Consider the following 106,854-nt stretch of genomic DNA (forward strand, 5'->3'; position numbering starts at 1 on the left):
TTTTTCTATTTTTTAGTAACGAACTAAAATCTACTCAAACAAAGAATCCGTCTCACTTTTAGTTGTGAGACGGATTCATGTTGTAAAATTCAAATTAATCTTTATCTCCAAACATCGAATTGGCAAGAGAGGTAATAATGGAGAGCAAAATACTGAATATGAATGCCCACCAGAACCCGTCAACCACCATACTGTCGATAAAATAATCGGCAATCAGAATAATGACTGCGTTTATAACCAGCGTAAACAGTCCCAATGTAATAATTGTCAAAGGCAGACCTAAAAGTTTCAGTACCGGTTTTACAATCAGGTTTAAAATTCCCAGGACTATAGAGAAAATAATAGCGCCTCCAAATCCTGAAAAATGCACACCCGGCAGAATCATAGTCAGAAGATAGGCCACAATGGCGGTGACCAGCAATCGGATAATTAAATTCATATTTGATTTTTTTATTGTTTAAAAAGTATTTCTGTGCAAAACGTATTCCACTTATGAGGCGGAAATTCATCTGTAATAGCTGTTATTTTATCTTCATCATCGTGACTAAAGAAGTCGCCACATGGCTCTCTGATGTTCCGTTTTCATCAACGGTATAAATCTCAGTCCTGATCACACTGATTTTTGCACCGCCTTTTATCACATACGATTTTGAAATCAGGGCATCGCCCATAGCAGGCCTCAGATAATTTACTTTCAGTTCTACCGTCACCACATAGCAGTCTTCTTCATAGTGGCTTACTGCTGCATATCCTGAAGATACGTCTACCAGGGAAGCAATCATGGCTCCGTTAAACATTCCCGCTTTTCTGGTCATCAGTTCCATTTTCGGAATTTTAATGGAGATGAAATCCGTTTCTGCTTCCAGCAATTCCGCTTTGTAAAACCGTAAGGTTTCGGAACGGCTGAAACTGCCGGTGATGAGTTGTCTTTTCTCTGGTGTCATTGTATTGATTTACCACAAAGGTAGAGACAAATTAAGAAATATGACCACGCGGGCGGTATGAATATTAACACACTTCACGAGCATCAGCATGACCTCTTTAAGTTTTAGATTGATTTACATGAGAACTGCTGCAAAGTTTTCATCCAAAGATAAAACACCTTCCGTTACGCTTCCAGGATGTGTACTGAAGCCTTTCAATTTTGAAGTTTTTCCTTTCAGCACGAGATCCATCAGCTGCTTATCTGAAATCTTCTTGCCGAACATATCAAAGTTCACTTTAAAGCCGCAGTTTTTAAAATCAGAGCATCCAACAGCCGTTTTCCCCTTCATCAGATGATGCTGTCTGCATTTCGGGCATTGGGTTTCTTCCCACGACTGCAGCTCTTTTTTTACAGCGGGTTCACGCTTTTTCTTTTCTACTACTTTTTCCTCCTCCTGAAGGGTAATGACTTTTCCTTTTCCGTACACCACTTTATCGGTAAGTTCCGTAACCATGCGGATCAGTTCTTCCTTAAACTGATTGGCTTCATATTCGCCTTTTTCAATCCTGCGCAGTTTCGATTCCCACTCTCCGGTCAGTTCAGGACTTTTCAGCAGCTCGTCTTCAATGGTGTCGATCAGCTGGATTCCGGTTGGCGTGGCAATCAGGTTCTTTCTTTTCTTTTCTATATATTTTCTTTTAAAAAGCGTCTCAATAATGTTGGCGCGCGTAGAAGGCCTTCCGATGCCGTTATTTTTCAGCATTTCCCGAAGCTCTTCGTCCTCCACCTGCTTTCCTGCGGTTTCCATCGCCCTGAGCAAGGTGGCTTCGGTATACGGTTTTGGCGGCGAGGTTTTCCCCTGGTGGATCATCGGGTCATGCGGACCGGTTTCCCCGGCGATAAATTCAGGAATCGTCTGTTCTTCTTCTTTGTCCTTTTCTTTGTCAGCAGGTTCTTCTTTAGGTTCTTTGGCATAGACGGTTCTCCATCCCGGTTCCAGGATCTGTTTACCGCTCGTTTTGAAAGGAATTGTTCCTACCTTTCCTTCCACTAAGGTATTTGAAATTTTACATTCAGGATAAAAAACGGCGATAAAGCGTTTGGCCACCAGATCATAAATCAGTTTTTCCTCCCGGGTCAGATTCTCGGAAGGTGGAACTTCGGTCGGGATAATAGCATGGTGATCGGTTACTTTTGCATCGTCAAAAACAGCTTTGGATTTCTGGATCGGTGCCTGCAGCAAAGGGGAAATAAGATCCTGGTAGAAAGTCATTTTCGTAAGAATGCCTTCAATTTTCGGATATAAGCTTTCGGATAGATAGGTCGTGTCTACACGTGGATAGGTGACATGCTTCTTCTCATAAAGGCTTTGGATATATTGCAAAGTGTTTTCTGCGGAATACCCATATTTCCTGTTGGCCTCCACCTGAAGACCCGTAAGGTCAAAAAGCCGCGGATTTTTTTCTTTTCCTTCCTTGATTTCAAAAGAGACGATCTCAAAAAGGTTCTCTTTAAGATAATCCAGTCCTTTTTCAGCACGTTCCTTTGTTTGTAAACGGTCAATAGCGGCCGTGAACAGAACGTCACGGTAACGGGTTTTAAGTTCCCAGTATTCTTCAACGGTAAAAGCGTTAATTTCTTTCTGACGCTGCACCAGCATAGCCAATGTTGGTGTCTGTACCCTCCCGATAGACAGGACTGCTTTGTTACCGCCGAACTTTTTCGTGAACAATCTGGTTGCATTAATGCCCAGCAGCCAGTCGCCAATGGCTCTTGCATTGCCTGCGAGATACAAATTCTTATAATTTTCGGCAGGTTTTAAATTTTCAAAACCTTCTTTGATGGCTTCTTCCGTAAGGGATGAAATCCACAGGCGCCGTACCGGCTTATCACATTTTGCTTTCTGCAGTACCCACCTTTGAATGAGCTCTCCTTCCTGTCCGGCATCCCCGCAGTTGATGACCTCATCACATTCTTCGACCAATCTTTCGATCACTTTAAACTGGTTTTCCACTCCTTTGTTCGGAATGAGCTTAATCCCAAAGTTGTTGGGAATAATAGGCAGCAGGAACAGGTTCCAGGATTTAAACTGGGGACCATAGTCGTGAGGCTCTTTTAAAGTACAGAGATGCCCGAACGTCCATGTCACACAGTATCCATTACCCTCCATATAGCCCTGTTTGGGCATGGTAGCACCCAATACTTTGGCAATATCTCTGGCAACACTGGGTTTTTCGGCAATACAAAGTTTCATGAAGGTCTCGGGATTTTGAAGAGGGCAAAATTCGGGATTTTTTTTTAATTAAACTATTTATAAAATTCTGTCCGACTAAATTAACCTTCCTGAATAAGAAAGGGATCTGCAATATGTTTCATTTACAAATACATCCTGTGCTTCTTCAATATTTACAAATGTTTATTCGCGGTAATCTTAAGCTCATTCAGATCTACCTGGGATTCAGCTTTCCGGATTTCATCATCGCTGAACTGTTTGCTGCGTTTCATGGCGAATAATTCTTTTCGCTGCAGGGCAAAAATATCAAGCATAATTTCATGATATTCTTTTAAATCTTTTTGCCTGTTGGTACACTGCTCCATCGAACTGATATGATTCTGATGGAGTATGATATCGTTTTCCAGTGTATTCCGCAGGTTTTCCACCAGGCTGTTGTTCTGTAGACTGGCTGCATATTTTTCATTGATCCGGTTTACGGCAAGCTGATCCAGCCTGATCTGTATTCCGGCCTGCTGCTCATGGGAAGGGGCAATAGGATCGATCTCTCCGATATTGACTAATTTAATAATCAAAGGCAGGGTAAGTCCCTGAAAAACCAAGGTTACAAAAATGACGATAAAGGTGATAAAAATAATCAGGTTCCTCATTGGGAATTCAGACTGCTCGTTCATCATCACCGGGATTGAGAGTGCCGTAGCCAGAGAAACCACGCCCCGCATTCCGGCCCAGCCGATGATCAAAGGATTTTTCCAGCCGGGAGAAGGATCCCGACGCACTTTTGAGCTCAGCCATCTTGGAATATGAGCCACGGGATAAATCCATAACAGGCGTACTACAATGACAATAAGGCTGATGATCAGGCCATATTTAATCCCTTCCATAAGAGAGGTCTCGCCCAGCCCGCTGATGATCTCAGGAAGCTCAAGCCCGATCAATACGAAAACCAGAGCATTCATTACAAAAATCAGCGTATTCCAGACGCCGAGCATATTGACCCTTGTGGTTCCTGTTTTGAAAATCTCGTGGGAACGGAAAGACATAAAGAGCCCGCCGCTCACCACGGCCATCACCCCTGAAAAATGAAAATGTTCTGCAGACAGGAATAAGACATAGGGCGTCATTACGGTTAAAGCCGCATCAATGGCCGGCGTTGTCGGTAAAAAACGATGGATCGCATAGAAGATATGGGCACCCGCAATCCCTACAACAATTCCCATCCCTGCCACCAGGAAAAACTGCCCGGCAGCTTCCTGCATGGAAAACATCCCGGTCATGACGGCAGCCAGTGCAAACCTGAAAACGATCAGTGAGGACGCATCGTTGATCAGACTTTCTCCTTCCAGCATTGCCAGTGTACGTTTTGGAACTTTCAGTCCTTTCAGTACCGTAGTAGCAGCCACGGCATCAGGCGGTGAAACAATCCCTCCCAGCAGAAATCCCAAAGCCAGGGTAAAGCCCGGAATCAATGCCTGTGAAGCGTACGCTACCACCAGTGATGTCAGGAAAACCAACCCGAAAGCCAGTAAACCGATGGTACGCTTCCATTTCCAGAAATCATTCCAGGAAGTATACCATGCGGCTTCGTACAAAAGCGGCGGCAGGAAAATTAAAAATATAATTTCAGGATCCAGTTTCAGAACAGGAACCCCGGGAATCACACTGATTCCAAGCCCTGCCAAAACCAGGAATATCGGATACGCAATCCTGATGCGCTGAGCCAGCATGACCAGCATCATGACGAGTAATAAAAGTCCGAGAATGAGAAGGAGTTGTTCGTGCATTATTTGTTTTATTTTCCGGTTCAGTCTTTTCCGGTAACTGTAATATTCCTGATATGTAAGGCTGAAATATATAAAAAATATCGTTCAGAAAAATATCAGTTTTCAGAGTTATGGTGTATTCTACTCAACAGCTTTTACTGATAATTAATCAGGTTTCGCAGATGATTAGCTCTTGATTATTCCGTTTTACAATGCTTCTTTCATCCATACATCATTGTATTCTTCAGGATGACGTTTGAACTGACCGTGAACATACGGACACAAGGGTACAATTTTTAAATCGTGGGTTCTGGCATAGGAAACCAGCTCATTCAGTAATAATCTGGCAAAACCCTTTCCTTCATATTGCTGATCAACTTCTGTATGATATACCGTTAATTTTTCCCCGATCACAGAGATGTCCATTTTTCCCGCTTTGTTGCCGTCCGAAAAAAGCTGAACTTCCCCTTTTACATTTTCTAAAACTACTGTTGTTATTTCCATTGTTTTTGATTTTAATTGATTCTTCAAAATTAACAGCTTTACCAAAACGGATTGATGATCTATGGTAATTTATTCATTATGATGACACATGGATAACAAATTTGGTTAAATGAATGTTTAAAATAATTTCGCTTTGTCTAAAAGCTGTTCAGGAAATGCAAGTTTAAATTGTATAGCCGATTTTAAGCTTTATTTATAAATACGCTCACAGATGTAACAGATCCAGCAGATTTTATTTGCATTGACATCTGCGTAATCACCATAATCTGCCGGATATTACATTCTCCAGTTATAATACGTTCTTAATATCATTCTAAAAAATTATAATCAAACGCTTAAATACATTTTAAATCATTAATAATCAAAGAATTAAAATCTGTATGGAAATTTATTATAAAAAAGTCTACTTTTTTAGTGGACTAATTTAATTTTATGTACTATCTTTGCCGTCATAAGTAAGTAAGGAAATGGAGATGAAATCAAAATCCAAATACAATTCAATGAAGAACAGGAACATCAATCATATGATGATGTATTGCTGTATGCCTTTGTATGTGAATTTTAGTGGCTGACCTTACTTTTATTATGACATATTTTATAAAGGCTTTACCACGTTGTAAAGCCTTTTTTAGTTAACAGAATTTCAAGCATGATCGAAATAAAGAATATTTCAAAGACCTTTTACCAGAAGAAAAAGCCTTTCAAAGCGCTGGATGAGGTAAGCCTTACGGTTGAACAGGGTGACATTGTAGGCATCATAGGATTTTCGGGAGCCGGAAAAAGTACGCTCATCAGGACCGTTAATCTTCTTGAAAGGCCTGACAGCGGTAAGATTATCATTAACGGAAAAGATTTCACCTTATTAAACGATAGTCAGCTGGCCCGTGAAAGGAAAAAAATCGGAATGATTTTCCAGCATTTCAATCTTCTTTCTTCGAGGACGGTTTTTGAAAATATCGCGCTTCCTCTTGAGCTGGAACATTACAGCAAAGCTGATATCCATAAAAAAGTTAATGAACTGCTCAACATCGTAGGTCTTGAAGGTAAAGCACATGATTATCCCAAAAGCCTTTCAGGAGGACAAAAACAAAGAGTAGCCATTGCCAGGGCATTAGCGAACGATCCCTATCTCCTGCTCTGTGACGAGGCAACGAGCGCATTAGATCCTGCCACCACTCAGTCGATTTTACAATTGCTGAGGGACATCAACCAAAGGTCCGGCATTACGATCCTGCTGATTACCCATGAAATGGAAGTTATTAAAACGGTCTGCAACCATGTGGCTGTAATTGACAAAGGAAAATTATTACTTAAAGGAACGCTTGGTGAAGTTATTTCAGATAAAGAGCATCCGATCATCAAACAATTTTTAAATACCGGTGTTATGACAATCCCCCAGGAATTAAATAAAAAACTTCAAAAAGAACCCCAAAGCGGATTATTTCCACTGGTTGAAGTTGAACTTAATGAACATTTTTCTGTAGAAGAGCTGCTTTCCGTAGTGCATGACCAATATAAAATTCCCTATAAACTTCTGAAAGCGGATGTAGAATATCTTGGAAATTCCAATTTCGGGAAACTGCTGCTGCAGCTTCAGGGTAAAGAAGAAGAAAATCAAAAGGCCATTTATTATTTTAACCAGAATAAAATTCAAAATACGGTAAGAGGATATGCTTAATGATGCAGTGATGTCCCTTTTATCAAAGGGAATATGGGAAACGGTTTTTATGACCTTCGTCTCGGGATTTTTCGGGTTTGTCCTGGGACTACCTGTCGGAATTTTATTGTTCTTAACCAGAAAAGGACAATTATCGGAAAACAAGGTGTATAACAGGGTTCTTTCTGTTTTGGTAAATGTTTTCCGTTCCATTCCTTTTATTATTCTGATTGTCTGGATGATTCCATTCACCCGGAGCCTGATCGGAACTTCGATTGGGGTCTACGCAGCTTTGGTCCCGCTGAGTATCGGTGCCGCGCCTTTTATTGCAAGACTGGTTGAAAACAGCCTGCTGGAAATCCCGCAGGGCCTTATAGAAACGGCGAGAGCATTAGGAGCTACTCCCTTTCAGATCATCAGAAAAGTTTTATTGCCGGAAGCCCTGCCTTCACTGATTAATAATGCGACGATTACACTTATTACTCTGGTAGGCTATTCTGCAATGGGTGGTGCGGTAGGAGCCGGCGGACTGGGACAGATCGGATATCAATACGGATACATTGGGTATGATGCAGTAATTATGAATCTTGTTTTGGGATTATTGGTGGCCATCGTATTTATCATCCAGTTTTCCGGCGATCGACTGGCCAAAAGGTTCGACCACCGGTAGTCAGTCTATAATCTTTAGAAATTCCAGAGTGTTTATTAAACCTGTAAAATATAATGTGAATGTAATGTAGTGTGGTGGACTGAATATTTCAGCCATCAGCGGTGAAAGGTTAAAGCAAAAAAGGTAAGCTATGATGAAGGTATGAATTTCCGGATGTTTCCTTTTTGCTTCTTCGCCGCTTTTAAAAAAATAATGTATTATGAAAATAAAAATTTTAGGACTGTTAACCGCTTTTTCCTTAGTGTTCACAGGCTGTCAGTCATCAAAAAAAGACGATCCGAATTATATTAAAGTCGGAATCACTTCCGGCCCGGAACAGGAAATTGCCGAAGTTGCAAGAAAAGTAGCCAAAGAAAAGTATAACCTTGAGGTGGAGCTCGTTTCCTTCAATGATTATGTGATTCCCAATGAAGCTTTGAACAACGGGGATATTGATGCGAATGCTTTTCAGCATGTCCCTTATCTGAATGAACAGTCCAGACAGCGGGGTTATCAGCTTGCCGTCGTAGGGAATACTTTTGTGTATCCGATTGTCGCCTATTCAAAAAAAATAAAAAACATCAGTGAACTTCAAAACGGAAGCACGGTTGTAATCCCCAACGATCCTACCAATGAAGGCCGTTCCCTACTCCTTCTGCAAAAAAACGGTTTACTGAAACTAAAAGCCGGAATCGGGTTACTCCCGAAAATTACCGATATTACTGACAATCCAAAGCAACTGAAAATCCTGGAAATCGAAGCACCTCAACTGCCAAGGGTGCTGGATGATAAAGAAGTCATGATGGCCGTCATCAATAATAATTTTGCTGCCCAGGCAGGACTGGATGCCGATAAACAGGGAATTTTAAAAGAAGATAAAGACTCTCCGTATGTTAATGTGGTCGTAGCAAGAAAAGATAACCGGAATACGGAAAAGGTGAAAAACTTTGTCAAAGCATACCAATCTGATGAAGTATTGAAAAAAGCAAAAGAAATTTTTAAGGGTGGAGCCGTAAAAGGCTGGAATTAAAATTTTAAAAAGATCTTCAATAAAAATCTCATTCCGGTTAATCCTGAATGAGATTTATTTTAAATAAAGTTTTAACAAATAAATCCGGCTTTCTGATAATATAATTTTTTAAAATTATACCCGGAAAATAGTTGGTTATAAATAACCATTTATTCATAATTTTCATTTTCTCAATTTGAGATAATAAAATTTTTATTACTTTTGTTTTTAATCAATAAAAAGGCTTTTATGTTAAAGAAAACTGCCGTTGTAAGTTTATTTACACTTATTTCCGCTTGCTATACGGCTCAGAATACCAATACTTTACCTGCATATTTAGATGAATCAAAACCTGTGGAACAGAGGGTGAAAGACGCGCTTTCCAGAATGACACTGGAAGAAAAAGTAGCAATGCTCCATGCCCAGTCAAAATTCAGCTCACCGGGAGTTCCGAGGCTCGGAATTCCGGAATTCTGGACGACCGACGGGCCGCACGGGGTTCGCCCGGAAGTGATGTGGGACGAATGGAACCAGGCGGGCTGGACCAATGACTCCATTGTTGCCTATCCTGCCTTAACCGCCTTGTCAGCTACCTGGAATAAAAAAATGTCATGGAATTACGGAAAAGCGCTGGGCGAAGAAGCAAGATACCGAAAGAAAGATATTCTTTTAGGACCCGGTGTAAATATTTACAGGACTCCGCTAAACGGAAGAAACTTTGAATATATGGGGGAAGACCCTTACCTGACTTCAAAAATGGTGGTTCCATACATTAAAGGCGTACAATCCAACGGTGTGGCAACTTCCGTAAAGCATTATGCTTTAAACAACCAGGAAATGTTCCGCCATACCAGCAATGTGAATGTGGATGAAAGAACTTTGTATGAAATCTATCTTCCGCCTTTTAAAGCGGCTGTGACCGAAGGGGATTCGTGGACGATTATGGGAGCCTATGATATGTACAAAGGCCAGTATGCCAGCCAGAACCAATATCTTTTAAATGATATTTTAAAAGGGGAATGGAAATATAAAGGCGTTGTCGTTTCCGACTGGGGCGCCGTTAACAATACGGAACAGGCCATCCATAACGGATTAGATCTTGAATTCGGCAGCTGGACCAACGGGCTTTCCGCAGGAACGAAAAATGCTTATGACAATTATTACCTGGCCAAACCTTATCTGGATTTAATTAAATCAGGAAAGGTCGGTACCCGGGAACTTGATGACAAAGTGACAAGGCTGTTAAACCTTGCTTATAAAACGACCATGAACCGGAACAAGCCTTTTGGAAACATCGCATCTGAAGAGCATCGGGCGGTTGCCAAAGAAATCGGGGAAGAAGGAATTGTTTTGCTGAAAAACCAGGGAAATGTACTTCCGATTGATGTGAACAAAGCTAAAAAAATTGCTGTGATCGGTGAAAATGCCATCAAAATCATGACTGTAGGCGGAGGTTCTTCTTCTTTAAAAGTAAAATATGAAATGCTGCCTTTAGACGGAATTAAAGCGAGATTCGGGAAGCAGGCTGATGTACAGTATGCAAGAGGCTATGTGGGAGATATTGGCGGGGAATACAATGGTGTAAAGTCCGGACAGGACCTGAAAGATACGCGCTCCCCGGAAGAACTGCTGAATGAAGCGGTAGAACTGGCTAAAAAATCCGACTATGTTATTTTTGTCGGAGGATTAAACAAATCCGATTTCCAGGACAGTGAAGGAAACGACAGAAAAAGCTATGGATTGCCTTACAATCAGGACAACGTTATTTCTGCTCTGGCAAAAGCCAATAAAAACTTTTCAGTGGTCTTAATTTCCGGAAATGCAGTGGCCATGCCTTGGATTAAGGAAGTTCCTTCTGTTCTTCAGGGATGGTATTTAGGTTCCGAAGCAGGAAATTCTATTGCTTCCGTACTGGCCGGAGATGCAAACCCTTCAGGAAAACTTCCGTTTACATTCCCTGTAAAGCTTGAAGATAATTCAGCGCACCAGCTGGGAGAATATCCTGGCAATAAGGAAGAATTCGCAGCGGGAAAAGGAAAAGACCAGAAAAACCCGATCAATATTAAATACAATGAAGGCGTGCTTGTAGGCTACCGTTGGCATGACACGAAAAAGATCAAACCTTTATTCAGTTTCGGACATGGGCTAAGCTATACGACTTTTGAGTTCGGGAAAGCCAAAGCTGATAAAGCAACCATTTCACAGGACGATACAATCACGTTTACCGTGACGGTTAAAAATACCGGAAAAAGAGCCGGTGCGGAAGTCGCTCAATTGTATATTTCCGATTTAAAATCATCCGTTCAGCGCCCGGCCAAGGAACTGAAAGGTTTTGAAAAAGTGTTTTTAAATCCCGGAGAACAGAAAGAAGTTACTTTCACGATTGATAAATCAGCCTTAAGCTTCTTTGACGTGCAAAAACACGACTGGGTAGCAGAATCCGGTGATTTTGAAGCACAGATCGGAAATTCTTCGGATGCCATTAAAACGAAGGTGAAGTTTACCCTGAAGTAATTTTACTTATTTATATTTCTAAAACGGAATGCCTGGATTTTGTCCGGGCATTTTTATTTTAAGTGAAGTCATTGAAATTCATCAAGCTGTAATCATACTTTTCTATAATTTTTGTTTATATCATTACTCTAATTCTCAAAATACTGGATCACACCGACCTCAGAAAAATTTTGTTCGGCACAGTCGGCAACCATCATAGTATTCCGGCTGCTTTCCAAAAAGGAATTGCTGTACAGGATATACGAAGGATGCTCTGCAAATCCGTTTTTCAGCATTTGATGGGCTTCCACAATCGTTTTCCCGTAAAGTTTCCTGAAACTGCCGATATTGTACTGTGAAAATCTGCCGTAATGGACAATAAATTTTAAGGATAAATCTATCGGAATACTTAATTCCTCCACCAGCTGCTGTACTTTTCTGTTGAAGGCATTTTTCATATTCCTAAGCATCTTTGAGATTTTCTCATACGACGGCTTTGGATCGTAACGGTAGAATAAAATGGCATCCCCTTCAATTTCTGAGATTTTAAAATACTGATTGTTCTCGTCAATCAGAATAGAAAGTAGCTGTCTTACAATATATTCACCGGTATAAAGTTTTGTATTGAATACGAATTCTGTAAATCCGCTAAAATCCGGAATAAGTATAATACCATCATGTAAATTAGGATTTTTCATAATTGTTTTTTAAAATAAAAATCTGCTCATACTGATAGACGATGGAGATTTTATTTTACTTTATGAAATTTTAACTAATCAGATGTCTTAGATTTCAATAATGAGTTCTTTTTCAAACCCATTATATTTTTCATCAATATAACCATGGGGATTACAAATAATTTCGGTCTCACCAATTTTATAACGGCATGGGGTATGAATATGTCCATGAATCCAGTACAGCGGCTGATACTCCCTGATAAAATCTTCGAGATCGGAAGCATATGCAGAAGTTACCGGATCTTTCCTTAAATGCTCAGGACTGGACTGTATGCTTGGTGCATGATGGGTAACAACAATATTTTTTGTTCCCTTTGAGTTTTCCAGACTTTCCTGGAGCCAGACTTTTGACATCTGATGAATTTTAAAGATATCCACGGATCTTATTTTTGAATAGGACGGATCCCGTCTGATCTTTTTATAATCATTCATCGCATTCTGGCAGACAGCCCCATAATATCTGGGGTCCCCGAAAATTGAAAAATCAGTCCATAAAGTAGCGCCGTGAAAGCGTATACCGTCGATATCCACAAAAGAATCCTCAAGTACAAAGACGTCAGAATCTTTAGCCGCTTCTTTTATCTTGTTTAAGGTTTTAGGATAAGATCCTTTGTAATATTCATGGTTCCCGAGAACATAGATCACCGGTTTGCCCGGAATTTTGGCTTTAATCCATTCGGTTCCTTTCGTTCCTAAATTGATATCTCCTGCCAGAACGACTACATCCGCCTTATCGAAAGACAGATCAACAACGCCAAACTCCTGGTGCAGGTCACTGATAATTTGTATTCTCATATTAAAATCACAAATTAAAATATTTTTTGTGAATAATATACACACAAAGGATTTTCAACGATAAGCAATGCGATATCAAAAGTTCAATAAGAAAATAATAGGATAGGAAATTGATGCTTTTAACTTCATAGTAGAGCTTAAGCAACTGAATTCATTTTAAGAAACACTTACTTTTGCCTGTGCGTACCTTTTACTTTTAATGATAAAATACAACAGCATGCATAAAGCAATAAGCGCATAGCTTATCAGTATAGTGATACTAAGACTTCCGACTGCCAGTTGTGACGGGAAAACCTGGCTCATTAACGTCATAAATGACAAACCGATTCCTGCTCCTAAAAAATAGCTGGTCGAACTCAGACTTGAAGCGACTCCGTAATCCGAAGCATCTACGTCCTGAACCGTAAGCACAGATAATGCGGTAAAACAGAAGGTCATCCCAATTCCTGAAATGCAGGCCGCTCCAAGTAAAACTAAAGGCAATAAATGTCCGCAATACAGGGAAATTAACAAAGACACAGCACCGCTTATCATAAAGCCCCAGCCCAGAATGCCCATTTGTGACGAATTCAGTCTTTTGGCAACATGCGGCAATATAAATTTGGCCACCAACGCAGACATGATACTGAATGGGACCAGCATCAGTCCTGCGGAAGCTGCACTGTGATGCATATCTTTTTGAAGCATTAATGAGATCAGGAATAAAAACCCGATAAAAAAAGCACCCAGTGCTACGAAAGTCAGATTGGAAACCACCAGTGAAGTGTGCCTGAACAACCGTAAGTCAATTAACGGCTGCGGCACGGTCTTTAGCCGATGCATCAGGTAACCCAATAGCAAAGCCGACAGCACCAAAGATCCTGTTACCATAAAGGCCTGATCTTTAATATGGATCAGCTCATGCGTTCCGTAGGTCAGGCTCAACAGACCTAAAACCAATATTATTCCCGATAGCATATCGGTTTTCTGTGATTTTACTTTTTCATCCTTCGGAAGATACTGATAGGCAAAAAGCAATGTTATCAGGAGAACCGGAACGTTGATCAGGAAAACCCAGTGCCAGCTCAGATAAGTGCTGATGATCCCACCCAGCGAAAGTCCACTCCCGGAACCAATGGCAGCAAATGAACTGAAGATCCCGATTGCCCGGTTCCTTTCCTGGTCGCCTTTAAAGGTATTAACTACGATGGACATGGCAGAAGGCATGATGAAAGCAGCGCCCAGGCCCTGTAAAGCCCTGAAAAAAGCCAAGGTCAAAAAATCTGTAGACAGGCCTGCTCCCAAAGAAGTCAGCATAAAAATCAGCGATCCCCAGATAAAAATTGCCTTACGGCCAATCTGATCCGAGAGCTTTCCGCCAATGATCAGAAATCCGCCAAAAAAAAGCACATATAAGGTCTGCAGCCACTGCACTGTTGCTGCACCGATATTGAACTGTTCCTGTATCGAAGGTATCGTCAGGTTAATAATGGCGATATCCAAAGCTTCTACAAATGTTCCTACCGATGCTAATATTAAAATAAGGTTCTTTCTATCCATACCGTTCAATTACGCTGCAAAATTAAATTGAACAGGACAAACATGAAAATTATATAGTAAATTTGGAACATAATTATCAATTTAAACAAATAAAAAGAACAGAACATCTTTAATTAGATTATAAAGCAATACAAACAGAACAGATGGCTATAGAAAATTATACACTGGATGAGAAAGATCTTTCGATCCTGAGAATCCTGCAGAAAGATGCAAAGCTAAGCGTCAGGGATATTTCAAATAAAATCAGCCTGAGCCCGACCCCCACCCATGAACGCATCAAGCGCATGGAAAAGCTTGGGATCATTAAAGAATATACCACTGTCATAGACCGCCGGAAAGTGAACAAAGGAATGATGGTCATATGTATGATCGCATTGAATGCCCATAATAAAAAAACAGCGGGCCATTTTATTGAACAGGTAAGCCGGCTTAAAGAAGTGGTAGAGTTTTACAACATCAGTGGAGATTTTGATTTCATGCTTAAAATCCTGGCACCCGATATGGAAAAGTTCCACGAATTTTTTGTCAATACATTATCTGAAATTGAAGGAATAGGACAGACGAAAAGCATTTTTGTAATGAACAGTATTAAAGAAAGTGTACAGATTCTATAGGATTTACTTTCTTACAAGCATTAGTTTCCAGCATCAGCAACGGATACAAGCTTTTAAAATCTATTGTATTGACACTCACATAAATTCTGTAATTTTAAAAATATGGAAACACAGGAAAACCATGAAATAAACGGATTTATAGATTTCGCTTCATCCCTTACTCCTTTGGAAAAAGAGGCTGAAGAGGCATTAGCTTGCGTACTTCGTCAAAAATCATACGAAAAAGGAAATTATCTGTTGGAAGAAGGAACCGTTTGCAGCCGGATCTATTTTATTGACAGCGGGCTGGTCAAGACCTTTTTTTATACGGATACCCGGGAATTTATTATGCGCTTTTTTCCCGAAGGCAGTATGTTTACGGAGCTTGGCTCTTTTGTGACGCGGCGGCCTTCCGATTACTCTATTGAAGCGCTTGAACCTACAGAAATAACATATCTGGATCATGCGGACTTAGAGAAGCTTTGCTCAAAGTATCACTCAATGGAAACTTATTTCAGAAAACTCGTATCCCTTGCTGCAGTGAATATGATGGACCGGATCGGCGGCACCCTGGAAGAAAAAGCCCAGGTAGCCTACCGGAAATTCCTGAAAGAACAGGGAAAACTTCTCCAACGCATCAGCCTGGCAGATCTTGCATCTTATCTTGGGATTACGCAGGTATCTTTAAGCCGGATCCGGGGTATGAAATAGCTTTTTATCATTTGATAAATGCAGGTTTACATAAGCGGTATACCTTTGGGGTAAATTCAACCGTTATGAAAAAAACATTGTCGGTTCATCAGAAAATGAGCCTGATTGCTGCCTGTATCTTTACCGTTGTTGCACCTGTGATGGGGTATGTATCCATCGGCCTTGCTCCCGTTATTATTGTCGGCGGTTCTGCACTCATCGGATTGATCTGCTGGTATTTTACCTATCTCCGAAAACCCGTTGAACCCGGTATTATCCTTCCTTTATTTATTCTTACAGTAGCCGGTTTACAGATTCACATTGTTGAGGAATACCTGATGGGCTTTGCACCCGCCATGAGCCGGCTGTTCGGAATTCCATGGAGCGAGCACAGTTTCCTGATGGTTTTTGCGCTCATCGGTCCTGTTATCTATACGCTTACCTCACTTGGATTGTATTATAAAGTTCCCATAGCAGGATTTGTAGCCTGGTTTATCTTTATCGGTCCCGGTGTCGCAGAGTTCACTCATTTTATTTTTCCTTTGATTTCCCCTGACCTCTTTCCGCATGATCCGAAACCGCTCACGGCTGACATCAATGGCACGAATATACCGGATATGCCGAATTATCATTTCAAAACCACAGGACATTATTATTTTCCGGGAATGTGGACTGCAGTCCTACCGATGATCCCAGGGTGCATCGCCATCTACCGTTTGATGATACAACCGTTTCTCTCAAACTTTCATAAAAAATAATATCCAAATGACATTTTAATTGAAGATGATATGCTTTAAATAGAGAATATCCGAAGATATTCTGAAACATGTCTTATCATCCGATTAAGGCTACACTTCATTGGCTTAGAAATTACGATGACATCATAAAGATTATCTGATATTTCAAAAATATTTTATGTTTATGTAGAGATTGGCTTTCTTTTTGCCGGGCAAGGGTATGAAAACTATTTATATTCTTGAAGATGAGACAGGCATCAGAGATGCATTACAATTGCTCCTGTCATTTGAAGATTACGATGTAAGATCATTTTCTACCGCTGAGGCCTTCAATAAAAGAGATCTCTCTACAGTACCCGATATTTTTATCCTGGATGTAATGCTGCCTGACGGATTGGGGACAGATGTATGCAACCAGCTTAAAGAAGATCCTGCCACTTCCAATATCCCTGTGATTATTATCAGTGCGCATGCAAAAGCTGAGAATGTCATCAATTCCTGTAAAGCAGATGAATTTATCAGCAAACCTTTTGATATTGATGATGTTCTTGTCAAAATTGAAAAGCTGATTAAGTAATTTTTTATCATAGTAACAGCCTATTTTAATTTAGCCGGACACTATCTTTTTTCGCTATTATTTTGATTACACAGATAAATTAACATAACAGTTTCAGATACATAATAATAAACTCCAGAGCCTGCTGACTCTGGAGTTTTATTATTGTATTCTACAGGTTGTAGACCTTATATCTCTTATTATTAATGTCTGGATTCCTTCGCTTCATCAGAACCTGTCGCATTTTGCAGATACTCTCTTATTTTATCTTTTGGAAACAGGTCAAGAACCTTATGCAAATCGATAATTTTATGTTCATTGATAATGCTGTCAATTGCTTTTTCGGCACCAGGCGCGTTGATCAGGCGCTCTAAAAGTCCATACGTATTCACCATCTTCTTATGCGTATTCTCTTCATCACCGCCAAACCAGGAGCCGTTGAAATGATGACTTACATAATTCTTCGGCAGATCCTGTGAGAAATAAACGGAAGGATAAAGGGTAACTCCATGCTTAAGCTTCTGAACGGTATCGCTGTAACGGTCTGCACCATATTCTTTTTCAAGCATCTCGGAGAAAATATCCGTATTGATACGCTCCACAAAACCCTCCTGTTCATTATAGTATGCTACAAAATCTTTTGAGAGCTGATGATTGGGTTCAGCCATCCAGAAAGCGGAATAAGGAACCCCTTTCACTTCAAAACCGCAAACCGCTTTTTCATTAAGAAACTCATCAAGGGGAAGCTTAAGCTCCATATCCGTATCCATATAAATGCCACCATGATCATGCATTACTTTTGAACGTACATAATCCGATACAAAAGCCCATTTTTTCTGAGCGAATGCTTCTCTAACGTAATTATTATCATCAAGCGGAGCATTGCTTTCATTCCATTCTACGAGTTCAAAATCAGGATGGATCTTTTTCCATGATGCGATGCAGTGCTCTGCAAGTTCGTGTTTTGCATGGCCTCCAAACCAGCAGTAGTGTATTTTTTTCGGAATCATATATTTATTTTTAAATGGTTCATCATAAAGGCAGCTATCGTGCCGCTTATCTACTGTCTGCAAAAACCAAACCTTATAAGTACCGTTTGGAAACATTTTCCATTTAGTTATTGATTATGAATTATTTATCACTATCATATAACACCGATATTTAACGAAAGGTTTCATAGTATGACGAAAACAGATGTTTACCCAATCTTAATTTCCAATAAAAAAGCAGTCTATCCATTAATTGGTATATTTATTTCTTATCCAATCATGGCCGATTATAAAGCCTCCTTTTTTATTATTAAACTACAATATGGAAACACCAACCGACAACCCGTACCTGCCGAAAAAATATGTTGAGCTTACCACTCCGGAATGGGTGAAAAATGCTACCATCTATGAACTCAATATCCGCCAGTTTTCAGAAGAAGGCTCTTTTAAAGCTATAGAAAAACAGCTTCCACGGCTTAAAAAAATGGGTATCGATATCATCTGGCTGATGCCGGTGCACCCTATCGGAGAAATCCACAGGAAAGGAACTTTAGGCAGTTATTATTCCGTAAAAGACTATTACAGCGTAAGTTCTGAATTCGGAACTGAGGAAGATTTCAGACATCTGGTCAGTGCAATTCATCAGCAAGATATGTACGTGATCCTGGATTGGGTAGCCAATCATACCAGCTGGGATAATGAAATGGTTATAAAACATCCTGAATGGTACAGGAAATCCAGGAAAGATACCTTCCAGTCCACACGATGGAGAGATTATGACGATATCATTGAACTGGATTACCGCCATCCGGAACTTAGGGAGTACATGACCGAAGCCCTGAAATTCTGGATAAGTGAATATGATATTGACGGATACCGCTGCGACATTGCGAGCTTCGTCCCGATTGATTTTTGGGAAAATGCAAGAACCGAACTCGAAACCATCAGGCCCGTTTTTATGCTGGCAGAAGCTGAAGACAGGGAACTTCACCGTAAAGCATTTGATGCTACTTATAACTGGACCCTCTGGAATATCCTGCATCAGATTGCTATGAACGAAAGAAATGTAAAAACCCTTACAGAAGCATATATTGCAGAACATGTTTCTATTTTTCCGAAAGAAGGCATTCGCCTGAATTTCATCGACAATCATGATAAAAATTCATGGGAAGGCAATCCATATAGCAATTTTGGTGATGCCCTGAAAGCGGCTACTGTTTTTACAGTAATGATGGACGGAATGCCGCTGGTGTATAACGGCGAGGAAGCTGGACTTAACCGCTCACTGGAATTTTTTGAAAAAGACCCGATCGAATGGAAATCACATGAAAATGAAGCGCTGTACACTACCCTTTTTGCGCTAAAACATAAAAACCAGGCTCTCTGGAACGGAAGATATGGCGGGGAAATGGTAAGGATCATGAATGACAGGATGGACCAAGTTATTTCTTTTGTAAGAGAGAAAAACGGCGACAGGGTACTTACCTTTATTAACTTCAGCAAGCAATCCCTGATTGTGCAGTTTGACACTTCTTTTGACACCGGTCTTTATACTAATCTTTTTACTGAAACTCAGAAGAATATTTCCGAAACATTAATCATGACGATGGATCCATGGGAATATGTCGTATTGCACCATTCGAAATAATTCACTTTAAAAGATTTTAAATGCCTGATTCAATTGGATGCACCATTAATACAGATAAACCTTTTTGAACGACTCTTTTTGCCGGTTTACCGAAAACGGATCAAATTTTACCTGATTCTTCTGAACCTTTACATAAGAAAAAGAGCAATAATGCTTTAAAAAATTAAAATCCAGTCTTATGGAAAACAAAAACCGGTATTACAGAGAAAAACACAGATGAAGTTGCAGCAGAACTTGCAAAATTATATGCAGACGAACCAACGACGGATTGGGCTTTTATGAAAAACCTATGAGCGACCATAGCAACTCGTGACTGGTCACTCATAAAGAGTTGAAATTAAATTTAATATTAAAATAAAAAAATGAAAGCAATAGTCATCACAAAATATGGAGGACCAGACGTTTTAGAATTAAAAGAATACCCAACGCCCGAAATCTCAGGAGACGAAGTATTGATAGAAGTAAAAGCAGCGGGACTTAACCGTTTGGATGTTTTTCAGCGTGAGGGAAATTATCCTGCTCCACCCGGAGTTCCTGCCGATATATTAGGTTTGGAAGTCGCCGGAACGGTTGTCAAATGCGGGCCTGATGTTACTGATTTTGAAATTGGCGATAAAGTCTGTGCACTTCTTGCTGGTGGAGGTTATGCAGAATATGTAAGCGTTCGTGAAGGTCAATGCCTTCCGATTCCTGATGGATTGAGTTTGGCGGAAGCGGCCAGTTTACCTGAAACCGTATTTACAGTTTGGTCTAATATTTTTCAGAGAGGAAGTCTTCAACCCGGAGAAACACTTTTACTTCACGGCGGAAACAGCGGCATCGGTATCACCGGAATTCAAATCGCCCATGCTTTAGGTTCGAAAGTAATTGTCACCGTAGGCTCCGATGAAAAAGGTAAAACCTGTCTTGATTTGGGTGCGGATTTATACATCAATTATAAAACTCAGAATTTTGAAGACGAATTGCAAAACAAAGGTGTGGATGTAATTTTGGATATGATCGGAGGCGAATACTTAGCCAAAAATATCAATATCCTAAAACCTGATGGAAGACTTGTTCACATTAATGCAGTAGACGGAAGCCAGACCAATCTCGATATCCGGAAAGTGATGACAAAACGTTTAACGATTACTGGAAGTACACTCCGAAGCAGAGAATACGAATTCAAAAAACAACTGGCAAAAGAAGTTCAAAAAAATGTTTGGCCGTTGATAGAATCGAAACAATTCAAACCTGTGATATTTCAGACTTTTCCTTTCTCAGAAGCTTCCGAAGCACACAGATTACTGGAAAACGGTATACATATCGGTAAAATTATTTTGGTAAGATAAATTGATCCTCACATTCTTCTACTCATTTATAAATTTAACGACTTATTTTGCCCATTTACCGAAAGCGATTTCAAATGTTGATAATTCTTGGGTAACTTTACAATAGAATTAAGCACAATAAATAACTCATTAACAAAAAATATTATAATGAATACTGAAAACCTAAGCTTTAAATACGAATTAGAACAAAAAGAACCCCGTACCAATGATGGTGGAACTACCAGAGGTGCATCCGTAAAAGATTTTCCTGCCTCTATAGGAATTGCCGGAGTATCTATGAGACTGCAGCCGGGAAGTATGAGAGAATTACACTGGCACGCCAATGCCGCAGAATGGGCATACGTGATTTCCGGAACAGTGCGTACTACGATTATTCATCCTGACGGACGCAGCTATACAGATAATTTTGAACCGGGTGATGTCTGGTATTTCCCAAAAGGTTACGGCCATTCAATTCAGGCAACCGGAACGGAAGAATGTCATTTTATTTTGATTTTCGACTATGGCAATTTTTCGGAAGACCATACCTTCAGCGTTACCGATTTTGTATCAAGTGTGCCTCCCGAAATCGCGGCTCAGAACTTAGGTTTAACACTGGAAGAAGTTGCGGCATTGCCTCAGAAAGAAGCCTATTTTGCAAAAGGAGTAGTCCCGGATGAAATGTCATTTGTGGCAACAGCAAGACCTGAAGAATCTGATATTTAACTTACAAGTTTCAATCGTTATCCATTGCGCGCAACAGCCAAGAATCGTTCCGGGCGGTGGTTTGCAGAGATTGGTAACCAGCAAAGAATTCCCGATAAGCAGTACGATGTCCGGTTCTATTTTGGAATTGCAGCCTGGCGCTTTAAGGGAAATGCACTGGCACCCGAATGCTGATGAATGGCAGTACTTCATTTCCGGACAGGCAGAAATGTCGGTTTTCTTAGCAGAATCCACAATCGTTACAGAACAGTTCAAGGCCGGAGACGTAGGATATGTCCCGATGGGAGCTGGGCATTATATTAAAAATACAGGTAATACGGTTTGTAAGATTTTGATCGGTTTTAACAGCGGTCATTACGAATCCATTGATTTAAGCCAATGGTTAGCTGGAAATCCTAAAGATGTTGTTGTCACCAATTTTGGTTTGAAGGAAGGTTAAATTGAAAAATTTCCGGCGGAAAAAGTATTTATTCAGCCTGCAAAATAAAATGTTGCGGATGGAAACCAATCACCTTTATTACTTCGCCACATCAGAATTCAAGAGAAATCAGTGATATTCTTAGCTTTCATTGCAGGATTGTTAAAGAGGAAAATATTGTTTCCTGTATGATTAGAAATACCAATTCACTTGGCGCAGCAATTTCAACAGAAAAACCGGGAATTGCTGCCAAATAACCACAGTCATCATCAGCTTTCTCGAAGGAATTTATGTACGAAACTTGTTTCTCACTGTCAAAGAGAAATAAGAACCTGATATTGATCTTTTATTTAGTTTCCGGAATTCTGGTTTTCTATTTAATTATTGTTTATTTTTATATTATTAATAATTTATCATCCATTCAGACAGAAGCAAGGTAATGCTGACTTTAACAAAACATAAAGAAAAAAGGAATACATGCAGGTGTGAAATCTGCCAAACTGCTTAATAATGGTAAGCTGATTGCCTATTCGGGTTTTCCTCAGGGAATTTCATTAACAATGATATTTTAGAATTCATTAATTCTTAAGAGAATATAGTTTCTAATATTGAAAAAACGTTACTTAAATGATAAGCAAACAAAATACCCTATACTTTTTCGGATGCAGGGTATTTTGTATTTATATTCTCTGAAAGGAATTGATTTCTATTGAATTTATAAGATTCTTGCTATGATATAACCTATGATTAAGGCAATAACAGCTGCTATAATGACCTTGGTGTAATCTGTTTTCTGTTCCCTAAGTCTTTTGTCCAAATGAGCGTTTTCCAGTTTTGAAGCCTCCAGCCCCGCCTGTAATGCAGCAGTTTTTTCATTAACAGCAGACTGGATATTTTTCTCATATAAAGAAGCAATTTCTTTTTTATGAATTTCCATTTCTTCCTGACGCTGTTTCTGCTGTGCGGAGAAACTGGTGTTAATTTCCTGAATCTGCTTTGCCGCATTTTCCTGCAGCTTCTGGAACTCTTCATTTTTCTTAGTCAGCTGCTCCGTTAAGGTATTCACCTGTTTTCCATAGGTTTCGGTGATTTCTTTTTTGAGTTTTTCAACCTCTTCATTACGGACTTTCAGCTGTTCACTGAAAGCTTTAGACTGTTGTTCTACATGTTCTTTAAAGGTTTTCTGGGCTTCTATAAATTCATCATTTTTCTTTTTCAGCTGACCGGTTAAAGTACTTACCTGCTCAACAAACTGTTTGGAAACATCCTTCTTGACCTCTTCGATCAGCAAAGCCCTTGAATTGGATTTTTCTTCAGTGAGCTTATTGAGAATTGCATGCAGGCCGGAACCGTAATCATGCGGAAGATGAAATCTTTTGTCAGCCAGCTTATCTAACAGCGTTTCATCCGCCGTGTGTCCCAGTGCCGTTATGGTGATCGCAGGAATGCTGATCAATTTTTCCGCAAGCAGTAAATTATTAAATACTTCAAAACTCTGCTTGTCTCCGCCTCCGCGAACCAATGCAATCACATCATAACCTTTAGCTGAAATGGTATCCAGCAAATCTGAGATGGATGTGGCCGAAGTTATATTGCAGGTATAATCATCAATGTCAAAATCTTTTGATGAAATATCCAGTCCTTCATAGAAATCTTTTTGTACGATAGCATTATGTCCGTAAATATTGGCAATTCTTGCTTTTTCAGATCGTAGTATTTTATCCCGGATAAAAGTTTCAATGTCCTGCGAACCTTTTTCCAGTTTCTTCTGGATAAGATCATAACGTTTGAAATCATCCTCAAAAACCGACTTCTCTTCCTGTGAAATCAGCTCATCAACCACAAAAATCAGCTCGATGCTGGAGTTTTTCACTCTTTTCTCTATAAATCCCCGAAGCGTATATATTTCATTATTAGTAATCTTGCTTCTCAAAAGTCCCGGCATTTTAACCCCGATAGAAGTATTGTCACTCTCGGAATAGAGAAAATCATAGTAATAATTCACATACGCTTTCCCTCCGCCATAGGAATATCTGCCTTTTAAGTAAATCAGATTTACGGTAGCATTAAGCTTCAAAGCATTGTTAAAAAGGCCTATGATAGATGCCGGAGAATAAATCGGGTATGTAATTTCGTTGCCCTGCTGCATGTGGAATATAAAATAAATGAATTGTAAACTCAGGTAAAGACAGCATAGTAATTAACTGAGGCCTTCAAATGAGAGATCTTCATGAAATAGTTTAATAAGTAAAATAATAAATACCGTTAAATATACAGTGGTACACTTAAGTATCCTATCCGATAATTTCTTTGCGATGCTGTATCCCCCATTCCGTCAGGTTGTTAATAATAGTCTTCAAAGTTTTGCCATGCTCCGTCAGTTCATACTGCACCGTAACAGGATGTGTATCCAATACCGTCCGCCTAACCAGTTTATTAATTTCCAGTTCTTTTAGCTCTTTACTCAGCATTTTGTTTGAGATTCCCGTGACATCATTCAGAATGTCGGAAAATCTTCTTTTATTGTAATGGCAGATGGATGAAATGATATAGATTTTCCATTTTCCGCTTAATACGTCCATGGCATCGTGGATAGCCATCATCTCCTTTTTCCGGTCTGTATAAAATTCTGTTTTGCACGCCATAGGTTACTTCGTTACCTCAATGTTACTGTTACTTTTCGATACAAAGTTACTTAAATACATTGGTAAAATATACCTTTGTCTCATTATTATTAATTATTAAATTATAATCAATGGACAAACTAAAAAATAAGGTGGCTATTATTACCGGAGCATCAAAAGGGATAGGCGCATCGATTGCCCGATATTTCGCAGCAGAAGGCGCGAAAGTAATAGTTAATTATGCATCAAGCAAAGAGGATGCTGATAAAGTAGTACAATCCATTACCGAAAACGACGGCACAGCCGTTCCTGTACAGGGTGACGTATCAAAAGAGTCTGATGTAGCAAGGATTTTAGAAGAAACAAAAAAAGCATTCGGTTCTCTGGATATTTTGGTGAACAATGCAGGTATTTACCAGTATGCACCTATAGAGCAGGTATCAACCGAGTCTTTCCATCAGCAGTTCAACATCAATGTCCTGGGTTCTTTGCTGATGATTCAGGCCTCTCTGCAGCTGTTTGGGGATAAAGGCGGCAACATTATAAATATCAGTTCGGGAGTCAGCAAAACACCGCTTCCTACAGGTTCCGTATATTCTGCTACCAAAGCAGCTCTGGATGCCATTACGGTTTCATTGTCTAAGGAATTCAGCGGAAGAAATATCCGGATCAATTCTATTCTACCGGGAGGCGTAGAAACGGAAGGTTCACGCAGTGCTGGCTTTATCGGTACTGAGGCGGAAAAAAATCTGATTGCCCATACACCGCTTGGACGCATCGGTCAGCCGGAAGATATTGCAAAAGCTGTCGTTTTTATAGCTTCTGATGATGCAGCCTGGATCACCGGAGAAATGATTTCCGTTTCGGGTGGAATTTACGGGCTTTAACAAAAATTAATTAATTTTTTATCTTAATACACTACAGAATTAAATTCCCGTCATAAAATAATAACGGGTTATCATGGAAATCCCCGGATGTTGGCTTATACCCGGAGATTTATTTGTCTGCATATAATTCAGAATACCTTATCCATTTCTACCGCATATCTTCTTGAAACAGATACACAAACTCTAAGATCACATTAAAGTATATTCCGGATGGTTATGAATCCGATCAAAAAAGGCAAGCTCTATAAAAGAAAGCTTATCACTTCAATATTACATAATTTATTTTATCAACCCCTGTATTTCCCGTTTTGTAATCAAAAGCATATACTGTCACTTCATAATTTCCCGCCTGAGAAACAGGAAAACTTCCTTCGAAAAGATTGGTTGAAACTAAAGTCAGATTGATTTCATTAAGAAATTTTCCGTCTTTATATATGATCGCTTTGGTTTCAATTTTATCAGAATCCCAGATGCCTCCTTTATCAATTACACAGCCACACATCATAACAATGTTAGCCTGGATCTGAAACGGTTTTCCGCTTATTGACTGTAAGGATATATATTGATGAGTCCGTGGCTTCAGGATATCCACAATAAAACCTGGGATTTCTAAAATGACTCCCTCTCCCACCAGGTCTTTACCGGGAATCAACCAGAATTCAGAACTGACTTTTGTCTGTGCCTGCCTGTTGTTGTAAGGTGACAGTACTTCTATACTTACAAAAGTAGGTTCATCAATATTAACAGTTGCGGTAAACTTGGCGGTTGTATCATCCGTAATGATGTCATGCCTTTCTTTAGGAAATTTCATAATGAGATCGGTACTTCCGGTGCTGCCACTGGTTTTACCTTCTGCCAAGATGCTGTTATTCGTTTTATTTCTTATTATAACGTAAGCACCGCCCAGAGAACTTCCTATAAATTTGGCATCTTTAGCTTTGACTCTCACTACAATTTTAGTCTCTTTTCCATATAGCGTTATGCATATCAGGGAAAACAGTGTCATTAAAAAAAATTTCATTCTCATTGTATGTTATTTGAATATTCCTGTTTAAATCTATAGTAAAAAGAAGTCTTTTCAATGGCTTCATCTATCCGGTCCAGATGCTGTACGATCCCTAAATCATGATCCAGAATACTAAGAATAGCCGCTTCACAGCTTTTCCATAAAATTTCAAAATCCGGCATCTGGCTGACTGCCTTTTCTGACAGAGAAACAATTTGTCTCCGCTTGTCGAACTCATCATTGACAACCGTTAAATACCCTTTGGCATTCATTTTTTTTATGGTGATCACTAAAGTGGGATGAGAGTATCCCAGTTGTTCTGCTATTTCGGCGATAGACATTTTGTCTTTATGCTGCAGCAACATAAAAACAAGATACCAGTGTGGTTCTATTTCCATATTATTTTCTTTGTACAACTTTTTCACACTGTAGGATATCCTGTCGCTGATTCTTTTCATTCTGGAATCCAAAGCTTTGTAGCCAAGCTCCTTTATAAAATCTGAGTTCATAGCTTTTTTTAAGTTAAATGCAAATATATATAATATAACTATATAGGCAGCTATATAAAATTAAAATTTTATTCCTTCCATTATAAAGAAATATATAGATGGTAAATCTTCCATATCTTTAAGCTTTTAATGAACATCAATGAGTAAACAGGCGGACCATACGGCAGAAATCATGAACCGGCTGCACAGTATGCAGAGAGAACAGCTTCTCATTTCTTCTTTACATAAAGAATTTGCTGGAGTTTTGGATAAACAGCAATTTCAGAAAACTTTAAATCAGGGTTTTAAATCTCAATTTCTTTTTGATGATATTGTAATCCTGAACAAGTCAGCTGATAAAATCCGGATTTTTCTCAGTTCTTCAGTTCCTCAAAGTGATTCCTTTTCAAATACTCATGATATTTATTTTGAACAATGCCTGAATTCTGCAGAACCAATACTTTTTGACCTGAAAGAATTACCGGTAAATAAATCGTCCACACCAATGTACTTCATAAATGCCAAAGATACAGGAATGAGAATAGCCGCTGGATTTTCTTTACCAATGATTCAGGACAAGCAGAATGTACTATTTCTTTTTTATAAAAATCATATTTCTGCTGATGCTATTCCGGAAAGAATTCTTACAGCGATTTCTACCCAACTGTCAGTTACCATCCGTAATATTATGATTGGTGAACAATTGGATATAACCAGGGATACCATCCGGGAAGCTGAACAGGAAATAATTCCTCAAAAGATAGAATTAAAAGGTTTTCAAGGAATTATCGGTGAAAGCGAAGTCATGAAAAATATTTTTGACCAGATTGCTCAGGTGGCACCTTCGGAATCCAACGTTATTATTTATGGCGAAACAGGTACGGGGAAAGAACTTATTGCTCAGGCTGTCCACAACCTATCGGTGTCATCACGCCACAGGATGGTCAGGATCAACTGCGCCTCAATTCCTGCCAATCTTATTGAAAGCGAGCTCTTCGGCTACGATAAAGGCAGCTTCACAGGTGCTTCAGAACAGCGTAGAGGCAAGTTTGAACAGGCTGAAAATGGTACAATCTTCCTTGATGAGATTGGTGAACTTCCTCTGGAACTTCAGGGAAGGCTGCTTAGGGTATTACAGGAGAAGGAGATTGAAAGAATCGGGGGAAATAAACGCATCAAAGTAAATGCAAGGGTTATTGCTGCAACCAACCGCAACCTTGAACAGGAAGTGGCAAAAGGGAATTTCCGCAGTGATCTTTTTTACCGGCTCAATGTATTTCCTATCCATCTTCCGGCATTGCGTGACAGGAAAGAGGACATTCCTTTACTCGCGGACTATTTTCTTGAAAAACACAATGCAAAAACGGGTAAAAAAATAAAAGGTTTCTCCAGAAAGATCATCCATAAACTATGCGAACATCATTGGCAGGGAAATATCCGGGAGCTTGAAAATATCATCGAAAGAAATATTATTACCGCAAAAGAAAACGTGATCAAAGAAATTGATCTTCCCCAGACAGCTGGTCCCCAGCAAACCGGAACCAGTTTTGAGATCAAGACTTTGCAGCAGGTTGAAAAAGAATATATCCTTAAGGTCATTGAAAAATGCAACGGTAAAATTTCAGGTCCGTCTGGTGCTGCCAGACTACTCGGTTTACCGCCTACGACATTGATTTCTAAAATGCAGAAACTGGGAATTGAGAAAAGACATTATTTTAAAAATCCCAAATAAAAATTATTCATTTTTATTGTCTGCAATCTTTTTTAAATTCATCTCAATTTTTCCTGAAGACAAAGCCCAAAAAATCCAAAGCCCCGAAATGAGCAGTAAAGAAACGGCAGGAATCCAGAATGAAAAGATTAAAGCAATCAGATAAATGGGCAGGCCATACAGATAATTATCATGGATTTTTTTTATCGCATGATCCGTAATGCCCGGACGAAGAAGCTTCCTGTCCCGGCTTGCCAGAAACCAAAGCAGGTTAAAAGCCAGGTTGATCAAAACAAAGGTTCCCGTATAGATGGCTACCACAACCGATGAAGCTTCCCCATTAAAATATCTCGCCAACAAAGCTGTTGGATAAGAAACTGCTGACACCAAGAAAAGGATAAGTCCATTAGCAAACATGATTGCTGAATTACGGCTGTAGATTTGTTTAAAAATCTTATGATGATTTACCCACATGATGAAAATGCTGAAAAAAGAAAGAACAAATGCCAAAAATGTCGGCCATTGGTTTTTCATGAACAACATCAGATCATTCCCATTTGTAATCGAGTTTTCCTCGGGTAAATGCAGATCTAAAACCAGCAGCGTGATGGCAATGGCAAAAACACCATCACTAAACCCTTCTATTCTGCCTGTTTCTTTTTCCATAAATTATTTCTTTGTTAATGATACAACAGCACGCCAATTCAAGTGAAATTCTGAAAGAATTTACGTAGAGAGTCGACTTCGAAATTTACCGTTACTATCAAATTCTCGATATAATTTTTCTCTACTTCGTTCCGAAAATTACTCAAATTGACAACACTTTTATCTTTAAATCTTTTTAAATTTTGAATAAGTTTTGCTTGAAGCCTTTATCATTACGGCTAATGGAAAGCGGACTAAAGTCCGCTCCAATTGAATGAAAACTCTGTTAAATATAACCTTTATCAATTTCCAGTTTCTTCATTTTCGAGTACAACGTCTGCGGCTGAATTTTCAGTAATTCCGCTGCGCCGCCGATTCCTGAAACCTTTCCGCTGCAGCTTTGCAGGGCATTCATGATATGATCTCTTTCCATCTCTTCCATAGACTTCAACGGACCTGAATTTCCCGTTGGAGTTTCGGTGGCTTTGGGAAGATCAAAATTTTCTATGGTATTGGTTTTAGCTAAAAGAATACTTCTTTCCATAAGATGTTCCAGTTCGCGGATATTTCCGGGCCAATGGTAATTTAATAATTGTTCTGAAGCATGGCCGCTGATGGCCGTAATATTTCTCCTGGAAGCAGCAGCATATTTATTCAGGAAGAAAGCGGCGAGCAGTTCAATGTCTTCTTTTCTCTCTCTTAAAGGTGGCAATCCGATAGGGAAAACATTTAATCTATAATATAAATCCAGCCTGAACCTGCCTTCCGCCACTTCTTTTTCCAGTGAACGGTTGGTTGCGGCAACAATTCTCACATTGACTTTAAGTGTTTTATTTCCGCCCAATCTTTCAATCTCTTTTTCCTGTAAAACTCTTAATAATTTAACCTGAGAATCTAGTGGCAGTTCTCCGATTTCATCCAGAAAGACCGTCCCTCCGTCGGCCTGCTCAAATTTTCCGATTCTTTGGGTGTTGGCTCCGGTGAAGCTTCCTTTTTCATGCCCGAACAATTCGGATTCAATTAAAGAATGAGGCAGTGCCGCACAGTTTACCACTACGATGGGCTTTGCATTCCGGTCTGACAGTTCGTGAACCGCGTGGGCAACTTTTTCTTTTCCGGTGCCGCTTTCCCCGATCACGAGAACGGAAGTATCTGTTGGAGCAACCACCTTTATTTTTTCAACGACTTCCTGAAGCAACGTACTTTTCCCGATAATTCCCTCTATCTCCTGATAGGTTTCATGCTTTCGCACATCAGCATTCTTTTCAATATCGAAACGGTATTTTGCAATATCCAGCATCACAATGAGATCCCGTTCCCGGAAAGGTTTCACCATAAATCCGTAAGGCTGTGTTTCTTTTACCGCTTCCAGCGTAGACTGGTTGGTATTGGCCGAAATATAAAGAAAAGGCAGATTGAGTTCCCGAAGTTCCCAGGCAAGATCGATGCCTGTAAGATCACCTTTCAGCATGATATCGAGAAGTACCCAATCCGGTTTTTTTTCGGTGATGGATTTTCTTGCCTGTACCACAGACGATGCAATTCCTGTAACCTGGTAACCTGCTTTTTTCAGCATGATTTTAAGATCATTGGCTACAATAAATTCGTCTTCTACAATTAATATTTTTTCTTTCATATGTTTGTTGAGCTTTCAGTCACGTTTTCGTGATCCTCAATCTCCGTATTTTTAGCAAATGCTATTTTTATAATTAAACCATTCTGGTTCTTTAAAGAGAATGTTCCGTCTAACTGATCGGTCAGACCTCTCATCAGATTCATTCCGAGAGATTCTGTTTCATCCAGGTTAAAATCTTGCGGAAGACCTACTCCGTTATCTGAAATGATCAGCTGGCAGTTGTTTTCTTCATTAATTTTAAATGATACCAGAACTTCGCCGCTTGCTTTATCAGGAAAAGCATATTTCACAGTATTATTTACAGCTTCATTGATGATCAGACCCATTGGTACGGCCTGTGCCACATCCAGACATATTTTATCGATATCCAGGTCAAATCGTATTGATTTTTCTGAAGAATAGCAATCTTTTATGTAATTGATTAATTCTGATATATACCACGACATATCGATCATCGACAGGTTATCCGACTGATATAATTTCTGATGAATCAGTGACATCGCATGCATTCTGTGCTGACTGTTCTGAATGGCCAGCAGTGCATCTTCATTGTCAAGATATGCTGACTGAGTATTTAAAAGGCTGATAACAATCTGTAAATTATTTTTTACTCTGTGGTGGATTTCTTTCAACAGCCATTCTTTTTCGGCAAGCAGTTTTTTAAGCTGTTCGTTTTGCTCATCAATCTGCTGACGTTTTATTTCCAGGTTTCTATTCGCATTCGTTTTCAATCTTGAACGGTTGTACAGCAAAGCTGCAAAAAGAATAAGTACCAGCAAACTTCCTATAAACACATATCTCATGATTGTATCATTAGCGATGCGGGTTTCCTGCAATTTGCCTTTCTGGGTAAGTAACTGTATGTCTTTGTCCTTCTTCTCGGTATCAAACTGAATTTGTAAACTGTTGATCTGCTTGCTTTTTTCACCGTTAAAAACAGAATCTGAAAATTTCTTGTACAACTGATAATGTTTAATGGCGTCGAGATATTTCCCCTGTACGGAATCTGCTTTGAACCAGACAAAATAATTTTCCGAACGGAGCATATCATTACCGCTTTTCTTTGAAAGTGAATCAAAAAGCTTTGCTTTTGGATAAAAAGCTTTGAAATTTTTAGTCTGGTAATGATAAAATATAAAACTTCTGAGCATGGAAAGTCGCTGGTTGTTCTTTTCAGCATATTCCCCGTAGTAATTGACCAGTTTTTTATAATACTTTTCAGCATTCTTAAACTGCTTCAGAATGGTATAGGTACTGAAGATAATATAGTCTTCCCTCTTTTCAAATTCCTTGTCATCAATCGGGTAACGTGCCTTGTATTGCTTAATCATGTCAATCGCTTCCTGAAACCTTCGCTGTCTTATCAGCATGGTAGACATATTGTTGGCTACGGTTCGTACATACCCGTTATCTTTATTTTTTTTAGCGATATCAAGCGCTTTTTCCCAGTATTTCATCACCTTATCATTCTCGCGGAGATAATAATATACCATCCCTACACTGGTGTAAATAGAACTCAGCTGTACAGAGGTGTCGTTAACATTAAAGGCTGTTTTTTCTGCCAAAAGAGCATATTTCAAGGCTTCTTCGTAATTTGCTTTATCTATATTGGCATCAGCAATAAGACTATATACACCCTGTACCTGTTTATATTTTGCAGCATTATAAACGGCTAAAGACTGTTTTGACAGTTCTATCGCCTTTTCCGCATCATCATTGTTCATATAAATTTCTCCCAAATCCTTCAGCACGGCAGCCTGTTTTAATTTTGCTCCTGAAGATTTATAAAGCTGCAATGCTTTTTCTTTAAGTTTAATCCTTACTTTAAAATTTTCAGGATTATTATCGTAGGTAAAAGAGAGTTCTTCATACCCTTCGCCGGTCTGTCGGATAAGTTTGTTGCTTTCAAAATAAGAGATTGCTTTTTTTATTTTTGCCAAAGCAACGTTTTTATTGCCTCTTTCCCTTTCAATTTTGCCATCCAACAATATGCATTTTCCTATATCAATTTTATTACGGGTTTTGTCAGAAATTTTTTGAGCCTGTTGATTAAAAAAGGCAGCGCTGTCAAGATCCTTCTTTAATTCTCCAGGCTTGGTTAAATAATACTCTCCAAGCTTCAAAAGTAATTCCGAATTTTTAGCATTATTGTCTGATTCAGCAAGTTGTTTTCGAAGCAATACTGGGTTTTCTTTTTTCTGCGCCTGTAAGCTGAAACTTAGATGCAGGAGAATTGCAGAAAAACAAAAGTTTATCAGAAAGTTTTTATTGGTAAAACACGGTGTGAAATTCATTTTTTAATGATAATTGGCATGTTTTATTTTAGTTATTCTCATTTTTATTGATGCATATACGCTTCAGACTTTTGATCAAAAATTACATTTATTTCTAATCCGTTTTTATTTTCCAGGGAGAATGTTCCGTCGAGCTGCGCGGCTAATCCTTGCATGAGGTTCATTCCCAAAGATTCTGTTTTATTGACATTTACATTTTCAGGAAGTCCTACTCCGTTATCTGCAATCATAAGTTTATATTTATTATTCTCAACTTGTTTGAACTGAACTTTAATCTCACCGCTTTTCCCGTCAGGAAATGCATATTTCATTGCATTGTTTACCGCCTCATTAATGATTAATCCAATCGGTACAGCCTGCGCAGTATCCAGAAATACGGGATCAAGCTCTAAGACGAATTGTATCTTCTGATCTGACAAGTAACATTCTTTGATATACGAAATCAATGCATTGATATACCAAAACATATCAATAACCGACAGATTTTCCGTCTGATACAGTTTCTGATGAATCAGGGATATCGTATGCATTCTTTGTTGACTGTTCTGTATGGCTTTCAGAGCATCTTCATTTTCCAGATAAGCCGACTGTGTATTCAAAAGGCTGATCACAATCTGAAGATTGTTTTTTACCCGGTGATGAATTTCTTTAAGCAGCCATTCTTTTTCGGTGACCAGTTTTTTAAGCTGCCCGTTTTGTTCGTCAATCTGCCGCCGTTTTATTTCTAATTTTCTGTTTGCATTATTTTTAAGTCTCGAACGGTTATACAGCAAAGCTGCAAAAAGAACCAGCACGAATAAAATACCAGCGAAAATATAGCGCATCATTTTATCGTTGCCAATCCGGGTTTCCTGCAATTTAGCTTTTTGTTTCAATAACTGTATATTTCTGTCTTTCTGCTCGGTTTCAAACTCAATCTGCATACTGTTGATCTGTCTGCTTTTTTCACCATTAAAGACAGAATCTGAATGTTTTTTATACAACTGATAATGTTTAATGGCTTCCTTATATTTACCTAAGGTACTATCTGCCCTGAACCACAGCCGATAATTGTTTGAACGAATCAGATCATTTCCTGTATGAGCAGTAATAGAATCAAACAATTTTACGCTTTTATAAAATGATTTGTAGTCTTTCTTCTGAAAATGGTACATTGAAAAACCATACAGCACAGAAGCCCTTCGGTTTGCTTTCTCCCCATATTCACCGTAATGATGAACGAGTTTTCTGTAATATACATCAGCATCTTTAATTTGCTTTATGATGGTATAAGTATGGAGAAGAATATCGTTCTCATACATTTCAAACTCTTTATCTTCATGTGGATACAACTTCTTGTACTGCTTAATCATTCCTATGCCTTCCTGATATTTTTTTTGGCTGATCAATAGTACGGAAATATTGGATGCTGCCGTCCTTATGAAAGGTATATCATTATTCCTCTTCGCAACTACCAAAGCTCTTTCATAATAATCTGTTGCCTCATCGTATTTATCGAGATAATAGTACACAAGGCCTACCTGATTGTATATTGAACTCATATCTACCGAATGATCACCAACATGTACAGCAGTCTTTTCGGCAAGATGTGCATATCGCAATGCCTCTTTATAATCGCCCTTCTGAACTTCTGCTAACGATAAAAGCTTGTACACCATCTGTACTTTTTTATATTTAGCAAACTGAAAAGTTGACAAAGATTGCTTGAGGATAGCAATTGCTTTATCAGGATCTTCTTTAATGCTGTAAATTTCAGCCAGGTCCTTGAGTACATTAGCTTGTTTTATCAATTTGCGGGTTCGGGCAAAGCAATAGATTGCCTTCTCTTTAAGCCTAATTTTTATAGTGAGATTTTCAGGATCATTATTAGACATATAAGAAAGTTCGCTATATACGTCGCCGGCCTGTTCTTCAAAGTTATAAGCCAGAAAGTAGTTCAATGACTTCTTCATTTTAGCGGTCGCAATTTCCCATCGGGCTCTTTCTTTATCAATACGTGCATCCAGAAACATTATTTTTCCCTTGTCTAACTTGTCGCCGGTAAATTTGTTCAATTTTACAGCTTCCTTAATACACAGTTCTGCGCTGTCAAGATCTTTCTTATATTCTCCCGCTTTTGTCAGGTAAAATTCTCCTAACCTTAAAAAAAAATCTGTCTTCTGCTTGTTATTCTCCGAAAAGGAAATCTGCCTAAGCAACATCACCGGATTTTCTTTGGTCTGAGCTTTTATCTGTGCACTCAAAAATGTAAATGCACAAAGAATAAAAGCCAGTTTAAACCAAATTTTCATGAAACAGAGAAAGAATGAAATTATGAGTTAAAGATAATTTATTATCATTATATTTTGTAATCCTTCTTAAATTTTACGGTGATAAAAATAACACACCATCATTGTCAAACCCGGAAAAATTAAAGTCCAAAGCCCCAGCTGTTTCCCTGCAAAGGCGCCTAAAAAACAGCCTACCAGAAACCCGAGGATGAGAAAAAGCTGTTTTTTCAGACTCGTCAGTGCTTCAGCATTATTAAACCGGGTTTTCAGAAGAGTCCCGAAATCCAGGGAAGCCTGCGTTACATTTCCGGTCATCATCGTTGTCGGTCCGTAGGTTTCTTTCGCATATAATTTACCGAAAGCATTTTGGAGTCCCATGGCAAAAACCGTCATCATAACCACAGAATACATCATGAATTTATCAAATATTCCATAATAAGTGAGGCCCGCCACGATACTGCCGCCTAACAGCAGCAGCAGACCTTCCCAAAACAAAATGGTGTAATGATTCAAAACTTTCCCGGCAATTCTGCCGCCAACGATTACCGCCAGGATAAAGACCGGGAAAGTGAGTAATTTTATCCACGCATTCATATCAGAACCTTTCACAAACTGGTACGCAAAAACGATAAAGTTGCCCGTAACGTGCGCCGAAAATATGGAATCTGCAGCGACAAACGTTACGGTATCGCAATAGCCTGCAATTATCGTCAACAGCAACGTGACAAAGCCAATATTATTTTTTATCTCCATCCTTTTATTTTAAATGTGACCGCAGCATCCACGCCATTTTCTCGTGCGTTTCCATCAATCCGGTAATGTAATCGCTGGTTCCCGCATCTTTGAATTCTACGGCAAAATTTTCAACATTTTCGCGGAGATGGATAATAATGCTGTCGTGGTCGGAAAGCAGCTCTCTGATATAGCTCAGACTGTCATTAGACTGTACAGGAGATTCAGAAAGATGGGTAAGCTCCAGATATTCTCTCAGAGTCGCAGGAACGTAATGTCCTAACGTTCTGATTCTTTCTGCCAGGTTATCGATTATTTCGTCCAATTGCCCGTACTGTGCTTCAAAAAAGAGATGTTTGTTGTAAAAATCCGGGCCTTCCACATTCCAGTGTGCTTTTCTGGTTTTGGTGTAAAGTACAAATTCGTCCGCTAAAGTTTTGATTAATACGTCAGCTACTTTTGCTAAATTTTCCGGTTTAATTCCGATTGAATTTTTCATGTTAAATAAGATTTAATAAATAATAATCGAGTGAATATTTTCCTGCACCTAAGGCAAGAATTAATAATAAAGATAACGTGTACATATAAGGAACATCGCGTACTTCTAAAGAATCTTTTCTGTGTACAACAAAATAGCCTATCGCAGTGACCCCGATGGTCGGCAACACGGCCAGCCTTGTTCCCAATCCTAAAATAATTAAAAAAGGAACCACCGTGTCGGCAAGCGAAGCAACCAAAGCATTCATTTTATCAGGAAGGCCAAGCGGATTCGGGACTTTTTCTTTCTGCCCGTTTTCCACTCTGAATTTCTTCAGCCCATGAACCCGGAACAGTTCAAGTCCCAAAAGTATCCTGAATACTAAAAATGCAGCATCATTGAATGACGATCCCAGATCTGATGCAAGAATATGTTTTAAAATTTCCATAATTTATCTTTTTAAAAAGCAAAACAAGAGCAGCCCAATGCGCCCCAAAAAGCATGATAATTATTAACCGGAAGCGCACTCATTCTCGCATGATCGTGATTGTGGTGATGCACGTCGCAGCTTCCTGCACAACTGTGAATTTGTGAGTTCAAAGGTGCTTTCAGCTGTGACTTTGCATTTTTCTCTATTTCTTTTTCGAAATGACCGCCGGCAGGATAATAACCGTTGTATAAATTGGTCGGCGACCAGTCCGGGAGAACAGGAATCGATGGTGGCGCAAATGAAGAAAATTCACCTTTTGCATACACTATTCTTCCGTCTACAACCGTCATTTCCGCTTCAATATTTTTGATGGCTTCATCTTCAACCGTGAAATAGTCATGATTCAGAACGGCTAAGTCGGCAAACATTCCCACCTGAATATCCCCTTTCTTCTGCTGTTCCTGAGAAAACCATGCGCTTCCTTTGGTGTATAATTCCAGAGCCGTGGCCCGGTCTAATCTGGTTTCATGGTACAATTGAAGTCCGCCAACCGTTTTCCCGACCGTCAGCCAATACATAGAAACCCAGGGATTATAGCTGCTTACTCTCGTGGCATCCGAACCACCGCCGACGGGCACTTCCATCTCGAGCATTTTTTTTATGGGCGGTGTGCTTTCCGCCGCGGCAGAACCATACCGGTCTGTAAAATATTCGCCCTGATAAGCCATTCTGCTCTGAACTGCGATTCCGCCGCCGAGCTTTTTCACCCTTTCGATATTGTTCTCGTCTATCGTTTCGGCATGGTCGAAAATCCATGGCAGTCCATTGAACGGAATATCCTGATTTACTTTTTCAAAAACATTTAAAAACCTTGTGATGCTTTCGTTATATGTCGCATGAAGCCTGAAAGGCCAACGGTTTTCCACCAATAATCGCACTACTTTTTCCAGGTCAGCTTCCATATTTTCAGGAAGGTCGGGTCTTGGCTGAAGGAAATCTTCAAAATCCGCCGCCGAAAACACCAGCATCTCTCCTGCCCCGTTGTGACGGTACATATCATCGCCCTGGTAGAGTTTTACCGTATCGATCCAATCGTTGAAATCTTCAAATTCATGCTTGGGCTTTTGGGTAAATAAATTGTATGCAATTCTTACCGTTAGCTGTTTTTTCTCATTCAGCTCATTCACGACCTGGTAATCGTCGGGAAAATTCTGGAAACCTCCGCCGGCATCGATTACGCTTGTAATTCCGAAGCGGTTAAGTTCCGTCATAAAATGCCTGGTAGAGTTCAGCTGATGTTCAAAAGAAAGTTTCGGGCCCTGTGCGAGTGTCGAATACAGGATCATGGCATTTGGTGTCGCAATAATTAACCCGGTCGGTTCGCCGTTCGCATCTCTTTCAATATGCCCGCCAGCCGGAGCCGGCGTGTTTTTATTAAATCCTACCGCTTTCAGAGCAGCCCTGTTCATGAGCGCCCGGTCGTACAGGTGCAGGATAAAAACCGGTGTTTCGGGAGCAATCGCATTGATCTCTTCCAAAGTCGGCATCCTTCTTTCCGCAAACTGGAACTCCGACCATCCGCCAACTACGCGAACCCATTGCGGAGAAGGGGTACGGTGTACCTGGTCTTTCAGCATCCTCAATGCATCGGCTAAAGAAGGAACTCCGTCCCATCTTAATTCAAGGTTATAATTGAGCCCGCCACGAATGAGGTGAATATGGGAATCATTGATTCCGGGAACAACTCTTCTCTTTTTTAAATCGATGATTTTTGTGGATCCTTCAGAAAACTGATCAACCAACCCGTCGCTTCCAACACCTATGATTTTTCCGTCTTTAACGGCAACCGCAGAAATATCCGGGGTTTCTCTGTTGAAACTGTGGATTTTCCCGTTAAATAAAATTAAGTCTGCCTTCATACCTTATTTTTTCGCATTTAATTTTGAAATTGCCTCCTGAATTCCTCCTCCTGCTGTGGTAAAAAATGCCGGTCCGGCCAATAAAATCAGCTTCTTCAATTTGAGGTTATCAGAATAATTTTCACCTTTCAGATAAGACTGCGCACGGTACGCGTCAAAAGCTCCCAACACTACATTTTCAGCGACCAAAGCGGTAGGTGAATCGATCCCGGCATCTTTCAGGTCGCTCGCAAAAGAGGCGGTTGTTACCTTTAATCTCAAGGCTTCTCTCATGGCCACGCTCCCTACTTCTTTCATGAGTTCTGCGTCGAAGGAATTTCTGTTTCCCAGTCCGATCAATAAAAGTTTTTTTGAAGCTAAACTTCCTTTTGGCGGAGTGATTAATAAAGTTTCCAAAGCGTGCCCCTGAAATTTCCCGCTTTTTCTGACATCGGTAATAATTCCTTTCAGAGCTTCATCCAGGTGAACCATTCCGTTTAAATCTTTCGGCAGCGCCGGCGGATTGAAGATATCACCCTCGGTATATTCGAAAACACAGGCGATCTGTAGATCGGCTGCTGCTGCTGAAGGCCCCTGAACAAGCCCGATTACGGAAACGCCGTCTACGGTTCCCCAGATTTTCGTGGTTCCGACTGCCGTTTTCACTTCGGTAGCCTGTGCTGAAACAAAGTCCGTTGATGAAGTTGCCAGGATCAATGCAGCAATCATTGCCTTGGACAAGTTGAAATATTTTGAAATTGATTTTTTCATAATGAATGATTTGAATGTTAATTAAAATTTAAAACCTAATCGGATGTTATAAAATATCCCGCTCTTTGCATTCGGAATAATATCTTCGATGAATTCGCCTTTCCGGAAATACTGAATTCCGCTCACCAGCGAGATATACCTGCTGAAACTGTAAGTAAAATTCATTAAATAGGCTGTTCCGATATATCTTTTATCTGAGCTGCTGCCGGGCCGGTTCAAAACACCGCTTGGCCTGTAAACGCCGTCATTCAGGGAATATCGCCAGTTGAAAACGACATCAGCCTGCATTTTGAGTTTAGAAGTTAAATCCAGCGTTGCATACGGATGAATATCAATGAGATTGACCGGGCCGACCTGCGGGCTGAAGCCAAAATATCCCCCTTTCGGATACAACGGATTGAAAGTATTGAGTTTCCCGTCTCCTTTGGATTTGTCACCCGAAATATAATCGTTTCTCAGATTAATACTTGGTTTAAACTTCACATTTTCAAAGAGGTACCCAATATCTACAGAACCCGTCCATGCCCTGATATTGTCATTTCCGAAGGTTCCAAACTGATAAGCCGCTTCCAGATTATAAATAAATCCGCCGCCGTATTTCCAGAGCCTTCCTCCGATGGTATGGCGCTTTTCTCTTGCTGTTCCTGCTTCAAATACAGATTCGTCTCTCCTGATCCCGAGATAATAGAGATCGAGATTTCCGGCCGCCGGAATAATGATTTTAGCATAAGTTCCCCAAAGATTGAGCTGTTTTGAAATTTTGTTGTCAAAAACACCTGTGTTAATGCTATCAGCCATCATTGCAAAGGCATCCACCGATACATTTTCGTGAGTAAACATCACTTTGGCTCCGGTAAAGGAAAGCCTGGCATTCGGCCCTTCTCTTACTGAAATCAATCTTCCGGAACCGTAGTCCAGCTCCTGCCGGCCTATCCTGAACGTGAGCTTCTGATTGTTTTTGTGAATTACATTGGCATCAATAAACAAATTCTGAATGCTGAGCTGATCTTCATCAATACCTCTTGAACCATTTTTCCGGCCGTTTTGCAGAGCGCTCCGGATTTGTGAAAACACCCTGAAATTTTTTCCTATATGCAGATCTGCATGGAGATCGTAACGCTGCAGCAGAAAATTGTTGTGACCGATATTCTGCCTTCCCCAATCTTCATTGTTGAAATCCACATATTCATACCGCGCTTCACCACCGAAAGACAGATAGACGTCTTTCTTTTCATCAAGCGGAAAAAACTTAACCCTATTGTAAAATGTGCCTGCCGAATCCTTTAAATATTCGTAATTTTCATCATAGCGCAAAAGTTTAAAACTCTGTGCCCAGAAAATTCCGGAAAAACAAAAGAAGGCCAGGATTGTAATTTTCAGGAGAGGTATGGAATGCGAAGATTTCAACATTGAATAGGGATGTTAAATATTAGTGTTTCAGCATTTTGTGGGCATAATGAATCCCTAAGCCGTAAGAACTTCCATATTTTTTCATCAGATCGGTCACCGCAACATACGTTTCCTGGCGCGCCCAGTCTCTCTGAAGCTCAAGAATATACTGAATTGAAGTCATCGGCTTCACTCCCGAATGGATCATTCTCTGTACCGCTCTTTCATGCGCTTCATCGGTCACATCCCCGCAGGCATCGGTGATCACGAATACGTCATACCCCTCTTCCAGGGCTGACAACGCCGGTCCCACGATGCAAACGCCCGTCCATAAACCGGCAAGAACAAGTTTCTTTTTTTGTTTCCCGACGATTGCTTTATAGGCAGCTTCATCTTCCCAGGTATTCATGCTCGTTCTGTCGATATATCCTGAAGTCGCCATAGGAAAAGCTTCTTCGATTTCGGGAAAAACGGGTCCTGAAAAGCTTTCTTCAGCCACCGTAGTGATGACCGTGGGAACATTGAAAATTTTGGAAGCTCCGCAGATTACCGCCACGTTGTTACGCAGTTCGTTCATTGAGATACTTTTTGTGGCAAAGGCCATCTGCCCTTCAAAATCAATTAATACTAATGCATGATTTTCAGGAGAAAGTAAGTTGGATGATGGTTTCATAAAAGTTTATTTTAGTATTTTTTTAATTAAAATTTAGAAATAAAGAAATGCCCGTAACCCATTTGCCACAGGCATTGAGGTTAATTACTGTTTTAAGAATTTAATTAATTCTTCATTAAATTTGTCCTTTTCTTCCAGGAACAAGGCGTGCCCGCTGTTTTCGAAAGGGATGAGCTTAGAGCCTTTGATGGCTTTATTCATCTGCTCTGCCAGGGCATAGGCTACGATACGGTCCTGTTTTGCCTGCATAATGAGCGTAGGAATTTTTATTTTCGGAAGATCTCCGCGAAGGTCTTCATCACGTAAGGCGATTAATGCCTGCTCCATGGCATAAGCAGACGACTGCATTTCAATTCCGCCTAACCAGGCTCCGATTCCCGGTGACACTGAAGTTGCGGATAAGACGAAACGTTCACCAATCGTGTTTAATAATCCCGGTCTGTCTACGCTGACAAGGTCTACCCATTTCGTGATCTCTTCTTTGGTAAATAGCGGATAAGGATAATCCGGTTTTTTGGTATGAACCGGTGCTGCAGCAGCGAACAATGCCAGCTTGCTAACGTGTGCGGCGTTATATTTTGCCACGTAATGTAAAGCGATTGCACCCCCCATTGAATGCCCGCCTAAAGTAGCATCTTTGATATCCAGCTTATCTAACACCGTTTTGATATCAGAAGCAAACTGGTCATAATTATATTTTCCGTAAGGTTTGTCTGACTGCCCGAAGCCTCTCAGAGTGATCCCGATCACACGGTAACCCGCTTTTACCAAAGGAAGATATTGATATTCCCAGGAAACGTCGCTCACCGGATAACCGTGGATCAGCACTACCGGTTTACCTTCGCCAAGATCGGTTACGTGAAGTTTTACATTAGGTTCCACTTCGATGTATTCTGCTCTGGCTTTTGCAGATTTCACTGTATTTTGTGCGCTAATATTTGTAAAGAATACGGCGGCTAATAACATCGCAGTGCCAAGAATTGATTTTAGTTTCATGATCATACTTTTTAAAGGTTGATTTGGCAGATTCATTTTTAAATCTGTCGGAATTGATGGATTAATTGATGATGGAATTTGAATCAGCCGGCTATACATATCAAGACAGCTGATTCAAAGAAATTTTATCTTTTCAGTAAATATTTATGCTGACCTTCCAGCACAAGTTCAGATTTCTGGTTATAAACCGTTACTTTGGTCGTAACGATTCCCTTATCTCCCTGTGGTGTTAAGTCGGTAATGGTCAACGAAGAATACAGAGTATCTCCTGAATGTACTTCTTTTAAAAAATTACAGGATAATTCTAAAAAAGCAATGAAAACATTTCCGAAATAATGGGGAAGCAGCGTTGCTCCGGGAGCAGTGAATGCCAAAACCTGTAAACCGTGAACCACAGGCGCCTCGTGACCGAATCTTTTTGCGTATTCTGCGTCATAATGAATCGGGTGGTTATCACAGGAAACCGTCTGGAAAGCTGAAGCGTGCGCATCAGTAAGCGTTCTGCTTGGCGCTCTGAAAACTTCTCCGATTACCAATTCATCAAAAGTACGGGCTTTAACGATCGCAAAATCTTCAGGGTTGAATCCCGGTTCCTGAATTTCTGAATTTTCCATAGACCTTAAATTTTTAAGAATAAATGCGGTTGGATCGGATTGAATTATTCAGTAATGAATTCCAAAAGGTCTTTATTAATGGTCGGATGCTCTGTCGTTGGCATTCCGTGAGGGAAACCGGGATACGTGATCAGTTTTCCGTTTTTCAGTAATTTGATGGATTTTAGGGCTGCATTGGTAATCGGAACGATCTGATCGTCCTCGCCGTGCATCACCAAAACAGGAATATCAACCGCTTTCAAGTCTTCCGTAAGATCTGTTTCAGAAAAAGCTTTGATTCCGTCGTAATGTGCCACGATTCCGCCCATGAGTCCCTGTCTCCACCAGTTTCTCTGAACACCATCCTTCACATCAGCGCCTTCTCTGTTGTATCCGTAGAATGGAAATGTAAGATCATAATAGAATTGATTCCTGTTGTTCATCGTCTGCTCTCTGATGCCATCGAATACTTCCATCGGAACACCGTCGGGATTCGTTTCGCTTTTTACCATTACCGGAGGAATTGCGCTGATCAATACGGCTTTCTTCGCTCTTCCGTTGGCATATTTGTTTACATAACGGATCACCTCGCCGCCGCCTGTTGAGTGGCCGATGTGCACCACATCTTTCAAATCTAAAAATTCTACTAATTCAGCGGCATCGGAAGCGTACTGCTCGATCGTATGGTTATAAATATCCTGGCTGGATCTACCGTGACCTCTTCTGTCGTGAGTAACGACTCTGTAACCTTTCTGTAAAAAGAAAATTACCTGTGCATCCCAATCGTCTGATGATAAAGGCCATCCGTGGTGAAACATCAATACTGGTCCTTTCCCTTGATCTTTGTAAAAAATTTCTGTTCCGTCTTTTAATGTAAGTGTACTCATTTTATAATTTTTTTTGATTAATGATAATTCAAACTAAATATTTCAAAAACAAACCCAAAAACACAACTGACTGATTTACATTATTTTAATAAAAATTGTAAAAAAAATTAATTACGAAATATCGTAATTTTATGAAGGAATTATTATAAATTGTATAAATTTAATACCTGTTCACAAGATATGAGCGAAAATAATATTTTGAAGGTCAACTAAAAATGCCAGCCAATGTAAAAGGCCAGCATTGCTGATTATAGATGATTTGAGATCATTAATGTATAGGTATAGAGGCGTTTTAAAAACAATTTTTAAATTTAACTGAATTTAAATTTTATTATTGAAGATACGCTCGCAGATTCAACCTGATCCAGCAGATTTTTATTTGTATGGATCTCTGTGTAATCAGCCATAATGTACGAAAGATGACATTTCCTAGCTCAATAGGTTCGTACATTTATGATAAAGTCATCGGAACTTCCATCAGAAGGATTTCTGTATTTTCAGCGGTAGACTTAATATCAATACCGGAAATATCCCAGACACCGAATCCGTCTCTTGCATCTAAAGCCTGACCTGCAATCTCCGCACTTCCTTTCAGAATAAAAACATATACGCCATTTCCTTTTTTCCTGATCTGATAATGAGTCCCTTTATTGTTTTCAAAATTCCCTATATGGAACCATGCATTCTGGTGTATCCAGACCCCTTCATCACCGGCATCAGGAGAAAGTATCTGCTGGAATGTATTCTGGCCTTTTGTTTTATCCAAAGTAATCTGGTCATATCTGGGAGTGACGTTTCTTTTATTCGGGTATACCCAGATCTGAAGGAATTTCACCAGGCTGTCACTGTTTTTATTGAACTCACTGTGCATAATCCCGGTTCCGGCGCTCATTACCTGAACATCTCCGCTTTTAATAACTGTTGAATTTCCCATATTGTCTTTATGCTCCAGATCGCCTTCAAGAGGAATGCTGATGATTTCCATATTATCATGAGGATGGGTACCGAAACCTCTTCCCGCTTCTACGATGTCATCATTTAAAACCCTCAGAACGCCGAAATGCATTCTTTCCGGATTATGGTAATTGGCAAAACTGAAGGTATGGTTACTTACGAGCCAGCCATGATCCGCTTTTCCCCGCGATTCTGCTTTATGCAGTACAGAATTATCTTTCAGTTTCGATTCAGGATTTGGAAGGTGGTTGTACCCGATCGGTTCCAGAGGTTCAATCTCGTCGATTTCATTTTTCATGGTATTGCCCAGCGATGCGGATGCCACAAACATTCCTGTTCCCAGCAATCCTTTCTTTAAAAAATCTTTTCTGTCCATATCTTTTAGTATTTATCTGTTATTCACAAGACAAATGTAGATTGATTGAAACTGCTGTGCATTTAACTGGTTTAATAAATTCAATTTTTTACGGAAACTTTTAGGCGTTTAAGTGGTATTTTCTGATGTGTAAATGAAGGGAGAAAGAAAAAAACGGTGTGGCTTATACATGATGTATAAGCCACCCTTTAAAAATTCCTTGAATTTCCGTCAACTTATTCAGGAATGGAATTGCATATTTTTCACCCATACATTACTTCTCCTTGCTGGCTAATCGCTTCCTGATGGTACTGACAAATTCTTTGGAAACGCCTAAGTAAGAAGCAATATAATACTGCGCTACACGTTGCGGAATAGTAGGATATACTTTTATAAATTCCAGGTACCTGTCTGATGCACTTTTTGAAATGGTATTAACCAGACGGTTCTGCAAAGTGAAAAGATTTCTCTGCACCAGCATTCTGAAGACCCTTTCAAATTTCGGGATTTCCTTCAACAGTTTCTCTTTTGTAATGGGATTCAGTACCAGGATTTCTGAATCTTCAATGGTTTCTATGTATAGATTGGAAGGTTTCTGGTCCTGGAACGATGCAATATCGCTGATCCACCAGTCTTCGATGGCAAAAAGGATCGTAACTTCAAAGCCGTTATCATCAAGATAATACACACGCACGCAGCCTTTGTGGATATAGCCTTCAAACTGGCAGACCTCACCTTCCCGCAATAAAATGGTTTTCTTCGGGATGGATTGACAAACCAGCAAATCTGTGAAAAAATTTTCCTCTTCCTGAGTAAGGCTTATAAATCGTGTTACATTCCTGATGATATCTTCAAACATACATAAAGTTTACGGCTGCAAATTAGGAAAAATACTGTATACTTCATTCTTCAGCAATCCGCTTCCTCCGCCGTAATGATCGATCACTTTAATTTTTCCATCAAAATCTTCACAAAAAACTTTAATCTCTTTTTCAAACTTGTCTTCCAGACCGGAACTCAAAAGAATAATATTTGGCTGATGTTCTCTTATATAATCATAACAGGCATTTTCATCATTCATCGTTTCCGCTTTCCAGCCTTCATTATTTTCGATTACTCTTTTTAAGGTATCAAGAATTTCAATGTTTTTTCCGATCACCAGAAATCTTAGTGTTTTCATAGGCATACAAATTTAGGATTTTTGTATAAGAGGAGTACTATCAGATGAATTTAAATGTGAATAAATAATGAGGTACGCTCTTTCTTTTCTGTGTTTTTTGTTTTGTGGCCTTTCCCGGAAATATCTTCTACCAAAAGAATCTCTCCGGTTTCAAATACTCTTTTCTCACCAAGAGAAGTTTCTATCACCACACCGCCATCCAGCAATACGATATACTGCTTTTGCGGCGCGCAGTGAAAATCGTAATCATAGTCTGCAGGAACTTTTCTGAACTGAAGTTTTTTTACATCGATACCTTCTGAGAGGAATCCGATTTCGCCCTGATCAACCAAAGGAATTTCCAGATCCTCAAAATGAGATTCACCGTTTACGTCGCTGAATATTTTTGTAATTTTCATCTGGTTATTTTATCTGAAAATAATTTTATTAGCCAACTCAATTTCTTCCTGGTTGATAGAATGCCCAAAGTTTTCGTATACTTTTTCCGTAACATCGGCATTTATTTCTTTTAAAATATTGGCCGTGGCATATACTCTTTCCACGGGAACGTGAAAATCCGGGTTGCTGGTTGCTAATAAAACCGGCATTCCTGCAAAATCGCCTTTGTAATTTCCACGGTTAATTTTTTCTCCGATAACGCCTCCGATGATGGCAGCCGCACCTCCGAATTTCTGTGCATTCCGTGCTAAAAACTCCAGTGTAAGACAGGCGCCTTGTGAAAATCCGAAGAAATAAATATGTTCAGCATTAATCCCTGCATCCAGAACTTTTGTAACTGTTTTTTCTACGGTTTCAATCGCAGATGACAGCCAGGGCTCATTTTGTTCGGCCGGTGCAATGAAAGAAAAGGGATACCAGCTTCCGTTCGTAGCCTGGGGAGCCAAGAGTGCATAATCTTTTACATTCAGATGCTCTGAAAGACCCAGAATATCTTTTGCACTTCCGCCTCTGCCGTGTATCATGATCAATGCTTTTTCAGCCTGATCCAGAGGTTTTCCTGATGTTTTTATGTCTAAAATAGGATTCATTTTATCTAAATTTTTCTGTTGGGTAATTAATTGCAGGCAAAACATCGATCAGATGTTCCCTCTTTTCTTCAAACTGTTCGGGCAGCATAAGGCTTTCCCCTAAAAATATCCGCTCTTCATCCACATCAAAGCCCGGACCTGACGTTGCGATTTCAAACAGAACACCGCCCGGTTCTTTAAAATAGATGGATGTAAAATACTTCCGGTCTTTCACTTCGGTATGCTGTATCCCAAATGCATTCAGCTTTTCAATCATTTCAAGCTGCGACTGTGCATCAGGCGTTGCAAATGCGACATGGTGAACGGTACCCCTTCCCGCAAGGCCTTTCAATGCATTAGGAGTACATACGAGATCCACATACTTTCCGGGTTTATTTTCTGTCCCGAAACGGAACCTGTCTGAACTTTCCGAAATAAGCTGATGATCCATCTGTGTAGTCAGCAACGCCGCTGTCCGTTCATAAGCATCTAACCAGATTTCCACATGGTGAAAGCCTTTGATGGTATATTCTTTCGGAATAAACCCGTTATTATAGCCTTTTCTGTCATCCTTATCGTTGAAAACCAGCTCCAGGCCTAGCCCGTCAAAGTCTTCAAGGTATATGAAAACTTCACCCGAAAGCCTTTGCTGCGGCTGTTTGTAAGGAATATTAAACTGGGAAAGACGTTCCTCCCAATACTCCAGTGCATCCATTGAAACTGAAAAAGCAGTGGTATTCAGCATTCCTTTTCCGTGTCGGCCGTTGACCAAGCCTTTTCCATATGGGAAAGTAGTCATAATGGTCCCCGGCGTTCCATACTCGTCTCCAAAATAAAAATGGTAGACATCGGAAAAATCGAAATTAACGGTTTTCTTGATAAGACGAAGCCCTAAAACGCCTGTATAAAAATCTATATTTTCCTGTGCATCGCCTGTAACAGCGGTAACGTGATGAAGTCCTGTGATAAGTGCCATGAGTTTGTAAGCTTAAAGTTTGAGTGTAAAGTGTAAAATGAATATGCCCTTGTATTCTTCCAGATCGTTTAAAATTAAAACAATCTGTAATGTTAAAGAATGACCTATGTTAACTTCGGCAGTGATTCTTCAATCTGGCCGCGCATTGCCTCATACTGTTTAGGAAGCTTAAGGCTGTTCCCCAGTTCGTTCAGGGGCTCATCCACTGTAAATCCCGGATTATCGGTTGCAATTTCAAATAAAACACCTCCCGGTTCGCGGAAATACAATGAGTAAAAATAATCTCTGTCTATTTTCGGAGTGATGTTCAACCCTGCAGACATTACTTTTTCACGGAATTCCATTAAAACCTGATCATTTTTCACTCTAAAAGCCACGTGATGATTGGTTCCTCCTGCATTTCTTCCGGCAGGAATTGTGTCATTTTCAATAATATCCACCAGATTTGCCGTGTCAATCGCATCGGTTGCAAAACGGTATCTTTCACCTTCCTGTTTTTGTAAATCATACCCGAAAATGTCGGTTAAAATTTTAATCGTCGGGTCAGCTTTTTTCAATGTTAAAGTAATGTTGTGGAAACCTTTCAAAGCATTTTCATCTTTTATATCATCAGTCGTCCAAACTTTTCTGTCATCCGGCGTTGAAGATTCGATGAACTGTAACTGTAAACCATCCGGATCATTGAAAGAAATTAATTTTTCGCCAAAAATTTCACTTTCCTGAAAACTGATATTGAACTGCTGAAATCTGTTTTTCCAGAATTCCAGGCTTCCTTTCGGAACGGAATATCCGATGTGAGTGGCCAGACCGCTTCCGTTTGTCCCTTTTTCAATTCCTTCCCACGGAAAGAACGTAAGAATTGTTCCCGGTGTTCCGGTTTCGTTACCGAAATAAAAATGATAGGTTCCCGGATCGTCAAAGTTTACCGTTTTCTTTACTAACCTTACTCCTAATATTTTTGTATAAAAATCTAAATTTCTTTTTGCGTTATCAGCGATTGCGGTAATATGGTGCAATCCTAAAATTCTATTTTCCATTTTGTTGATTCTTTAATTTTGATATGACAAATGTAGGACGATCGAAACTTCTGCACATTTAACTAGTTTAATAAATACAAAAAGATAACAATGAAAGGATAAAATCCTCAGAAGAGATAAATAATGTTGACGATCACGGAGGATTGCTCTATTTTATCATTCTATTTTAGACTTTAATCAAAAGAAATTTTCAGGATTTAGCCGTTAATGTACTTAACATTTTTTGGTCTTCAAATTGTATAATGAATAAATATTTCATTAACAGATCATTATGAATAAAAACAGAATACCATTTATTGCAGTCTTTTTACTTTTCTTTGCTTCAGCCTGTTTTATGGTGAGCTGTGAGAAAGACCGTGACGATGAGGAGCTTGCTGCAAAAATCAAATCCTCACAAAAGAATATACTCACATTTGAATTTTTCAAAGCAGACAACAGCAGTTTATCCACCGATTATAATACGTCTTTAAACGGTAATATTATTGTTGCAAATTTGCCGTCCGACACCAACGTCAGTTCCCTTAAACCAGCCTTTACAGTGTCTGAAAAAGCTGTAGTCCTGGTAAACGGCAAGTTCCAGACAAGCCGAATAACCGCTAATGACTTTACCTATCCTGTTGTCTACACGGTCCAGGCAGAGGACGGAAGTACAAAAAACTATACTGTTACCGTAAATCATTAGTGTGTTAGCATTTTATCCGAATTTTAATATCAGAAGTATTTCTCTGATATTTCACACTCTTATCTGAGCCGTACAGACAATATTTTTGAGCCGTATACGAAAACATTTATTTCCCTGAGCATCTACATTTGTAGTATGAAAAACAATATGAAAATCCAATTGGGTCAGAATGGCCCATTCGTATCCAGGCTGGGTCTGGGATGCATGCGTATGTCTTCTATATGGGGAGGCCCTGTTCCTGACGAAACAGAAAGTATAGCCACGATCCGTGAAGCGCTGGACCATGGCATTAATTTCCTGAATACCGGCGACTTCTATGGCGCAGGCCATAATGAAATGCTGATAGGAAAAGCGATAAAGGGAAGACGTGATGACGCCTTCATCAGTGTAAAATTCGGAGCTGTATTCCATAACGGCCAATGGCTGGGAATGGATCTGCGGCCTATGTCTATTAAAAATTTCATCAATTACTCCCTGACGCGCCTGGGCATAGAAACCATCGATCTCTACCAGCCCAGCCGTATGGACAACAGTGTACCGGTGGAAGATATTATCGGAACTGTTGCCGATCTTATTACAGAAGGCAAAGTACGCCATATTGGTGTTTCGGAAATTTCAGCCGACCAGCTGCGCAAGGCTAACAGCACCCACCCTATCAGTGCATTGGAGATCGGTTATTCGCTTGCCGACCGTCAGATAGAAAATGAAATTCTCCCTGCCGCAAGGGAACTGGGAATAGCCGTAGTGGCTTTTGCCAATACGGCTGAAGGCTTGTTGACAGGTGACATGAAGGCCCCGCTTCCGGAAAACGATTACCGTAATCACTTTTCACGTTTCCAAGGTGAAAATTTAATTAACAACTTAGAAAAAGTGGACGTATTAAAGGCTTTGGCATACCAGAAAGGCTGTACACCCACACAGCTTGCTATTGCCTGGGTAAAGGAACAAGGTGACTACATCATGCCTTTGGTCAGCATGAGCCGCAGGTCACGCCTGCCGGAAAATATGGCAGCGATGGATATTGCATTTACACCCGAAGAAATGAATATTTTAAACACTACCTTTGCACCTGGTGCGATTAATGGTGGCACCTATTTGGAACGTTAAATGGAAAGTCCAGCTGAAATACTTCCGGGAGTTATTTTCTACTCTTACCTCTCTGCCGAGCGGAAAGAAAAAGTCTGTTTCTGGAACCATCACACTTTGGTGTTGCAGGTTTCAGGGCAGCTTGTACTGGAAACTTCAGATCAGACTATTTCCACAAGCGGAGGCGAATTGCTGCTGATCGGAAGGAACCAGCTGGGTACCCTTACGAAAACGCCGCTACCAGGAGGCCACTACGAAACCATAGTTATCTCTCTTCAGGAAGACCTGCTGCGTAAGATTATATTGGAAGAAAAGCTGGAAGCAGACCGGAAATATACCGGTCCTGCAAATATTTTGGTTCCTTATAATGAATTCCTGCAGGGCTATTTTCAGTCGGTTATTCCCTATGCCAGAAGCTCAGGCGCAGAGATTACGGATGAAATGGGGATTCTGAAAGTAAAAGAGGGAATTAAATTATTGCTGCTTGCCCTGCCGGAACTCCGTAACTTTTTATTTGATTTTTCAGAGCCATATAAAATCGACCTGGAAAAGTTTATGCTGAATAATTTCCAGTTCAACATTCCTGTTGAAAAATTTGCCCAGCTGACCGGCCGCAGCCTGGCAGGTTTCAAACGCGACTTTCAGAAAACATTCGGTTTACCACCGCGCCAATGGCTGCAGGACAAGAGATTAACTACAGCAAAGTATCTTATAGAAAACAAGCATCAAAAGTCTTCAGCCATCTATCTGGATCTGGGATTCCAAAGCCTGTCACACTTTTCGCATGCTTTCAAGAAAAAATTCGGCAAATCCCCTTCCGGATATTCAAGTGAGACGGTTTCCCGGTAAATGTCTGCGTTTAAGTTGATGCACATACAGTAAAAATGTGGCATCTGTTAATTTCAATACTTTTATTATTTGTCTTATCTTTATTAATACCGGCAATTTTTAAAGTATAACAATGAACAGTAACTTTTACTCTTTCATATCAGTTTTTTGCGCACTGTTTCTTTCTTCAGAATGTGCAGCGCAAGAACAACCGAAACCGAATTACTCTTTGTTCAATCCCGTACCGAAAGAACAGGTGAGAGAAATGGAAACCGACCGCCCTGACGTGACCGAATCCCCTTTCACTGTGGATGCAGGACATTTTCAGTATGAAACGGACCTCATCAGGATGATAAGGGAAAAATCTGACTCAAGGGAAACCCATACTTTACTGATTAATCAGGCAAACCTTAAAATCGGGATCACCGGTTCTACAGCCATACAGATCGGTTTCCAGACCTACGGACGGCAAAAGGAGAAAGAACTGTCTTCGGCGAATGCTGAAATACAGGACGGCCATGGTGACCTGACCTTCAGGATCAAACAGAACCTGATTGGAAATGATCACGGAAAATTTGTCATGGCTATTTTGCCTTATGTAAAATTTCCCACATCAAAATATGATGACAACAGCCGCTTCGAAGCTGGACTGATTGTCCCAATGCTGTATAAATTGCCCGGAGACTGGAAATTAGGATTCCAGGTAGAGGCAGACAGGCTTAAAGACAAAGATCAGGATGCTATGCACACTGAATTTTTCCAATCGCTGACCGTCAGCCATTCCCTGATCAAAGGTATTGATGGAATAGCAGAAACGTATTATACTTATGATTTTAAAGCTCACAAGTTTTCAAATTTCATCAATGCTGCCATCCAGATGGAAGTGGCAAAAGACATGAAATTTGATGCCGGATTCAATTTTGGAATACAGCACAGTGCCGAAAAACACTATTTTATCGGAGCTTCGTACCGATTGTAAGCCAGATCTATATTGGTGACATTCCACTATCATAAAGAAATTCCGTCTCAGTAATTATAAGACGGATTAATTTTTACGCACCATTTAAATAAAAGCATATCACATCTGTATGCAAAAAGAAACCTGTATATTAGAGCTCATTATTAAATCTTAAACAATAAGCTGCCGAAAAGGATTCTTGAAAATTACAAAAACAGCATTTACAAAACCAACTGCTTACTTTAATATAAAACCTCTTAAATAAATCCGTGGAGAAATTTGTAACATTCATTAAAACCATCATCAGCATAGACGAAACTGAGATCTCTATGGTGCTTTCAAAATGCAGGAAGAAAACACTGCCTAAAGGAAAACTGATTCTGAAAAAAGGGCAAATCGCCAATCAGTATTTCTTCATTCTTTCAGGCGGGCTCCGCTTTTTTTATGAAGGCGAATCCAATGAAAACACCACCTGGGTGGTTTTTGAAAATGAATTTCTAACCGAAATCTCAAGCCTGAATCCGCAAAAGCCGACCAGGTTCAATATGATTGCCATTGAAGAAACGGAGCTTATTGTTATTGATAAAAAAGATATGGATTTCCTATACGCCCACATTCCCGTCTGGCATGAGTTCGGCCGAAAAATATGGGAAGAAACCTGCGTGAGAATGATCGACCAGATCGTAAAGTTCCAGACTCTTACCGCTGAAGAAAGATATCTTGAATTCATCAATACTCCCGAAATCCTTCAGAAAATCCCGGTTAAGCAGTTAGCAAGTGTTCTGGGAATAACCCCAAATGCCCTGAGCAGAATAAGAAAAAACATTCGTTAATGTATTTCCTACCAGATGGTAGTTTTGACGTATTAAAGACCGTTTACCTTTGTAGTATAAAATAAAAAAAGGTATGCAGGAAAATACACACGTTACAGTACATGATTACTCTGATGAGGAACTGATCAAAAAATTTCCCGGATTTGAAAATAAATACATCGAAGTAAACGGCGTGAGGATTCACTATGTTGAAGGCGGAAGCGGTCAACCCCTGATCTGCCTTCCGGGTTGGCCTCAAACCTGGTATTCTTTACATCCAGTGGCTATGCAGCTTGCCCAAAACTACCGTGTCATCATTGCAGACCTGAGAGGAATGGGCACTTCTGAAAAGCCCGAATCCGGCTATGATAAAAAAACAATGGCAACGGATATTTACCAGCTGGCGGTTCAGCTTGGCTTGGAAAAGGTTAGCATCCTGGGACATGATATCGGCGGAATGGTAGCTATGAGCTTTGCGTTTAACTTTCCTGAGACCACCGAAAAACTTATTATCCTGGATGGTTCACATCCCGGAAAAGAAATACTTCAGATGCCGTTGATCCCTGCACCCGGGACGTTCATCGAAAAGATGGATGCTGAAATGCCGTATGCCTGGTGGATGGGGTTCAACCAGGTAAAAGGCCTGCCGGAGCAATTGCTTGAAGGTCGTTTTCACCTCCTGCAGGAATGGCTGTTCAAATATGTTATGATCGATGAAAGCAAAATGAGTAGTTTTGAAAGAGCGGTATATGCAGCAGCCTACAACGACAGAGAAAGCATCAGGGCATCAAATGCCTGGTACCAGACTTTCCATCAGGATATTGAAGATGCGGAGCATTACCAGCCGCTGACCATGCCGGTGCTTGGGATTGGGAGTTACATCAGTTTTAATTATATGAACATGGGACTGCCCCATGTGGCAAAGAATGTTAAGGTTGTCGGGATTCAGGACAGCGGACATTATCTTTTTGAGGAACAGCCTCAGCAGGTTCTTGATATCATACTGCCATTTTTAGCCTCTTAAATAAAAATACATGAAAAAAATAATCACAGTTGCCGGTGCAACAGGAAATCTGGGAAACAGGATATGCAGGGAATTAATTAAACATGGTGCTGAAGTACAGGCTATAGTCCGTTCTTCTTCCGACCCTGACAAAATTGAAGCGCTTGAAAAAATGGGTGTTAATATTAAATATGTCGACTTTAATAATGTGGATGCTGTTGCAGAGGCATGCCATGGAGCGACCTGCGTGGTATCTGCATTGGCAGGTCTTGAGGATATAATTATTGATCTCCAGAAAAGAATTGCAGCCGGAGCGGTAAAAGCAGGCGTACCAAGATTTATCCCTTCTGAGTTCTGTACCGATTATACTCTTTTACCGGAAGGTGAGAACAGAAATTTTGATTTGCGGAGAACGTTCAGAAAATATATCGATACGCTTCCTATACAGGTTTCTTCTGTTTTCAATGGCTGTTTTGCAGATATTCTACAATACAATACACCCATTCTTACTCTAAAAGATAAAAGTATCGGATATTGGGGAGATAAAGCAGACTGGAAACTGGATTTCACCACTATGGATAATACGGCTTCTTTTACCGCACAAACAGCCCTGGATGATCACTCACCCAGAAATCTTCAAATCGCCGGTTTTCAGGTAAGCCCGAACATGCTGCTGACTGATATTGAACAGATAACCGGAGAGAAATATAAAATCCATCAGATTTCAAGCCTTGAAAATTTTGCTGAAGCGATAAAGAAACAACGGGCCGGAGATCCGGCAGGCGAACACGAACTGTACGCCAAATTTCAGCAGAGTCAATATATGTACTCCATGTTTACAGCACAACATCATCATCTGGCAAATAATAGATACGAAGGAATTTCATGGACTCATAGTATTGATTATTTAAGAACATTCGTAAAATAAAATAGTTCCTATATGCTCTATTGTCAAACATAACATATAGCCAATATTTATTCAGATGTACTTATTTATAATTTAAACCAGATTATTAAGAAAATATTGGATGCAGAGAAGGTGCTGTCTTTACAGCACCTTTTATATTGATGAAACAGGTTTCATCTTCTGAATTTTATCTTTTTAATTATACTAAACATCAGATTCTACAGCATATCCTATAGGCTTGAACGAATAGTTATTGGACATCTCAGCGGAACATGCAGTCATGCCCACGATCAGGTCCATTTTAGCTTCGATTACGATATGGTCACCCGCTTTGCTTTTAGGTGGCAATACATTGATTTTCCCAGTCTCGCCATCTACCGTTACATGCATGAATACATTGAAGCAGATCGGTATTTCATCCGGACTGATGCCATAAGGTTCCAACGCCTCGCAAAGATTGCCGAAACAGCCCCTGTGAGGATGAGCATTACCGTAAATAATTCGAAAAGTATCGGCACTGCAAGGAGTGAGTAAAAAATCATGGCGTCCTACCGTATCTTCTATAATATCAAACATAATATTACTTCGGTTGGAATAAAACGGATTTCCTTTGGTAAGGAAAATAGTTTCTGCATAGTCAATCGTTCTGCCAGAAGAAAGATATTCTTTGGTATCGTGTTGATTGAAACATATAAAATCTGACACCTGTTCTCCCTGGATATCGGTAATCATCAGACGTTCCCCTTTTTTAAGTGTAAAGGCAGCACCGCTGCGTGGTGATATGGTATTCATTATTTATTATTGGGTTTAAACGGACACTTCCAGCTGTCATTATATTGCATACCACTGTACTGGTATACTTCTGAAGCAGCTCCGAAATCATCAAGCATAGGATTGATCGAGCCGCTAAGAGCAACATCTTTTTTACGGACAATGTTTTTCATTTTATCATAACGCTTCAGCTCTCTAAGCTCCTCAAACTGGGCATGAGGATTGAAGACAATCGCCGGATATTTAAAACGTCGTGCCAACCGGCTGCTTGAAGGATTAAGACCGATAATGAAAAAAGCTTCTTCTTTTAAGCTGAAACTGAACAGATCCGACTGCGGATCAGAACTTACCCGACGGTCATAAGAATAATTTTTAGCATCAAGATCTGATAATGCCTGAAGCCGCATCCATAAAAACCGCTCAAATAGAGTTTCATCAACACCATGTGCATCCGGAAAGATAACACATGCGGTGTGAAAATGATTATCTGCATTGCGGTAGGTATCTACGAAATCATAAATGAAATCTAAAATCTGCTGATCGTCTTTAGGGCATGCGATATGACCTGCTACAAATAGTTTCATCTGATCCTTATTGAGTGCTGCTTTGGCGGCAACACATGGGAATGAAGCATCATCTACAAAGGCTTTGAAAGCATCTTCTGCGATCAATGCCTGATCTGAATTCTGTATTGTTGTGATTGGTGTCATATTCTGTACAGTTCGCAAAGCCTATGCCACATGAGGCTTTCAAACATTGTATAACATACCACAACAAACACATAATCAATTAATTATTATTTAATTACAAATTTATTAAGGTACTTATTTGTGGTACCTAAAGATCATAACTTATCATTTATGATGATATTATTATGGTGTTCAACACTCATCTCTTATTATTGAAAAGAACGCTGACGCTTTAATTTCTCTTTTGCTCATTCATTATCTTTGCATAGCATAAGCAGCCGAAATTTTTCAATTTTATGAATCATACTTCTTCTGACCATCATCAAATTAAAGTGGTATCATCTTTCTCAGAACTTGTAAATACGCCCTTCCAGGGAAATGTGAATGCAATGTGCTGGAAAAGAAATCCCGCCGGAGATTTTAAAGAGATTGTGTCTAAACTTCAGCTGCAAGAAAACATCACGGAAGTTTCTGTTGAAGACCTATTATCGATATCATTATCAGAAAAAGGCGATCTGGCCAGGCAAACGATTTTAAATGACTTGCGGCTGTTAACTGGTTTCGGCGCCCAGCCTTCTCTTAATTTGCTTAAAAATTATGAACGGGACGATGAATTTGATTTTATTTCAACCGATGTCTATTCCTATCATGTCGACCGCTCCCCTATAGGAACCGACACTTTTCTGTGTACTTACCATGGTGCTGCAAGTGATATTTTGCCTAATGACCAGGCTGTACAAAAAATAACAGTTCCTGAAATCCGCAAGAAGCTGAAAGCACTTCATAATGGTCCGGAAGAAGATTTCAAAGCATTCTTAAAGGAAAATTATTTCGATCTCCATTATCAGTCTATACCTAATGCTCAGCCTATCAACTTAGGCCTTAATCATCTCTGGAGATTAGCTGTGGACCACCCTGAACAGGCGGTGCTACCTTGTGTTCATCGGGCACCTGTGGAAAATGACGGGGAATACCGGCTGCTTCTTATTTCCTAAACAATTTATATATTCCAGTTAAGATTATTTATCAGACTATTAATCAACACTTTGCTATACTTTCTTGCCCAACATTAAATATGCTTATAGAAATACTTAAGATGGCTCTGCATTTTGCTTCTCCGGACTTTCTATTTTAACAAAATCCCATTTGGGAAGAGAAAGACAACTGAGAAATGTTGTCATAGTCCGGTTTCCCTTTTCATCAACTTTTATCATAATTGACCGGCAGCAGGGTGATGCATTGAAATAGTTTTCATAACGTGCTCCGCATGTGAAGCATTCTGTAATGGTAATGTCTTTTTTTTCCATAATTCATATTGTGTTTAAATAAAAACCGGCGGCCCTGTGGCGGCCGGTTAAAAACCAATAACCAAACTCAGAACTGAGCTTATATTGTTTAATAACCCACATGCAGAATCGGCAGAATTGCAGATATTACAGCTTATGGTTTATGTATCGGTAAAGTCGTAGTGATCAGGATTTCAGTTTCCTACCTGTAGTTTATTGAGTTGTGCAACTTTATATAGTGCATCGATAATTTTCTCGTCATTAGTTCTTGTGTTTTTTACGTGCCTGATATAGGCGGGATTTTTCTTATCTTTTTTCAGGATCATATTTACTGAACTTGTGTAACGCGCCGGTAACCATCGGTCAATGAAATCTAATTTTTCATCGAACATTTTCCGATTTTTTGGGGTCGACAATTTGCCCATATAAATGAATAATTTTGTTAAACCTTTTTTCGTAATTTTGTTTCTGTGTTTCGTAAGACAATTATAAAGCAAATATACGATTATATATTTGAAAAACAACATATTGTTGATTATTTTACAATATTTTATTGTTTTAATTCTAAATAACGAGAAAAAAACATATTTAAAAAATGAAGATTTACCAGAAGATACGGGAATACAGTAAGGGAAAAGGAGAAACAATGAGGGATGTTGCAGAAGCCTACGGAGTTACGCCGCAATCCATCCAGCTTTATTTTTCAGGAAAGAATGCAATGCCTCTCAGCTTTTTGGCTTGGTATATTGAAACTCATCCGGAGATTGACCTGTATGCACTGTTCAACAAAGAGCAACAAAGTATTGTTTCTGAACCTAAAGCAACATACAATAAGAAATCTAAAAAACGGGATGTGATCGACAGGATTGTAGCCATTCTGGAAGAAGAGTTATAAATTCCGAATCTGCTTTATTCTGGCATATCCGAAATAATAAACCGATTCCAATATATATGGAAAGCATTATTCATTGATTGCCGTTCCGTATTTTAATTTTGAGGCGGAAGACAGAGCCTTACTTCACCTATTGTATAATTATGTCATATAATCAAATCTCAAATTTTTATTATTGAGATATGGTTCCAGTCTCCTTTACCTTCTGATGCTTTATAAAACATCAGCGGGTTTCCAGACCAATGTTATCACTAAATTTTCTTTACTTTATATTCTAAGTTTCGAGCCTGTAAAAAAAATGTTTAATAAAGCATTGGTTTTATATTTTAGTCAGTTGCTGCTGTTTGCAGGAGCCGAATCCCGGAATCTCACCTATTTTAAAATTCGTAATTATATTGCTTTATTATATTCATAGCCTTGTTAATTATATTAATTTTTTATGATAAAAGTTTTTTTTATGAGTATATTTACTTTTAATAAACTACCTTTATCAGAGAATTTCGAAAACATTAAACTTTTGACAGCATATTATAAGTTTGCTTTTTATATGAATTTTAAAAGAAATAATGAATGTTGAACCATAGTCTTACCTTATAAACGGAAGACAATAAATTCACAGGATTAGTATAATTAATGTTTTTGTTTTTACAAGAAGGAAGTTTATTCATATCAGGCTGAACCTATATTCAGCTGTTTTATTTTTATAGAAAGATTAGAATCTTATTTGGACATGACAAGCAAAATCACAGGTGTAGGAAATTATATACCATCAGAAACCATCACCAATCTATTTTTTGACAAGCATATTTTCCTGAGCGCACAAGGCATTTTGTTAAAAGAGGATAACGCCTCTATTACCAGTAAATTACAAAAGATTACCGGTATTGAGGAAAGAAGATATGCTAACAGCAAACAGGTAACTTCAGACCTCGGTCTTATTGCAGCCCGCTCAGCTATAGAAGATTCAGGAATTGATCCGGAAACTTTAGACTACATTATATTTGCCCACAATTTCGGAGATATACCTTTTGGCAGCATTCAGTCGGATGCGGTGCCCAGCCTTGCTTCGCGGGTAAAGCATCAGTTAAAAATCAAAAATAATTTTTGCGTAGCCTATGATGTATTGTTCGGCTGTCCGGGATGGATTGAAGGAGTTATCCAAGCTCATGCATTTATCAGGTCAGGTATTGCAAAAAAATGTCTTGTTATCGGTGCAGAAACCCTTTCTCGCGTGGTGGATGACCATGACCGTGACAGTATGATCTATGCAGACGGTGCCGGCGCTGTCATCCTGGAAGCTAATGCTGAAGATGATTCCGGGATCAAATCCCATCTTTCCGCTTCATATACACTCAATGAAAAGGATTTTCTTTTTTTCGGGAAATCCTATAATACTGAGAACTGTCCCAATACAAAATACATAAAAATGGACGGAAGAAAAATCTATGAATTCGCTCTTGTCAATGTACCGGATGCTATGAAAAAATGCCTTGATAACAGCGGATATTCCATCAATGACCTGAGCAAAATCATCATCCATCAGGCCAATGAGAAAATGGACGAAGCAATTGTTGAAAGGTTTTACCAGCTTTATGATCTTTCCGCCCCCAAAGATATCATGCCGATGGTAATCAGCAAACTCGGAAACAGCAGTGTGGCCACCATACCTTCTCTTCTGACGATGATCCTGAAAGATGAACTGGAACAACACAGCATTACAAAGAATGATATCGTCCTGTTTGCATCGGTGGGTGCAGGCATGAACATCAATGCGCTTGTGTATAAGTTTTAAATTCAAAGAAAGCGACTGAAATTTATTGATAGCTTTTTCTTTATTACCGGATAAAAAATTAAAAGATTGATCATCCAATAATATGAGATCAATCTTTTTTTTATACTTAAGTTTATTTTTATACTTAAGTTTAATCATTCTAATCAGCAATTTCAAAATAATTTCATCGTTTTTAACAATTTTCCTATCTTCGTTTTTCCCAAAAAAATTACAGTTAATTTATCTCAAGAAAAAGTAAGTATGCCCATTAATGCTTTTCACAGACTGACTCCGATGACGGATTTTGTTATTGAATATTATTCACATGAAGGATATGCCGATCTTCAGACCTTAAAGCTGATGAATAATTATGCGAATTTCCTGAAGAAGCCACTGACCTTGGGAATGTTTGTGCCTGTAGATCAAAAAGGAAATATTTTAAAAGAACCTAAGAATTATTCTTCATGGAAATCTCTTGAACATAACAGGAGAAAAGCAGACCACAGCGTAGGCAGTGCAACTTTTGAGGAATACAAATTGTATCAGAAAGCTGAGCAGAAATGTCTTTTTGAAGGATTTAAAATTGCTTACAACGGGTATTCGGTTGTGAGGATCACGGCATCATATAATGAATCTATTGAACTCTCATTCAATAAAAATGAAAAAATGTTTCAAAATTTCAAAGATGTTGAATCACTCACATATTTTGGAGAAATCTATCTGAATGATATCGCATTAAAAAAACTGGGGCTTACCAACAAATTGTAACCCCTCCAAATTTTATTATTTGGATTTCACCGCCTTTCCATAAACTTCCAAGGCTCTTTTCCTTGCAAAAACATGTTCGACCAAAGGCTCTCTATTCTGGTCTTCCTCATTAAGCCATTGCCGGATATATTTCTGGTCTTTATCAAATTTTTTAGTCTGCTCAGAGGGATTGAACACCCTGAAATAAGGCGCGGCATCGCAGCCGCAACCTGCTGCCCACTGCCAATTCCCGTTATTGGAAGATAATTCATAATCCAGAAGCTTTCCGGCAAAATAGGCTTCTCCCCACCGCCAGTCAATCAAAAGATGCTTTGTAAGAAAACTTGCTACCACCATTCTTACCCTGTTATGCATAAAACCTGTTTCGTTAAGCTGTCGCATTCCAGCATCTACAATAGGATAACCTGTTTTCCCTTCACACCAGAGCATAAATTCCTTTTCATTATTTCTACATTCTATCAGTTCATATTTTTCTTTAAACGGATGGTTTACCACCTTTGGAAAATGATACAGGATCTGCATAAAAAATTCACGCCAGATCAGTTCATTCAGCCAGGTTTCATTATGTTTCAGTGCAAACCGGACACATTTCCTTACAGAAATGGTTCCGAAACGTAATGCTACTCCCAAACGGGTAGTATGGTCCAGACCCGGGAAATTCCTGTACTGATCATAATCATCAATAACTGATGGCTTCAAAGCCGGCTTATTGAAGATAACATCCGTTTTTATAAATCCTATGTCTTTAAGACCGGGAAATTGGGGTGCTTTGTATGAGAGAAAACCGGAGAAATCTGTAGTATAATTTTCAATGGCACCAGATCCTAAAACTTCTTTCCATCTTTTGGAATAAGGTGTGAACACAGTATAAGGAGTTCCGTCCTTTTTAAGAACTTCGTCTTTCTCAAAAATCACCTGGTCTTTGTAACTTTTAAAGCCAATCCGGTTCTTTTCAAGAAAGTTCTCGATTTCAAGATCACGTTTTATAGCGGCAGGTTCATAATCAGTATTTGTGAAAACGGTATGTATCGTATAATCTTTGCTTAACTTCCTGAATATCTCCAAAGGCTTTCCAAGGAAAACACTGAGCCCGCTTTTATATTTTTTTAATTCCTGGTGAATATCTTCCAGAGCCTGGTGAAAGTAATCGACTCTTTTATCAGATTTATCCTCCAGCTTATCAAGGATTTCAGGATCAAAAATAAAAACAGGCAATACTTTCAATCCTGCTTTCAGGGCATTGTAAAGTCCGGCATTGTCTTCAAGCCTTAAGTCTCTTCTGAACCAGAAAATATTGATTTGATTTTCCTTCGTTGCCATACCCTCTTATTTATTAAAGCGTTCTTCCAGAATCTTAAACCGGTAATTAAAAATATGCTCCAGTTTGGACTTCACAAAAAGCTTGTGGGCAATTTCACCAAGAAAACCGAATGGCAATTCGTAATCTACCGTATCTTTCATCAGTACACCGTCTTCATTTTCTATAAATTCATGGTGATGATGCCAGAGTTTATAGGGTCCTTTCTTCTGGAAATCAGTAAAACTTTTATACATATCCACCTGAATGATCTCCGTTTTCCATTTCAATTTGATGCCTAATAAAGGCGAAACAAAATAATCAATGATCATCCCTTTATAAATTTCATCATTATCAAAGTGGGTCAGCACGATGAAATTCATTTCTTTCGGCGTAATTTCTGAGAGGTTGTTGGCAGAGGAAAAAAATTTCCATGCTGTTTTTATATCGCAGTTGAGCTGCTGTTCGCGGTAGAGCTGATGCTTCATTACTTTTATCAGATTGACATGCAATTAGAATACCACATCACGGTAAGAAAATTAAAATGAGTAATTCCTGCAGCCCTTTTAAGAGCTGATAAGTCACTCTGAAGTTTGCTGATACAATAGTTGTACAGCGATTCCATATCTTTAATTGTAAATCCACAGCAGAACAGGCTTTTCAGAATTCTGAACCATCGGATCAATCTCTTTCATAGCATTGTTTGAAACAGTGGGACAGCCCCATCCTTCCGGCGAACCGCCAGGAAACACTTCTTCATCACTCATCAGCTCCCAGGAATGGAAAACAATGAATCTTTTCAATGCATTGGAATTGGTTTACTCCAAACCATGCAGGATGTAATTTATATAAATTCCCCAGTTGCTGTAGCCTCGGTTTCCCAATCTATACTTACCTAAAGATGAAAGGTGGCTCCCGTCTTCATTACTGAATTCCGGATGGTCTTTTGATTCGTCTTTGCTCCACGGATTGGATCCGCAGCCGTGACCGACCAGATATTGTTTTGAAATTTTACCGGATTTAAAATTCCAAATAAAAAAACGTTTCCGGCCGGAATGTATGCTCATGTCGATAAGAATACAGAAATCCGTATTGAATTTATTCACTCTGCAGAAATGAAGTGCTTCTTCCGCCTTGTTTTTTATTTTGCTTGAATTCCTTTGATCTTTTTTAATTGTTGTTTCAGGATATTTATGATTGGCGACATATTCTTTTTTTGATTCCGAATTACAGGAAACCAACATACAACTAAAAAGAAATACTGTTAAAATTCTAATCACTTGATTATTTATAATGCAGGAAAATTCCGTAATCTGTAGGGGTCCAGAACGCAGCTTTTTGGCAGGCTGCCTTAAGGGCATCATTCGTCCATGTATTGCAGGTATACAGAAAACTGTAGGTTCCTTTCGCATCATAGAAAGCATCGTTATCGCCGTATACGGCATTGGTAGGGATCAGCATAAAATGTCCTTTCGCATCTCTGTCAAATTTCTTCTCAACAAATTCAACCAGTTTTTTATACTCGTTACGGCTGATCATGATCATTTTACAGTCATCTCCTTCCTTCATCGTTCTATAATAGGTGCAGTGCATAGCCGATTTGCTCAGCCAGAATGCTGCTTTGAATGCTGTAGAAAACTTCAAATCTGCCCAGGTCGGCGTATCCAGATAAAAGCCCTTATCACCCCAGCCGATACCGACATAGCTGTAATCTGTTTTACGGGATTTTACATTAGTGAAAGGGATTTTGACACTCCAGTCCTGTATATCATTTTTTACAGGCATTACGATATCGGTATGTACCCCGTTTGTATAAATAAATACAGGAATCTCTTTTTTATGTCCGTCATCCTTAGCAGGAACTTCAATAAAAGGAAGGAGATATCCTAATGCGGCATATAAAATAATTATTCCCACAAGAATTCCTAAAGCTTTAAGAATAAGTAATATCATTTTTTTCACAGTCATGTTGCTAATAATAAATTAACGTATAATTTTTATAAAAGTATTTTTATCAACGAAAATTTTCTTTAAATTTAAGTACAAAATATTCACAAATATGAATAAAAACATCAAATCAAACAAAAGATTTAAAGTGAGAGTAAAAACAGCTCCAAAAAGAATCCAGAAAAAACGTTGATTATATCACCTGCATTATTTCTGACATTCAGCTTTAAAAACTTTTCAATAATCTCACTTTCCTTACCCGCAAATGTAAGGGATTCCGCTGACCGTTTTATTCCGGAACCATAAAAAATTCCAGACGGACATTTATCCCCCTAAAATGGTTAATCGGTATTATGTTTTGACTTTCCCAGAAATTCAATATTCCGTTTCAAGCCGGCAAATTTTGTACGTTTTACAGGCGACTTTCTGAAAATTTCTGAAAACAGTTCCTGGGTAAGTTCCTTCCATTCCCCTTTTTTGAAATTCTTTAATGCTTCGTTAGGTTTGAACTTACTCTGATGATTAGGTAATGAAAACCGGTTCCATGGGCATACATCCTGACAGACATCGCAGCCGAACATCCAGTCATCCATTTTATCATGGAAATAATCCGGAATTTCATTTTTCAATTCAATCGTAGCATAAGAAATACATTTGCTTCCGTCCACCAGCTTTTCTGAAACAATAGCGCCTGTGGGGCAGGCATCAATACATTTCCGGCACGTCCCGCAGTGATCTGTAGTTTCATGGTCTGCTGCAAGCTCCAGGTCACAGATAATTTCTGCCAGAAAGTAAAAGGATCCGTTTTGCTTCGTAATCAGGTTCGCATTTTTTCCAACCCAGCCGATTCCGGACTTTCTTGCCCAGCTTCGTTCTAAAACCGGGGCAGAATCTACAAAAACCCGAAATGCAAATTCACCGATCTCTTCCTGCAGTCCTGCAACCATTTCACAGAGAATATCTTTAATCACTTCATGATAATCTTCTGCATACGCATATTTTGAGATCTTAAAATTATCCAGCGTGGAGATTTTTTCTTCCGGGAAATAATTATAAGAAAGAGAAATGACAGATTTAGAACCCTCCACCAACAATCTCGGGTCAAGCCTTTTATCAAAATGGTTTTCCATGTACTGCATTTCGCCATGGAGATTATTCTTCAGCCAGTTTTCCAGCGGCCTGGCGTCTTCCTCCAAAAAATCTGCTTTAGAGATACCACAACTCTGGAATCCAAAACTCTTTGCTTTGGACTTTATAAGTTGTGAATATTTTTCAGCGTTCAAATTCATTATTTTACCTTGCAAAACTAAGATTATTTTATAAATTTGTTTGGGCTTTATCTCATCGAATTACTATATGATTTCTTTCGATCCTATAAGTCCGAATCTTAACCTTAAACAATAATATACATATGTCTTTATCAGAAGTTTTAAAATCAGGAAATTATGAATTAATTGACGTCCGTGAACCTATGGAATTGGAAATGGACGGCCATATCGATGGTGCTAAAAATATTCCTTTAGGTGAAGTAGAAGACCGACAGGATGAAATTTTATCCCTTGAAAAACCGGTTGTAATTTTCTGCAGAAGCGGCAACAGAAGCGGCAAAGCATTGGAATATTTAAATTCACAAGGCTTAAAAGACGGTCATAACGGCGGTGGCTGGGCTGAACTGAAACAAACTATTGAAGCAAATCAGGGAACTTTTTAAAAGTTCCTTTTTTTATTTTAAAAATTTCTTCATGACCCTAAAAGAAAGATTTCTTCATCTCTGCACGCCGTTCACACAAAACCCGGATCTCATTAATCATCTTTGGCTTGAAATTGAGCAAAAGTACAGTGAAAAAAGCAGGTATTACCATACTCTGGAACATCTTGACCTTATGTTTTCAGAGCTTGATCCCGTGAAAGATAAGATTGAAAACTTCATTGGTATTTCTTTCTCTGTATTTTATCATGATATCATTTATGATGCAACATCAAAGTCCAATGAAGAAAAAAGCGCGGAATTTGCAAAATTGAGGTTGCAGCAATTGAATATCGATCAGAATACAATTGCAGAAATTTCAGGTCAGATCCTCGCTACGAAATTACACCAAAGGTCGGATAACAAGGACACCAACTATCTTTTGGATGCCGATCTTTCAATTCTTGGCAAAGATCCGGAGACGTATAGTGATTATACCCAAAAGATCCGGAAAGAATATTCAATATATCCTGATTTGCTGTATAAGCCGGGCAGGAAAAAGGTTTTGAAACATTTTTTAGCCTTAGAACATATCTTTAAAACACCGTATTTCGCAGATCGCTATGAAATTCAGGCGAGGGAAAATATTGTGCTTGAACTTAAAAATATATAATCTAAAACTGATTAACTTTTGTTTTGGATTAAGGCATAAACTACAACGTTGCCTAATCTATTATTTTAATTACTCCTGAAAATATTTAGCCGTCTATTGATATTCGGTTCCTGATAAATTTGGACGCAGCATTCAACACCAGATCCGGAACTTCCTTATGCGGCGTATGCCCGACATGTGGAATAATATATTTTTCCGAGCCTCCGTTCACCTGTGAGACTGTTTTTTCTACCTGATTCAACGTTCCGTATTCATCTTTTTCACCCTGAATAAATAATAGCGGAGCCTGAATATTCTTCAGGAGATATTCAATATTCCAGCTTCTGAAACGGTCGCTTAACCAGATTTCGGTCCAGGCTTTTACGATCATTTCAACCTTGTCACCATGATATTTTGTCAGGCGTTCGGGAAGACTGGTAGTTTGATAAGCTTTTAATGCATCTTTTACTCCTTTTACCGTTACATCCTCCACGAAAATATGTCCGGCTTCACAAATGACTGCTTTTATTTTTTCAGGATATTTTGAGCTTGCTATCAAGGCAATGGTGCCGCCGTCACTGTGGCCGAAAAGAACGGTTTCTTCTATATTTAATTCATTTAACAGATCATTTAGCACATCGGCCTCCGTTTCCATATAATTGTTTTCCCTTTCATGATTAAGCATTGGAAAAGATTTTCCGTAGCCTAAACGGTCATACACCAAAACATTACATTTTACGGCATTGCCTAATGCGGAAGGGAAATCCCTCCAAAGCTGTGTGCATCCTAATGAATCATGTAGAAAGACAAGGGTTGGCTTGTCCTCAAACAAAACATTGTACTCTATATAAAGCCTCCTACCCTTAACATCAATAATCCTTCCTTCCATTAACCTAAAATTACAGAACAGGAACCGTTGCCGCTTTAAATTCTTTTAATAAATTTTCGAAGATTGTTTCTACAGGAAGAACATCATTAATTAAAGCAGAAACCTGGCCGATTTCCAGTTCTCCTTCTTCCATATCTCCTTCAAACATTCCGCGTTTTGCTCGGGCCCTGCCTAAAGAGCTGATTAGAGATTCTTTATTTCTGCCGGTATTATAGATTTCTTCCAGTTCGTTGAAGAATTTATTTTTCACCATTCTCACCGGTGCCAGTTCTTTTAAAGTGAGATGCGTATCGCCTTCCTGAAGTTGCGTAATTTTATTTTTCCAGTTGTTATGGGCACTTGCTTCTATCGTTGCCGCAAAACGGGAACCGATCTGTACTCCGTCAGCTCCAAGGATCATTGCTGCCTTCATTTGGGAACCGAGCGCAATACCACCCGCTGCGATCAGTGGTTTTGAAATATGGCTTTTTACATTCGGAATTAAACACAAAGTGGTTGTTTCATCACGTCCGTTGTGCCCTCCTGCCTCAAAACCTTCGGCAACAACAGCGTCAACGCCTGCTTCTTCGCATTTCATGGCAAATTTTGTAGAGGAAACGACATGGGCTACTTTCAGGCCTTCTTTCTGTAAGGTTTCTGTATAGGTTTTTGGATTTCCGGCAGATGTAAAGACAATTTTCACACCTTCTTCAAGAATGATCTTAATAATTTCATCCAGATTCGGATAAAGCATCGGTACATTTACTCCAAAAGGTTTATCGGTCGCCTGCTTACATTTTCGGATGTTTTCCCTGAGAACATCAGGATACATGCTTCCAGCACCGATTAATCCCAGTCCTCCGCAATTAGAAACCGCCGAAGCAAGCTTCCATCCGGAATGCCAGATCATTCCCGCCTGAATAATAGGATATTGTATGCTGAAAAGTTCTGTAATTCTATTTTTACTTTGCTGCATATCGTGAAGTTTTTTAGCCGAATTAAAATCTATAAAATTGCTCATGCCGTAAAAATACTAAAAACTATAATCTATCAGAAGGCTTAGTCATAAAAAAACCTCCGGAAAATCGGAGGTTTTAATTTATTTTTTAACTGAATCTTTTTTCCAGCTTCCTTTAAAGTTACATGAATCATAACGTCCGTCAATTGAAATAAATGTAATCGGCAGTTTTGAATTCACAAACTTTTCAATCATTTCATTCTTTTTCTTGTTGAGCGCCATCTGCTTGATTCTATCATAATCGGTTTCCAGAGTAATCTGGTGTGCCGGAATTACATCATCGATTTTTACAATCTTCACCACTTTTCTCTTTCTTTCATCTTCATCATCAAAAGCATTGGTAATATCGCCTTTATTTAAACCTGCAAGCTCATAGCTGATCGTTCCCGGAACCGTTTCTCTTTCAATTTTATTAGAACCGTCGGCTCCCGGGATTACACCGGCATTAAACTTTGTTCTTTTATCATCTGAGAATTTAAAAGCGGCATCTTTGAATGTCATTTTCCCGCTTTGGATTAAGCCTCTGATGCTGTCAAGCTTTACTTTTGCTGTTTTTATTTCATCATCAGTAGGAGTAGTCATCAACAGAATATGCCTTGCTTCATAGTTTTTACCTGACTTTTTCACCAATTGAATAAGATGATACCCGAATTCTGATTCCACAGGCTCTGACATTTCCCCTTCCTGAAGGTTTAGTGCGGCTGCTTCAAAAGCTTTAACCATCTGGCCTTTTGAAATATTTTTCATTAAGCCGCCGTTGGCAGCGGAACCAGGGTCTTCAGAGTAGATCCTGGCCTGACTTTCAAAGGTTTCTCCTCCCTCTATATCTTTTTTAATTTTATTAAGCCTGTTGATCAGATCCTGCTTGTGGGCTTCTGTAAGCTTTGGAAACATCATGATCTGTGACAATGATACCTCATCCTTAATTTCAGGCAGCTGCGCTTTATATAAATTATAAAAGTCGGTTACCTCATTTGGTGTAACATCGGCTTTTTCAGTAATTCTCTGGTATTTAGCCTGTCCGTAATATTGATCGGTATCGATTTTCTCAATTGCATTTTTCATTTCGTACCCATTCCTGAATTTGTAAGCAGTCAGCATTGTTTTTTCATCAGGAAACTGGGAAAGAAGCTGTTGATATTTGGCATTAGCCTGTTCTTTGAGGGCAGCAGAACGGTTCTCGATTAATGTATCTTTTCTTGCTTCGTATACCAGAAGTTTATTGTTCAGAAGATTTTCCAGAAACTCACACTTGTCAATATTGGAAGCACCCTGCTGTTTTGCATAATTCATCTGCTCATTCACATCGGATTCCAAAACAATTTCATCTCCGATTACAGCAGCAATACCATCTATCAGATCTCCCTGTTTCAGTTGGGCATTTATGGTATTGGTCCCCATCATCATGATGAAAATTCCAAAAAGAAAAGTGATCTTAAGTTTATTTGTCATTTTACTATTTTAAACAAGTTGCAAATTTAGAATTCTTAATGAATTACACTGTATTTTTTATTATAAATATTTCTTAAAAAGAGGGATCTAACTGAGTTCTATATCAAAAGTTGTCAGTTCTTTAAACTGTTTCAATCTTTTAAACATATCTGCTTCATTTACTTCCTGTATCCTTTCGGTTCCAAATTTCTCAACCGTGAAAGAAGCCATGGCAGAACCCACGATCAGTGCAGATTTCATGGTATCAAAATCGGTCTTTCCTTTTTTAGCAAGATAAGCTGCAAAACCACCGGCAAACGTATCTCCGGCTCCTGTAGGATCAAATACTTCTTCAAGCGGCAGTGCAGGGATAGCAAACACTTTCTCATCATGAAAAAGTAAAGCACCGTGTTCCCCTTTTTTAATAATCACATACTCAGGGCCCATTTCGTGGATTTTTTTAGCTGCTTTAACCAGAGAATATTCTCCAGAAAGCTGTCTTGCCTCCTCATCGTTAATGGTAATGACATCAGTTTTGGCAATCATATCCATTAAAATATCCAACGCGCTGTCCATCCAGAAATTCATGGTATCCAGGATAACCAGTTTCGGGCGGCTTTTCATTTTTTCAAGCACTGAAAGCTGTACGCCCGGATGAAGATTTCCTAATAACAAAATCTCTGCATCCTGCATAGAATCAGGAATCTTCGGGTCAAAGTTTTCAAGAACGTTAACTTCGGTTGCTAAAGTATCTCTTGTATTTAAATCATTGTGATATTTTCCGGACCAGAAGAATGTTTTGCCTTCTTTTACGATCTCGATTCCTTCAATGTTGATGTCTCTGTTTGTAAACATATCGAGATGCTCCTGTGGAAAATCTCCCCCTACAACAGAAACAATTCCGGATTTTACTCCTAAAACGGATGAAGTGATCCCAATATAGGTAGCAGCTCCTCCTAAAATTTTATCTGTCTTACCAAACGGCGTTTCAATAGCATCAAATGCAACACTTCCTACAACTAAAAGTTTCATATTATTTAAAAAATATATTAAAAGTAAATTAATTTTTCCATTCAAAGGTATCAAGAAGGTGTTTCATATCTTTTTTGATATAATCTACCGCAGGAGCCAGTGAATCGGGTTTCGGCCTCGTATTAAAATATAAATATGCCGTTACGAAATGTTTCGTACTGTCTGTAATGTAAAACTGGAGATTTGAGGCACTTTGCCCTTTCAGTTCATAAAAATTCCCGTATACTTTTTTATCCGGATATTCAAAGGATTTCGTATCAATGGCACTTGCCTTAATTGTATGTTCGTAGACCATTTTTTCAGCTTCCCTGATATGATCCGCAAAGTCATTCTTTATAGGGTAATATGTCACAAAAATCTTGGCTTTCATTTTAGGATAGTTCAGGTAATACCAGCAAGGCTTCTTGGCATCAGTGATTTTTGCAAAATCTGAATATTCAAAAGTATAAGAACAGTTGCTTTCAAATTTCTGATATTTAGGTGCGGGATATTCCAGACGAAGTTCTCCGTAAGGCTTCGGAACAGGATCTTTCCCACAGGAGATCAGAAAAAGTGCTGCACAAATAAAAAAGGCATTTTTAAACATTTTGCAAAAGTACAAATTAGATTTCAGATTTTGGAAGACAAATTTCAGGATTTCAATGGGTTTATCCTGTGAAACAGGATCATCAGAATATAATTTAAAGCAAAACAAATAAGCATTAAATTTAACTTCAATTTAATCCAAAGGCTCCGGATTCTAACCTTTCAGATTTAAAAAAATAATTCTTCATTCTTACTCCTGATATAATTCTCCAGTGGCTTTGGAAATGATTTTTCATGAGAATCGGCATCATCGGTAACAATATACTGATTATCAGCAATAAAATCTTCCCAGGCGGTTTGGGAATCTATTTCAACATTAAAGATTTCTATCATTAAATTTTTATGGGTGAGTTTATGATGTACCGTTCTGACACTCTGAATAAAGGGCTTCAGCTCTTCAGGGATTTCAATAGGAAATTCAAATAATTTTTTCCAGATAAAATCATCCTTTCTCTGCTGAATTAAAAACTGACCATTTCTGTGAACAAAATAGTAGGTCAGATGAAGATCCTTGGTCTTTGCTTTTTTTGTTTTCACCGGGAATTCTGAAACCCTGTTTAATGAAAAAGCCAGGCAATCTTCATGCAAAGGGCATTCATGGCAAAGTGGATTTTTAGGTTTACAGATTTCCGAACCGAGATCCATCATGGCCTGGTTGAAATCCCCTACATTTTCAGGCAGAATCAATTGGGCCAATTCGGAAAAATAAGTAAAGGCTTTTGAATTGGATATATCGAAATCATCAGCAAAAACACGGCTTAAAACACGGTAAAAGTTCCCGTCAACCGCAGGCATCTTCCCTCCAAAGCAAATGCTTGAAACGGCAGCAGCGGTATATTTACCCACTCCTTTTAACTTTAAGATTTCCTGATAGTCATGCGGAAATGAGCCGTTATAGTCATTAATGATCTGTTGAGCTGCTTTGTGGATATTAAGGGCTCTGGAATAATACCCCAGTCCTTTCCAGTACAGCAGCACCTCATCTTCTTCAGCTTCTGCCAATACTTTTACATCAGGAAACCTTCTGATAAAATTATTATAGTGATTAAGTCCCTGAGTAATCCGGGTCTGCTGAAAAACGATTTCACATATCCAGATCTTGTAAGGATCTCTGGTCTGCCGGAACGGCAGGTCCCTGGCATTAGTTTTATACCAGGCTAGGAGTTTAGTGCCTACCTGCTGAAAGTTTGAATCTTCTTTTGTCTTTTCCAAAAAGCCGTCTCATTTATATATGCAAAGATAATGTATTTTAATTTTCTTTCTTCACTGAATACACCGGTGCTGCTTTCAGCCATTGGTATTTAAGATGCTTTTCTTTAGCAATGAAACGGTAGCCATTCAGTTTTTTCAGATAGACATACATCTCTCCCGTTTTCAGCTTTAATCTTTGGTTAGACAATATCTGTACAGGGAAATTAACAATAGAATCTCTGGTGGTCTTCAACACCTGTCCGAAAGGGATTTTATAGATAAAAACAGACTGGCCGCGTCCGGAAGAGCTGTCAACCAGTTTTATATCTGATGCAGAAAGCACCATATCGCTTGCATCAAAACATTCCTGTTCATTCATAATGTAAGCCTTCCCTTCCTGCCTTTCGTCTGCAAAAAGATCAATGGAATGTTCATTCTGCAGCTTTTTATCTTCGCAGCTTATTGAAAAGGTCATGAGAAGTACTGGTAAAGAATAAAGCAGTCTGCTTTTCATCTGTATTATTTTTAGTGATTTGGTAGAAAAAAACCGATGTGAATTGCATCGGTTTTTTATTGATAAATATTTTATTCCTGAGTATATTCTGCATCCCATTCATTCCCGTCATCTCCTTTATGCCCGTCTAATTTAATGACAAAACTTTTTGTAGGAAAATAAGGTGTTAAGCGGATATCCAGCCATACTCGGTCTTTATTGACTCTGTCCTGTTCGAATCTGACGATTTTGAATTTCTCGATCAGTTTATCCGGGCCTTTGATATTATCCAAGAACTGAACGACCTGTCTTCTTAAATCATCTTCATTTTTAGCATTCCAGTTTTCGAAAGCTCTTCTGTTCAGGAAATCCAGCAATACTTTGGTAACGTAATCGAATACTCGTACTACAGAGTAGGTTTGTAAGCCAATGTTATCTCCTGTGAATAATGTTTTGGCAGAGAAAGCCATGATTTTTCCGTATTCGTTGACCATAGGAACCAGTCCCATTTTTTCAAGTTGGGATATTTCGCTCTTTTTAAGCTCAAATTTCACGGCATCCACTTCGTTGATATTTCCGTGCTTTTTACCTGCAGCCACCTGGGACATCAATGTTTTATGGATTTTACCTGCCAATGAGGTGGAAGGCGGAAGTTCTACATTTTCCTCCTCTCCTATTTCTTCAGCTTTTCCACGACCTACCAGCCAGTTACATGTCATGATGACATTACTTCTGTGCAGTTCACCACCTGTAAGGTTAGCGGAATGGAACAGGTCTACTACATCATCCGGCTTATCAAGGTTTGCAAAATCCGTAACCATCATTACTTTGTTTTCGTTACAGATTTTAGCCCATTTCTCAATTACTTTATTGGACCCCAGATATCCAGGGATCGCAAGGATGGAATAATTATCTCTAAGATCAAGACGGTCATAGTAATTTTTAAATTCTTCCGCAATGGCATCAATGAAAACCGGATTGTCAAGGTCTGAAACCTGGTTAAGGCTGGCATTAACAATGCTAACGTTATCAACTTTATCCAGCTCGGTATTTTTATAGAATTGCGCAACCGTCCTGTAGTTTGTTTCCAGATCACGAACGGTGTCTAATGTATTTTTAAGGTTAAGCTTTAAATTCTGCTCGGCTGACTGTGCTTTAGCTTTGCACATATCGGCCATTTTATCTGCAGATTCATTACCTTCCAGAAGGTTCACCCAAAGATTTATTTTTTGGAGCAGTTCTTTTCTTTCTTCTGCTTTATTGTTGTCGTTGAGAAAAATTTCTTTTCTTGCTTTTCTTGTCGGGTTCATGTTTGCAATGCCGTCTACAACGGATTCTACAAAACCAAAACCTCCTATTTTATTAAGTTCGGCAACCGGATTGCCTTTTGGCTGACCTCCATGTTGCTGCTGTCCCTGCTGTTGCTGGTTTTCAGCTGCCTGTAATTTACTATCCATGATTAATGTAACGTCTTTAGATTATTTTTCAAGTTCTTGTGCCACTTCTTTTAACACTTCTACGAATGCAGCCCTTGTCTGATCATTTTCCAGCATATTGCGCAGAATTTTATTGGTCTTCAGCTGTCGTACAATTTTATTGTACTGTTCCTGTTCCATGCTGAGCTGCTGTAAATAATCTGATTTTTGGGTAAGACTTTTCGGAGTGAAGTCGCCGAGACTCTGAAAACGGAATTCTTCTTCTACTACATTGCCGTCTTCTGTTTCATGCTGTACGCTTACAGAAGGCTGGAAATACCTGAAGACATCATCCATCGTTTTTAATCCGGTCACAATTTCAGGGACATAAGATTCATCGGTGGTAAGCTGGCTTACGATCAGCGATTTATTTTCCTGTATGTTCTGAATAGCTTCATTAGCGTCCACTTTTATTTCGTTTCCGCCAACGCCATAATTAAACATTGCCATATTATTGTTATTTTGAGATGTTATATTTTGGTGTGAATTGATTTTATCAGCATCAAATAACTGACCAATCCAATGTTTAAATTTAAAAAAAAACTGTAACATAAAAAATTTTGTCAAGGTTTTTATTAAAATATTTAATAATACATTCACATATCAACCATATCAATATTTGAATGTAGTCACTAAACTAGAAAAAATAAAACAAAAAAACGCATCATTTCCGATGCGTTTTTTAATTCTGTTCATTTTAATCCAGCTTACCAGATTTTTATTCTTTCTTCAGGTGCTTTGTACATTTTGTCTCCCGGCTTAATATCGAATGCTTTAATGAAGGCATCCTGATTCACCAATGGGCCGAAAGCCCTGAACATACCCGGAGAATGCGGATCTGTTTTCACCTGATTGGTCATATACTGGTCAGTAGATTTAGTTCTCCAGACCGTTGCCCAGCTCATAAAGAAACGCTGGTCCTGCGTAAACCCGCTGATCAAACCCGGATTCCCATGATCTTTAAGATACATCTGAAGGGCATCGTAAGCAACTGCCACACCACCTAAGTCACCGATATTTTCACCGCTGGTAAACTTACCGTTGACAAAGCTCCCTTTTACAGGTTCGTAAGTGCTGTACTGTGCGGCCAGCTGGCCTACTTTTGCATCAAAGTTTTTACGGTCTTCGTCAGTCCACCAGTTGTTAAGGTTTCCATCTCCGTCGAATCTTGAACCGCTGTCATCGAAGCCATGGGAAATTTCATGACCGATTACCGCTCCTATTCCGCCGAAGTTTACAGCTGCATCTGCTTTCGGATTGTAGAAAGGCGGCTGAAGGATGGCGGCAGGAAAAACAATCTCGTTATTTGAACCGTTGTAATAGGCATTTACGGTCTGCGGAGTCATTCCCCATTCTGTTCTGTCCACAAGCTTTCCTATTTTATCCAGACTTCTCTGGTATTGCCATGCGGAAACATTCTGAAGATTGGAATATAAAGTGGCCCCCTGTTTCGGAGCTTCGACTTTCAACATACTGTAATCTTTCCATTTGTCGGGATATGCGATCTTCACCGTGAACTTTGACAATTTCTCCTGAGCTTTTACTTTGGTAGCCGGAGACATCCAGTCCATATCATCGATGTGGGTCTTAAATGATTTTAAAATGTAATCGATATAAGTTTCCATCTGCTGTTTTGCTTCAGGCGTAAAATATTTCTCAACATACAGTTTCCCGAATGCTTCGCCAAGAACACCGTTCACCAAAGAAAGTCCTCTTTTATTCATCGGGCGCTGTTCCTTCTGGCCCTGAAGATATTTGGAATAAAAATCAAACCTGATCTGTTCTAAATTTTCATCCAGATTGCTTGCATTGCCGTTAATCAAATGATATTTAAGATAATCCTTCAGCAATGGCAGGTTTTTCTGTGTAAGGAAAGAATCCATATTCTGATAATACTTCAGCTCTCCAACGATCACTTTATCGGTATTGACTCCTGCTTCTTTCAGATATTTGGCAAGATTGATATTTTTAACCAAAGCAGGCAGCTCTGATACATTTTTAGGATTGTATCTGAGATTTGCGTCTCTGTTCTGCTCAAGGGTCAGCAGATAATTAGCCAGCTGTTTTTCAAAATCAACGACATTTTTTGCTGCTGCATCATTGTTTTTATATCCTAAAACACCAAATAATTTTCCGACATACATCTGGTATTCTGCCAAAGTTTTGGTATTGGCCTCGTTTACTTTCTGGTAATAATCCCTTCCTAGACCCAAATCAGGACCGCCAAGATACACCGCATTCATTTTAGAGTTTTTCATGTCTGCTCCCACTCGCCATCCGTAGAATGAATTATCACCCAGTTTCGTAGCTTCTAACAAATATTTCTGAAGATCTTTAAGGTTTTTAATAGCATCAATTTTTGCCAGATCTCCTTTAATAGGAGCTAAACCTTCGGCGTTCCTTTTATCGGTATCCATAAAAGAAGCATACAGGTTCTGGATTTTCTGACCTTCTGAACCCGGCGTATAATTTTCAGATAAAATTTTATTTAAAATATCAAGGGAAGCATCATCTACATTTTCCCTCAGAGCATTAAAAGATCCCCAGCTCGCTTTATCAGAAGGAATCTGAGTGGTTTTCACCCAATTTCCGTTTACATAACTGAAAAAGTCATCCTGAGGTCTAACGCTTTTATCCATGTATGATAAATTAATGCCCTCTTCTTTTGTTTCTTCTTTCACAGGTTCTGCATCTACTTCTTTAACGGTCTCCGGTTTCTGATTAGCGGCATTTTTTGCCGTACCGCATGAATTTAGAAATACCAACCCTAAAAAGGCAAGTATTCCGATATTTAACTTTTTCATTGAACTATTTTTGATTTTACACAACTTATCAAATATACGAATTATGATGATAACTTATCACCCATACATGAGTAATGGTAAAAGTCTGGTATGTAAAGTTTGTCATTTGTCAGATCTGTAAGATCATTTGTTTGAGGTTTTTAAATATATTTTTGGATTTAAAAATGAAGGTAACACGGTCAATTCAAAAATCTCAGCTACCGGTTATAAAAAAACCGCTCATTGCTGAGCGGTTTACTATCTTATGGTCAATGACTACCAGATTTTGATTCTGTCAGCCGGTTTTTTATACAATTTGTCACCTTCTTTCACATCAAATGCTTTATAGAAAGCGTCTACATTGGTTAACGGACCGAAGCTCCTGAAATATCCCGGAGAATGCGGATCTGTCTTCACCTGGTTTACCATGTATTTTTCACTTGATAACGTTCTCCAAACCGTTGCCCAGCTCAGGAAGAAACGCTGATCCTGCGTGTAACCGCTGATCGGCCCTGGATTTCCTTTATCTTTTAAGTACATCTGCAATGCATCATAAGCGATGTTCACCCCTCCTAAATCTGCGATATTTTCGCCATTAGTGAAGGTTCCGTTAACATTGGTTCCTTTTACAGGCTCATATTTATCATATTGAGAAGCCAATGCTTTCGTAGCTTTTTCAAAGTTGGCTTTGTCTTCCGGAGTCCACCAGTCTACTAAGTTTCCGTCTGCATCAAACTGTGCACCCGAATCATCAAATCCGTGGCTCATTTCGTGACCGATCACAGCACCGATACCTCCGAAATTAACGGCTGCATCTGCTTTAGGATTGAAGAACGGCGGCTGAAGAATAGCAGCCGGGAAAACGATTTCATTGTTTACCGGATTATAGTATGCATTTACCGTTTGCGGTGTCATTCCCCATTCTGTTTTATCCACCGGCTTCCCGATTTTTGCAAGGTCTTTGTTATATTGCCATTCTGTAATATTCTGAAGGTTGCCGTATAAACTTCCTCCTTTTGATTCAGGAATGATGGTTAATTTGGAATAGTCTTTCCATTTATCCGGATAAGCAACTTTTACCGTGAACTTATTCAGCTTTTCCATTGCTTTTACCTTTGTTGTAGAAGACATCCAAGCTAGATTATTGATGTGAACGGCAAAGCTTTTCTTTAAATAGTCGATAAGCTCAACCATCTGCGCTTTTGCTTCAGCAGGGAAATATTTATCAACGTATAGTTTTCCGAAAGCTTCACCTAAAGTTCCGTTGATCAGTTCATATCCTCTTTTGTTTAAAGCTCTCTGTTCCTGCTGGCCTCTTAAATATTTACCGTAGAAAGCAAATCTCGTATCGCCCAGTTTTTCGCTTAAATAAGAAGCGCTTCCGTGGATCATGTGAAATTTAAGATAATCTTTGATCACAGGAAGGTTCTGTGTGTTGATAAATTTATCCAGGTTTTTGTAATACCCCAGTTCTCCGATGATTACTTTATCTGTATTCACCCCGACTTTCTTAAGATAGCCCGGAAGATCGACATTTTTCACCAATGCTGAAAGCTGAGCCATCGTCTCAGGATTATACTGAAGCGTGTTGTCACGGCTTTGCTCATTGGTCAGGTAAGTTTGAGCAATGCTTTTTTCGTAGTCTACGATACCTTTTGCAGCAGCATCAGCATTTTTATATCCCAATTCCTTCAGCATAGAAGACACATATTTGGTATATTCTGCAAGAGCTTCGGTATTTTTTTCGTTTACTTTCTGATAATAGTCTCTTCCTAATCCAAGAGAGGCATTACCTAAATATACGGCATTCATTTTAGAGTCTTTCAGATCTGCATCAACACCCCATCCGTAGAATGTATTTTCACCGTCCTTGGTTACGGAAACTAAATAATTCTGAAGGTCTGTAAGATTTTTAATTGCATCAATTTTATTCAGATTTGCCTGAATCGGTTTGATACCGTCAGCATTTCTCTTCTGCATATTCATATAGGTAGCATATAGATCCTGGATCTTCTTCCCTTCTGTTCCGTCTGCAAATTTATCTTTAAGAAGAGAATTCAGAATGGTCATTGAATTATTATCCGTATCATCAGCCAGTTTGTTGAAACTTCCCCAGGTTGGTTTATCAGAAGGGATCTTGGCTGTTTTCATCCAGGTCCCGCTTACATAGTTATAAAAATCATCCTGAGGACGAACTGATTTATCCATCAGACTAAGATCCAGACCGTTGTCTGTAGCCTGAGCGCTCACGTTCTGTGAACAGATCCCTGCCAATACAAGCAGAGAAAGCGTTAATTTTTTCATTATAATTTCAATTTATACAATAAGTATATTATTTTTTAAATTCGTTACGATCAGATTAACAAATTTAAACAAATATCAGGAAGCAGGCATTTCTTTTACATTTCCTGTTCTTTTCAGGAATCCCCAGGACTGCATTTCTCCCTTCAGTGCACGCCTTAAGCTTCTGAACAAAACAATATACATCAGCCATCTGTACCCGAACCGCTGCGGAATAATGTAAAACAAGTTCCCCATTTTTTCTTTCTGCATGATAAATGCCAGTATCGCCAGCGAGGCATCGACAAAAAGAAATAAGAGATAATAAATGAATATTTTACCACCGTTCCCTGATAATAACCCTAAAAACATAATAACATCTGCCAACGGGGAAAAGAAAGGGATAATATATTGAAACAGCAGTATATTCGGCATCGCCCAGATCCCGAGGCCTTTATAATCTGTATTCAGGAAGGTCTGTTTCTGCTTCCAGAACATCTGCATTATTCCGTAAGTCCATCTGAAACGCTGTTTCAGAAACTGTTTAACGGTTTCAGGAGCTTCAGTAATCGCAACCGCCCTGTTTTCATTGGCAATGGTGTAGCCTTTCTTTAAAATTTTTACCGTAACGTCACAGTCTTCTGCTAACGTATCGGACGAATATCCACCTACCTCTTCAAGGGCCGATTTTTTGAAGGCACCGATTGCGCCAGGTATAACAGTCACTGCATTAATATAAGCATACGCAAGCCTGTCGAAATTCTGGCTGGTCGTATATTCAATAGACTGCCATCTTGTAAGCCAGTTCACCGAGTTTCCCACTTTTACATTTCCGGCTACGGCAGCAATTTTCTCCTCAGGATTGGAGTTTAAGAATCTTGCTATTAAATATTTTACCGCATTATGGCCAAGCTTAGTATCGGCGTCGATGCATACGACATATTCCGCATCGGTCTGGGAAATTCCAAAATTTAACGCCGTGGCTTTTCCTCCGTTCGGTTTTGTGAAAATTTTAAGCTTCGGATGATCTGAGAATGCTGCCTTTGCCTTTTCATACGTTGAATCTGTACTGCCGTCATCTACCAGAATCACATCAAAATCCGGATAGGTCTGGTTTAATAAGTTTTTCAGCGATGAAACAATATTAACCTCTTCATTATAAGCAGGGACAATAATTGACACTTTAGGATAAACCTCTAAAACGGGAAAGCTTCCCAATTGTTTTTCTTTTTTCCTTTCTTTAAAAGCCCAGTACATCATCATCAGCAATCTAATGAGGCCCAATGCAATAAAAACAGCAAAGAGAGCCACCAAGAAACGGCTGATTCCATAAATAACAGTTGCCAGCACCAGGTTCAGCTGCATGATATAATACGATTTTGTTTTCGGAATTTCCGGCATCAGTTCAGCTTTGCTTTTATGGAGAATGGTAGACAGGTTGGTAAAATGATATCCCTGTTTCTGTAAGGCAGGAATCAGGATTTTGAGTGCTTTTACAGTTTCTTCCCGCGTATCACCGCCGGCATCATGGAGCAGGATAATGTTCCCTTTTCGCTGATGTAATCCTTCCATCACGCGTTTTACAATTTCATCCGACTTTATACCGGGCTGCCAGTCTTCAGGGTCAATGTTTTCGCCGATATCAAGATAATTCTGTTTTCTGGCCAAAGCAACCGGTATGATTTCTTCCGGAGTCGTAGGCTCGGAATCTGCGTTATAAGGTGCCCTGAACAATATGGTGCTGTGACCCGTCACACACTCGATCAGGAGTCGGGTAAGCTTTAGTTCCAGCAAAGCTCTTTCCGGGCTTACTTTAGCTACATTTTCGTGGGTAAAAGTATGGTTCCCGATCTCATGCCCTTCCCTGTAAATTCTTTTTACCAGCGGAAGATTTTTTTCTGCATTAAGACCCACTAAAAAGAATGCTGCCGGCACATGATATTTGGATAAAACATCCAGTATCTGAGGTGTATAAGTCTCGTCGGGGCCGTCATCAAATGTCAGGACGAGTTCTTTGTCAGGAGCTTCGCCGTATTTTTTCACTTCATAGGAACTTGGATATGTTTTATAGGTTTCATCCGTAATGATTTTTTCTTTCGGATCTATTTCGAGTTCAATTTTTCCGTCATGCGGGGTATTCAAGACATCGAGGACTTCACCGTCACCAATATAATCAACCATCGTCTGCCCTTTTACATTCTCAAGGCTTTTCAAATTTAATTTTGACAAGCCTTCAAAAGTCAAATCTTTATCATAGAAATTCCAGATCCTGCTGTCTTCGCTCCCCAATCTCCAGACTGCAGTTCCCGCCAGGGGATATTCCGAAGAAAAACGCATGGTATTGAAAATAGATGCCGCATCGTTAAAAAATACCGTGTGGGTATTGTTTTTTGAATCGGTGTAGGAATAGTTTAAATTGAATGTATTGTCATCAAAATTAATAACCGCTTTACTGGCGCTCGCTTTTGTAATTGCTTCCATATAAGTAACGGACGTGTTATCTTCCTTATCACTGCTCCAGTCATATCCATAGGCTCCCAATCCCAGGATAATTTTATTAGGTGTTGTTTCCTGAAGGATTTTGCCGGCTTGTGATTCGATCCATTTTTGGGAAGATACCGGCCCTGCATCGCTCTCCACAGCATATTCATCATACGCCATCAATACAAAATAGTCGACATACGGATTGAGCTTCTGAATATTATAATCATCATTATCCGCCGCAATATCCATAGTCACCAGCAAATTATTCTCTTTAAAGGTAAGTGACAGTTCTTTCATGAAATCAATAAGGTATTCATCAGAATCCAGGTTCATGCTTTCAAAGTCAATATTAATTCCTTTAAATTTAAGCTTTACACATTGCTGAGCAATCTTTTTGATGAGCATGGTTCTCCTCTGAGGATCTTTCAATACTTTCGCAAGGCCTTCAGAACGGAATTCCTGTTCAAAATTATTACTCAGCATGGGCATTGCAGCTATTCCGGCTCTTCTGATGATTTTATAGCCTTCCGCATCTACATTCGTTTTTAAGTCCCCGCTTTTAGGATCAATAAAAAACCATTCCGGGAAAACCAGATTGATATGTTTAATATTCCTTTTGAGAGACATTAAGGACTGCGGATCCCAGGCGACGTAGAATGCAGAACGGATTCCCCCGGGAAACTGTGCCCAGTCCCGGTTCTGGTTTTTAAGCCTCTCTGCCTTTGCTTTTTCTATTTTGGCCAGATTGGTATGGATGGCTTTCTCAGAAATAAAGTTCCTGAAACCTTTATATTCTTTTGAGATCTTATTTTCCTGAAGATAAGGCTTGCTTGCCGTAATAACTGCTTTGTAATCTTCTTTAAAAGGAATTTTAGGGCTCCTGTCGAATTTCATCATTACTCCCAGTGCAATAAGGAGCAGTACCGCTACGAAAATAAATATTCTTGATCCCCATTTCACGTTTCTCCAGCGTTTTTTGCTGTCAGTCTGAAAGATTTGCTTTGAGTTTTCCACCTCTGATTATTTTTGCAAATCAACGTCAAAAACTGTGAAAAGTATGGGTCTAAATGATTAAAAAAAAATTAAAAATACCATGACTTTTAGTGACTTATAAGGAGTAACACCAGATCCTGCAGGATTTTCTGCGATACAAAATACATAAAGTCCGTCCTGTCGAGATGGGGCATATATAATTTTGAAGTGACTGCCTGGTCTTTAACCCTGATGCTGTAAAAAACCGTTCCTACTTCTTTCCCATCTTCCCCTTTTCCCGGACCTGCCACCCCGGTTGTAGACAAGGCAATATCAGCATTAAACAATTGCTGGCAGCCTTCTGCCATTTCCGTGGCAACCTGTTCACTGACCACCGTGAATTTATCCACCGTTTCTTTTCTAACCTTTAAAATCCCGATTTTCTTTTCTGTGGCATAAGGGATGATTCCGCCGATAAAATAAGAAGAACTTCCGGAGTTTGAGGTAAGCATCCTTGCCAGTTCTCCACCTGTACAGCTTTCTGCTGTCGAAACCGTCATTTTTCTTTCCGCTAAAATTTCCGCCAGGATTTTTTCAATTTTATCTCCGGAAGCCGCAATAACATTGCTCTTGATTAAAGGAAGTAATTTTTGAATTTCATCTTCGAGCTGTTGTTCCAAAAAACTTTCATTTTCACCCGTTGCAGTCAGCCGCAGCTTTACGCGTGTGCCGACAGGAAGGTAGGATAAGGCAATATTTCCCGGCAAAGCCAGCTCCCACTCCTCAATGGTATCCGCAAGAATACTTTCAGGAATTCCGACTACTGAAACAATTCTTGTAGAGATATAGTGCAGGCTGAATTTATCATGCAGATATGGAATGATCTGGTCTTTGATCAGAGGTTTCACTTCATAGGGAACACCGGGAAGGCTGAACAGCAGTTTCCAGTCCCACTCCATCATCATGCAAGGTGCCGTGCCGAAATGGTTCTGAAAAACCCTGGATCTTGAAGGGACACAAGCCTGCTCACGGTTTCGTTCAAGGATTTCCAGGCGGCCGCGTTTTTCCATATAGGCTTTCAGGTGGTTAAAAGTAGCTTCATCCAGAATAATTTCATCATTAAAGAATTCAGCGATGGCCTTTTTGGTTTTGTCATCCCGGGTCGGGCCCAGGCCGCCTGTTGTGATAATCAAATCTCCTGTTTCAAAAGCAGAGGCTATCGCTTTTTTAATGGTTTCAATTTCATCAGAGATCGTCAGAATCTGTGATACCTGGATTCCAATATTTTTAAGTTCGGAAGCAATGAAGTTAGAATTGGTATCAATGGTATTTCCGGAAAGGATTTCATCACCAATCGTAATCAGAACAGCATTTTTCATATCTTAATGTTCGAAAAAAATCTTCTGCAAATGACGGAAATTTCTCTTTGCCGGACAATATAAATTGATTTTTTATATTTTTGGCGGAAATTGTTTAAACTATAATTTATATGTCTACATATGATAATGCTTCATGGCACTACGGAAGTGATTTTCCTGAAGGACTTCCTGAAAAAAACAGCGCTACCCACACCGGAATGTTCCTGAACTGGTGTATTCAACGGGATTTTATTTCTGAAGAACTGAAAGAAGATGCTGAAGAAGCAATAGAAAGCTTAAAACGGAGAGAAATTACAGGTGCAGAATTTGTTATGGAGATCATGGATGGAAAGTTTTCTGAATATGATTTAAATAATATGGGTAACAGTTTTGCAAAAGATTACTATAAAGACGATACCGATTTCGGAAACAGATTCAGCTCATTTGCAGATGACTATGTTAATCTTTTTGATGCTCATGCCGAGGAGAAAGACTACGAATATGAAACGTTTTATCATATTGAAGACACCTACGAAAATTATGACCTGATGAAACAGATCATCGACCACCGTTTTGAAGAATGGAAAGAATACAAAAACCTCAACTAAAATAAAAGCCTTTCATTCATATAATAAAAGACTTTATTAATTATATATAAATATTGCTATCTTAATTATTGATTATGCTTCACCCAGATCAGTTCGTCGGTGTTATAACCGATATTTTTTGCTTTTTCTAAAAATCTCTGTCTGATACTTTCAGGAATTTCTTTGGTTCTTGATAGAATCCAGATATATTTTACACTGTTTCCAACGACTAAGGCATACCGGTAATCATCATCGATGTCGATTACATTATATCCAGCCCAGATTGGTTTAAAGAATGAAACTTTTAATCTTGCTTCTGACGGGTCATTGACAAATCGGGCTTCACCAACAGATTCTTTCCACTCTTTTTTCACGTAATTATATCCTCTGTTCTCAACGCTGATGTTTCCGTCTTCATTTTTAGAATAGGTAGCCGTCACATTATCCATATCTTTCTCGAACTTATAATCAAAACGGGCGATTTCGTACCACTTTCCAAGATACTTATCTGCATTGAAATTCTGTACGGCGATTGCTCCTTTGGGAATTCCGACAGAGCATGCGTTTAAAATCATCAGTCCCAAAATACCCAGCGATACAGGAATCGCTATTTTTTGTAACGTCTTCATAATAACAATATTTTATGTGGTACGCTAAAGTTCAAAAATGATGCCCGAAATTTCCGTTATGCTTTTTGATATCCTTATCACAATTTTTTAATTAAAAACTGATTTTAAAGACATCCTGATATTGCGTTTATCAACTCATAAAGTGTAATATTGTTAATTTTTAAGAGAAAACTTTCAGGAAGTTGTCTTTGAAACTGCCGGACACTTCAATTTCTGTATCATCTGACAGAGTTGCTGTGCCGCTTTTATGGTAAGACTTTACAAAACCCGTGTTGATAATGTGAGACCGGTGAACCCTTACAAAAGGAGTTTCCAGCAGATCATCGAAATGTTTTAAAAACCTGCACACCATTTTCTTTGAACCATCCGTGAGATACACCTGCGTAAAGTTCCCGTCTGCCTGAAGCCTCAGAATATCTTCCGTTTTCACCACATCAAAACCTTGTAAAGTTGGGAGAATAAGTTGCTGTTTTTCAGGTTTTAATTTTAAATTTTCGAGGAGGATTTTATTCCGGTTAAGCTCTTCTTTTTTTTCAATACTTTCGGATACTTTATTAACGGCTGCGATGAGCTCCTGAATATCAATGGGTTTTAAAATGTAATAACTTGCCGATTTATTTAACGCCTGCAGAGAATACTGAGAAAATGCCGTAATGAAAATCGTTTCGTAAGAAAACTCTTTTGTCGCTTCCAGGACATCAAAAGCATTTCCGAAAGGCATTTCGACATCAAGAAAAACAAGCTGGGGCTGCTTTTCTGCAATCAGAGGAACCGCTTCTTTTATATTTTCCGCTTCACCTAAAATCTCAACCTGCGGGCAATATTTTTTGATATAATTCCTCAAAACATCTCTTGCAATAACTTCATCGTCTACGATTACAGCTTTTATTTTCATATCTTTTCAGGTTTTAAGTAGTAGATTTTTGATAAAAGGTTAAAGATTCACTTTCACTTTATTTGTTCACCAATTTATAACTGATTTCAACAGACACACCCTGCATATCTTTCTTATCGGTGATTTTACATTGGATTTCCTGCTGATACAAATCATTTAGTAAAGCAATTCTTTCTAATGTGTTTTTCATTCCGCGGCCTTCTCTGTTCTTCTGATGTTCGGTTTTTAATTTTTTGCTTTCCCCAATTCCTATTCCATTGTCTTCGATAGTAATTTTTAAATATTGATTTTGTTTTTCAAAGCTTAATTTCAAAAATCCTTTTGTGGTCCTGTACCGAAGTCCGTGCCAGATCGCATTTTCGAGAAACGGCTGAACCAACATTCCCGGAACTTTAAGACTGTGGGTATTCAGACTTTCATCAACATCAATTTCGTAGTCAAATTTGTCAGCGAAACGCGTTTTTTCTAAGGCTAAATAATTCTGAAGCAAATCCAGTTCCTGCTGAAACGGAATAAAATCTTCAGTAGAATTTTCCATCACGCCACGCATTAATTTTGAAAATTTGGTTAAATACTGGTTGGCTTCCAGTTCGTTATTGGTTGCAATAAAATGGTTTACACTGTTCAGGCTGTTAAAAATAAAATGCGGATTCATCTCGCGGCGGAGCGATTGCAATGCGATTTTTTTATTTTTAATCTGAACTTTTTTTAAGGTTCTGAAAATGAAAATTATTAAGCCAATTAAAATAATCAATGCAAAAATTAAACTGTAATTAAAGAGATTTTTCTTGCGGATCAATTCGTCTTTTAATTTTTTTTCCTGTTCCAGCTGAGCAATTCTCTGTTCCGTATCTTCAAGAATTTTATTATCAATCAAACTTTTGTCTTTCGAAACCAGATCCGGCAACTTCCCGAGAAAATCACGGTATAACTGAACGGATGCATTTGTATTTCCTGAAACATTATACAAACTGTCCAGTTTTTTTACACTTTTCTGTGCTTCCAAGGTATGCCCTTTATCCAAAGCAATTCCGTAAGATTTCTTTAATAAATTAATTGCTTCCTGCGGATCATTTTTCTTGATATAAATATCTGCCAGTTCCCGGATCTGCTCCACTTCTTTCTGAGAATTTCCTTTTACAAAATCCTCTTTCAAAACTGTTTTTTTCGCTTCAATCGCTTTGTCGAATTTTTTATTTTCAACATAAAAATCAGTTAATTTCTGATTGATTTCCAGCGCTTGCTGAGGTGCTTCTTTTTTAGAAATTTTGTAAGCATCATTAAGGTTTTTTTCTGCCCTCGGAATATCTTTCTGCTGAATATTTACATCCGCCATCTGGCTGTAACTCGCTGCCAAATCGCCATTATTTTTTTCATTTTCATTGAGCTGAATATTGCTTAAAATCGCGTCTTCTTTAACCGAGGAAGAATTTGTAGAAAGTCTTGTGACATCATTTGAATTAACGGCTTTGCTTTTAGGCAGACTTACTTCCGCTGCTCTGCTGTAATTGTTGATGGCCGGCGTAATTTTATTCTGCTTTTCCTGAGATTGCGCTAATTTTCTGCTTACTTTTTCAATATTCGGTTTATCATTTAATTTCTCGTAAATATTTTTTGCTTTGCTGTAATATTCTTCACTTTTCTGAAAATTCCCATCGTTGAAAAAAGTTTCCCCGATATTGTAGTAAGAATCCGCCTGCAATGCTTCATCTTTTGAATCGAATGCTTTTTGCAGTTTTTTACTTTGAACCTTAATTTCCGACGCCGCATTTACTGTCTGAGAAAATACAATATTCCCAAACATCATTAATAAGAAGATCGTAAAAAACCGAAACATTTTCATAAAACAAAGATATACATATATATAGTTTGTAGAAAACTATTCACCAAGCCAAAATCGGCTTTTACCAAGTTTTCCCGATTCTGCTCAAATTATGAAGCTAAGTTTGTGACCTAATTCAATAATTATGAAAAATTTATCTGTTTTAAATAAAAGCACATGGGTTTGCTTTTTTGCCGTAACATTCATTTTCAATATTTCAAAAGGACAACAAGGAGTTTCTACAGGTTCTGTTGCTCATACTGTAAGTAACGGACTTTCCAGCAGCAATGAAAGCGGATTTCTCAACGAAAACACCATTATTGTAGAAGATTTTATGAACTATCATAAACATCAGATCAGAATTCCGAAGAAGAATGAAGTCGCTTTAAGTATTGATTATGACAACGTGATTCTGAATTCAGATGATACATTTTTATTACAAATCGGATTGGACACACAAAATGTAACGAGCAGAGAAAATTCCAATAAAGTGAATGTTTCTGTGGTGATCGATAACAGCGGATCAATGGGCGGCGGAAAACTGGAGAAAGTAAAAAAAGCACTTAAAGTTTTCGTAAAAGGATTACAACCTGATGATATGATTTCCATTATAAAATTTGACGACCAAGCCAATCTTGTTTTAAAATCATCAAAATTAAAAGATGTTGCAGAAAATTTAGACCGAATCATCGAAAGTATTTATCCTTCCGGATCTACCAATATCCATTCGGGGATGATGATGGGATATTCTGAAGCACAAAAACACAATACAAAAGAATATAACAGCAAAGTGATTCTTCTGACCGACGGAATGACAAACTCCGGAATCACCGATCCTGAAACGATCTTAAAGGAATCAAAAGAGTTTAATGACAAAGGAATCGACATCAGTACCATTGGAGTCGGACAACAACTGGATTTTGATTTATTAAGAAAAATCGCAGCGTACGGAAGAGGTTCAAATTATTTCATCGGAGAAAACGAAACCGATATTCAAAAAACATTTAAAGATGAGCTGGAAAGTCTTCTTTACAATATCGGGAAAAAGCCAAAACTGACGATCAATATTCCACAAGGTATGAAAATCAAAAAATTCTATGGATATGAACCTCAGTATAATTCTGACCATCAGGTAGAAGTTGAGCTTGAAAATCTTGATTGCGGACAGACCCAGATCTTCCTGATGGAAGTTGAAAAAAAGGAAACGGAAAACTCTAAGATTACAGCATCTTTAACCTATGAAAAGAATGATGAAACAAAAAATATTTCGTCAAAAAGAGAATATGATGTATCAACAGAATCGACTCAAAAAGAACTGAAGAAAAACTTTCAGATCGCAAAAATGACAACGGAACTTAAAAAAGCGGCAAAAGATTTTTCACAGGCTGATATGGAAAACACTAAAAAGTCAATGCAAAACATTATCGATTATTACCAGTCTTTCTGCGATAAAAACGATGAAGACCTGAAAAGAGTTTACGATATCGCTTTACAATATGCTCCAAAGAAAAATCCTCAATATTATTATTAAACTCGTTAAGGCAGCTTCCAGACTGTCTTTTTTTTGCGATTTACATCACGAATCATATATAAACATTTCGTAAACTAAGAATTGAAATACTGTTAACAATCAACAGGTTAACAATGGCTACATTTACTAAACAGATATAACTATGAAAAAACATCTTTACTTTTTCCTGCTTCCTGCGTTATTGCTGCAAAACTGCTCTTTTCTGGAACAAAGTGATTTCATCGAAACAAAAATTATTTCAAGCACGCTGAATGAAAAAATCATTTACCGATATTATCAGACGGAAGTCGGGCATTATAAGGTCGATTTTTATTCTGTCCACCGGTCAGATTCCACCAAATTGTTTGAACATACCATTGACAATGACCTTTTAACAGCAAATACCTATACGATTTCAGAAAATGAGAACGGACTGATTATAAAAACAAAATTATTCTGTGGAGAGAAAAAGCTCACTACCCAAAACGGCAGATCCATTACTCTTACTGATAGATAGAATAATTTCAGAATTTTTTTATCTGAAGCTTGATCCCGCTTTCCATTACAATCTTTTTTTTCAAAAAAGGATTTTCATTGCAATCGGGGCTAAGGGTTTCTATCAGCATTTTAAATATCCGGTAATATCTATACAACTTGTCATGCTAAGAAAGGTTATATATTATGTAATAATCCGCTATTAGATTCTTAAAGAATGACAAACGTAGCTGAAATGAAATTTTACTAAAAGCCAAACTCACCAAGTCAAACTTCCCATTCACCAAGTCTGGGACTTTTCATTTTCAAATCCTGGTAATTTTACAGTAGAAGTTTAAAATTAAAACAGGAAATTATGAAACTGAAACATTTTTTATTGATCGGACTGCTGACATTTGGAAGTCTGATTAACGCACAGGAAACTAAAAAGAATTTTATCGAAGTAACAGGAGTTGCAGAAATGGAAGTCGAACCGGATGAAATTATCTTTAACGTCGGCATTAAAGGTGACAACAAGAACGATCTTGTCAATAATGAGAAAAAACTGTTTGACCTGCTGAAAAACGGCGGTGTGAAAAATGAAGACATCAAATTCAAATCGATGTATCAGAACATGTACTCTAAAACAAAAGTTTTCACGAAAAGCTTCCAATTTAAAGTAACTAAAAATACGGATATGGGAAGCTTGTTTGAAAATCTTAACCAGAAATGGGTAAGCAATATCAATATTGCAGAGATTAAAAATACAAAAATCGCAGATTTCAGAAAAATCGTCAAGATCAATGCTTTGAAAGCAGCTAAGGAAAAAGCCGATTACCTGATGGAAAGCATCGGTAAAAAGACCGGAACTCCGCTTGAAATTACAGAAATTGAAGATTACACAAGTGATATGATCGTTCCGATGGCATACAGAAGCAAAGTTGCCAATGTTCAGATGGAAGCGGCGGATACCAATGTAGATTATTCGTTTGATAACATTGAAAACATCAAGCTGAAATACAGCATCAAAACAAAATACGAAATTCTTTAAAATAAATAGAGACAGTCTGAAACGGCTGTCTTTTTTTATTGAAAATGTTCACCAATTGAAAGTCTGTTTTCACCAAGTCTCCAAAAAACGGCTTCCCGTAAGGCGTAATTTTATTTCAGGAAAAATAAATAAACTATGAAATATTTTTTAATATGTCTTCTATGCTCTGTTTCGATGTTCCAGGCACAGGAAATAAAGAAAGAGATTGATGTAAAGCAAGCCACTGTATTTTTGCAAGGAGCCAAAGTTTTCGGAAGTACAAACGTCAGTCTTAAAAAAGGAAAAAATACGGTACGAATTACCAATCTCCCGAATGATCTCGATGAGAATACGTATAAAATAAATCTTGAAAAGACGACTACCCTTCTTTCCATTACTCCACAAACATCTGTTTTAAAAACTGGTGAATTGTCTGAAAGTGATAAAATACTTGAGCTTGAAAGAAAGAAAATTCAAAGACAAGCAGATCTGCTGAGCATTAAAATTAATACTCTTGAAGGCGAAAAAAAGATCATTAATGATAACCTGAAAATCTCTGCCAACGACAGGCAAACTCCCCAAAAGCAGCTCATTAAGCTTACCGGATTTTACAGGAAACGAATGCTCGACATAGACAATCAGGTTTTTCTTCTGAATGAGCAGAGAAGTGTTTTCGATGAAGATATTACGAAGATCAACCAAAAATTTGCAGAAAATCAACCTCATCAAAATACAAATACCAAAGAACTTGTGCTGGAAATCTTAGCGGAAAATGAAATTAATTTAAATCTTGGTATAAGCTACGTTGTTGCCAATGCAGGATGGGTTCCGTCTTATGATCTGAGAGCTGAAAATGTAAAAAATCCTTTGGAAATTGTTTACAAAGGAAAAATTTATCAGAAAACCGGACAGGACTGGAACAATATAAAGCTGTTTGTTTCCACATACAGGCCTTCGTATAATCAAAACAGACCGATTTTGTTGCCGCTGTATGTTGCAGAATATATACCGTACAATTCACAGGCAGAAACAAGAAATTATCAGCGGAAAGAATCTTCTGCGAAAATAAATTCCTACCAAATGAGAGATGAAGCTGCTGAACCTGGCCAAATTCCGGTTGCAATAATTACTGAAAGCCAGATGAATATTTTGTATGAACTGAAATACAGCCAGAACATCATGAGCCAGGAAAAAGAACAGTATGTAATTCTGGACAAAAAACAGATCGATGCAACGTATAAATATCATACAGTTCCCAAGCTCAGCAATCAGGTTTTTCTGATGGCATTTGTTAAAAAATGGCAGAATCTTAATCTGATTTCAGGAGAAGCCAATATTTATTTTGAAGATAATTACATCGGCAAAACTACCATCACCAGCAATTATATAAAAGATGAATTCCCGATTTCTCTTGGAGTGGATGAAAGAATTGTGGTAAAAAGAACAAAACTAGAGGACAAAACATCCCGTAAAAACTACAATTCTAATATATGGGAAACAGAAAAATATCAGATCAACATCAGAAATAATACGAAAGAAAGTATCGATCTGGAAATTCTCGACCAAACGCCGATCAGTGAGAATTCTAAAATTGCAATAAAAGCTACGGAAATCAATGATGGAAATTATGATGAAATAACAGGAAGTATTCTATGGAACAGAACAATAGGCAGCGGAGGTTCTGAAAAAATAAATTTCTCCTACGAAATAAAATATCCGAAGGACCTACAGATACAATATTACAGCAGATAATTTTAAAAAATACCCTAATGAACACAAAAATTGTAACACTCGTATTAGGCACGGCTTTTTTAACCGCCAATGTATCAAATCTAAGTTGTGAAGATAAAGCCATCCACAGAAAAGAACCTAAAAGTCTTATTCAGACCAAGCCTTCCGATCATCTTTTGAAAGAGAATAAAATTCAGGTTGCGCTTTTGCTTGACACGTCAAACAGTATGGACGGATTGATTGATCAGGCAAAATCAAGACTCTGGAATATTGTAAATACATTAACCACATTAAAGTATAACGGAAAAGCTCCGCAAGTAGAAATTGCTTTGTATGAATACGGAAATGATGGACTGAGGGATGAAAATTACATACGACAGGTTGCGCCGCTGACTCAGAATCTTGATCTGATTTCGGAAAAGCTGTTTGCATTGAGAACCAATGGCGGAAGTGAATATTGCGGAGCGGTCATTCGTGATGCTTCCACTAATCTAAACTGGGACGGAAATGAGAAAAGTATGAAATTGATCTATATTGCAGGAAATGAACCTTTTAATCAGGGAAGATTTAATTATAAAGAAGTTATTTCCAATGCAAAAAAGAAAAACATTTATACCAATACCATTTTTTGCGGAAGCCGTGATGAAGGAATCGAGATGCTCTGGCAAAACGGAGCATCTTTGGGCGATGGAAAATATTTCAACATCGATAGTGACAGAAAGGTAATTTATATTGAAACACCTTATGATGTAAGAATTTCGGAATGCAATACAAAGCTGAACGATACTTACATTTATTACGGAACCCGTGGCTCGGAATTTAAAAATAAACAGGTCGCTCAGGATAAAAATGCGGAAATCCAATCCGTTTCTAATGCAGTGGAAAGAACGGTAGCAAAGTCGAAGAAAAATGCTTACAAAAATGACCATTGGGATTTGGTGGACCGGGCTGAAAAAGATGCCAATTTTTTGTCAACCGTAAAAGCAGAAGAGCTTCCTTCAGAACTGAAAGGAAAAAGCAAAGAGGAAATTAAAAAAGCTATTGCCCAAAAATCTGCCGAGCGAGATAAAATTCAGAAAGAAATTGAAGTACTGTCTAAAAAACGCCAGTCTTTCATTGATGCTGAAATGAAAAAACGCGGAGGTTCTGACTCTGACGACCTTGGAAAAGCCATTGAAAAATCAGTTCTCGAACTGGCTAAGAAAAACGGATACCGTTCGTAATTGTTAGAAATTTTGATTGGTGATCTATAAAAACTATAACCAAGAAAATCTTTAATACTTTGTTAAGCTGCAGGTTCTTTCCGGAATTGCAGCTTTTTAGTTTATCAAGCGCATAAGAATTACTTTTTCCTATTTTTTCGAATAACGTATTGGTTTAATTTTTGTTTTACCGTAACACCAAACCACGATAAAATATAACGATATGATCACGATTATTCCAGAAGCTCCGGAGAATGTTGCTGCTTTTAATGCAACAGGAGAAATAACCAAAGAAGATTTTGAAAACCTTGTCATCCCTCATGTAAAACAGAAGGTTGAGCAATATAATGAGCTTAATTATTTATTATACCTTGATACAGACCTGGATAATTTTACGATGGGAGCATGGCTGCAGGATATATTTTTAGGATTAAAAAATCTAACTAAATGGAACAGGGCTGCCATCGTTACCGATAAGGAAGGCGTGCAGAACTTTACTGATATTTTCAGTGTTCTGATGCCGGGTGAATTCAAATCTTTCCCTAAAGAAAACCTTTATAATGCTTTATACTGGTGCAAAAATGGGGATGAAGTAGAAGCTTAGTTGCTGATTTGAACTCTATCTTTTAACTTTTATTATTAAAGTTGTCACGTATACGTAATTAAGAAGCGGCGTGTTCAGAGAACCCGCCGCTTCTGTTATCGGTCACATGAAATATATTCTGTGGCCAGTTTATTTTTATCAGGCTGCTGTGAACTGTATTTGTTTTTATACCAGAATGCGATAATTAATCCAAGAAAAGTCATTCCGACACCTACCAGCGAGGGATAATTATAAGAATAGCCTTTTTCTAAAGGAATTCCCCCGAAAAAGGCACCCATCGCATTAGCAATATTAAAAGCAGCCTGCATAAAAGCAGCTGCCATCATTTCACTTTTCGGAGCGGCTTTCATCATCATGATATTAATCGGAGCAGCTACAGACATGGATAAGGCACCGCAGATAAACGTCAGGACCAATGAAACCGCCTGGTATTCTGAAAAGAAAAACACTCCCGCCAAGGACATCATCATTAAAGACATCAGCAACACACATGTTTTTTCCGGACTCAATCGGTCTGACAGATAACCGCCAGCGAGATTTCCTACCACCATTCCAGCTCCGGCAAGAATCATAACATAAGCCATGCTGCTCTCTTTTATTCCTGAAACCACTGTCATAAGCGGAGTAATATAACTGAACCAGGTAAAAAGTCCTCCGAAACCGATGGCCGTGATCATTAAAACCATCCAGGCCTGTTTTCCTTTAAGGAATTTCAACTCTTCCATAAAATGGGTATCCTTATTGGTTTCCAATACAGGGAGCCAAAGTTTTAGAAATAGCAACGCCAGCAATCCGATGACTGAAACAATAGCAAAATACCACCTCCAGTGGAAAGTATGCCCGATATATGTGACCAAAGGAACCATGGCCAGATTGGCAACAGTAAGACCCGTAAACATGAGGGAGATATAAAATGCTGCTTTTCCTTTCGCTGCCATTCTGGTAGCAACTACCGTTCCTACTCCGAAAAAAGCGCCGTGCGGAAGCCCTGACAGAAAACGGATAATCATCATGATCGTATAATCCGGAGCTATAGCAGACAATGCATTAAAAAAAGTAAAGATAACCATCAAGGCCATTAAAACCTTTTTGGGCGGAAACTTTACGGAATATCCTATTAACAGCGGTGCACCAACCACGACTCCGAAAGCATAGGCAGAGATCAAATGTCCTGCTTCAGGGATATTGATGTTCAGGCTTTTCGCCATATCAGGCAACAGGCCCATAATCGTAAACTCCGTAGTTCCGATTCCCAAACCACCGATCGCCAGCGGAATGATTCTTTTATCAATCTTCATTATTTACCTTTTATATTGATTATGTTAGGGAAAACAAAAGTCCCATATATTAAAATGCAAAATTCGATAGAGATTATCACTTCTGCATGAACCAAAATGATATAAACCGGTTCTATATTAACTTCTCTGTCACATTATTACATCAGCATTAAAAAATCGCTCCGTCTGAAGCGATTTGTATTTTAGTGGATATGTTTTTCTGCGTGGTAAGAACTCCTTACCAAGGGCGAGCTTTCCACATGCCGGAATCCCAGGTTTCTTGCAAAATCACCGAATTCATCAAACTCTTCAGGAGTAATGAATTTTTTTACCGGTAAGTGTTTTTTGGTAGGCTGTAAATACTGTCCTAAGGTAATCACATCCACATTGGCATTTCTGATGTCTTCAATCGTCTGGAACACTTCATCCTTTGTTTCGCCCAGCCCCAGCATGACACCTGTTTTTGTTCTGCGTTGTCCGGCTTCTTTCAGGTATCTTAAAACCTCAAGGCTTCTTTCATATTTTGCCTGGATCCTTACTTCTCTTGTTAAACGTTTTACCGTCTCCATATTATGGGAAATTACTTCCGGAGCAACCTCTACCATTCTGTCAAGATGTTTTTTAATTCCCTGAAAATCAGGAATTAATGTTTCTATGGTAGTTCCAGGAGAAATTCTTCTTACGGCGTTCACTGTTTCGCCCCAAAGTATAGATCCCATATCTTTCAGGTCATCACGGTCTACGGATGTTAAAACGGCATGTTTAATCTTCATTAATTTGATAGAACGGGCCACTTTTTCAGGCTCATCCCAGTTCACATCAAGCGGTTTTCCGGTTTTTACCCCGCAAAACCCACAGCTTCTTGTGCAGATGTTCCCTAAAATCATGAATGTTGCCGTACCTTCTCCCCAACATTCACCCATATTCGGGCAGCTTCCGCTCTGACAAATGGTATTTAATTTATATTTATCGACCAAAGTCCGCAATTCTCTGTAATTTTTTCCGGTAGGAAGTTTTACACGAATCCATTTTGGCTTCTGAACGGTGGTATCCTGAACTAGATTCTCCATTTATTTTTCAAATTGAGGGTCAAAGTTAGTGAATTTTTTATCGAAACAATCAAAGAGAAAGATTGATGAAACAGATAATTTTGTAATTTTAAATGATTAAAATATTATTATGAAAATTCCTTTTTGCTTCATGTTCGCCATTTGCAGTATTGTTTGTTTTGCCCAAAGTGAATTTCAGCCGAAAGATTCTGAAATACTTCAAACGGTTGACGGTGACCTTGACGGAGATAAAGTTCCTGAAAAAGTCATTATTTATACTACCGGAGATACTACTGATATGGGAAATATCCGTGAAATTCAGATTTTGAAAAAAGCAGGAAACAAATGGAAAATTCTGGAAAAATCAAGAAATGCGGTTCTGGAAAGTAATGCAGGAGGTATGATGGGCGACCCTTATCAGAATACCGAAATCAAAAACGGAATACTGATGATTACACAAGCCGGAGGAAGCAGCTGGAAATGGGGCTATACTGACAAATACAGGTTTCAGAACGGCAGGTTTGAGATGATCGGTTATGAATCTACTTACGGAAAGCCGGAGGAATATTTTTCAAACGTTGATTTTAATCTTTCGACAGGACAGCTTAATTTTGAAAAAGAAGTGGAAAATACTGCAGAATACGGAAAATCCAAAAAGGAAACATATACAAAAAAAGGCTTGAAAATCAATCTTCAGAACAGAAACCAAAAACAGCAAAGGAAAATTATCCTTCCCAAAACAAAGGAAGAGGTTTACTATTAATTTTTAACAGGCGTAATTAAGTATGTAAATAATCAATTATCTTCAAACCCGTTATTCTTTAACAGTTCGGCAAGCACCTTTTTTGCACGCATTACCCTTACTTTGGTATTGGCAACAGAAATTCCCAATTCTTCTGCGATTTCCTTAATGCTCTTCTCTTCAAAAAACCTCAGTTTAATAATGTCCTGATAATTGGCATCCAGGGATTCAATGGTTTTGATAATTTTTTTTTGTTCCTCATCAGAGATCATAAGCTCCTCAGGAGATTTGGCATACTGGTTTTTCACCTCTTCCAGGTTTTCAGTAGGATCCTGATTCTCCCTGCTCTTCCTTCTCCAGAAATCAATAATGGTATTCTGGGCAATGGTTAAAACCCAGGTCTTAAATTGAAAATGAGGATCATACATATCCAGCTTGGAAAGTACTTTTGAAAAAACATTCACTGTAATTTCATCGGCATCGTTCTCATCATGAACTTTTTTCATGACAAAAGCAAAGACATCCACCCAAAAAATATTGATGAGCTTAGTCTGGGCTTTCTGGTCTTTGGATTTCGCCTTACCGATAAGCAGGAATAATTGTTCGTCGTTCATTAGAAACAAATATAACAGATTTGCTCGGAATCCGCAAAATGCGACTATGCCGATTGCAGGTTAATTTTCCGCTGAAAAAATGTGAGTGCCAAAACTTGTAGATTATCAACCTTCACACTTTAAATGTTCCTGTTCCCACCCTTTAACTTTCCCGTCTGCTTTCCCACTGAATTTATTATCTTTGCACCGTATAATTTAAAGAAAAATATCAATGAATTCCTTTATAGAAGAACTGAAATGGCGTGGTCTTTTTGCCGATATGATGCCGGGAACCGATGAACAACTGAACAAAGAGGTAACTACTGCGTATATCGGATTTGATCCTACTGCTGATTCTTTACATATCGGAAGTCTTATCCAGATCAAAATTCTGGCCCATTTTCAGCGTCATGGACACAAGCCTGTCGCTTTGGTAGGCGGGGCTACGGGAATGATCGGTGATCCTTCGGGAAAATCTGCAGAAAGAAACCTGTTGGATGAAGAAACGCTTTTACATTATGTAGACTGCCTGAAAAACCAGCTTTCCAGATTCCTGGATTTTTCCGGAAATGAACCCAATAAAGCGGAACTGGTGAATAACTACGACTGGATGAAAAATATTTCTTTTCTTGATTTTGCTAAAAATGTAGGAAAGAACATTACCGTAAATTATATGATGGCAAAAGACTCGGTAAAGAAAAGATTTTCGGGGGAAAGCGGTGCCGACGGAATGAGCTTTACAGAATTTACCTACCAGCTGATTCAGGGCTACGACTTTCTTCATCTGTACCAGAACAATGATGTAAAACTTCAGATGGGCGGTTCTGACCAATGGGGAAACATCACCACAGGCACGGAACTTATCCGGAGAAAAGCACGTGGGGAAGCATTTGCCTTAACGGTTCCTTTGATTACGAAAGCTGACGGTTCTAAATTCGGAAAATCGGAAAGCGGAGAGAACTACTGGCTGGATAAAAAGAAAACCTCACCTTATAAGTTTTATCAGTTTTGGTTTAATGCTACGGATGCGGATGCGGAAAGATTTATTAAATTTTATACTTTTTTAAGCCAGGAGGAGATTGAAGCTTTGATTGCAGAGCATAAAACTGCTGAACACGAAAGAAAACTTCAGAAGAAACTTGCTGAAGAAGTGACGGTTTGGGTGCATGGCAGAGAAGAATATGAAAAAGCAGTGAAGGCCTCTGACATTCTTTTCGGAAAATCAACTGCTGAAGATCTGGTAAGCCTTGATGAAAATACTTTCCTGGAAGTTTTTGAAGGTGTTCCTCAAAAGGAAATTGCTAAAGCGGAAGTATTGGGAATACCGATTGTTGATCTTCTTTCTGAGAAATCAGGTTTTCTGAAGTCTAAAAGTGAAGCTTCAAGAGAAATTAAAGGCAATTCTATTTCTGTGAACAAACAAAAAGTGAATGATACTTTTACTGCAAATGAAACTGATCTTATTGACGGTACTTTCCTGCTGCTTCAAAAAGGCAAAAAAAGTTATTTTATTGTGAAAGTGCTCTAAATCGATCTGAATTGATACAAAACAACAGGGCGCGAAATTAAAAATTTCGCGCCCTATATTTTTCTTAGTGTAGAAACGAAAAAGACTGTCAGATGACAGTCTTTGATTTATATAAGTAAAATATATTTTATAATTCAAGAAAGCTATAGAACGTAGATAAGTTCTTCTCTCCCGACCCTATTACTTTTTTTGTCTTTGCAATTTCTCCATCCACCCAGATGTTAATAATTAATTCTGAATCTGAATACGGAAGAACCGCATTGGCTGCAAGATTCAATTGAGCCTGGCTTGAGTTTACAAACTGCTCACCGGATGTCCATGTAGTGCCGGTTGGATTAAACGTTGTACTCGGGCTGGTTCCTATCTGAGTAACTACTGTCTTAAAATTCGCTGGAGGAGGCGTTGACGGAGGCGTACTTGGACCTTTTACATTTATTTTTGCTTCAAACATTACAATATGATCTGTAAATTGATCCTCATCATCGTCATCTTTACAGGAATTGACTACTGAAATTACAGAAAATAGTACCGCGAATAAAAAAGAAAGTCTTAATAAACTTTTTGATTTGTAAAATTGCTTCATTTCTCCAAATAGATTTTTAATGTTTCAAATATAGGTTTTTTATCAATATAAAAATACCTTTTATGAAAATTTTCCAATAAAGATTTCTAAATAATATCAAATTAATAAATGTTTATAACGTAATTTTTATTCAAATATTGAATGACTTTTAACTGTTAAATTAGACATCTTGTCATCAGTTCTCAATTGGTCTCATTTTTACGTTATCTCACTAAAATAAATCATTATTAATTATCTTTGCCTTATGAATTTAGACTACATTGTAAGAGAACCTGAAAATATTACTCCTGATACTCCTATTCTTTTTATGCTTCACGGCTACGGAAGTAATGAGCAGGATCTTTTCAGTTTTAGAGAGACACTTCCTGAAGATTGGATTATCGTGAGTTTCAGAGCACCTAGATCTACAGATTTTGAAGGCTTTTCCTGGTACGATATCAATTTTAACGATCCGGAAAAGTTTATCGATGTTTCACAGGCACAAGAATCATTGAACAGTGTTCTGGAAAGTATTTTAAAAATTATCAATCACTACGGGATTACCGAAGGCAAAACTCATCTTTGCGGCTTCAGCCAGGGTGGTATTTTATGTTATGCGCTTGCTTTACAATACCCTGAAATGTTTAATCTCGTAGCTTGCTTAAGCAGCTATCCGGAAGAAAAACTGTTAACTGATATTGTAAAAGACAAGAAAAAGCTTGAAAAGTTGCGTTTCTTTATTTCCCACGGGACAGATGATGCTGTAATACCTTTGGAATGGGGAAGAAAAGCGGCAGACCTGCTGTATGATCTCAGCTGCTATTTTACTTTCAGAGAATATATGAACGGACATGGAGTGAATCAGAAAAACTATATGGATCTGATGGATTTCTTTTCAAAATAAGGCTTTCTCTTAAAAATCCTTTGCTGAATTCATATTAAAAAAGCATTCTAAACCTTTTAAATTTTACGGAATACCAATACTTTTTCTGAGATTATTACAAAACCCATAAACATTCTGATAATTAATAATGTTTTTTATTATGATAAAGATAAATTCTGTACATTCAATGTATGAAAGCAGAACGGTATTTCTGGGTATTTTTCTTAGGCATTTTAGTCAGTGCCCAGAATTCTTTTGAAATCCGCAATGCTAAAAAAACGGTAATTCCCTTTAAGCTTATCAATAATTTAATTTTTATTCCTGTTAATGTCAACGGTGCAGATCTTACTTTTTTACTGGATACAGGCGTTGCGGAAACCTCTATATTCAGTCTGGAAAATAAGGAACTAAAACTCACCAGCCTTGAAAAAATAAAATTCTCAGGATTGGGCGGAAATGCCAGCATTGACGGATTCCGTTCGGACCATAATGTTGGAAGAATCGGAAAAGATTATATCAATGATTCCATGACGCTTTTTATTATTGTCGATCAGGATTTTAATATTTCTTCTCATGTAGGAATTCCGGTAAACGGAATTATCGGTTATCACTTTTTTAAAAATCATCCGGTAATAATCGATTATGGAGCAAAAAAAATAACGGTGTACAACGATGAGACGCTTTTTAAGAAAAAAGTAAAAAATTATGAACAGTTCAGCATCAGCATTGAAAAAAACAAACCCTATATTTTTGCTGATGTAGAAATTACTCATGAAAAACAAAATTCAAAATTGCTTATTGATCTTGGAAACAGTGATCCGATATGGCTCTTCCCTGCCCTGATTCCCGGCTTTACGTATAAACGGCCGTATATTGATGATTTTCTGGGCAGAGGGTTTAATGGCGATGTGTACGGTAAAAGGAGCAGGATCCATCATTTCTATCTGGGGAAATTTAAATTTGAAAAACCGCTTACCGCAATGCCGGATGAATATTCTATTCAGCATGTCAACCAGGTCGAAAACAGGAGAGGCTCCATCGGCGGCGAGATCATCAGGCGTTTTACCATAGGTTTTGATTATGCCCGTCAGAAGATCTACTTAAAGAAAAACCGTAATTTTAACGATCCCTTTCATTTTAATATGAGCGGACTTGATTTTAAACAAGACGGTTTGGAATGGACAAAAGATATGGTAAGCCTTCCTGCAAAAAATAATACTGTAAATGGAGGTTCTGAGGTGATTAACAACAGCCTACTTTATAATTTCGTATTAAAACCTGTCTTTTCTATTGCGGGAGTTCGGAAAGATTCACCAGGGGCAAGAGCCGGATTATTAAAAGATGATAAACTGGTCAGCATTAATGGCAAGAAAACTGCAGATATGACTCTGCTGAAGATTATGGATCTGATGAAATCAGAAGAAGGCAGAAGAATAGAAATGCTTATTGAAAGAAAAAACAAACCCATGACCTTAAGCTTTATTCTGGAAGACCCGATCCCTTATGAAGAACAATAATATGGATACAAACACCGAAGAAACAACACTGGATAAAATCAGAACCCGGCCAAGATTCAAAATGTTTACTCACCTTACTAAAGAACAGTATGCTGAAAACCTTAAAACGTATCTTGCAGAACATAGAGATGAATTTTCCGGCAATATCAACAAGGAAATTGCCACCATCTGTGTAGAAACGCCGCATGAAGGATACTGGAAACCGAGACTATCACTAAGAATCGAAACAGAAGATGAAAAGACTGCGATTCTGGGTATTTTCGGACCGAGTTCCGCAGTCTGGACATTTTTTATGTTTCTGTATTTTTCTTTTTCGATCCTGTGGATGGTCTTTTTTTCAATGTACTATGTGGAAAAACAAATTAAGAGCACTGAATTTCCTTGGGCACTCAATGCATCATTTGTTATGCTGTTCTGTATTTTACTTACCTATGCAGCTGCACGATTCGGGCAGCACAAGAGTAAAGATGAAATGATGAAGCTCAGAAAGTTTGCCGAGGAATCTACTTTACAGTTTGAGAAGACAAATTAAGGTTCCTCTGTTTTCGGATTTTGCGGCATCTGCTCCAATTGGGCTTTTGCCGCTCTGATAGAATCAACCACTTTTTCCCTGTTATCCTGTTCCTTCAATATCTTTTCAATATTAGGCTGAATCATCTTGGTCATTTCTTCCACAGAAATGTTGTTTGCTGTAGGATCATTCAATAATTTCCTCCAAGGCTTTCTCCCGCCCCACTTATAATCTCCGTAAACCAACACAGGAGTTCCCTTCGCTTTGGTTGTAGCTCCTCCTGGATTAAGTACCCATGTATCCGCATATCCATACAGCCATTTGGCATCGTTCATCAGAAGACGTAAACATGAGTGTGAAGCCGGATATCCCGGTAACTCATACTGGTGCCATCCGATCCCATCCAGATTGAAAATATTAAAATTGTAAGGTAATTTCCACTCACTGCTTACCGTAGAAATGGCCAATTGTTTCTTCCAGTTGGCAAATGTTAAGCCTGTTCTGGTCTTAGCTGTTTTCTTACCCATACTGGTAGGACCCCACTTTACCAGAGTCCCATTTGAATAGACACCATAGGCCTGAATAGGATAAGAAAAAACCACAAATTTTTTCACAGGGCTCAACACATCGATCTGCATGGGAAAAGGAGAATATTCCATGAGAGTCGTATCTATTTTTGCCGGTACCACTAATGTATCGGCATTGCGTTTATTTTTTGAATCCAGCCTGTTTAAAGCCAAGATTGCATAACGTTCTTTTTCAGAATATTTTTTATTAAAAACGGAAAATAAAGAATCTTTCATTTTTTTATCCTTCGGAAAGATGAAGGCGTTGTAAAAACCGTCTTCCTGCATAGCCGGAGGCAATGATTCTTTCTGGACTACAGAATCTCTTTTTACGGTCACCGAATCTTTTTCAGCATCTGAATTTTCTGTAACTGAAGAAGCGGCATCATTAATTTTATTGCCGGCTTTCTCTGTTTCTTTTTTACAGGAAGCCAGCATTAGGGCCATACATAACGTGAATAAGAATGATTTTTTTAAAGATATTTTTTTCATGGATACACTTGATCTTTGTCCTGCTGTTTATACAAAAATCAGACCTAAATCCGTATCATCCACTGCCTGTTGTGTTAATACCACAAAAAAGAAAAATAGATCAGTAAATTAGTGAAAAAATTTGTTGTTTATTTTAATTATTTTCAGAAGCGGTATATAAATTTTCAAATTAAATATAATAATTTAAACATCCAAACCATGGAAAATTAAGATCCCGTTTCTTTATCGATTTTTTCTTAATGTACTTACTAAAAAAGATAAGCAGTAATAATAACCGGCATAAAGTAATTTCACTTTGCGATTGTATTAGTTAAATAAAATCAAACCGGTAAAGAATATTAAACATAGTCCTGATGTCCAAAGTATAATAATTCTGTAATTGCATGTACTATCAATGTTATGATGGAACCGTTATCAATTCTGGTAAATGAGATAATACTATAGAAAAACAGGTTTTCAGAATCGCAGGTAATACAGGTTTATTCAGATCACTATCAAAATATCAATTTAAATTCATCCATATAACTGGAATTACAGAAACAAAAAATCCTACAATTTCTTGTAGGATTATCTTGCGATCCGGACGGGACTCGAACCCGCGACCTCCGCCGTGACAGGGCGGCATTCTAACCAGCTGAACTACCGGATCAATTTTTTAAAAAGAAATTGATAAAACTTCTGCGATCCGGACGGGACTCGAACCCGCGACCTCCGCCGTGACAGGGCGGCATTCTAACCAGCTGAACTACCGGATCA

Annotated in this window: 102 protein-coding genes, 2 tRNA genes and 1 pseudogene; 39 read left to right on the top strand and 66 right to left on the bottom strand. The window is 38.7% G+C overall.

Features of this window, described 5'->3' with window-relative positions:
• Positions 1–94 precede the first annotated feature (94 nt).
• The 5 genes from MKJ01_RS04345 to MKJ01_RS04365 form a co-directional block, all read right to left on the bottom strand.
• On the bottom strand, positions 95–439 hold the full coding sequence (locus MKJ01_RS04345) for a phage holin family protein (RefSeq protein ID WP_241612015.1): 345 nt from the start codon (positions 437–439) through the stop codon (positions 95–97).
• 82 nt (positions 440–521) lie between these two features.
• Complete coding sequence (locus MKJ01_RS04350) at positions 522–944, bottom strand: PaaI family thioesterase (protein WP_241612017.1); 423 nt, start codon at positions 942–944, stop codon at positions 522–524.
• A gap of 114 nt (positions 945–1,058) precedes the next feature.
• Positions 1,059–3,179 carry a type IA DNA topoisomerase gene (locus tag MKJ01_RS04355; RefSeq protein WP_241612019.1) on the bottom strand — a complete coding sequence of 707 codons (2,121 nt, stop codon included), beginning with the start codon at positions 3,177–3,179 and terminating at the stop codon, positions 1,059–1,061.
• 152 nt (positions 3,180–3,331) lie between these two features.
• Positions 3,332–4,942, bottom strand: coding sequence for a Na+/H+ antiporter (locus tag MKJ01_RS04360; protein ID WP_241612020.1), 1,611 nt, complete (start codon positions 4,940–4,942; stop codon positions 3,332–3,334).
• Between the two features lie 186 nt (positions 4,943–5,128).
• A complete protein-coding gene (locus tag MKJ01_RS04365; RefSeq protein ID WP_241612021.1) occupies positions 5,129–5,425 on the bottom strand; it encodes a GNAT family N-acetyltransferase in 297 nt (98 codons plus the stop codon).
• Positions 5,426–6,074: 649 nt separating this feature from the next.
• Here MKJ01_RS04365 and MKJ01_RS04370 point away from each other — a divergent pair.
• From MKJ01_RS04370 to MKJ01_RS04385, 4 genes are all read left to right on the top strand, one after another.
• Positions 6,075–7,103: a methionine ABC transporter ATP-binding protein gene (locus MKJ01_RS04370; RefSeq protein ID WP_241612022.1), complete on the top strand. Its 1,029-nt coding sequence runs from the start codon at positions 6,075–6,077 to the stop codon at positions 7,101–7,103.
• Positions 7,096–7,752: a methionine ABC transporter permease MetI gene (locus tag MKJ01_RS04375; protein WP_241612023.1), complete on the top strand. Its 657-nt coding sequence runs from the start codon at positions 7,096–7,098 to the stop codon at positions 7,750–7,752. The genes MKJ01_RS04370 and MKJ01_RS04375 overlap by 8 nt, the downstream gene beginning before the upstream one ends.
• Positions 7,753–7,951: 199 nt before the next feature.
• Positions 7,952–8,761, top strand: a complete 810-nt coding sequence (metQ, locus tag MKJ01_RS04380) for a methionine ABC transporter substrate-binding lipoprotein MetQ (RefSeq protein ID WP_241612024.1) — start codon at positions 7,952–7,954, stop codon at positions 8,759–8,761.
• Between the two features lie 228 nt (positions 8,762–8,989).
• Positions 8,990–11,254 (top strand): glycoside hydrolase family 3 C-terminal domain-containing protein, encoded by a 2,265-nt coding sequence (locus MKJ01_RS04385; protein ID WP_241612025.1) that lies wholly within the window; start codon positions 8,990–8,992, stop codon positions 11,252–11,254.
• A gap of 128 nt (positions 11,255–11,382) precedes the next feature.
• Here MKJ01_RS04385 and MKJ01_RS04390 read toward each other — a convergent pair whose 3' ends face one another.
• The 3 genes from MKJ01_RS04390 to MKJ01_RS04400 form a co-directional block, all read right to left on the bottom strand.
• Positions 11,383–11,931, bottom strand: coding sequence for a DUF2652 domain-containing protein (locus tag MKJ01_RS04390; protein WP_241612026.1), 549 nt, complete (start codon positions 11,929–11,931; stop codon positions 11,383–11,385).
• Positions 11,932–12,018: 87 nt separating this feature from the next.
• Positions 12,019–12,765 (bottom strand): metallophosphoesterase, encoded by a 747-nt coding sequence (locus MKJ01_RS04395; protein ID WP_241612027.1) that lies wholly within the window; start codon positions 12,763–12,765, stop codon positions 12,019–12,021.
• A 156-nt stretch (positions 12,766–12,921) separates the two neighbouring features.
• Entirely contained in the window at positions 12,922–14,304 is a 1,383-nt protein-coding gene (locus MKJ01_RS04400; RefSeq protein ID WP_241612029.1) for an MFS transporter, read from the bottom strand.
• Between the two features lie 143 nt (positions 14,305–14,447).
• On the opposite strand from MKJ01_RS04400, the gene MKJ01_RS04405 reads away from it, so the two are divergent.
• From MKJ01_RS04405 to MKJ01_RS04420, 4 genes are all read left to right on the top strand, one after another.
• Positions 14,448–14,918, top strand: coding sequence for an Lrp/AsnC family transcriptional regulator (locus MKJ01_RS04405; protein ID WP_241612031.1), 471 nt, complete (start codon positions 14,448–14,450; stop codon positions 14,916–14,918).
• A 102-nt stretch (positions 14,919–15,020) separates the two neighbouring features.
• On the top strand, positions 15,021–15,608 hold the full coding sequence (locus tag MKJ01_RS04410; RefSeq protein WP_241612032.1) for a Crp/Fnr family transcriptional regulator: 588 nt from the start codon (positions 15,021–15,023) through the stop codon (positions 15,606–15,608).
• Positions 15,609–15,673: 65 nt separating this feature from the next.
• Positions 15,674–16,345: a hypothetical protein gene (locus MKJ01_RS04415; protein ID WP_241612034.1), complete on the top strand. Its 672-nt coding sequence runs from the start codon at positions 15,674–15,676 to the stop codon at positions 16,343–16,345.
• Between the two features lie 199 nt (positions 16,346–16,544).
• Positions 16,545–16,901 carry a response regulator transcription factor gene (locus MKJ01_RS04420; protein ID WP_241612036.1) on the top strand — a complete coding sequence of 119 codons (357 nt, stop codon included), beginning with the start codon at positions 16,545–16,547 and terminating at the stop codon, positions 16,899–16,901.
• Positions 16,902–17,083: 182 nt separating this feature from the next.
• On the opposite strand, the gene MKJ01_RS04425 is transcribed toward MKJ01_RS04420, so the two are convergent.
• Positions 17,084–17,986: a glycosyltransferase family 32 protein gene (locus MKJ01_RS04425; protein WP_302850472.1), complete on the bottom strand. Its 903-nt coding sequence runs from the start codon at positions 17,984–17,986 to the stop codon at positions 17,084–17,086.
• Positions 17,987–18,191: 205 nt separating this feature from the next.
• Between MKJ01_RS04425 and MKJ01_RS04430 the strand changes: the two genes are divergently transcribed.
• The 4 genes from MKJ01_RS04430 to MKJ01_RS04445 all read left to right on the top strand — a co-directional run bounded on the left by MKJ01_RS04430 (position 18,192) and on the right by MKJ01_RS04445 (position 21,992).
• Entirely contained in the window at positions 18,192–19,517 is a 1,326-nt protein-coding gene (locus MKJ01_RS04430; RefSeq protein ID WP_241612040.1) for an alpha-amylase family glycosyl hydrolase, read from the top strand.
• A gap of 362 nt (positions 19,518–19,879) precedes the next feature.
• Positions 19,880–20,848 (top strand): NAD(P)H-quinone oxidoreductase, encoded by a 969-nt coding sequence (locus tag MKJ01_RS04435; protein WP_241612042.1) that lies wholly within the window; start codon positions 19,880–19,882, stop codon positions 20,846–20,848.
• Between the two features lie 147 nt (positions 20,849–20,995).
• A complete protein-coding gene (locus MKJ01_RS04440) occupies positions 20,996–21,553 on the top strand; it encodes a cupin domain-containing protein (RefSeq protein ID WP_241612044.1) in 558 nt (185 codons plus the stop codon).
• Entirely contained in the window at positions 21,504–21,992 is a 489-nt protein-coding gene (locus tag MKJ01_RS04445) for a cupin domain-containing protein (protein WP_241632504.1), read from the top strand. Before MKJ01_RS04440 ends, MKJ01_RS04445 begins: the two co-directional genes overlap by 50 nt.
• Before the next feature lie 694 nt (positions 21,993–22,686).
• Here MKJ01_RS04445 and MKJ01_RS04450 read toward each other — a convergent pair.
• Positions 22,687–24,120 carry an exodeoxyribonuclease VII large subunit gene (locus MKJ01_RS04450; RefSeq protein ID WP_241612047.1) on the bottom strand — a complete coding sequence of 478 codons (1,434 nt, stop codon included), beginning with the start codon at positions 24,118–24,120 and terminating at the stop codon, positions 22,687–22,689.
• Positions 24,121–24,265: 145 nt separating this feature from the next.
• On the bottom strand, positions 24,266–24,616 hold the full coding sequence (locus MKJ01_RS04455) for a helix-turn-helix domain-containing protein (protein WP_241612048.1): 351 nt from the start codon (positions 24,614–24,616) through the stop codon (positions 24,266–24,268).
• Between the two features lie 110 nt (positions 24,617–24,726).
• Between MKJ01_RS04455 and MKJ01_RS04460 the strand changes: the two genes are divergently transcribed.
• On the top strand, positions 24,727–25,482 hold the full coding sequence (locus MKJ01_RS04460) for an SDR family NAD(P)-dependent oxidoreductase (protein WP_241612050.1): 756 nt from the start codon (positions 24,727–24,729) through the stop codon (positions 25,480–25,482).
• A gap of 259 nt (positions 25,483–25,741) precedes the next feature.
• On the opposite strand, the gene MKJ01_RS04465 is transcribed toward MKJ01_RS04460, so the two are convergent.
• Both MKJ01_RS04465 and MKJ01_RS04470 read right to left on the bottom strand, forming a co-directional pair.
• Positions 25,742–26,509 (bottom strand): hypothetical protein, encoded by a 768-nt coding sequence (locus tag MKJ01_RS04465; protein WP_241632507.1) that lies wholly within the window; start codon positions 26,507–26,509, stop codon positions 25,742–25,744.
• Positions 26,506–26,997, bottom strand: a complete 492-nt coding sequence (locus tag MKJ01_RS04470) for a MarR family winged helix-turn-helix transcriptional regulator (protein WP_241612055.1) — start codon at positions 26,995–26,997, stop codon at positions 26,506–26,508. The genes MKJ01_RS04465 and MKJ01_RS04470 overlap by 4 nt, the downstream gene beginning before the upstream one ends.
• A gap of 139 nt (positions 26,998–27,136) precedes the next feature.
• On the opposite strand from MKJ01_RS04470, the gene MKJ01_RS04475 reads away from it, so the two are divergent.
• Positions 27,137–28,708 carry a sigma-54-dependent Fis family transcriptional regulator gene (locus MKJ01_RS04475; protein ID WP_241612057.1) on the top strand — a complete coding sequence of 524 codons (1,572 nt, stop codon included), beginning with the start codon at positions 27,137–27,139 and terminating at the stop codon, positions 28,706–28,708.
• A 3-nt stretch (positions 28,709–28,711) separates the two neighbouring features.
• Here the strand turns inward: MKJ01_RS04475 and MKJ01_RS04480 are convergent, their stop codons facing one another.
• The 21 genes from MKJ01_RS04480 to MKJ01_RS04580 form a co-directional block, all read right to left on the bottom strand.
• Positions 28,712–29,353, bottom strand: coding sequence for a TMEM175 family protein (locus MKJ01_RS04480; RefSeq protein ID WP_241612059.1), 642 nt, complete (start codon positions 29,351–29,353; stop codon positions 28,712–28,714).
• Positions 29,354–29,618: 265 nt separating this feature from the next.
• A complete protein-coding gene (locus tag MKJ01_RS04485) occupies positions 29,619–30,968 on the bottom strand; it encodes a sigma-54 dependent transcriptional regulator (protein ID WP_241612061.1) in 1,350 nt (449 codons plus the stop codon).
• On the bottom strand, positions 30,965–33,262 hold the full coding sequence (locus tag MKJ01_RS04490) for a histidine kinase dimerization/phosphoacceptor domain -containing protein (protein ID WP_241612063.1): 2,298 nt from the start codon (positions 33,260–33,262) through the stop codon (positions 30,965–30,967). Before MKJ01_RS04490 ends, MKJ01_RS04485 begins: the two co-directional genes overlap by 4 nt.
• A gap of 44 nt (positions 33,263–33,306) precedes the next feature.
• Complete coding sequence (locus MKJ01_RS04495; protein ID WP_241612065.1) at positions 33,307–35,553, bottom strand: histidine kinase dimerization/phosphoacceptor domain -containing protein; 2,247 nt, start codon at positions 35,551–35,553, stop codon at positions 33,307–33,309.
• Positions 35,554–35,619: 66 nt separating this feature from the next.
• Positions 35,620–36,285 (bottom strand): YoaK family protein, encoded by a 666-nt coding sequence (locus MKJ01_RS04500; protein WP_241612067.1) that lies wholly within the window; start codon positions 36,283–36,285, stop codon positions 35,620–35,622.
• 4 nt (positions 36,286–36,289) lie between these two features.
• The gene (locus tag MKJ01_RS04505; RefSeq protein ID WP_241612069.1) at positions 36,290–36,763 is read right to left on the bottom strand and encodes a Dps family protein; all 474 of its coding nucleotides are present in this window, start codon (positions 36,761–36,763) and stop codon (positions 36,290–36,292) included.
• A 1-nt stretch (position 36,764) separates the two neighbouring features.
• On the bottom strand, positions 36,765–37,190 hold the full coding sequence (locus tag MKJ01_RS04510) for a DoxX family protein (RefSeq protein WP_241612071.1): 426 nt from the start codon (positions 37,188–37,190) through the stop codon (positions 36,765–36,767).
• An 11-nt stretch (positions 37,191–37,201) separates the two neighbouring features.
• Positions 37,202–39,091 carry an amidohydrolase gene (locus MKJ01_RS04515; RefSeq protein WP_241612073.1) on the bottom strand — a complete coding sequence of 630 codons (1,890 nt, stop codon included), beginning with the start codon at positions 39,089–39,091 and terminating at the stop codon, positions 37,202–37,204.
• A 3-nt stretch (positions 39,092–39,094) separates the two neighbouring features.
• Positions 39,095–39,841 carry a M17 family peptidase N-terminal domain-containing protein gene (locus tag MKJ01_RS04520; RefSeq protein ID WP_241612074.1) on the bottom strand — a complete coding sequence of 249 codons (747 nt, stop codon included), beginning with the start codon at positions 39,839–39,841 and terminating at the stop codon, positions 39,095–39,097.
• 21 nt (positions 39,842–39,862) lie between these two features.
• On the bottom strand, positions 39,863–41,251 hold the full coding sequence (locus MKJ01_RS04525) for an alginate export family protein (RefSeq protein WP_241612075.1): 1,389 nt from the start codon (positions 41,249–41,251) through the stop codon (positions 39,863–39,865).
• A 19-nt stretch (positions 41,252–41,270) separates the two neighbouring features.
• Positions 41,271–41,903 carry a hydrolase gene (locus tag MKJ01_RS04530; protein WP_241612076.1) on the bottom strand — a complete coding sequence of 211 codons (633 nt, stop codon included), beginning with the start codon at positions 41,901–41,903 and terminating at the stop codon, positions 41,271–41,273.
• 84 nt (positions 41,904–41,987) lie between these two features.
• A complete protein-coding gene (locus tag MKJ01_RS04535) occupies positions 41,988–42,899 on the bottom strand; it encodes an alpha/beta fold hydrolase (RefSeq protein ID WP_241612077.1) in 912 nt (303 codons plus the stop codon).
• Positions 42,900–43,024: 125 nt separating this feature from the next.
• On the bottom strand, positions 43,025–43,513 hold the full coding sequence (locus MKJ01_RS04540; RefSeq protein WP_241612078.1) for a MaoC family dehydratase: 489 nt from the start codon (positions 43,511–43,513) through the stop codon (positions 43,025–43,027).
• Between the two features lie 44 nt (positions 43,514–43,557).
• A complete protein-coding gene (locus tag MKJ01_RS04545) occupies positions 43,558–44,379 on the bottom strand; it encodes an alpha/beta fold hydrolase (protein ID WP_241612079.1) in 822 nt (273 codons plus the stop codon).
• Between the two features lie 451 nt (positions 44,380–44,830).
• On the bottom strand, positions 44,831–45,709 hold the full coding sequence (locus tag MKJ01_RS04550; protein WP_241612080.1) for a pirin family protein: 879 nt from the start codon (positions 45,707–45,709) through the stop codon (positions 44,831–44,833).
• Between the two features lie 253 nt (positions 45,710–45,962).
• Positions 45,963–46,547 (bottom strand): Crp/Fnr family transcriptional regulator, encoded by a 585-nt coding sequence (locus tag MKJ01_RS04555; protein ID WP_241612082.1) that lies wholly within the window; start codon positions 46,545–46,547, stop codon positions 45,963–45,965.
• 9 nt (positions 46,548–46,556) lie between these two features.
• Positions 46,557–46,868: a hypothetical protein gene (locus tag MKJ01_RS04560; protein ID WP_241612084.1), complete on the bottom strand. Its 312-nt coding sequence runs from the start codon at positions 46,866–46,868 to the stop codon at positions 46,557–46,559.
• A 50-nt stretch (positions 46,869–46,918) separates the two neighbouring features.
• The gene (locus tag MKJ01_RS04565; protein WP_241612085.1) at positions 46,919–47,266 is read right to left on the bottom strand and encodes a hypothetical protein; all 348 of its coding nucleotides are present in this window, start codon (positions 47,264–47,266) and stop codon (positions 46,919–46,921) included.
• Between the two features lie 9 nt (positions 47,267–47,275).
• The gene (locus MKJ01_RS04570) at positions 47,276–47,896 is read right to left on the bottom strand and encodes an alpha/beta hydrolase (RefSeq protein WP_241612087.1); all 621 of its coding nucleotides are present in this window, start codon (positions 47,894–47,896) and stop codon (positions 47,276–47,278) included.
• A 1-nt stretch (position 47,897) separates the two neighbouring features.
• Positions 47,898–48,851 carry a ring-cleaving dioxygenase gene (locus MKJ01_RS04575; protein ID WP_241612089.1) on the bottom strand — a complete coding sequence of 318 codons (954 nt, stop codon included), beginning with the start codon at positions 48,849–48,851 and terminating at the stop codon, positions 47,898–47,900.
• Positions 48,852–48,955: 104 nt separating this feature from the next.
• Positions 48,956–49,888, bottom strand: a complete 933-nt coding sequence (locus MKJ01_RS04580) for a ring-cleaving dioxygenase (RefSeq protein ID WP_241612091.1) — start codon at positions 49,886–49,888, stop codon at positions 48,956–48,958.
• Between the two features lie 271 nt (positions 49,889–50,159).
• On the opposite strand from MKJ01_RS04580, the gene MKJ01_RS04585 reads away from it, so the two are divergent.
• The 7 genes from MKJ01_RS04585 to MKJ01_RS04615 all read left to right on the top strand — a co-directional run bounded on the left by MKJ01_RS04585 (position 50,160) and on the right by MKJ01_RS04615 (position 56,185).
• Entirely contained in the window at positions 50,160–50,570 is a 411-nt protein-coding gene (locus MKJ01_RS04585; protein ID WP_241612093.1) for a hypothetical protein, read from the top strand.
• A 135-nt stretch (positions 50,571–50,705) separates the two neighbouring features.
• Complete coding sequence (locus MKJ01_RS04590; RefSeq protein ID WP_241612095.1) at positions 50,706–51,677, top strand: aldo/keto reductase; 972 nt, start codon at positions 50,706–50,708, stop codon at positions 51,675–51,677.
• Positions 51,678–52,505 (top strand): AraC family transcriptional regulator, encoded by an 828-nt coding sequence (locus tag MKJ01_RS04595; protein WP_241612097.1) that lies wholly within the window; start codon positions 51,678–51,680, stop codon positions 52,503–52,505.
• 112 nt (positions 52,506–52,617) lie between these two features.
• Entirely contained in the window at positions 52,618–53,463 is an 846-nt protein-coding gene (locus MKJ01_RS04600; RefSeq protein WP_241612099.1) for a transporter, read from the top strand.
• Between the two features lie 248 nt (positions 53,464–53,711).
• A complete protein-coding gene (locus MKJ01_RS04605) occupies positions 53,712–54,275 on the top strand; it encodes a Crp/Fnr family transcriptional regulator (RefSeq protein WP_241612101.1) in 564 nt (187 codons plus the stop codon).
• A 73-nt stretch (positions 54,276–54,348) separates the two neighbouring features.
• Positions 54,349–55,278: an alpha/beta fold hydrolase gene (locus MKJ01_RS04610; protein ID WP_241612103.1), complete on the top strand. Its 930-nt coding sequence runs from the start codon at positions 54,349–54,351 to the stop codon at positions 55,276–55,278.
• 10 nt (positions 55,279–55,288) lie between these two features.
• Positions 55,289–56,185 (top strand): NmrA family NAD(P)-binding protein, encoded by an 897-nt coding sequence (locus MKJ01_RS04615; RefSeq protein WP_241612105.1) that lies wholly within the window; start codon positions 55,289–55,291, stop codon positions 56,183–56,185.
• A 183-nt stretch (positions 56,186–56,368) separates the two neighbouring features.
• Here the strand turns inward: MKJ01_RS04615 and MKJ01_RS04620 are convergent, their stop codons facing one another.
• Together MKJ01_RS04620 and gntA are read right to left on the bottom strand one after the other, a co-directional pair.
• A complete protein-coding gene (locus MKJ01_RS04620) occupies positions 56,369–56,956 on the bottom strand; it encodes a DUF1989 domain-containing protein (RefSeq protein WP_241612107.1) in 588 nt (195 codons plus the stop codon).
• Positions 56,956–57,645: a guanitoxin biosynthesis heme-dependent pre-guanitoxin N-hydroxylase GntA gene (gene gntA, locus MKJ01_RS04625; protein ID WP_241612109.1), complete on the bottom strand. Its 690-nt coding sequence runs from the start codon at positions 57,643–57,645 to the stop codon at positions 56,956–56,958. The genes MKJ01_RS04620 and gntA overlap by 1 nt, the downstream gene beginning before the upstream one ends.
• Before the next feature lie 275 nt (positions 57,646–57,920).
• Between gntA and MKJ01_RS04630 the strand changes: the two genes are divergently transcribed.
• The gene (locus tag MKJ01_RS04630) at positions 57,921–58,619 is read left to right on the top strand and encodes a hypothetical protein (RefSeq protein ID WP_241612111.1); all 699 of its coding nucleotides are present in this window, start codon (positions 57,921–57,923) and stop codon (positions 58,617–58,619) included.
• A 96-nt stretch (positions 58,620–58,715) separates the two neighbouring features.
• On the opposite strand, the gene MKJ01_RS04635 is transcribed toward MKJ01_RS04630, so the two are convergent.
• Positions 58,716–58,931, bottom strand: coding sequence for a hypothetical protein (locus MKJ01_RS04635; RefSeq protein ID WP_241612113.1), 216 nt, complete (start codon positions 58,929–58,931; stop codon positions 58,716–58,718).
• A gap of 173 nt (positions 58,932–59,104) precedes the next feature.
• Positions 59,105–59,302, bottom strand: a complete 198-nt coding sequence (locus tag MKJ01_RS04640) for a hypothetical protein (RefSeq protein ID WP_241612115.1) — start codon at positions 59,300–59,302, stop codon at positions 59,105–59,107.
• 203 nt (positions 59,303–59,505) lie between these two features.
• Here MKJ01_RS04640 and MKJ01_RS04645 point away from each other — a divergent pair, with 203 nt between their 5' ends.
• The 3 genes from MKJ01_RS04645 (at position 59,506) to MKJ01_RS04655 (ending at position 62,341) form a co-directional block, all read left to right on the top strand.
• A complete protein-coding gene (locus tag MKJ01_RS04645) occupies positions 59,506–59,805 on the top strand; it encodes a helix-turn-helix transcriptional regulator (RefSeq protein ID WP_241612117.1) in 300 nt (99 codons plus the stop codon).
• Between the two features lie 727 nt (positions 59,806–60,532).
• Entirely contained in the window at positions 60,533–61,594 is a 1,062-nt protein-coding gene (locus MKJ01_RS04650) for a 3-oxoacyl-ACP synthase III family protein (protein ID WP_241612119.1), read from the top strand.
• Between the two features lie 240 nt (positions 61,595–61,834).
• Positions 61,835–62,341 (top strand): hypothetical protein, encoded by a 507-nt coding sequence (locus tag MKJ01_RS04655; RefSeq protein WP_241612121.1) that lies wholly within the window; start codon positions 61,835–61,837, stop codon positions 62,339–62,341.
• 15 nt (positions 62,342–62,356) lie between these two features.
• On the opposite strand, the gene MKJ01_RS04660 is transcribed toward MKJ01_RS04655, so the two are convergent.
• From MKJ01_RS04660 to queG, 5 genes and pseudogenes are all read right to left on the bottom strand, one after another.
• The gene (locus MKJ01_RS04660; protein WP_241612123.1) at positions 62,357–63,661 is read right to left on the bottom strand and encodes a deoxyribodipyrimidine photo-lyase; all 1,305 of its coding nucleotides are present in this window, start codon (positions 63,659–63,661) and stop codon (positions 62,357–62,359) included.
• Positions 63,662–63,667: 6 nt separating this feature from the next.
• Complete coding sequence (locus MKJ01_RS04665; RefSeq protein ID WP_241612124.1) at positions 63,668–64,126, bottom strand: SRPBCC family protein; 459 nt, start codon at positions 64,124–64,126, stop codon at positions 63,668–63,670.
• Positions 64,127–64,267: 141 nt separating this feature from the next.
• Positions 64,268–65,002: pseudogene (locus MKJ01_RS04670) on the bottom strand (murein L,D-transpeptidase catalytic domain-containing protein).
• Entirely contained in the window at positions 64,923–65,600 is a 678-nt protein-coding gene (locus MKJ01_RS04675; RefSeq protein WP_241632509.1) for a TIGR02117 family protein, read from the bottom strand. Before MKJ01_RS04675 ends, MKJ01_RS04670 begins: the two are co-directional and overlap by 80 nt.
• Before the next feature lie 326 nt (positions 65,601–65,926).
• Positions 65,927–66,874, bottom strand: coding sequence for a tRNA epoxyqueuosine(34) reductase QueG (gene queG, locus MKJ01_RS04680; protein ID WP_241612127.1), 948 nt, complete (start codon positions 66,872–66,874; stop codon positions 65,927–65,929).
• 122 nt (positions 66,875–66,996) lie between these two features.
• Here queG and MKJ01_RS04685 point away from each other — a divergent pair, with 122 nt between their 5' ends.
• Together MKJ01_RS04685 and MKJ01_RS04690 are read left to right on the top strand one after the other, a co-directional pair.
• A complete protein-coding gene (locus MKJ01_RS04685; protein WP_241612129.1) occupies positions 66,997–67,296 on the top strand; it encodes a rhodanese-like domain-containing protein in 300 nt (99 codons plus the stop codon).
• Positions 67,297–67,327: 31 nt separating this feature from the next.
• Complete coding sequence (locus MKJ01_RS04690) at positions 67,328–67,945, top strand: hypothetical protein (protein WP_241612130.1); 618 nt, start codon at positions 67,328–67,330, stop codon at positions 67,943–67,945.
• A gap of 85 nt (positions 67,946–68,030) precedes the next feature.
• On the opposite strand, the gene MKJ01_RS04695 is transcribed toward MKJ01_RS04690, so the two are convergent.
• From MKJ01_RS04695 to MKJ01_RS04755, 13 genes are all read right to left on the bottom strand, one after another.
• Complete coding sequence (locus MKJ01_RS04695) at positions 68,031–68,813, bottom strand: alpha/beta fold hydrolase (protein WP_241612132.1); 783 nt, start codon at positions 68,811–68,813, stop codon at positions 68,031–68,033.
• Positions 68,814–68,823: 10 nt separating this feature from the next.
• Positions 68,824–69,768: a nitronate monooxygenase family protein gene (locus MKJ01_RS04700; protein ID WP_241632516.1), complete on the bottom strand. Its 945-nt coding sequence runs from the start codon at positions 69,766–69,768 to the stop codon at positions 68,824–68,826.
• A 123-nt stretch (positions 69,769–69,891) separates the two neighbouring features.
• A complete protein-coding gene (locus MKJ01_RS04705; protein WP_241612136.1) occupies positions 69,892–71,262 on the bottom strand; it encodes a peptidylprolyl isomerase in 1,371 nt (456 codons plus the stop codon).
• Positions 71,263–71,349: 87 nt separating this feature from the next.
• Entirely contained in the window at positions 71,350–72,273 is a 924-nt protein-coding gene (locus MKJ01_RS04710; RefSeq protein ID WP_241612138.1) for a PfkB family carbohydrate kinase, read from the bottom strand.
• A 28-nt stretch (positions 72,274–72,301) separates the two neighbouring features.
• Entirely contained in the window at positions 72,302–72,859 is a 558-nt protein-coding gene (gene gldD / locus MKJ01_RS04715; RefSeq protein ID WP_241612140.1) for a gliding motility lipoprotein GldD, read from the bottom strand.
• A gap of 167 nt (positions 72,860–73,026) precedes the next feature.
• Positions 73,027–74,070 (bottom strand): A/G-specific adenine glycosylase, encoded by a 1,044-nt coding sequence (mutY, locus tag MKJ01_RS04720; RefSeq protein WP_241612142.1) that lies wholly within the window; start codon positions 74,068–74,070, stop codon positions 73,027–73,029.
• Between the two features lie 37 nt (positions 74,071–74,107).
• Positions 74,108–74,563: a hypothetical protein gene (locus MKJ01_RS04725; RefSeq protein ID WP_241612144.1), complete on the bottom strand. Its 456-nt coding sequence runs from the start codon at positions 74,561–74,563 to the stop codon at positions 74,108–74,110.
• Between the two features lie 71 nt (positions 74,564–74,634).
• On the bottom strand, positions 74,635–75,999 hold the full coding sequence (locus MKJ01_RS04730) for a DUF5458 family protein (protein WP_241612146.1): 1,365 nt from the start codon (positions 75,997–75,999) through the stop codon (positions 74,635–74,637).
• Positions 76,000–76,020: 21 nt separating this feature from the next.
• Positions 76,021–76,467, bottom strand: a complete 447-nt coding sequence (locus tag MKJ01_RS04735) for a type VI secretion system contractile sheath small subunit (protein ID WP_241612148.1) — start codon at positions 76,465–76,467, stop codon at positions 76,021–76,023.
• Positions 76,468–76,724: 257 nt separating this feature from the next.
• Positions 76,725–78,821, bottom strand: coding sequence for a M13 family metallopeptidase (locus tag MKJ01_RS04740; RefSeq protein WP_241612149.1), 2,097 nt, complete (start codon positions 78,819–78,821; stop codon positions 76,725–76,727).
• A gap of 255 nt (positions 78,822–79,076) precedes the next feature.
• Positions 79,077–81,104: a M13 family metallopeptidase gene (locus MKJ01_RS04745; protein ID WP_241612151.1), complete on the bottom strand. Its 2,028-nt coding sequence runs from the start codon at positions 81,102–81,104 to the stop codon at positions 79,077–79,079.
• 75 nt (positions 81,105–81,179) lie between these two features.
• Positions 81,180–84,578 carry a polysaccharide deacetylase family protein gene (locus MKJ01_RS04750; RefSeq protein WP_241612154.1) on the bottom strand — a complete coding sequence of 1,133 codons (3,399 nt, stop codon included), beginning with the start codon at positions 84,576–84,578 and terminating at the stop codon, positions 81,180–81,182.
• An 86-nt stretch (positions 84,579–84,664) separates the two neighbouring features.
• Complete coding sequence (locus tag MKJ01_RS04755) at positions 84,665–85,915, bottom strand: CinA family nicotinamide mononucleotide deamidase-related protein (protein WP_241612157.1); 1,251 nt, start codon at positions 85,913–85,915, stop codon at positions 84,665–84,667.
• Between the two features lie 110 nt (positions 85,916–86,025).
• On the opposite strand from MKJ01_RS04755, the gene MKJ01_RS04760 reads away from it, so the two are divergent.
• Positions 86,026–86,502 (top strand): hypothetical protein, encoded by a 477-nt coding sequence (locus MKJ01_RS04760; RefSeq protein WP_241612159.1) that lies wholly within the window; start codon positions 86,026–86,028, stop codon positions 86,500–86,502.
• A 65-nt stretch (positions 86,503–86,567) separates the two neighbouring features.
• Here MKJ01_RS04760 and MKJ01_RS04765 read toward each other — a convergent pair whose 3' ends face one another.
• The 3 genes from MKJ01_RS04765 to MKJ01_RS04775 form a co-directional block, all read right to left on the bottom strand.
• The gene (locus MKJ01_RS04765) at positions 86,568–87,110 is read right to left on the bottom strand and encodes a lipocalin family protein (protein ID WP_241612161.1); all 543 of its coding nucleotides are present in this window, start codon (positions 87,108–87,110) and stop codon (positions 86,568–86,570) included.
• A 160-nt stretch (positions 87,111–87,270) separates the two neighbouring features.
• Positions 87,271–88,005, bottom strand: a complete 735-nt coding sequence (locus tag MKJ01_RS04770; protein ID WP_241612163.1) for a LytTR family DNA-binding domain-containing protein — start codon at positions 88,003–88,005, stop codon at positions 87,271–87,273.
• 58 nt (positions 88,006–88,063) lie between these two features.
• Positions 88,064–89,848 carry a histidine kinase gene (locus MKJ01_RS04775; protein ID WP_241612165.1) on the bottom strand — a complete coding sequence of 595 codons (1,785 nt, stop codon included), beginning with the start codon at positions 89,846–89,848 and terminating at the stop codon, positions 88,064–88,066.
• 124 nt (positions 89,849–89,972) lie between these two features.
• Between MKJ01_RS04775 and MKJ01_RS04780 the strand changes: the two genes are divergently transcribed.
• The 6 genes from MKJ01_RS04780 (at position 89,973) to MKJ01_RS04805 (ending at position 96,378) form a co-directional block, all read left to right on the top strand.
• Entirely contained in the window at positions 89,973–91,358 is a 1,386-nt protein-coding gene (locus tag MKJ01_RS04780; RefSeq protein WP_241612167.1) for a VWA domain-containing protein, read from the top strand.
• A gap of 142 nt (positions 91,359–91,500) precedes the next feature.
• Positions 91,501–91,854, top strand: a complete 354-nt coding sequence (locus tag MKJ01_RS04785) for a hypothetical protein (protein ID WP_241612168.1) — start codon at positions 91,501–91,503, stop codon at positions 91,852–91,854.
• Positions 91,855–92,187: 333 nt separating this feature from the next.
• Positions 92,188–92,862, top strand: a complete 675-nt coding sequence (locus MKJ01_RS04790) for an SIMPL domain-containing protein (RefSeq protein WP_241612169.1) — start codon at positions 92,188–92,190, stop codon at positions 92,860–92,862.
• A gap of 135 nt (positions 92,863–92,997) precedes the next feature.
• The gene (locus MKJ01_RS04795) at positions 92,998–94,593 is read left to right on the top strand and encodes a DUF4139 domain-containing protein (protein WP_241612170.1); all 1,596 of its coding nucleotides are present in this window, start codon (positions 92,998–93,000) and stop codon (positions 94,591–94,593) included.
• 17 nt (positions 94,594–94,610) lie between these two features.
• Positions 94,611–95,795, top strand: a complete 1,185-nt coding sequence (locus MKJ01_RS04800; protein WP_241612171.1) for a VWA domain-containing protein — start codon at positions 94,611–94,613, stop codon at positions 95,793–95,795.
• A 202-nt stretch (positions 95,796–95,997) separates the two neighbouring features.
• Positions 95,998–96,378 carry an STAS/SEC14 domain-containing protein gene (locus MKJ01_RS04805; RefSeq protein ID WP_241612172.1) on the top strand — a complete coding sequence of 127 codons (381 nt, stop codon included), beginning with the start codon at positions 95,998–96,000 and terminating at the stop codon, positions 96,376–96,378.
• Positions 96,379–96,473: 95 nt separating this feature from the next.
• Here MKJ01_RS04805 and MKJ01_RS04810 read toward each other — a convergent pair whose 3' ends face one another.
• Positions 96,474–97,676, bottom strand: a complete 1,203-nt coding sequence (locus tag MKJ01_RS04810; RefSeq protein WP_241612173.1) for an MFS transporter — start codon at positions 97,674–97,676, stop codon at positions 96,474–96,476.
• A gap of 182 nt (positions 97,677–97,858) precedes the next feature.
• On the bottom strand, positions 97,859–98,725 hold the full coding sequence (gene lipA / locus MKJ01_RS04815; RefSeq protein ID WP_241612174.1) for a lipoyl synthase: 867 nt from the start codon (positions 98,723–98,725) through the stop codon (positions 97,859–97,861).
• A 109-nt stretch (positions 98,726–98,834) separates the two neighbouring features.
• Between lipA and MKJ01_RS04820 the strand changes: the two genes are divergently transcribed.
• Positions 98,835–99,467, top strand: coding sequence for a hypothetical protein (locus tag MKJ01_RS04820; protein WP_241612176.1), 633 nt, complete (start codon positions 98,835–98,837; stop codon positions 99,465–99,467).
• A gap of 32 nt (positions 99,468–99,499) precedes the next feature.
• On the opposite strand, the gene MKJ01_RS04825 is transcribed toward MKJ01_RS04820, so the two are convergent.
• Positions 99,500–100,060, bottom strand: a complete 561-nt coding sequence (locus tag MKJ01_RS04825) for an RNA polymerase sigma factor (RefSeq protein WP_241612178.1) — start codon at positions 100,058–100,060, stop codon at positions 99,500–99,502.
• Positions 100,061–100,271: 211 nt separating this feature from the next.
• On the opposite strand from MKJ01_RS04825, the gene tyrS reads away from it, so the two are divergent.
• Positions 100,272–101,567: a tyrosine--tRNA ligase gene (gene tyrS, locus MKJ01_RS04830; RefSeq protein WP_241612180.1), complete on the top strand. Its 1,296-nt coding sequence runs from the start codon at positions 100,272–100,274 to the stop codon at positions 101,565–101,567.
• A gap of 127 nt (positions 101,568–101,694) precedes the next feature.
• Here the strand turns inward: tyrS and MKJ01_RS04835 are convergent, their stop codons facing one another.
• Positions 101,695–102,150: a hypothetical protein gene (locus tag MKJ01_RS04835; protein WP_241612182.1), complete on the bottom strand. Its 456-nt coding sequence runs from the start codon at positions 102,148–102,150 to the stop codon at positions 101,695–101,697.
• A gap of 244 nt (positions 102,151–102,394) precedes the next feature.
• On the opposite strand from MKJ01_RS04835, the gene MKJ01_RS04840 reads away from it, so the two are divergent.
• The 3 genes from MKJ01_RS04840 to MKJ01_RS04850 all read left to right on the top strand — a co-directional run bounded on the left by MKJ01_RS04840 (position 102,395) and on the right by MKJ01_RS04850 (position 105,061).
• Positions 102,395–103,033 (top strand): alpha/beta hydrolase, encoded by a 639-nt coding sequence (locus tag MKJ01_RS04840; protein ID WP_241612184.1) that lies wholly within the window; start codon positions 102,395–102,397, stop codon positions 103,031–103,033.
• 170 nt (positions 103,034–103,203) lie between these two features.
• Positions 103,204–104,529, top strand: coding sequence for a PDZ domain-containing protein (locus MKJ01_RS04845; RefSeq protein WP_241612186.1), 1,326 nt, complete (start codon positions 103,204–103,206; stop codon positions 104,527–104,529).
• Position 104,530: 1 nt separating this feature from the next.
• Positions 104,531–105,061 (top strand): hypothetical protein, encoded by a 531-nt coding sequence (locus tag MKJ01_RS04850; protein ID WP_241612188.1) that lies wholly within the window; start codon positions 104,531–104,533, stop codon positions 105,059–105,061.
• Here the strand turns inward: MKJ01_RS04850 and MKJ01_RS04855 are convergent.
• From MKJ01_RS04855 to MKJ01_RS04865, 3 genes are all read right to left on the bottom strand, one after another.
• Positions 105,058–106,098, bottom strand: coding sequence for a L,D-transpeptidase (locus MKJ01_RS04855; RefSeq protein WP_241612190.1), 1,041 nt, complete (start codon positions 106,096–106,098; stop codon positions 105,058–105,060). The two genes, MKJ01_RS04850 and MKJ01_RS04855, sit on opposite strands and share 4 nt — an antisense overlap.
• Positions 106,099–106,673: 575 nt before the next feature.
• Positions 106,674–106,747, bottom strand: a tRNA-Asp gene (locus tag MKJ01_RS04860).
• Positions 106,748–106,779: 32 nt separating this feature from the next.
• Positions 106,780–106,853 (bottom strand) — tRNA-Asp (locus tag MKJ01_RS04865).
• Between the last annotated feature and the right edge of the window lies 1 nt (position 106,854).

Origin of the sequence: Chryseobacterium sp. SSA4.19, from assembly GCF_022601875.1 — a bacterium.
GTDB lineage: Bacteria > Bacteroidota > Bacteroidia > Flavobacteriales > Weeksellaceae > Chryseobacterium.

Coding starts and splice junctions, on each gene's coding strand:
- MKJ01_RS04780 (WP_241612167.1), top strand. CDS start 89,973: ATGAAAAATTTATCTGTTTTAAATAAAAGCACATGGGTTTGCTTTTTT.
- MKJ01_RS04510 (WP_241612071.1), bottom strand. CDS start 37,190: ATGGAAATTTTAAAACATATTCTTGCATCAGATCTGGGATCGTCATTC.
- queG (WP_241612127.1), bottom strand. CDS start 66,874: ATGAATTTGAACGCTGAAAAATATTCACAACTTATAAAGTCCAAAGCA.
- MKJ01_RS04855 (WP_241612190.1), bottom strand. CDS start 106,098: ATGAAAAAAATATCTTTAAAAAAATCATTCTTATTCACGTTATGTATG.
- MKJ01_RS04810 (WP_241612173.1), bottom strand. CDS start 97,676: ATGAAGATTGATAAAAGAATCATTCCGCTGGCGATCGGTGGTTTGGGA.
- MKJ01_RS04760 (WP_241612159.1), top strand. CDS start 86,026: ATGTCTACATATGATAATGCTTCATGGCACTACGGAAGTGATTTTCCT.
- MKJ01_RS04735 (WP_241612148.1), bottom strand. CDS start 76,467: ATGGCAATGTTTAATTATGGCGTTGGCGGAAACGAAATAAAAGTGGAC.
- MKJ01_RS04540 (WP_241612078.1), bottom strand. CDS start 43,513: ATGGAAAATTCAGAAATTCAGGAACCGGGATTCAACCCTGAAGATTTT.
- MKJ01_RS04490 (WP_241612063.1), bottom strand. CDS start 33,262: ATGAATTTCACACCGTGTTTTACCAATAAAAACTTTCTGATAAACTTT.
- MKJ01_RS04465 (WP_241632507.1), bottom strand. CDS start 26,509: ATGAGAATGAAATTTTTTTTAATGACACTGTTTTCCCTGATATGCATA.
- MKJ01_RS04520 (WP_241612074.1), bottom strand. CDS start 39,841: ATGAAAAAATCAATTTCAAAATATTTCAACTTGTCCAAGGCAATGATT.
- MKJ01_RS04620 (WP_241612107.1), bottom strand. CDS start 56,956: ATGAATACCATATCACCACGCAGCGGTGCTGCCTTTACACTTAAAAAA.
- MKJ01_RS04645 (WP_241612117.1), top strand. CDS start 59,506: ATGAAGATTTACCAGAAGATACGGGAATACAGTAAGGGAAAAGGAGAA.
- MKJ01_RS04425 (WP_302850472.1), bottom strand. CDS start 17,986: ATGTTTCCAAACGGTACTTATAAGGTTTGGTTTTTGCAGACAGTAGAT.
- tyrS (WP_241612180.1), top strand. CDS start 100,272: ATGAATTCCTTTATAGAAGAACTGAAATGGCGTGGTCTTTTTGCCGAT.
- MKJ01_RS04705 (WP_241612136.1), bottom strand. CDS start 71,262: ATGACAAATAAACTTAAGATCACTTTTCTTTTTGGAATTTTCATCATG.
- MKJ01_RS04385 (WP_241612025.1), top strand. CDS start 8,990: ATGTTAAAGAAAACTGCCGTTGTAAGTTTATTTACACTTATTTCCGCT.
- MKJ01_RS04390 (WP_241612026.1), bottom strand. CDS start 11,931: ATGAAAAATCCTAATTTACATGATGGTATTATACTTATTCCGGATTTT.
- MKJ01_RS04640 (WP_241612115.1), bottom strand. CDS start 59,302: ATGTTCGATGAAAAATTAGATTTCATTGACCGATGGTTACCGGCGCGT.
- MKJ01_RS04630 (WP_241612111.1), top strand. CDS start 57,921: ATGAATCATACTTCTTCTGACCATCATCAAATTAAAGTGGTATCATCT.
- MKJ01_RS04415 (WP_241612034.1), top strand. CDS start 15,674: ATGAAAAAAACATTGTCGGTTCATCAGAAAATGAGCCTGATTGCTGCC.
- MKJ01_RS04590 (WP_241612095.1), top strand. CDS start 50,706: ATGAAAAACAATATGAAAATCCAATTGGGTCAGAATGGCCCATTCGTA.
- MKJ01_RS04690 (WP_241612130.1), top strand. CDS start 67,328: ATGACCCTAAAAGAAAGATTTCTTCATCTCTGCACGCCGTTCACACAA.
- MKJ01_RS04495 (WP_241612065.1), bottom strand. CDS start 35,553: ATGAAAATTTGGTTTAAACTGGCTTTTATTCTTTGTGCATTTACATTT.
- MKJ01_RS04450 (WP_241612047.1), bottom strand. CDS start 24,120: ATGCAGCAGGGCAACGAAATTACATACCCGATTTATTCTCCGGCATCT.
- lipA (WP_241612174.1), bottom strand. CDS start 98,725: ATGGAGAATCTAGTTCAGGATACCACCGTTCAGAAGCCAAAATGGATT.
- MKJ01_RS04710 (WP_241612138.1), bottom strand. CDS start 72,273: ATGAAACTTTTAGTTGTAGGAAGTGTTGCATTTGATGCTATTGAAACG.
- MKJ01_RS04455 (WP_241612048.1), bottom strand. CDS start 24,616: ATGGCGTGCAAAACAGAATTTTATACAGACCGGAAAAAGGAGATGATG.
- MKJ01_RS04685 (WP_241612129.1), top strand. CDS start 66,997: ATGTCTTTATCAGAAGTTTTAAAATCAGGAAATTATGAATTAATTGAC.
- MKJ01_RS04530 (WP_241612076.1), bottom strand. CDS start 41,903: ATGAAACCATCATCCAACTTACTTTCTCCTGAAAATCATGCATTAGTA.
- MKJ01_RS04635 (WP_241612113.1), bottom strand. CDS start 58,931: ATGGAAAAAAAAGACATTACCATTACAGAATGCTTCACATGCGGAGCA.
- MKJ01_RS04485 (WP_241612061.1), bottom strand. CDS start 30,968: ATGAAAGAAAAAATATTAATTGTAGAAGACGAATTTATTGTAGCCAAT.
- MKJ01_RS04400 (WP_241612029.1), bottom strand. CDS start 14,304: ATGGATAGAAAGAACCTTATTTTAATATTAGCATCGGTAGGAACATTT.
- MKJ01_RS04580 (WP_241612091.1), bottom strand. CDS start 49,888: ATGGAAAATAGAATTTTAGGATTGCACCATATTACCGCAATCGCTGAT.
- MKJ01_RS04430 (WP_241612040.1), top strand. CDS start 18,192: ATGGAAACACCAACCGACAACCCGTACCTGCCGAAAAAATATGTTGAG.
- MKJ01_RS04500 (WP_241612067.1), bottom strand. CDS start 36,285: ATGGAGATAAAAAATAATATTGGCTTTGTCACGTTGCTGTTGACGATA.
- MKJ01_RS04660 (WP_241612123.1), bottom strand. CDS start 63,661: ATGGCAACGAAGGAAAATCAAATCAATATTTTCTGGTTCAGAAGAGAC.
- MKJ01_RS04565 (WP_241612085.1), bottom strand. CDS start 47,266: ATGAAAATTACAAAAATATTCAGCGACGTAAACGGTGAATCTCATTTT.
- MKJ01_RS04755 (WP_241612157.1), bottom strand. CDS start 85,915: ATGAAAAATGCTGTTCTGATTACGATTGGTGATGAAATCCTTTCCGGA.
- MKJ01_RS04570 (WP_241612087.1), bottom strand. CDS start 47,896: ATGAATCCTATTTTAGACATAAAAACATCAGGAAAACCTCTGGATCAG.
- MKJ01_RS04695 (WP_241612132.1), bottom strand. CDS start 68,813: ATGGAAGGAAGGATTATTGATGTTAAGGGTAGGAGGCTTTATATAGAG.
- MKJ01_RS04775 (WP_241612165.1), bottom strand. CDS start 89,848: ATGAAAATGTTTCGGTTTTTTACGATCTTCTTATTAATGATGTTTGGG.
- MKJ01_RS04745 (WP_241612151.1), bottom strand. CDS start 81,104: ATGAAAAAATTAACGCTTTCTCTGCTTGTATTGGCAGGGATCTGTTCA.
- MKJ01_RS04350 (WP_241612017.1), bottom strand. CDS start 944: ATGACACCAGAGAAAAGACAACTCATCACCGGCAGTTTCAGCCGTTCC.
- MKJ01_RS04655 (WP_241612121.1), top strand. CDS start 61,835: ATGCCCATTAATGCTTTTCACAGACTGACTCCGATGACGGATTTTGTT.
- MKJ01_RS04665 (WP_241612124.1), bottom strand. CDS start 64,126: ATGAAGCATCAGCTCTACCGCGAACAGCAGCTCAACTGCGATATAAAA.
- MKJ01_RS04480 (WP_241612059.1), bottom strand. CDS start 29,353: ATGGAAAAAGAAACAGGCAGAATAGAAGGGTTTAGTGATGGTGTTTTT.
- gldD (WP_241612140.1), bottom strand. CDS start 72,859: ATGTTTAAAAATGCCTTTTTTATTTGTGCAGCACTTTTTCTGATCTCC.
- MKJ01_RS04700 (WP_241632516.1), bottom strand. CDS start 69,768: ATGCAGCAAAGTAAAAATAGAATTACAGAACTTTTCAGCATACAATAT.
- MKJ01_RS04525 (WP_241612075.1), bottom strand. CDS start 41,251: ATGTTGAAATCTTCGCATTCCATACCTCTCCTGAAAATTACAATCCTG.
- MKJ01_RS04835 (WP_241612182.1), bottom strand. CDS start 102,150: ATGAAGCAATTTTACAAATCAAAAAGTTTATTAAGACTTTCTTTTTTA.
- MKJ01_RS04825 (WP_241612178.1), bottom strand. CDS start 100,060: ATGAACGACGAACAATTATTCCTGCTTATCGGTAAGGCGAAATCCAAA.
- MKJ01_RS04445 (WP_241632504.1), top strand. CDS start 21,504: ATGAAATGTCATTTGTGGCAACAGCAAGACCTGAAGAATCTGATATTT.
- MKJ01_RS04375 (WP_241612023.1), top strand. CDS start 7,096: ATGCTTAATGATGCAGTGATGTCCCTTTTATCAAAGGGAATATGGGAA.
- MKJ01_RS04845 (WP_241612186.1), top strand. CDS start 103,204: ATGAAAGCAGAACGGTATTTCTGGGTATTTTTCTTAGGCATTTTAGTC.
- MKJ01_RS04440 (WP_241612044.1), top strand. CDS start 20,996: ATGAATACTGAAAACCTAAGCTTTAAATACGAATTAGAACAAAAAGAA.
- MKJ01_RS04460 (WP_241612050.1), top strand. CDS start 24,727: ATGGACAAACTAAAAAATAAGGTGGCTATTATTACCGGAGCATCAAAA.
- metQ (WP_241612024.1), top strand. CDS start 7,952: ATGAAAATAAAAATTTTAGGACTGTTAACCGCTTTTTCCTTAGTGTTC.
- MKJ01_RS04550 (WP_241612080.1), bottom strand. CDS start 45,709: ATGGACAGAAAAGATTTTTTAAAGAAAGGATTGCTGGGAACAGGAATG.
- MKJ01_RS04785 (WP_241612168.1), top strand. CDS start 91,501: ATGAAAAAACATCTTTACTTTTTCCTGCTTCCTGCGTTATTGCTGCAA.
- MKJ01_RS04850 (WP_241612188.1), top strand. CDS start 104,531: ATGGATACAAACACCGAAGAAACAACACTGGATAAAATCAGAACCCGG.
- MKJ01_RS04395 (WP_241612027.1), bottom strand. CDS start 12,765: ATGAGAATACAAATTATCAGTGACCTGCACCAGGAGTTTGGCGTTGTT.
- MKJ01_RS04545 (WP_241612079.1), bottom strand. CDS start 44,379: ATGAGTACACTTACATTAAAAGACGGAACAGAAATTTTTTACAAAGAT.
- MKJ01_RS04365 (WP_241612021.1), bottom strand. CDS start 5,425: ATGGAAATAACAACAGTAGTTTTAGAAAATGTAAAAGGGGAAGTTCAG.
- MKJ01_RS04435 (WP_241612042.1), top strand. CDS start 19,880: ATGAAAGCAATAGTCATCACAAAATATGGAGGACCAGACGTTTTAGAA.
- MKJ01_RS04610 (WP_241612103.1), top strand. CDS start 54,349: ATGCAGGAAAATACACACGTTACAGTACATGATTACTCTGATGAGGAA.
- MKJ01_RS04840 (WP_241612184.1), top strand. CDS start 102,395: ATGAATTTAGACTACATTGTAAGAGAACCTGAAAATATTACTCCTGAT.
- MKJ01_RS04355 (WP_241612019.1), bottom strand. CDS start 3,179: ATGAAACTTTGTATTGCCGAAAAACCCAGTGTTGCCAGAGATATTGCC.
- MKJ01_RS04345 (WP_241612015.1), bottom strand. CDS start 439: ATGAATTTAATTATCCGATTGCTGGTCACCGCCATTGTGGCCTATCTT.
- MKJ01_RS04410 (WP_241612032.1), top strand. CDS start 15,021: ATGGAAACACAGGAAAACCATGAAATAAACGGATTTATAGATTTCGCT.
- MKJ01_RS04515 (WP_241612073.1), bottom strand. CDS start 39,091: ATGAAGGCAGACTTAATTTTATTTAACGGGAAAATCCACAGTTTCAAC.
- MKJ01_RS04470 (WP_241612055.1), bottom strand. CDS start 26,997: ATGAACTCAGATTTTATAAAGGAGCTTGGCTACAAAGCTTTGGATTCC.
- MKJ01_RS04575 (WP_241612089.1), bottom strand. CDS start 48,851: ATGGCACTTATCACAGGACTTCATCACGTTACCGCTGTTACAGGCGAT.
- MKJ01_RS04730 (WP_241612146.1), bottom strand. CDS start 75,999: ATGGATAGTAAATTACAGGCAGCTGAAAACCAGCAACAGCAGGGACAG.
- MKJ01_RS04370 (WP_241612022.1), top strand. CDS start 6,075: ATGATCGAAATAAAGAATATTTCAAAGACCTTTTACCAGAAGAAAAAG.
- MKJ01_RS04600 (WP_241612099.1), top strand. CDS start 52,618: ATGAACAGTAACTTTTACTCTTTCATATCAGTTTTTTGCGCACTGTTT.
- MKJ01_RS04790 (WP_241612169.1), top strand. CDS start 92,188: ATGAAACTGAAACATTTTTTATTGATCGGACTGCTGACATTTGGAAGT.
- MKJ01_RS04555 (WP_241612082.1), bottom strand. CDS start 46,547: ATGTTTGAAGATATCATCAGGAATGTAACACGATTTATAAGCCTTACT.
- MKJ01_RS04560 (WP_241612084.1), bottom strand. CDS start 46,868: ATGAAAACACTAAGATTTCTGGTGATCGGAAAAAACATTGAAATTCTT.
- MKJ01_RS04765 (WP_241612161.1), bottom strand. CDS start 87,110: ATGAAGACGTTACAAAAAATAGCGATTCCTGTATCGCTGGGTATTTTG.
- MKJ01_RS04420 (WP_241612036.1), top strand. CDS start 16,545: ATGAAAACTATTTATATTCTTGAAGATGAGACAGGCATCAGAGATGCA.
- MKJ01_RS04535 (WP_241612077.1), bottom strand. CDS start 42,899: ATGAAACTAAAATCAATTCTTGGCACTGCGATGTTATTAGCCGCCGTA.
- MKJ01_RS04800 (WP_241612171.1), top strand. CDS start 94,611: ATGAACACAAAAATTGTAACACTCGTATTAGGCACGGCTTTTTTAACC.
- MKJ01_RS04805 (WP_241612172.1), top strand. CDS start 95,998: ATGATCACGATTATTCCAGAAGCTCCGGAGAATGTTGCTGCTTTTAAT.
- MKJ01_RS04795 (WP_241612170.1), top strand. CDS start 92,998: ATGAAATATTTTTTAATATGTCTTCTATGCTCTGTTTCGATGTTCCAG.
- MKJ01_RS04725 (WP_241612144.1), bottom strand. CDS start 74,563: ATGAAAAGCAGACTGCTTTATTCTTTACCAGTACTTCTCATGACCTTT.
- MKJ01_RS04740 (WP_241612149.1), bottom strand. CDS start 78,821: ATGAAAAAGTTAAATATCGGAATACTTGCCTTTTTAGGGTTGGTATTT.
- MKJ01_RS04615 (WP_241612105.1), top strand. CDS start 55,289: ATGAAAAAAATAATCACAGTTGCCGGTGCAACAGGAAATCTGGGAAAC.
- MKJ01_RS04650 (WP_241612119.1), top strand. CDS start 60,533: ATGACAAGCAAAATCACAGGTGTAGGAAATTATATACCATCAGAAACC.
- MKJ01_RS04820 (WP_241612176.1), top strand. CDS start 98,835: ATGAAAATTCCTTTTTGCTTCATGTTCGCCATTTGCAGTATTGTTTGT.
- gntA (WP_241612109.1), bottom strand. CDS start 57,645: ATGACACCAATCACAACAATACAGAATTCAGATCAGGCATTGATCGCA.
- MKJ01_RS04360 (WP_241612020.1), bottom strand. CDS start 4,942: ATGCACGAACAACTCCTTCTCATTCTCGGACTTTTATTACTCGTCATG.
- MKJ01_RS04595 (WP_241612097.1), top strand. CDS start 51,678: ATGGAAAGTCCAGCTGAAATACTTCCGGGAGTTATTTTCTACTCTTAC.
- MKJ01_RS04505 (WP_241612069.1), bottom strand. CDS start 36,763: ATGAAAAATTCAATCGGAATTAAACCGGAAAATTTAGCAAAAGTAGCT.
- MKJ01_RS04585 (WP_241612093.1), top strand. CDS start 50,160: ATGAATAAAAACAGAATACCATTTATTGCAGTCTTTTTACTTTTCTTT.
- MKJ01_RS04770 (WP_241612163.1), bottom strand. CDS start 88,005: ATGAAAATAAAAGCTGTAATCGTAGACGATGAAGTTATTGCAAGAGAT.
- MKJ01_RS04475 (WP_241612057.1), top strand. CDS start 27,137: ATGAGTAAACAGGCGGACCATACGGCAGAAATCATGAACCGGCTGCAC.
- MKJ01_RS04405 (WP_241612031.1), top strand. CDS start 14,448: ATGGCTATAGAAAATTATACACTGGATGAGAAAGATCTTTCGATCCTG.